The organism is Acidovorax cavernicola (assembly GCF_003581445.1).
The window spans coordinates 1-101,806 of sequence record NZ_QXMN01000024.1 but is presented as its reverse complement, the minus strand read 5'-3'; the positions used below and the strand labels follow the sequence as shown (position 1 = coordinate 101,806).

Genomic DNA, 101,806 nt, shown 5'->3' with positions numbered 1-101,806 from the left:
CTCCTGCTCCGCCGGCACCGCCCGCGCCCCCGGCTCCTCCCGCACCGCCGCCGGCGCCTCCTGCGCCGCCCGCCGTGCAGCTGCCGTCGAGCAATGCCGATTACCTGCAGAACCCGAAGGCGGTCTACCCTGCCATGAGCAAGCGGCTCGGCGAGCAGGGCAAGGTGATTGTTCGCGTGCTCGTGGGCGCCGACGGCCTGCCCAAGAGCGCCGAAGTCAAGAAATCCAGCGGCTTCGATCGCCTCGACGAAGCCGCCGTGGAATACATCATGAAATGCCGGTTCGTGCCCGGCAAGGTCAACGGCGTGGTGCAGGCCATGTCTTACGACGCCCCCGTCAACTACGTCCTGAACTAATTTTTCTCTGGAGCAACTTCGTATGGATTCCCATTTTGGCTTGATGAACGTCTGGAATCAGGGCGACTTCGTCACCAAGGCTGTCGCGGTTCTGTTGATCGGCATGTCCCTCGCATCGTGGATCGTGATCATCGTGAAGGCGCTCGACGTCATCAGATATAAGCGCCTCGCCAAGCATTCACAGGACTTCTGGCACAGCGAAGACTTCGCGACCGCCCTGAACAAGCTGGGCACCGACGACAGCAACCCCTTCCGCGCCCTGGCGCTCGAAGGCCGCGAAGCCGCCGCCCACCATCGCAACACCAAGGCGCACCTGCACGACGCACTCGACGTGAGCGACTGGATCACACGCGCCCTGCGCAACGGCATCGACGCCTTCACGGCGCGCCTGCAGACCGGCCTCGCCATCCTGGCCTCGGTGGGCTCGACGGCGCCGTTCATCGGCCTGTTCGGCACAGTCTGGGGCATCTACCACGCGCTCATGAGCATCGGCTCGGCCGGCCAGGCGACCATCGACAAGGTGGCCGGCCCCATCGGTGAAGCCCTGATCATGACGGCCCTGGGCCTGGCGGTCGCCATTCCCGCCGTGCTGGGCTATAACGCCCTGGTGCGCGGCAACAAGTTCGTGCTGACCAAGCTCAACAGCTTCGCCCACGACCTGCACGCCTACTTCGTGACCGGCGCCCGCGTGCAAAGCGGCAATGAGTCGATCGTGGTTCCGCTCAAGAAGGGCTGAGCAGCATCATGGCTTTCGGAACGCAAGACGAACCCGATGAGGTGATGAACGAGATCAACATGACGCCGCTGGTCGACGTCATGCTGGTGCTTCTGATCATCTTCATCATCACCGTGCCGGTCATGAAGCACGCGGTCAACATCGACCTGCCCCGCGCCAGCAGCGAGCCCGAGCAGCCCAAGCCGCAGAACATCCTGTTCAGCGTCACGGCCGACGGCGCCTACTACTGGAACGAACAGAAGATCGACGACAGTGAGCTGCCCGGCCGCCTGGCCGCCGAAGCCGCCAAGGAACCGCAGCCCGAACTGCACATCCGCGGCGACAAGGCCGTGCGCTACGAGCGCGTGGCCAAGGCCATGGCCGAGGCCCGTGAGGCTGGCGTGCGCAAGATCGGCTTCATCACCGAGCCCGACACGAAGTGATCTGAGCGAATGAATGACTGATCGAAAAAAAGTTGATCGCGACGATTGACTTTATATTGAGAATCATTATCATTCACTCATCGCTTCCATAAAGGAACTCCAGATGCCAGCCACCCCGAATGCCTTTTCTGTCCTGAACCACCCTTCGCTCGACCAATCGGGTGGCGGTCATGCATCGATCCAGGTGGCGCGTCCGGCGCCGATGGTCGAAAGCACGGAGCTTCTGAAAGGAAGCAAGACCGTGGGCATCATGCACAACGGCTCGCTCTACCGGCTTCAAGCCACCAAACTCGGCAAGCTGATCCTGACCAAGTAGGTCGATCAGCCCGCCCCTCGCGCAAGTTTCATCGTGGGGCGACTCGAGGAGATTCATCTCCGAAGGGTCGTTTTTTGCTAGCCAACGGTTCGCCGACTAGCCAAGCTTTTTTTTCACGCTGAAGCCCCGAAAAAGAAAACGCCGACCATCTGGTCGGTGTTTTGCTTTGAGCGGAAGAAAAAGGCTTACAGGCCGAGCGCGGCGATGCCTGCCTTGGCGATCTGCGCGTCTTCGTTCGACTTCACGCCGCTCACACCCACGGCGCCGATGACATGGCCATCCTTCACGATCGGCACGCCACCTTCGAGCATGCCTTCCACCAGCGGAGCCGTCAGGAACGCGGTGCGGCCACCATTGATGATGTCTTCGTAGACCTTGCTGTCGCGCCGGCCCATGGCAGCGGTGTGGGCCTTGGCAGGTGCGATGTGCGAGGACAGCGCGGCTGCACCGTCCAGACGCTGCAGCCAGAGCAGGTTGCCGGCGTCGTCGGAGATGGCGATGGTCACGGCCCAGTTGTTCTTCAGGGCCTCGGCTTCTGCTGCAGCGGCGATGGCCTTGACGTCGGCGAGTTCGAGGAATGATTTGGTCTTCATGGATAGGCTCAGGTTGCGTCGAAACCCGACAGCATAACGGCCGGGCGTCACAGCGTCCCGCCGGGACTTAAGAACATCGGGCATACGGTCTTTGCAAGACCCCCTCTTGCAGCCCCCTAGAATGCGCCCAACTGCGTGTCATTGCATGCAGCAACCTCAGGAGCTTCGGCCATGAACGACCGTGTGACCACCCTCGACACTTCCACCGGCTACGGCCAGACACTGCCGCAGGCCGAGCGCCAGCGCGTGCTGCGCAACACCTACTGGCTGCTGGCGCTGAGCCTGCTGCCCACCGTGCTGGGCGCCTGGATCGGCGTGAGCACCGGCATCACCCGCTCGCTCACCGGCGGGCTCGGCCTGATCGTCTTCCTCGGCGGCGCCTTCGGCTTCATGTTCGCCATCGAGAAGACCAAGAACTCGGCCGCCGGCGTGCCCGTGCTGCTGGGCTTCACCTTCTTCATGGGCCTGATGCTGTCGCGCCTGCTCGCCATGGTGCTGGGCTTCAAGAACGGCCCCGAGCTGATCATGACGGCCTTCGGCGGCACCGCCGGCGTGTTCTTCGTGATGGCCTCGCTGGCCACGGTCATCAAGCGCGACCTGTCGGGCATGGGCAAGTTCCTGTTCGTCGGCGCGCTGGTTCTGATGCTCGGCGCCATCGTCAACGTCTTCGTGGGCTCGAGCACCGGCATGCTGGTGATCTCGGTGGCCGCCATCGGCATCTTCTCGGCCTACATGCTCTACGACCTGAAGCAGATCATGGACGGCGGTGAGACCAACTACATCAGCGCCACGCTGGCCCTGTACCTGGACATGTTCAACGTGTTCCAGAGCCTGCTGGCCCTGCTGGGCATCTTCGGCGGCGAGCGCGACTGACCGGCGCTCCGTTGTCACCCCAAGAAAAAAGGCCCCGCGGGGCCTTTTTTCATTCCAGCTCGAAGACCGCGATCGACTCGACGTGCGCGGTATGCGGGAACATGTTCACCACGCCCGCGAAAGTGCAGCGGTAGCCCGCCTGGTGCACCAGCAAACCGGCATCGCGCGCCAGCGTCGACGGGTTGCAGCTCACGTAGACGATACGCTTCGGCGGCGTCCAGCCGCCGGTGCGCAGCTCGGGTTGCTGGTGCAAGTCGGCCATCGCTTTGGCCAGGGCAAAGGCGCCTTCGCGCGGCGGGTCGACCAGCCACTTGTCGGCGCTGCCGTCGGCCACCAGCATCTCGGGCGTCATGTCGAACAGGTTGCGGGCCACGAACTGGGTCTCCGACAGCGCACGTCGCGCGGACGTCGCCGGCTGGTTCTTCTTGAAGTTGTCCGTCGCGCGCTTCACCAGCGTGTCGCTGCCCTCGATGCCCAGCACCTCGCGCGCCTGGCTCGCCAACGGCAGCGTGAAGTTGCCCAGGCCGCAGAACCAGTCGATCACGCGCTCCTCGGGCTGCACGTCGAGCAGGCGCAGCGCCTTGCCGACCAGCGCACGGTTGATGTGCGGATTGACCTGGGTGAAATCAGTGGGCTTGAACGGCATCGTCACGCCGAACTCGGGCAGGCGATAGGCCAGCGGCGTACCGCCTTCTTCCAGCAGCTTCACCGTCTCCGGGCCCTTGGACTGCAACCACCACTGGACGCCTTCATTCTCGGCCGCGAACGCCTTGAGCCGCCCGATGTCGGCGCTCGACAACGGCTCCAGGTGGCGCAACACCAGGGCGATGGTGCCCAGCGCGGTCGAATCCGGCGCGTCGCCGCAGGCAAGTTCGATCTGCGGGCAGGTGTCGCGCGCGTCCATGGAGCCGATCAGCGCACGCAGCGGCATCAGCATGGCGCTGACCTGCTTGGGCAACACAGGGCAGACCTGCATGTCGGCCAGGTAGCGGCTCTTGCGCTCGTGGAAGCCGATCAGCACCGTGCCCTTCTTGACCACGTGGCGCACCGACAGGCGCGCCCGATAGCGGTAGTGCCAGGCCGGGCCTTCGAGCGGGCGCAGCAGGTTCTCGGGCTTGACCTTGCCGAGGTGCCAGAGGTTGTCTTCCAGCGCGCGCTGCTTCACCGCCACCTGGGCGGCGGCGTCAAGGTGCTGCATCTTGCAGCCGCCGCAGGCGCCCGTGTGCAGCCCGAAGTGCGGGCAGCCGGGACGCACGCGCTGCGAGGACTCACGGCGGATCTGCGTGACCGTGCCCTGTTCCCAGTTGTTCTTGCGGCGATGGACGTTGAACTGCACTTCCTCGAAGGGCAACGCGCCTTCGATGAACACAACCATGCCGTCGGACTTGTGTGAAACGCCTTGCGCGTCCAGGTCGAGCGACTCGACCTGGAGCCATTCATCGGCAGGGCTCGCGGGGACTTTCTTTTCTTCGATGGATTCCGTCATCCCCCGATTGTCTCAGCGTGGCCGGGGTGGTCCGGCCGGCACGGGGTACCTTCTTTCCTTCAGCCGGCTAGAACAGCGCGTCGCGGCCGACGCCGGAGCGCGCCAGCTGCTTGCGCATCTTGGCCAGCGCCTCGTTCTGGATCTGCCGCACGCGCTCGCGCGTCAGGCCCAGCCGCACGCTCAGCACCTCGAGGGTTTCGGGCTCCCGGTCATGCAGGCCGTAGCGGCCTTCAAGCACCTCGCGCTCCCGCGCGTTGAGGGCATGCACCCATTCGTCGAGCAGGCGCTCCACCTCGTGCGTGTGCGTCACGCCTGCCGGGTTGCCCTGTTCGTCGTCGGAGGCCACCGTGTCGGCCAGCGTGAAGCCGTCTTCGCCGCGCGCGTCACCGGCGTCGAGCGAGCGCGGCGCCTCGGCCAACGCCAGCAGGTCGGCCACTGCCTGCACCTCGCGACCGAGCAGCGCGGCCACGTCCTCGACGCGCACGCCTTCCGGCCTGCTCGCCAGGAACTGCGCATCGCCTTCGAGCGTGCGGCGCGCCCTGAGAACCTGCTGCAGCTCCCGCACGACGTGCACCGGCAGTCGTATCGCCCGCGCCTGCGTGATGACCGCACGCTCGACCGACTGACGGATCCACCAGGTTGCGTAGGTAGAGAAGCGAAACCCTCGCTCGGGCTCGAACTTGGTGATGGCATGCATCAGCCCGAGGTTGCCTTCCTCGATGAGGTCGGACAGCGGCATGCCACGCCCCAGGTAGTTCTTGGCGATGTTGACCACGAGCCGCAGGTTGTGCTCGATCATCGATTGCCGAGCTGCAAAGTCGCCGGCGCGCGCTGCACAGGCGGTGGCGTATTCCTCGGCGGGGGTGAACAACTCGGTGCGCCGGACCTGGCGCAGGTAGATGGTCAGGGCATCCGCGCCCTCCCCGCCCATGACCTCGGCGGACGTATTGCCGGGCGAAGCCGACGGCTCGGAAGGGATCGACGGTCCGCCAGCGGGATCGTCGGAAAGGAAGTCTGCGTTCAGCGACTCGTCGTCGCCATCCTGGTGGCCGTTGCGGCCACCGTTGCTTCGAGATGAAGGGCTGCCCTGCCCCGCCAACCCGCGCACGGGCAGTGTGCGACGAGGGCGGGAAGCAGCCATGGCATCACCGATTCGGCAGGTAGCGCGACGGGTCGACGGGCTTGCCCTGGCGGCGGATCTCGAAATGCAGCTTCACGCGATCAGCGTCGCTGTTGCCCATCTCGGCGATCTTCTGGCCCTTCTGAACCGACTGGTCTTCCTTCACGAGCAGCGTCTGGTTGTGCGCATACGCCGTGAGGTAGGTATTGTTGTGCTTCAGGATGATCAGGTTGCCGTAGCCGCGCAGGCCAGCACCCGCGTAGACCACACGGCCGTCGGCCGCAGCCAGCACGGGGTCGCCGGCCTTGCCGCTGATGTCGTAGCCCTTGTTCTTGGCTTCGTCGAAGCCAGCGATCAGCGAGCCGCTGGCAGGCCAGATCCAGCCCAGATCGTCATCGCCCGAACTGCTCGGCCCCGAAGGAGAGGCCGTGACAGGCGGCTTGGTGGTGCCGCTTGCACCACTGGCCGGCACGGTCGGCGTGACGGAAGCCTGCGGGGTCACCGGCTTGGTGGTCGCCTCGGTGGAAGAAGGGGCAGAGGTGGACGGTGCCGTGGCTACCACCGTGCTCGCGCCGGTCGGGGGGATCACACGCAACACCTGGCCGACTTCGATCAGGTCGGGGTTGTCGAGGTTGTTCCAGCGCACGATGTCCTGCCAGCGCTGGCCGGTTTCGCTGCCGATGCGCCGAATGGAGTCACCCGGGCGCACGGAGTAATAGCCAGGCTTGCCATAGTTCTCGATGCCGAGGAGCGGTTTGCCGGACGCGTCGGTCGTGATGGGGGGACCGCCGGGCGTCGTCGCCCCGGGTGCGCGCGTCATGGTGCCCCGGTCTTCGACCGGTGCGGGACCGCGCGGTGCGGAGCAGCCCGCGATCACGAGCACAACAGCCAGCGTGATGCCTGCGAACAAACTCCGATTGCCAAAACCCTGCATTTGTTATTCCTTCAAGCGATGCCCGATTTTAGGGGGACAAAGTGAACCGCCTCAAGAATGCGCCGCTCGAGTCCCCCGAGGGTCTTGTCGATCACGACAAGTGCTTGTCCACCGGTGGCGGAATGGGTCGGCGCGACGATGCGCCCACCCACCGCGAGCTGGTCGATCCAGGCTTCCGGAACGGCCTCGCCACCTGCCGCGGCAATGATGCCCGCGTACGGCGCGCCCTTGGCGTAGCCGATCATGCCGTCGCCCAGCATCAGGTGCACCGTGGCCAGGCGGAAGTGCCGCAGGTTGGTGCGCGCACGCTCGTGCAGTCCACGCAAGCGCTCGATGCTGTAGACCTCGCTGGCCACTTCGTTCAGCACCGCGGCCTGGTAGCCGCAGCCGGTCCCGATCTCGAGCACGCGGCCGAGACGGCCTTGCGGCTTGCCGACCAGCGCCGGCGCGCCCAGCAGCAACTCGATCATGCGGGCCACCACATTGGGCTTGGAAATGGTCTGCCCCAACCCGATCGGCAGGCTGGTGTCTTCGTACGCCTGATTGACCAGCGCGCTGTCGACGAAGCGATGCCGCTCGACGGCGCCCATGGCGCGCAGCACGCGCGCATCGGCAATGCCCTGGGCCGCGAGCTTTTGCACCATGCGCGCCCGAACGGCATCGGAGGCCATCGAGGGCGTGGACGGCACCATCGGCTTGACCGGCACGGCGGGCATGCGCCCGCGCGTGGCGGCCGAGGCAGTGGGGGTCAGTCGAACCGGGAAGCTGGGCCGTGGAGGGGTCGCCATGTCGTCAATTGCCGAGACGGGCCACCGTCTCGCGCCATTGGCCCAGGTTGGCGTGGTCGGTCAGGTCGATCTGCAGGGGCGTCAGCGCGATATGGCCGGCGGCGGTCGCGTGGAAGTCGGTGCCCTCCCCGCTGTCCTTGGCGCTGCCTGCCCCGGCGATCCAGTACATGGTTTCTCCACGCGGGCTGTCCTGCGTGATCACCTTTTCGGCCGCATGACGACGGCCAAGCCGGCACACCTTGATGGGTTTCAGCTCGTCGAACGGACGGTTCGGCACGTTCACGTTGAGCAGGAAGGCAGGGCCGCCGAGCATCTGTTCGCGCTCGATCTGCTGCACGAGCCGGCGCGCCACCTGGGCCGCAGCGTCCACGTGGGCCCAGCCCTTTTCAATTTGCGAGAACGCAATGGCCGGGATGCCAAACAGATAGGCCTCCATCGCCGCGCCCACGGTGCCTGAATAGATGGTGTCGTCGCCCATGTTGGCGCCGTTGTTGATGCCGGAGACCACCAGGTCGGGGCGGTAGTCGAGCAGGCCCTTGAGCGCGATATGCACGCAATCGGCCGGCGTACCGGTCACGTAGCGGAAACCGTTGTGCGCCTTGTGCACATACAACGGTGCGGCCAGGGTCAGTGCATTCGACTTGGCGCTGTTGTTGTGCTCGGGTGCCACCACCTCGACGTCGGCGATGTCCTTGAGCGCGTCGTGCAGCGCGACGATGCCCGGCGCCTGAAAGCCATCGTCATTGGAAATAAGTATCTTCATGGTGCTTCTGGGTGCAGCGGATTGTAGGCGCGGGGTGCGTCGCAGCAGGGACAACAGCGCCCCGCTGCGACGCCTATCATCGCCCCCGAATTCATTGCCCACCCGACTCATTCGAAGGAGACCCCGAGCATGCACGCATGGCTTTGCGAAAACCCCACCGGCGTCGACGCGCTGACCTGGAAGGAACTGCCCACCCCCACGCCGGGCCCGGGCCAAGTGCTGATCGAAATCAAGGCGGCCAGCCTGAATTTCCCCGACCTGCTGATCGTGCAGAACAAATACCAGATCAAGCCGCCGCTGCCCTTCGTTCCCGGATCGGAATATGCGGGCGTGATTCAAGCGGTGGGCGAAGGCGTCACGCATCTCAAGGTCGGACAGAACGTGGCCTGCCTCTCGGGCACCGGCGGCTTCGGCACCCACACGCTGGCACCTGCTGCGCTGTGCATGCCGCTGCCCGAAGGCTTCGGCCATGTCGATGCCGCCGCTTTCATCATGATCTACGCCACCTCGTGGCATGCGCTGATGGATCGCGCCCAACTCAAGGCCGGCGAAACCGTGCTTGTGCTCGGCGCGGCCGGCGGCGTGGGTACGGCGGCCATCCAGATCGCCAAGGCAGCGGGCGCCAAGGTGATTGCAGCCGCATCGACCGACGAGAAGTGCGAGCTTTGCCGTTCCATCGGCGCCGACGCGACGATCAATTACTCGACACACACGCTGCCCAATGGTTTCCGCGATGCCATCAAGGCTGCAACCGATGGCAAAGGTCCGGATGTGATTTACGACCCCGTGGGCGGCGATTTCGCGGAACCTGCATTCCGCTCGATTGGCTGGCGCGGTCGCTATTTGGTGGTTGGTTTTGCGTCAGGCCCGATCCCGTCACTCCCTTTGAATCTGACGCTGCTCAAAGGCGCATCGCTGGTGGGCGTGTTCTGGGGCGATTTTGCGAAGCGTGAACCCAAGGCCAATGCGCAGATGATGGCCGAATTGGCCCAGTGGTACGGCCAAGGAAAAATCAAGCCCGTGATCGACAGCACGATGCCGATGGCCGAATTGAAGGCCGCCTATGCGCACATGGGTTCGCGCGGCGTCAAGGGAAAACTGGTGATGGTGAACTGAACGGGCACGCGCGCATCGCGGTGCGCACCATCCAATAAAAAAGCCCGCCGAAGCGGGCTTTTTTATTGGGCGGATGTCCAATCGATCTTGCTGGCACTTACTTGATCTCGTAATCCGAGAGCGACTTGCCGGCTGCCAGGGCTTCCGTGACCCAGCGCGGCTTGCGGCCGCGGCCACCGGACCAGGTTTCGCCCGTCGGGCCGCGGTATTTGGCGGCGGCCTTGGCGGCTGCAGGACCTGCACTGCGCTTGGTTGCGGCGGCACGACCACCACCCAACTTCAGATCGGAAGCGGTCAAACCATATTCCGCAATCTTCCTGCGCACTTCTTCGATCACGCCGGCCCGTTCCTGGTTACGCAGGTCTTCGGCCTGCTTGCGCAATTGGGCAATCTGCTCGTCGTGCTTCTGGATCTGGGAATTGATATCGGCGAGTGACGAAGCCATTGTTGGACTCCTGAGAATTGAAAACGGCTGAATTCTAATTCAAACCGCTTTTGCCACAAGCGCCTTTTCGATCGAAAAAATGCGGGCGCATTGCCTGAATGCAACAGCGCGCAACACGAGTGCACCATTTTGGGCACTTTCAAATCGGAATCTGGAGAGAGGACGAATGCTGCTTGCAACCTGGCGCTTGAAGCGACGGCGAAGCCAGAAATGACAACGCCGGGCAAGCCCGGCGTTGGAATCCCTTGGGTGCTATTGAAAATAGCGGAAGGGCGATATTTTTTGGGGTGGCTGATGGGACTCGAACCCACGACGACCAGAATCACAATCTGGGACTCTACCAACTGAGCTACAGCCACCGTAGAGCCTCTGATTGTAGCGTTAAAAACAGCGGCTTTCGCGTTCGTGATCACCAAAGACGTCGAAATGCCACATCGACGCGCATCCCGCCGCCTCGGCGGCTGCACGTGACGACATGCCGCAACACGCGCGCCCTGCCCCATCGGCACAATTTCGCGCTCCGCTGTCCGTTGTGCCTGACCGATACCGCCGTGCGGAGGGCTCCGCTATCATGATTGCGAGCAGCCCGGCCGGGCCTCGCTTGCGCCACTTCACTTCATCAAAGGAACTTCTTCATGAGCATCGTCTGGACCATCCTGATCGGGTTCGTCGTGGGCCTCGTGGCGCGGGCCGTCAAGCCGGGCGACGACTCCGCCGGCTTCATCGTCACCACGCTGATCGGCATTGCAGGTTCGCTCGGCGTGACCTATCTGGGCCAGGCAATGGGCTGGTACACCGCGGGCCAGGGCGCCGGCTTCATCGCCTCCGTGCTGGGTGCGATCGTGCTGCTGGTTCTCTACGGTCTCATCAAGCGCAAGAGCTGATGCCCCTGCCGCCGTGCCGCGCAACGCGGCCGGCGCTTTCAGCGGCCTGAACTCCACACTTCTTCAGCCTGCCTCGCGAGGCTTCCCGTCGATGCCCCGCAAGCCACGCGCCCGTCACCACGTCTACGTGGTCGAACTCGATGATCGCGTCTGGAACAACGGCCGCTTTCGGCGCGCCAACCCCGACTACCAACTCGGCAAGCCCTTCGTCTATGTCGGCATGACCGGCCTGGACCCCGACATCCGTTTCGACAAGCACAAGGCCGGCATCCAGGCCAACCGCTTCGTGCTGGAGTTCGGCCTGCGGCTGTTGCCCGCGCTCTACGAACACCACAACCCGATGCCGTATGACGATGCGCGACTGATGGAGGTCGACCTGGGCATCGCCCTGCGCCGCGCCGGGTACGGCGTCTGGCAGGCCTGAAACGCCGCGCCGCTCAGGAGTACGTGATCCAGTCCTCGTACGCCGGGCCGTCAAGATGCGGCAAGGTGTTGTAGGTCACGAGCATGTGCCGCTTCGGCGTGAAGGCGAACTCGGTCACCGAGCTGTTGCGGATGCGCAGGTTGAGTTCGATGGTCGTCTCGGCGCTGGTGCCCAGCACATGGCCCACCGCGGTGCTGATAGGCCCGCCGCTCGACACCACCAGCACCTTCGCGCCGTGATGACGTTCGCGCACATGGTCCAGCGCCGTGGTCACGCCGGCCAGGAAGTCCACGTAGCTCGGCATCCCGACCGGCGCCGTCCGCCCCTGCATCCACGCGCCGAGTCCGTCGCGCAACAGACGAAAGTGATGGCGGTACATCTCGGGCGAATCGGGCTTCTCGAGCTTGCCCTGGTGCACTGTCGCGATGACGGCTTCGCTGTCGTACTCGTTGAGCCCCGGCCACGGCAGCACATCGTCTCGCGACAGCCCCAATCCTTGAGCGATGCCCTCCCAAGTCTGCTTGTGGCGTTTCAGCGTGCCGGTGATGACGGCATCGAAACGCATGCCACGCTCACGCCAGTATTCACCGAGGCGCACGGACTGCCGGTGTCCGAGTTCGCTCAGGTTGTCATAGTCGGCAGCACCGAAACTGGCCTGCCCGTGGCGCACAAGGTAGAGGGTTCCCATGCGCCGGATTCTGGCAAGAAGCTTGGTTGTCGCTTGTCCCTCGTGCGACCAAAAAAAAGCCCGGGTCGTCGGACCCGGGCTTGTGTTGCGAGCAGTCGCTTGCGAATGCGCCTGTATCAGCGAGCGGCGGCTGCGGTCGGCAGCGTGTCGGCCGGCTTCGGCACCAGGATCTCCACCTTGAAGCGCTGCTTCAGCAGTTCATAGTAGGCAGCGGCCTCGGCGGCAGTCACCGACTGGGCGATCTGCATGCTTTCCTGCTGTGCCTGCTCTGCCGTCGGCGGAGTGCGCGGCACCACCTTGGTCACACGGACCACGGCGTAGCCCTGCGTGCCCAGGTCCACGCCGAGCAATGCGGGCAGCTTGGCGCCGTCGGCGCGCAGCGCGGCATCGATCACCGGCACGGGTTGCGACTGCGCGTCAATACGCGACACCGTGACGGGCGCGCCAAAGGTGGCGCCGTCCGCCTTGACCTTCCAAGCCGCGAGCTTGGCTTCGCCTTCGGTCTTGGCAAGTGCGGCGGCGCGCTCGGTGATGAGCTGCGCGCGGATCTTGTCCTTCACCTCGGCCAGCGGGATCGGATGCGCGGCCGTGTACTGCGTCACGCGGCCCGATGCGAGCTGGTTCGGACCGACTTCGATGGCTTCGGTGTTCTGCTTGCGATCGAGCGAGTCGGACGCATACAGCGCCTGCAGGAAATTGCGGCTCGCGAGCGGGCCGGTGGCGCCCGGTGCGGGCGTACGCGGCACGTTAGTGGCGGTCTGGATCGTGAGCTTCAGCTTCTCGGCGGCCGGCTTGAGGCTCTCGGGCTGCTGATACACCGTATCCGTGAAAATTTCCGCAGCCTTCGCGAATTCTTGCGTGGCCTGCTGGGCGCGCACTTCGCTCTCGATGGTCGCACGCACCTTCTCGAAAGGCGGCACCACAGCCGGCTTGATGTCGGTCAGCTGGATGATGTGATAGCCGAACTCGGTCTCGACGAGGTCGCTGATGTCGCCCTTCTTGAGCGCGAACATCGCGTCTTCGAAAGGCTTGACCATCGCGCCGCGCGTGACGAAGTCGAGGTCGCCGCCCTTCTCGGCCGAGCCGGGGTCTTGCGAGTTCTTGCGCGCGACGTCGGCGAAGGTGGCAGGCGCCTTCTTCACGTCGGCCAGCAGCTGTTCGGCCTTGGCCTTCGCCTTGGCGCGGTCGCCGCTGGACATGCTGGCCGGTGCCGTGATCAGAATGTGGCTCGCACGGCGCTCTTCCTTGGTGCCGAAGCGCGCGGTGTTCTGTTCGTAATAGGTCTTGAGGTCGGCTTCGTTCGCGACGATGTTCTTCTTCGCGGCCTCGAGGTCGAGCACGAGGTACTCGATGCTGGCCTGCTCCGGCGCCTGGAACTGCGCCGTGTGGTCCTTGTAGTAGGTCTCGATGTCGGCGTCGCTGACCGTCACTTTCGACGCAAAGCTCTCGGGTGCGAAGCGTGCCACCTGGATCTCACGGCGGTCGTAGAAGGCATTCACCGTGGCCGCGGTCAGTGCCGCGGGGGCAAAGCTCGTGCCCGTCACGCCCAGCAGCACCTGCTGCGAGGCCATGTCGGCGCGCACCGAGGCTTCGTACTGTTCGGGCGTACGGCCGGTGGCACGCAGGAAGGCTTCGCGATCAAACTTGCCATCGGCCGTGCGGAATGCGGCCAGGCCCGCGTCCTGCGCGAACATGCGCGAGAGGCGGTCTTCAGACACCGACACGTTGGACCTGACCGCCGCGGCCGCCAGCACGCGATCACGCACCATGCGTTCCAGCGTGGCGTAGCGCAATGCATCGGAGTCGAGCAGCGTCGGATCGACGTTGGGCGACTGCTGGCGAATGCGGTCCGTCTCGACGCGGTGCTGCTGGTCCCACTCGGGCTTCGTGATGTCGTGGCCCTGGATGCGGGCCACCTTCTCGTCGCCGCCGAGTCCCTGGTAACGCTCGACGCCGAAGAAGACGAACGAGGGAATGATCAGCAAGAACAAGAAAATCATCACGACTTTGTTGTACTTGCGGAAGGTATCAAACATGCTTGAACACTCTTTTTCGACGGGCGCCGGACGGCAATAAAAAAGGCGAACCGGTGTTCGCCTTTGCATCGGGTGGTGGTGGGTGCTGAGGGGCTCGAACCCCCGACCTACGCCTTGTAAGGGCGCCGCTCTACCAACTGAGCTAAGCACCCCACCTGAAATACTCTCCGAGTCTACAGCCTCAGTTCAGCGCGTCTTTGAGCGCCTTGCCGGGACGGAACTTCGGGATCTTGGCTGCCTTGATTTTAATCGCGTCGCCGGTGCGGGGATTCCGGCCGGTGCGGGCTGCACGTTTGCCGACTGCGAAAGTGCCGAAACCGACGAGCGACACGGAGCCGCCCTTCTTGAGCGTGGTACGAATGGCGCCAATGGTGGATTCGAGCGCACGGGTCGCTGCAGCTTTGGAAATATCGGCGTTCTTTGCGATGTGCTCAATCAGTTCGGTCTTGTTCACAAGGGCCCCTTGTAGAAAAAAAGTTGGTCGGCTTTCGTCAGCTGCGACCTGGCCGCGAAGGGTGCGACTCAAGAACATGGCAGGCCTGACGCCTCGGCAGCACACTGCCAGCGAGGATTACAACCACTGGTCTGCGGGGTGTCAATAAGACACACGCCTCTGAAGATCAGCGGAGCGCGCGATTTTAGGGGCGTTTCGCGACGTACTTTTCAAAGGGCCTCGGCAATTGCCTTTCCGAGGTCGCTGGTACCCGCCCGACCGCCGATGTCCGGGGTCCGCGGTGCGCCGCTTTGGGGCGCGAGCACCTTCTCGATGGTCGCCAGGATCGCGTCGTGCGCGTCCTTGTGGCCGAGAAACTCCAGCATCATCGCGCCGCACCAGATCTGGCCGATCGGGTTGGCGATGCCCTTGCCGGCGATGTCCGGCGCCGAGCCGTGCACCGGCTCGAACAGCGAAGGCGTGGTGCGCTCGGGGTTGAGATTGGCGCTCGGCGCGATGCCGATGGTGCCCGTGCAGGCCGGGCCGAGGTCCGACAGGATGTCGCCGAACAGGTTGCTCGCCACCACCACATCGAAGAAGTCGGGCCGCTGCACGAAGTGCGCCGTGAGGATGTCGATGTGGAACTTGTCGAGCGTGATGCCCGGATAGCCCTTGGCCATCTCCACCACGCGCTCGTCCCAGTAGGGCATGGTGATCGAGATGCCGTTCGACTTGGTGGCGCTGGTCAGATGTTTCTTCGGCCGCGACTGTGCGAGCTCGAACGCGAACTTCAGTACGCGGTCGACGCCCACGCGCGACATCACGGTTTCCTGCACCACGATCTCGCGCGGCGTGCCCTGGTACATGCGCCCGCCGATGCTCGAGTACTCGCCCTCGGTGTTCTCGCGCACGATGTACATGTCGATCTCGCCGGGCTCGCGCGGCGTGCCGTCGCGGCGCACCACGGGCGCGACGATGCCGGGCATCAGGCGCGCGGGGCGCAGGTTGATGTACTGGTCGAACTCACGGCGGAACATGAGCAGCGAGCCCCACAGCGACACGTGATCGGGAATCTTCTCGGGCCAGCCGACCGCGCCGAAGAAGATGGCGTCGTGGCCGCCGATCTGGTCTTTCCAGTTGTCGGGCAGCATCTGGCCGTGCTTCTCGCAGTAGTCCCAGCTCGAGAAATCGAAGTGATCGAACTTCAGGTCGATGCCGAATTTGCGCGCCGCAGCATCGAGCACGCGCAGCCCTTCGGGCATGACCTCCTTGCCGATGCCGTCGCCGGCGATGACTGCGATTCTGTGGGTGCTCATGGGTTGGCTCCAGGGTGTTCAGGGGAAACGAAAAAGTCCAGCGCCTCGGTCAGCAGGGCCTGCGGCGCTTCTTCGGGGATGTAGTGGCCGCAGGGCAAAGCGCGGCCCGACACCTTGTCGGCCCGCTCGCGCCACAGCGACAGCACATCGAACGCGCGTCCGACCGCGCCATGTTCGCCCCACAGCACGCGCAACGGTTGTGCGAGGCGGCGACCGGCGGCGATGTCCGCGCGGTCGTGCGCGAGGTCGATGGTGGCGGAAGCGCGGTAGTCCTCGCAGATGGCTTCGGCGGTGCCGGGAATGGCGACGCAACGCTCGTACTCGGCCAGCACCTCGGGCGCGAACGGCGCGAGCCCCGCGTGCCGCCCGCCCATCACGCTGCGCACGTAACGCACCGGGTCGGAGGCGATCAGCGCCTCGGGCAACGGCGGCGGCTGGATCAGGAAGAACCAGTGCCAGTAGGCCTTGGCAAACGCCTCGGAGGTGTGTTCGTACATCGCCAGCGTCGGTGCAATGTCGAGCAGCAGCATGCGTCCGACCGCGCCGGGATGGTCAGCCGCGAGCCGGTGCGCCACGCGCGCGCCGCGGTCGTGCGCAAGCACGGCGAAACGCTCGAAGCCGTGGTGACGCATGGCGGCCAGCGCGTCGCGCGCCATCTCCCGCTTGCTGTAGACCGCATGCTCGGCGTCGGCCGCCGGACGGCCCGAGTCGCCGTAGCCGCGCAGATCGACGGCGACCACCGTGAAGCGCTCGGCCAGCGCGGGTGCCACGCGGTGCCAGATCGCATGCGTCTGCGGATGGCCATGCAACAGCAGCAAGGGCTCGCCCTGTCCGCCGATGCGACCATGGATGCGCACGCCATCGCGGGCGATGTCGAAGCGGGGGAAGTCGAGGAAAGAGGCCGTCACGCCGCGATTGTGCGTTGCACCCTGGCAGCCATCAAGCAACAATCAGCCAATTCATACTTTCCGTTTTGGCATGAATTCCCACGCGATGGAACGCAGCGATCTCGAACTGGTGCTGGCCATCCGCGACCAGGGCAGCCTGGCCGGTGCGGCCGCCACGCTCGACGTGGTGCCTTCGGTCGTCACGAAGCGGCTCGGTGCATTGGAGGCCCGACTCGGGCAGCGGCTGTTCGACCGCACCACGCGGCGGCTCAGCGTCACGGCCGAAGGCGAGGCCGTGTGCCTGCATGCGCGCACGTTGCTCGAAGGCTTCGCAACGCTCGAAAGCGAACTCGGCGAGCGTCAGAACGCACTGATCGGCACGGTTCGCCTCGCCGCCACCTTCGGCTTCGGCCGGCGCTGGCTGGGCCCGGCGCTCGCGGATTTCCAGGCGCAACACCCCGGCCTGCAGGTCGAGCTGCTGCTGACCGAGCAGTTGCCCGACCTCGGCGCCGAAGGCTACGACGGCGCGGTCTGGCTGTGGGCGGTGCAGCAGCACCGCGCCGCCGACTGGACCACGCGCCGCATCGCGCGCAACCAGCGCGTGCTGGCGGCCTCACCCGACTACCTCGCACGTCGCGGAACGCCTGCCACGGTCGAAGCGCTGGCCACGCACGACTGCCTGATCGCGCGCGAGAACGGCGATGCCGCGCAATCACGCCAGTTCGCGCTCTGGACGCTGCGCCATGCGCGCGACGGCAGCACGGCGCGCGTGCGGGTGCAGGGCCCACTGACCAGCAATTCAGGAGAAATGGTGCGCGACTGGTGCCTTGCGGGCCACGGCGTCATGCTGCGCAGCCTCTGGGACATCGCGCCGCAGCTCGCGAGCGGCGAACTGGTGCGCGTGCTGCCGCAGTACGGCATGCCCGACGCCGACATCCACTGGGTCGCGCCCTGGCGACCGAAGACGCCGCGCCGCGTGCGTCTGCTGGTCGACCACCTCGTCGAGCAGTTCCGCTCGGAGCCCTGGAAACCGCTCAAGCCGAGCGGACGCTGAAAGAAAGTTCAGCGCTCGGCGCGCACCACGAGGCTCACGCCGACGGCCGTCAGGCCGATGCCCAGCACCGTGGTCCAGGTGATCGGTTCCGCAAAGAGCAGCCAGGCCATCAGCGCGGTACAGGGCGGCACGAGATACAGCAGGCTGGTGACGGCCGTGGCCGTTCCGCGCTGGATCAACATATAGAGCAGCGAGCTGCCGCCCAGCGACAGCGCGAGCACCGACCACGCCATCGCGCCGATCGAATGCGTGTTCCATTCGATGGCTTGCGCCTCGAGCGCTGCGAAGGGCAGGGTCACGAGCAGCGCGGCGGCCATCTGCACCGCGCTCGCGCTGCGCACGTCGCAGGGCGCGACGAAACGCTTCTGGTACAGCGTCCCCGCCGTGATCGACAGCAGCGCCATCACGGCCAGCCCCATCGTCAGCACATTGACCTCGGTGCCCTGCCCCAGCTTGCGCGACACCACGAGCACCAGCCCGGCGAAACCCAGGGCGAGCCCGGCCCACTGCCGCCCCGAAATCCGCCCGCCGCTGAAAGACAGCCAGATCGCCGTGAGCACCGGCTGGATACCCACCAGCAGCGCAACGAGGCCGGCGCCCATGCCGGCATGTACCGCGGCCCAGACGCCGCCGAGGTAGCCGGCCTGCATCAGCACGCCAGTGACAGCCAGGTGTCCCCACTGCGCACGCCGCTTCGGCCACCCGACCCGCGCGACCGCGACCCATGCACCGAAGCACAGCAGCGACAGCGCGAAGCGCACGGCCAGGAACTTGAGGGGCGGCGCGTAGGGCATGCCATAGCGCGCAACGATGAAACCCGTGCTCCAGATCAGCACGAAGACCGCCGGCATCGCCCGCAGCCAGCCTGCGTTGCGGGCCGAGGCGGCCGCGGTCATTTGGTCCGGGCCCGGATCTCGGGAATGGCCTTTTGCAGGTAATAGACCATCGACCAGATCGTCAGCACCGCCGAGATCCAGATCAGCCACTGGCCCCACAGGCCCGTGTCGATGACCTTGAACAGGCGCCCGTCGTACAGCAGGAATGGAATGGCGACCATCTGCACGGTCGTCTTGACCTTGCCGATCATGTGGACCGCCACGCTCTTGCTGGCGCCGATCTGAGCCATCCATTCGCGCAATGCCGAGATGGCGATCTCGCGACCGATGATGATCAGCGCCACGAACACGTCGGCCCGGTTCAGGTGCACCAGCACCAGCAGCGAGGCACAGACAAGGAACTTGTCGGCCACCGGATCGAGAAAGGCGCCGAAGGCCGAAGTCTGATTGAGCTTGCGCGCCAGGTAGCCGTCGAGCCAGTCGGTGGCGGCGAACACGATGAACATCACCGTGGCGATCAGGTTGCGCGTCGGTTCGCTGATCGGCAGGTAGAAAACGCCGACGATCAACGGAATCGCGACGATGCGCGTCCAGGTCATGATGGTCGGAAGGGTCCAGAACATGCGGGCGATTGTGTCATGCACGCGTGAAGCGCCGGAAGGACGGGGGCAATCCCGTCTTCAGCGCAGCGCGCGATAGATTTCCTCGGCCAGTTCGGTGGCGATGCCTTCGACCGAAGCGAGGTCTTCCACGCTCGCCGCCGCCACGCCGCGGATGCCGCCGAAACGCTGCAGCAGGCGCGCCCGGCGCTTCGGGCCGATGCCCGGGATGTCTTCGAGCTGGCTGCCGCCCACGCGCACCTTGGCGCGCTTGGCCCGCATGCCGGTGATGGCGAAACGGTGCGCCTCGTCGCGGATCTGGGCCACCAGCATCAGGGCGGCCGAATCCTTGCCGAGGTAGACCTTCTCGCGGCCGTCGGCAAACACCAGCTCCTCGAGCCCGACCTTGCGGCCCTCGCCCTTCTCGACGCCGACGATCAGCGACAGCGGCAGGCCCAGTTCGCTGAACACCTCGCGCGCCATCGACACCTGGCCCTTGCCGCCGTCGACCAGCACCAGGTCGGGCATGCGCGCGGCCGGAGTCTTGGGCGCTGCAGCCTCGGCCTCTTCCACGCCTTCGCTCTCCGCGTCGCCCGGGGCCAGCGCCTGCGTCTCGGCCGCCAGCGCCTCGGCCAGCTTGCCGTAGCGGCGGTGCAGCACCTGGCGCATGGCGGCGTAGTCGTCGCCGGGCGTGATGCCTTCGATGTTGTAGCGCCGGTACTCGCGGTTCTGCATCGTGTGGTGCGCGAACACCACGCACGACGCCTGCGTGGCCTCGCCCGCCGTGTGCGAGATGTCGAAGCACTCGACGCGCAGGGCGTCGAGGTCGTCCGACACCAGCTCCAGCGCATCGGCCAGCGCACGGGTGCGCGCCTGCTGCGATCCCTCTTCGGCCAGCAACCGCGCCAGCTGCAGGCCGGCGTTGGTCTCGGCCATCTCGAGCCAGTGGCGACGCTGTTCACGCGGCTGGAACACGGCCGTCACGCGCGCACCGGCCTGCTGCGAGATGGCCTCGATCAGCGCCCGGCTTACCTGCTGGCCCAGCACCAGCGTGGCGGGCACGGGCACGTCGATGTAGTGCTGCGCGATGAAGGCTTCGAGCACCTGCACCTCGATCGGGTCGGCGGCCATCGGCGCGGCGCCCTCTTCGGCGTCAAGCTCGCCGTGGTGGATCTGCGCCGCGTCGTCCACGTGCACCGGAAAGTAGGCACGGTCGCCCAGGTGACGACCGCCGCGCACCATGGCTAGGTTGACGCAGGCCTTGCCGCCCTGCACCTTGACCGCGAGGATGTCGACGTCCTTGTCGGACACCACCTCGATCGACTGCTGATGCAGCACGCGCGAGATCGCCGACATCTGGTTGCGCAGCTCGGCCGCCTGCTCGAACTCGAGCTTCTCGGCGTGCGCCGTCATGCGCTGCTCCAGCTTGGAGAGCACGCCCTGCGTGTCGCCCAGCAGGAAGGCCTCGGCGCTCGCCACGTCCTGCGCATAGGCCTCGGGCGTGATGTGCCCGACGCAGGGGGCGGTGCAGCGCTTGATCTGGTACAGCAGGCAGGGCCGCGTACGGTTGGCGTACACCGTGTCCTCGCAGGTGCGCAGGCGGAACACCTTCTGCAGCAGCTGGATCGATTCCTTCACCGCCCAGGCGCTCGGGTACGGCCCGAAGTAGCGGTGCTTCTTGTCGACCGCGCCGCGGTAGTAGGCCAGCCGCGGAAAGGCGTGCGAGGCGATCTTCAGGTAGGGGTAGCTCTTGTCGTCGCGAAACAGGATGTTGTAGCGCGGCTTGAGCGTCTTGATGAGGTTGTTCTCGAGCAGCAGCGCCTCGGCCTCGGAGCGCACCACGGTGGTCTCCATGCGCGCGATCTTCGAGATCATGTGGCCGATGCGGGTGCCCCCATGGCTCTTCTGGAAGTAGTTGGCGACCCGCTTCTTGAGGTTGCGCGCCTTGCCCACGTACAGCACGGCGCCGGCCGCGTCGAAGTAGCGGTAGACGCCCGGCAACTGCGGCAGGGCCGCGACTTCGCTGAGCAATTGATCGGAATGCACGTCGGACATGGCGGCTATTGTGGCGCGGGCCGTGCCCGCGCTTCTCCCTGCAGGATCGCCTATTTCGCGACTTCCGACACCAGCCGATACAGGAACTCGCGCCCGTCGTACAGGCGCTGGATCTCGATGCGCTCGTCCAGCCCGTGCGCACGGGCGTCGGACGGTTCGAGGAACATGCCGGTCACGCCGTACATCGGAATGCCGGCGTTGCGCAAGAAGCGGCTGTCGGTGGCGCCAGTGCTCATGGCGGGCACCACGGGCACGCCGGGCCACATCTGCTGCGTCAGCGTTTCCACGGTCTTCACGAGATCGCCGTTGAGCGGCGAGGCCGGGCTGCGCAACGGCTTGCCCATATTGCGCACCACGATCTTGTCGTTGCCGACCGCCTGGGTCAGCAGGCGCTCGACTTCCTCGGGATCGTCGTGCGGCAGGATGCGGCAGTTCACCGTCGCCTTGGCCGATTGCGGCAGCGCGTTCTCGGCATGGCCGGCCTGCACCATCGTCGCCACGCAGGTGGTGCGCAGCTGCGCGTTGTAGGCCGGGTTGGCCGTCATGCGCTCGAGCACGCCGGCGTCGGGGTTGCCGGTACCGATGGCGCGCATGTCGTCGGCCAGCTGGCCGGTGGCAAAGGGCGCGCTGCGCGCGAAGTAGGTCTTGGTGACGTCCGCGAGCTTGATCGGGAAGGCGTAGTTGCCCAGGCGTTCCAGGCCGGCCGAGAGCGCGTAGATCGGGTTGGTCTTGGTCGGCACCGAGCTGTGACCACCGACGTCGCGCGCCTCGAGCATGTACGTCGTGTACATCTTCTCGGCCACCTGCATGCGGTGCAGGTTCGGCTTGCCGCCGCGCAGTTCGCCGCCGCCGCCTTCGTTGATGCCGAACTCGGCCTGCAGCAGCTCGGGCTTGTTGTTGATGAGCCAGAAGGCGCCGTTGCTCAGGGCGTCGCCACGTTCCTCGTCGGCCGTGAGCGCCAGGATGATGTCGCGCTTGGGCTTGAAGCCCTCCTGCTTGAGCTGCCCCAGCACGGAGACCAGCGCCGCGGCCATGGCCTTGTCGTCGATGGCGCCGCGCGCCGTGAAGTAGCCGCCGGTTTCCTGCAGCTTGAAGGGGTCGGTCTTCCAGTCTTCGCGGCGGGCCTCGACCACGTCGATGTGGGCCAACAGCAGCAGCGGCTTCTTGCTGCCGTCGCCCTTGAAGCGCAGCACCAGGTTCCCCTTCTTGGGGAAGGGCTCGAAGATCTGGATGTCACCCGGCGCGAAGCCCGCGTCGACCAGCCGCTTTTCCATGGCCTTCGCCGCGACGGTGTTGTCGCCCACCGAGTGGGTGGTGTTGATCTCGATCAGTTCCTTGTAGATCTCGCGGAAGCGCTGCTGCTGCGCGGTGAGCGGCGCGGTCTGGGCCTGGGCGCCGGCCATGCCGGCCAGGGCCAGCGAGAGCGCCAGCACGCCGCGTCGGGCGGTGCGCAAAGGCGAAGAAGAAAACGACGAACGGCGACGGGTCTGCATCCTCATGATCTGGCTCTCTCCGGTGGTTGTTATGGCGCCGGCCAGCATAGCAAGCAGCCGCGTTCTCGTCTGCGCTGAAGCGACCGCGAAGACAGGCACACTCGCGGCCATGGGCACGTGCACGCAATGGGACATCTTCTGCAAGGTCATCGACAACCACGGCGACCTGGGTGTCTGCTGGCGCCTGGCCTGCCAGCTGGCGTCTGCGGGCGAGCACGCGCGGCTGTGGGTCGACGACCCGACAGCGCTGAACTGGATGGCACCGGCCGGCTGCGACGGCGTGCAGGTGATCGACTGGTCCGACACCGAAGCCGTGCGCCGCGCCGTGGCCGACTCGGCGCCCCACGTGCTGATCGAAGCCTTCGGCTGCGACCCGGAACCGGAACTCGTCGCGCGTTTCGCGCAGGCGCCGGCCGCCGAAGGCGGCCCGCAGGCCTGGATCAACCTCGAGTACCTGTCGGCCGAACCCTATGTCGAGAAGCTGCACCGGCTGCCGTCGCCGGTGTTCAAGGGCCCCGGCGCCGGCTTGACGAAACGTTTCTTCTACCCCGGCTTCACGCCCGCGACCGGCGGCCTGCTGCGCGAGCCCGACCTGATGGCGCGCCAGGAACGCTTCGACCGTGCGCACTGGCTGGAGGCGCAGCAGATTCCCTGGCAGGAAGGTGAGCGCCTGGTGTCGCTCTTCTGTTACGAGCCGCCTGCGCTCGCCGCCCTGCTCACCCAGTTGGCCGCCGACCCGGTGCCCACGCGCCTGCTGGTCACCGCGGGCCGGGCTGCGCGCGCCGTGCAGGCGTGCATTTCGAACGCCGAAGCGCCGGATCGCCTGCCAGGCGGAGGCGGTTCGCTATCAATTTCATACCTCCCCTACCTCAGCCAGACGGATTTCGACCACCTGTTGTGGGCCTGCGACCTCAACTTCGTCCGTGGTGAAGACTCCCTGGTGCGCGCGCTATGGGCAGGCGCGCCGCTGGTGTGGCAGATCTACCCGCAGGACGACGACGCACACCACGTCAAGCTCAACGCCTGGCTCGACTGGCTGGGCGCCCCGCCCTCGCTGCGGCTTTTTCACCACGCCTGGAACGGCTTCGGCGACAGCCCCCTGCCCCCGCCGGGCCCGCTGGACGCCTGGCGCGAAACCGCCCGTGCGGCACGCGACCGGCTGCTTGCGCAGGACGATCTGCTCGCCCAATTGCGGCATCTTGTGCGGCAGCTGGTCGCCGGAAAAAGCTAAAATAGCGGGCTTTGCGGAATTCGGCCCTGACCGCCCTGGTCCGGGAAGCCTTTCGCCAAACCTGCCGCGGGACATGTACGGCGGGGCCAGATACGACGGCACACAGCGCCGAGGGCCCCGCGCACCGAGCGGCCAACATCCAGAGAACCTGATATGAAAATCGCTCAAGAAATCCGCGCCGGCAACGTCATCATGCACGGCAAGGACCCGATGGTCGTCCTCAAGACCGAATACAGCCGCGGCGGCCGCAACAGCGCCACCGTGCGCATGAAGATGAAGAGCCTGATCGCCAACTTCAACACCGAAGTGGTCTTCAAGGCCGACGACAAGATCGACCAGATCGTCCTGGACAAGAAGGAGTGCACCTACTCCTACTTCGCCGACCCGATGTACGTCTGCATGGACGCCGAGTACAACCAGTACGAAGTCGAAGCCGAGAACATGGGCGACGCCCTGAACTACCTCGAAGACGGCATGGCTGTCGAAGTGGTGTTCTACGACGGCAAGGCCATCTCGGTCGAACTGCCGACCAGCGTCGAGCGCGAAATCACCTGGACCGAGCCGGCCGTCAAGGGCGACACCTCGGGCAAGGTCATGAAGCCCGCCAAGATCGCCACCGGCTTCGAAGTCGGCGTGCCGCTGTTCGTGTCGCAAGGCGACAAGATCGAAATCGACACCCGCACCGGCGAATACCGCAAGCGCGTCTGAACGGTTTCGCACCCGGCTGACCACCACCACGACGAAGGCTCCGCAAGGAGCCTTTTTCGTTGGCGGGCACACGGGTTGCATCAGCGCACAATGCCAAGTCAATTTCGTTCGACAGCTTCATGAACAACACGCACAACCTTCACGACAAGCGCCTGGCCGATGCCTGGGCCACGCTGCAGTCCCACGCCGACCAGGGCCTGCCTCTCGATCCCGATCCCTCGCGCCTGGCCTTCGCCGATCCCGAGTTCCTGCTTCGCCGCGAAACGCGCGGCATCCGCATGCAGCTCGAGCTGATGAAGCCCGATCTCGAGCAGCGCGCGCACGGCATCGAGAACACGGTCGTGGTCTTCGGCAGCGCCCGCTTTCGCAGCGAAGACGAGGCCACCGCGCTGATCGCGCAGGCCGAAGCCGCCGGCGACACAACCGCGGCCGAACGCTGGCGCCGGCTCGCGCGCAATTCGCACTACTACGAGAAGGCCCGCACCTTCGGCAAGCTGGTCGCGCAGTACAGCGAGAAGAAGGAGCCGCAGGACAAGCTCTTCGTGTGCACCGGCGGCGGCCCCGGCATCATGCAGGCGGCCAACCGCGGCGCGCACGAAGCCGGGGGCCTCTCGGTCGGCCTGGCCATCGCGCTGCCGATGGAAGAGGAAGCCAACCCCTACGTCACGCCGGCGCTGAGCTTCAAGTTCCACTACTTCGCGATCCGCAAGATGCATTTCATGATGCGTGCGAAGGCGCTGGTGGCGTTCCCGGGCGGCTTCGGCACGCTCGACGAGCTGTTCGAGGTGATCACGCTGGTGCAGACCAAGAAGTCAAAGCCGGTGCCGATCGTGCTGTTCGGCTCCGACTACTGGAAGCGGCTGATCGACTTCGACTTCCTCGTCGACGAGGGGGTGATCTCGCCGGGCGACGTGAAGCTCTTCGAATACGTCGACGCGCCCGAAGATGCCTGGGACGCGATCAAGCGCTTTTACAAGCTGTAGAGCTCGCCCCCAGGCTGCGCGCACTTCGTGTCGCTTCTCCCTCCCCCTACCGGGGGCAACACCAGAGGCCCGGCAAAGCCGGTTCCTCGGTGTTCCACGAAAAACCCCAACTTTTTATCAGGCGTCGTCGCCGTCGTCAGGCCGCAGGGCCTGCTCGAAGAAGCGCGTGAGCGCGCGGGCACGGCGGCGCCGGTCGGCCACGGGGTTCGCATGCGGCCCCATCGCCACGGTATCGTCGGCCACGCCATGCAGCGCATTGAAGAGGATCACGGCCGTCAGCGTCGCGTCCTCGACCTCCCACACGCCTGCGGCATCACCCTGCTTCAGCAGGGTCACGAGCTGCGTGATGACCACGTTGTCGTTGCGCATGCGCCGGTCTTCGGGCCGGTACTCGTGGAACACCACGTCGTGCAGCGCGACGTTGTCGAGGTAGGTCTCCAGCCCCGTTTCCACCCAGGCCTTGAGCCGCGCGCGGTACTTGCCCGGCGCGTGGCGATCCATCGCCTCCTGCAGCCGTGCGCAGAAGGTGTCGACGAAGCGCTGCTGCAGCGCGCCGAGCAGCGCCTCCTTCGACGGAAAGTACAGATAGAAGGTGCCCTTGGCCACCTGTGCGCCGGCCGCGATGTCGTCGATGCTGGTGGCGGCAATGCCCTTGGTGATGAACAGCTGCTCCGCGGCATCCATCAGCGCGACGGCGCGGGTCTGCGGCGCCTTGGTGCGGCGGCGTGCGGTGGTCGAAGTGTCGTCGGGGGTGCTGCTAGTCATGGTGGGGGGCGGGTCGCGCTCAGCCGGCCGTGGCGCCGGCGCGTGCCGCGTCGACGGCGGCGCGCACTGCCGCTGCATCGAGGCGCAGACCGCGCGGGGCCAGCACGCGTTCGCGCAGCCAGGCCAGCGCTTCGTCGGTGCGGGCGAAAGTGCTTGCGGGGATGCCGAAGAGCTTCTCGACGTTCATCTTGCTGATCTTCTCGAACTGGTCAGCGGGCACCACGCTCGCCATGCCCATCATATGGCGGCGGATGTCGGCGCCGCGCGCCTGCAGCCACTGCTTGGCGCTCTGGGCGCTGCCTTCGGGATGGACCAGCGCGTCGGCATCCGCGAACACGCGCAGCGAGACAAAGGGTTCACCGCGGTCGAGCCAGCGGTTCCAGTCTTCGGTGAAGGCCTGCAGGCTCTCCAGCGTCTGCAAGCCTGCGGACACGCTGATGACCAGCGGCCATTGACTGAGTTCGTGACGGATCATGAAAGACTCCTTGTGATCGTGTGAAAGGCGCCGGGCACCCCGACGCAGGAAGGGAAGGCGGACGGCAGGCATGGCAAACGGCTCGGGCTCAGGCGCGCGTGGCGGCCGTCAGCGCGGCGGCACGCGGCCTGACGCGCAGCAGCAGCCCCGCCGCCAGCAACCCGGCCACGCCGGCGCAGGCCATCGCGCCGTGGAAGCCACCCGCGAGCGCATCGCTCAGCAGCCGCTGCGCGGCGGTGGCATCGAGCGCCGCGAGCGCGCCGAGGTCGTGCCGCGAAACCGCGGCCACCGCCGCCTGCGACGCATCGGGCACGCCGGCGCGTGCGAGCGATTCAGTCATCAGCGCGGTGGCGCGGGTGCGCATCAACGTGCCGAGCAGCGCAATGCCGATCAGCATGCCGCCCTGGCGCAACGCGTTCATCGTCGCCGAGGCCATGCCCGAACGCTGCGCGGGCACCGAGGCCATCACGGCCGTGCTCGTGGCCGGCACGGCAAGGCCCGCGCCCACGCCGAGAGCCACGAAGAGCAGCGCCAGCGGCAGATACGGCGTGTCGACCGAGAACAGCGTCAGCAGCAGCATCGCCACGCCGATCAGCCCGTAGCCCGCGACCATCAGCGTGTGCACTTCGAAGCGTCGCGCCAGCCGGCCGAACTGCGAGGCCACGATGCCGGTCGCCACGAACTGCGGCACCAGCCGCCAGCCGGTCTCGCTGGCCGACCAGCCCTGCACCTGCTGAAGAAAGAGCGAGAAGAAGAACAGGCTCGCGTAGGTGGAAAAGCCCAGCACGAACGAAGCGAAGTTGGTGACCGAAAAGCGCGCGTCGCGGAACAGTGCAAGCGGCAGCAACGGCCGCTCCACGCGCGCCTCCACGGCCAGGAACAACGCCAGCCCGACGCCCGCCGCCACGAGCGCCATCACCGCGTGGCGCGAGCCCCACCCGTGCTCGCCTGCGGCGATGAGCCCGTAGGTCAGCGCGCCGAGCCAGAGCACGCTGAGCACCTGCCCCGCCGGGTCGAGCGCCGCGTGCTCGGGGTGCGACGACTCGCGCAGCCCCCACACGCCCAGCGCCACGGTCAGCACACCGATCGGCAGGTTGATGAGAAAGATGCTCTGCCAGCCCGCGTGGTCCACCAGCAGACCACCGAGCATCGGCCCGAGGATCAGCGACAGCGCCGTGAACGACGACCAGCCGCCGATCACCCGCGCGCGGCTCGCCGGCTCGGGAAAGGCATGCGCCAGCAACGACAGCGCGCCCGGAATCATCAACGCGCCCGCCACGCCCTGCACCGCGCGGCCGGCCAGCAGCATGGGCAGGCCGGAGGCCATCGCGCACATCGCCGAGCCCACGGTGAAGACCACCACACCGGCCAGCCAGGCGCGCTTGCGGCCGTAGCGGTCACCGATCGGGCCGGCCGACAGCATGAAGGCCGACAGGCACAGCGCATAGATGTCGATCACCCACTGCAGCCCCGCCAGGTCGGTCGCGAGCGCGCGCTGCAGCGTGGGCAGCGCGACGTTGACGATGCTCACGTCGAGCGTGGCGATGAAACTGCCGAGGTAGACCGCCGCCACGAGGGCCAGGCGGCGGCGCGGATCGTCGGCAGTGGCCGACGGGGAATGGGAGTCCATGGACGCCTTCGGTTCAGGAACGAAGAAGGCGCCGATACTGACTTTGAGTCAGTATTTTGTCAATCAAATGAGAATTACTGTTATTTGCAACGTGGGATTCAGGCCGCCGTCAGGCGCCCTGCCCGCGCACGTCAGAGCTTCAATCCCCAGGTCGCCTTGGCGCCCAGCGCCAGCACGCCGCCCACCACCCAGAACACGCCAGCGATGCCGATGAGCGCGCCGAGCGAGCCGAACAGCATCGGCATCGCGACGCTCGACGCGTTGATGGTCATGAGCCGCAGCCCCAGTGCTTCGCCGTGCCGCGCGTGCGGCGTGATCTGGTGCAGCATGCTCATCACCATCGGCTGCACCGCGCCGAGCGCAAAGCCCAGGATCACGGAGCAGATGCCCATGGTCCACGGCGAATCCAGCAGCGGATAGACCGCGAACACGGCCGCCGTGACGACGGTTGATGTGAGGATCACGCTGCGCTCCGAGGCGCGCGATGCCACCAGCGGCAGCACCACGCGAATGACCGCCGCGGCGATCGCGAAGGCGCCGAGGATCGAGCCGATCACCGAGGCGCTGATGCCCCGGTCGTGGCCCAGCACCGGCAGCACGAAGGCATGCACGTCCCAGCTCGACGACTGCAGCCAGTTCACGAACAAGAGGCGGCGAAACATCGGCTCGCGCAGCAGGTCCCAGGCCCGCGTGGGCGCGGCACCCGCGGCCGGCGCCACCCGCGGCGGCTCGTGTGCGCCGCGTGCCAACAGCCAGCACAGCAGCGGCAGGAAGGCCATCACGGCGAAGCAGATGCGAAAGGCCAGCATGTCGGCCGGCGCGCGGCCGGCGTGGTCGATCAGCAAGCCTGCCAGGAAGGGCCCGACGAAGTTCGCCGCAGCGGGCGCAATGGCCAGCCAGCTGAACACGCGCTTGAGTTGCGTCGGGTCGGTGGCCGAGCGCCCCACGTGGCGCTGCAGCGCGATGACGGTCGCGCCGGTGGCGCCGCCGGTCAGCAGTGCGGCGATGCACATGACGGGGAACACCGGGAAGACCAGCGCCAGCCCCGCCCCACCGGAGGCGGCAATCACCGACAGCCACAGCGGCCGCTTGAGCCCGTGCCGGTCGGCGAAGCGCCCGGCCGGCAGCGCAAGAAACACCTGCGTCAGCGCGAACAGCGCGATCAGCAGGCCGACGGCCGCTGCGCTGTAGCCTTGCTGCAGCGCCAGCAGCGGTGTGGCGAGCCGCATGCCCGCCATCGTGGCGTGCAGACAGACCTGGGCGCCGATGACGCGCAGCAGTTCAGAACCTTTCACGGGGTGTCGTCGCCCTCGCTGTCAGTGTCGGCAACGGGCGGCAGCAATGCCTGCGATTGCTCTTCGGGCAGTGCCTCGACCTTGCGCAGTGCCAGCCGCATTTGCTTGGTACGGGTGTCCGCCTTGTCGATGGTGTCGGAGGCCTTGGCCATCTGCTCCTTGATGCGTTCGATCCATTCACCGTAGCGCCCGAACTCGGTCTTGACCGCACCCAATACCTTCCAGACCTCCGAAGCCTGCTGCTCCAGCGCCAGCGTGCGAAAGCCCATGTGCAGGCTGTTGAGCATGGCGAGCAAGGTGGTCGGACCGGCCAGCGTCACGCGGTGCTGGCGCTGCATCGCGTCCATCAGCCCCGGACGGCGCAGCACCTCGGCATAGAGACTTTCGACCGGCAGGAACAGGATCGCGAAGTCGGTGGTGTGCGGCGCCGCGAGGTAGTTGTCGGCGATCGACTTGGCCTCGACGCGGATGCGCGTTTCGAGCGCCTTGGCCGCAGCCTCGGCACCGGCCGCATCGGCGCGCTCGTGGGCGTCGATCAGGCGTTCGTAGTCGTCGCGCGGAAACTTGGCGTCGATGGGCAACCACACCGGCGCGCCGTCGTCGCCGCGCCCCGGAAAGCGGATCGCGAAGTCGACGCGCTGGCCGCTGCGCGGCTTGGTCTCGATCTGGCGCGCGAACTGCTCGGGCGTGAGCACCTGTTCGAGCAGCGCCTCGAGCTGCACCTCACCGAACACGCCGCGCGTCTTCACGTTGGTCAGCACACGCTGCAGACTGCCGACCCCCACGGCCAGCGTCTGCATCTCGCCCAGGCCCTTGTGCACCTGTTCGAGCCGGTCGGCCACCTGCTTGAAGCTCTCGCCCAGGCGGGCTTCGAGCGTGCTTTGCAGCTTTTCGTCGACCGTCTTGCGCATCTCGTCGAGCTTGGCGGTGTTGTTCTGCTGCAGTTGCGCGAGCTGGGTTTCCATCGTCGTGCGCACCTCGGCGAGGCGGCGCGCGTTCGACTCGCTCAGGCCCTGCAGCTGGGTGTTCAGCGTGTCGGCCAAGGTTTTCTGCAGCGATGCCAGCTGCAGCGAGAAGGCGTCGAGCTGCGCGTTCTGCGTGCGCGTGGCCTCGGCGCCCTGCTGCACCAGCGATTGCTGGAAGGTGGCGAAGGCCTGCGCGGTTTCCTGGCGCGCGCCGCGCGCGTTGTCGCCGATCTCGCGGCGCAGCTCACGCTCGGTGCGCTCGTTGGCACGGCCCATGGCGGCGAGCACGCCCAGCATCTCGCTGTGATCGGGTGCGGGCTGCCGGCGGGCCAGCAGCCAGATGACCAGCACCAGCTGCACCACGGCGAGTGCGGCCAGTGCAAGAAGAATCAGATCCGTCAGTTCCAAGGTGGGGGCGTGTCGCTCTCGCTGTCAGATTTCTTGTGACTTCGTGGCGGCCGGCACCGGCGTGACTGGGGTCAAGGGCCCCTTGCCGCTGCCCCACGCGATGAGGTTGTCGGCCGCCAGATCGGCCATGGCGCGGCGCGTGGGCACGGTGGCGCTCGCGATGTGCGGCGTGAGCACCACGTTGGGCACGGTGAGCAGATCGGGATGGACCTTCGGCTCGCCCTCGAACACGTCGAGGCCGGCGGCGGCGATGCGCTTCTCGCGCAGTGCCACGGCCAGCGCCGCATCGTCGACGATGCCGCCGCGCGCGATGTTGACCAGCGTGGCCGTCGGCTTCATGAGCGCGATCTCGGCCGCGCCGATGGTATGGTGCGACGCCGCCGAATACGGCACGACCAGCACGACATGGTCGGCGGTCTTCAGCAGTTCTTCCTTGCCGACATAACTGGCCTTGCATTCGGCTTCGAGCGCCGCATCGAGGCGCGAGCGGTTGTGATAGATCACCTTCATGCCGAAGCCGTGCGCGCCGCGCCTGGCAATGCCCTGCCCGATGCGGCCCATGCCGATGATGCCGAGCGTGGCGTCGTGGATGTCGGAGCCGGCGAACATGTCGTAGCTCCACTTTTCCCATTTGCCCGCGCGCAGGAAGTGTTCGCTCTCGGTGATGCGGCGCGCGGTGGCCATGAGCAGTGCAAAGCCGAAGTCGGCCGTGGTCTCGGTCAGCACGTCGGGCGCGTTGGTGCCGAGCACGCCGCGCGCGGCCATCGCGTCGACGTCGAAGTTGTTGTAGCCCACGGCCATGTTGGCGCAGATCTTCAGCTCGGGGCAGGCGTCGAGCACGGCGGCGTCGATGCGCTCGCTGCCGGTGGTGAAGGCGCCCTGCTTGCCTTGCAGCTTCGCGATCAGTTGATCCTTGCTCCAGGTCTCGTCGCCCTGGTTCGATTCGACCTCGAAATGCTGCGCGAGACGCGCGAGGGTCTCGGGGAACACTGCGCGGGCGACCAGGATCTTGGGCTTGCTGCTGCTCATGGAACGTGTCTCTTTCTTGGAAGGGCGGGAAGGATCAGCGGAAGAAGAGGAAGGTCGTGGCGACGAACAGCGGGATCAGGATCGCACCCGACCACAGCATGTAGCCGAAGAAGCTGGGCATGCGCACGCCGCGGCTTTCGGCGATGGCCTTGACCATCAGGTTCGGCGCGTTGCCGATGTAGGTGTTCGCGCCCATGAACACGGCGCCGGCCGAGATGGCGGCCAGCGTGGTGGCATAGGTGGTCATGAGCGCCACCGGGTCGCCGCCCGCCGTGTTGAAGAACACGAGATAGGTCGGGGCGTTGTCCAGGAACGAGCTCAGGATGCCGGTGGCCCAGAAATACATGGCCGGGTCGGGCTGGCCGTCGGCGCGCGTCACCGCGGCCACGATGGCGCCGAACGGGCCCTGCGTGCCGGCCTTGAGCATGGCGATCACCGGGATGATGGTCAGGAAGATGCCGGCGAAGAGCTTGGCCACTTCGGCCATCGGCCCCCACTCGAACTGGTTGTCGGCGTGCACCTTGGCGGCGGTGATCTTCAGCGAGAGCAGCGTGATGGCGATCAGGCCCACGTCACGCACCAGCCCCGGCAGGCCCATCTTCGAGCCGTAGATGTCGAACGTGACCGGCGACTTCCAGAAGCCGCTGAGCAGCACCAGCGCAACCACGCCGCCCAGCAGCACGAAGTTGATGGCGCCGTCGAAGCCGATGCGCTTGGTGTCGGGGGTCGGGTCGACCGGCAGCACCCCCTCCTTGCGGTAGTAGTGGCGATCGATCAGGTAGAACAGCCCGAGCAGCACGGCCAGGATGAACAGCGTGTCGGGCAGGATGTGCTGCGCGGTCCAGAAGAAGTCGACGCCCTTCAGGAAGCCCAGGAACAGCGGCGGATCACCCAGCGGCGTGAGCGAGCCGCCCGCGTTCGAGACGATGAAGATGAAGAACACGACCACGTGCGCCCGGTGCACCCGGTTGTCGTTGGCGCGGATCAGCGGACGGATCAGCAGCATCGAGGCGCCCGTGGTGCCCATGAAGCTGGCAAGCACGGCTCCGATGGCCAGGATGGCCGTGTTGAGCCCGGGCGCGCCGTGCAGGTTGCCCCGGATATGGATGCCTCCGGCCACCGTGAACAGCGCGGTGAGCAGGATGATGAAAGGGATGTACTCCTCGACCAGCGCATGCACCATCTGCGCCCCGGCCAGCGGCACGCCGTAGATCACGGCGAACGGCAGCAGGAAAGCCAGCGCCCAGGCGGCCGAGACCTTGCCGTAGTGGTGATGCCAGAACGACGGCACCAGCAACGGCATGAGCGCGATCGACAGCAGGATGCCCGCGAAGGGCACGCCCCACAGCGGCGACAGCGTGGCGCCGTTGAATTCAGCGGCCGACGCGAGGGCGGGGAACATCAGCGGCAGCAGTGCGGCCGCGGCCAGTCGGAGGGATTTTTTCATGGGGCCGTACCGTACCAGACGAAGCGCCGCACGGTGCCGGTACAGGGTTCACACGGGGGGTTGTTCGATCTCGAACACCTGGCGCAGGTAGGCCAGGTATTTCTCGTCCTCGCACATGTTCTTGGACGGCGTGTCCGACAGCTTGGCCACCGGCTGGTCGTTGCACTGGATCATCTTGATGACGATCTGCAGCGGCTCGTAGCCCAGGTCGTTGGTGAGGTTGGTGCCGATGCCGAAGGCCAGCAGGCAGCGGCCGCGGAACTGCTGGTACAGCTCGATGGTGCGCGGCACCGTGAGGCCGTCGCTGAAGATCAGCGTCTTGGTGAGCGGATCGACCCGGTTCGCGTGGTAATGCGCCAGCATGCGCTCGCCCCACTGGAACGGGTCGCCGCTGTCGTGGCGCGCGCCGTCGAAGAGCTTGCAGAAGTACAGGTCGAAGTCGCGCAGGAAGGCGCTCATGCCGTACACGTCGGACAGCGCGATGCCCAGGTCGCCGCGGTATTCACGTGCCCAGCTCTCGAAACCGAAGATCTGGCTGTCGCGCAGGCGCGGGCCCAGCGCCTGGCAGGCCTGCAGGTACTCGTGCGCCATGGTGCCCAGCGGAATGAGCCCGAGCTTCATGGCGTACAGCACGTTGCTGGTGCCCGCCAGCTGCGGAAGACGTTCGCCTGCGGGCGACTTGGCCGGCGGCGAGGCCACGGCGCCGAGCCGCTGGGTCAGGGTGCGCAGCACTTCCTCGTGCCAGTCCTTCGAGAAGCGGCGGCGCGTGCCGTAGTCGGCGATCTTGAGGTCGCCCAGGCCGGCTTCCTGCAGCTGGCTGATCTTGAGGTCGAGGCGGCGGCGGCCTTCCTCGAAGTCGGGGTTCTTCTGGGTGTTGCGAAAGTAGACCTCGTTCACGATGGCCAGCACCGGAATCTCGAACAGGATGGTGTGCAGCCACGGCCCCTTGATGCGGATCTCGAGCTCGCCCGAGGGCTGGGGAATGACGTTGATGTACTTCTCGTTGAGCCGGAAGAGCCCGAGGAAGTCGACGAAGTCGCTCTTGATGAAGCGCATCGAGCGCAGGTAGGCCAGCTCGGCGTCGCGGAACTGCAGCGAGCACAGGCTGCGGATCTCGTCGCGGATCTGCCCCGCGAACTGCGCGAGGTTGACGCCGGGGTTGCGGCATTTGAAGCGGTACTCGACCCGCGCCCCTGGAAAGTGGTGCAGGACCACCTGCATCATCGTGAACTTGTAGAGGTCGGTGTCGAGCAGGCTGTGAATGATCATGATGCGGTGCGCGGTGTCTCGGGTCTCTGGCTTCGGCGTCCGTTCCATTATCACGGCCTGCGTCGGCCTCTGCCTACGAGGGCCGGCCTGCACGTCCTACCGGCAGGGGGAATCACTCACGCGACATTGATTTCACGGCGGCGGCATGTTCCGCCGGGTCATCACTCTTTCTCAAGGAGATTCGCATGAACAAGGACACCATCGAAGGCAACTGGAAGCAGCTCAAGGGCAAGGTCAAGGAGCAATGGGGCAAGCTGACCGACGACGATTTCGACGTCATCGCCGGCAAGCGCGACCAGCTGCTGGGCCGCATCCAGGAACGCCACGGCATCAGCCGCGACGAGGCCGAGAAACAGGTGAAGGACTGGGAATCTCGCGACGGCCGCTCGCCAGACGCGCTCTGGTTCGAAAAGTACTGAGGCGTCCCGAGGAAGAAGCCGTCCGGCCACTCCCCTTCGCTTCCCCTGACATTCACCGCAAAGGACACACCATGAAAAAACAGCACCTCGTCATGCTCGCGCTCGCCTCCACCTTCCTTGTCGCCGGCCAGGCCGGGGCAATGACCAAGGACGAGTACAAGGTCGCCAAGGAAAAGGTCGAGGCCGACTACAAGGTCGCCAAGACCCAGTGCGACACGCTGAAGGACAACGCCAAGGACGTCTGCCAGAAGGAAGCCAAGGGCAAGGAAGAAGTGGCCAAGGCCGAGCTGGAGCAGCAGTACCAGCCCAGCGACAGCCACGCCCGCAAGGTGGCCGAGGAGAAAGTGAAGGCCGCCTATGAAGTCGCGAAGGAAAAGTGCGACGACCAGCAGGGCGAAGCCAAGTCCGCCTGCGTGAAGCAGGCCAAGGCCGACGAGGCCCAGGGCAAGGCCGACATCAAGGCCATGAAGAAGACCATGTAAGCCGGGCCGCGGCCCTGCTCACGAACGGCGCTCTCGGGCGCCGTTTTTCATGCGCGCTCAGGCGCGCTCAGACGCGCAGCGAATCGACCACCTGCTGCAGCGCCTCGGGCAACGGCACCGGCCGCTGCGTCGCGCGGTCGACGTAGACGTGCACGAAGTGCCCCTGCGCGGCCGCGGTGTCGGCGCCTTCGGCGAACAGCGCGATCTCGTAGCGCACGCTCGAACGCCCGGCCTGCGCCACGCGGATGCCCACCTCCACCGTCTGCGGGAAGGCCACCGGGGCGAAGTAGTTGCACTGGGTCTCGACCACGAAGCCGATCGTCTGGCCGCCGTGGATGTCGAGCGCACCGCGCTCGATCAGCAGCGCGTTCACCGCAGTGTCGAACCAGCTGTAGTAGACGACGTTGTTGACGTGGCCGTACATGTCGTTGTCGGCCCAGCGCGTCGGGATGCTGCGAAACGCGCGGTAGCTGCTGCGCGCGTGCGGGGTAGGTTTGGCAGGGGCGTTCATCGCGCGGCATTCTGCCAGCGACGCCAGTATTCGAAGGCGACCTTGAAGGTGCCGACCTGCACCTGCACCGTCTCGGCGATGTCGCTGGCATAGCCGCCAGCCATCGCGAAGGCCAGCGGCAGACGACGCTGCCACGCCCAGTCGAAGACGCGCCGGTCGCGCGCCTCCAGCCCGTCGAAACTCAGCTTGAGGCGGCCGAGCCGGTCGCGCTCGAAGGGGTCCGCACCTGCCAGATAGATCACCAGGCCGGGCCAGAAGCGCCGGTCGAGTTCGTCGAGGGCGTGCTCCAGGGCGCTCAGGTACTCGGCGTCGCCGCAGCCATCGGGCAGCTCGACGTCCAGATCGCTCACCTCCTTGCGGAACGGGAAGTTCTTCTGCCCGTGCAACGAGAGCGTGAACACGCTCGGGTCGTTGCGGAAGATGCTGGCCGTGCCGTTGCCCTGGTGCACGTCGAGGTCGATCACCGCCACCTCGAGCGGCCGACCCGTCACGCGATCCCGGCCCCGCTCGGCCTGCATCAGCCGCGCGGCCACCGCTGCATCGTTGAAGACGCAAAAGCCGCTGCCCTTGTCGGCATAGGCGTGGTGCGTGCCGCCCGCCATGTTGGCCGCCACGCCGCCCGCGAAGGCCGCGCGGCAGGCGGCGATGGTGGCGCCGGTGGATCGGCGCGAGCGCTCGACCATCGCCTCGCTCCAGGGAAAACCGATCTCGCGCATGGCCTGCGGGCTCACGCGGCCTTCGCTGACGGCGGCGATCCATTCGGGGGTGTGGGCCAGCGCGAGCTCGTCGTCGGTGGCGCGCGGCGCCGGGTCCATCTCGACGGCCGACAGCTGCTCCTGCAGGCGGTCGCGCAGCATCGCGTAGCGCGACATGGGAAATCGATGGCCCGGCGGCAGGGGCAGGACGAACTGCCCGGAATAGAAAGCACGCATGGCGGCATTCTGGCCGCATGCCCCGTGCATGCCGGATCTGCCGGATTTAGAAGGCCGCTTCTAAATTGCTGCATAGCAACAAAAACCGCTTGCTCGCTGCGTTCAGCTGCCTATACTTGAGGCCATGCTGCACCGCAACATAGACGACGAGGCGCAGCGCAACGTGAATCGACCACCCCATCATCCTTTCTGGAGATCTCAAATGGCCCTGACCGCTGACCAAATCCTCGCCGCCCAAAAAGCCAACCTCGAAACCCTGTTCGGCCTGACCACCAAGGCCTTCGAAGGCGTCGAAAAGCTGGTCGAACTGAACGTGACCGCTTCCAAGGCCGCCCTGACCGAAGCCCAGAGCACCGCCCAGGCGGCCCTGAGCGTCAAGGACGCCCAAGAGCTGCTGACGCTGCAAGCCAGCCTGTTCCAGCCCCTGGCTGAAAAGACCGCTGCCTACAGCCGTCACCTGTACGACATCGCCCAAGGTACCGGCGCCGAATTCTCGAAGGCTTTCGAAGCCAAGGCCGCTGAAGCCCAGCAAGCCTTCGTCGGCCTCGTCGACAGCGCTTCGAAGAACGCCCCCGCCGGTTCGGAAACCGCCGTTGCCGTGCTGAAGAGCGCCGTGGCTGCCGCCAACAACGCTTTCGAATCGGTCCAGAAGGCCGTCAAGCAAGCGTCGGACGTCGCCGAAGCCAACTTCAACGCCGTGTCGACCCAAGCTGTCGCCGCTGCCAAGACGGCCACCGCTTCGCGCAAGCGCTAAGCACCGACCACCACCAGTTGTCTCCTTGGGTCCTCACGGATCCAATTCAGGGCCTCGTCTCACGACGAGGCCTTTTTTTTGGCCCCGGCGGCGTCTTCGATAATGCAGACCTCATCTCTGGAGACTTTTCATGCAAATCGACGGCAAGGTTTTTATCGTTACGGGTGGCGCTTCGGGCCTCGGCGAAGGCACGGCGCGCATGCTGGCCGCCAACGGCGGCAAGGTGGTGATCGCCGACATGCAGGCTGACAAGGGTGAAGCCGTTGCCAAGGAAATCGGTGGCGTGTTCGTCAAGTGCGACGTGAGCCAGGAAGCCGACGGCCAAGCCGCCGTGGCCGCCGCGCTCAAGCTGGGCAAGCTGGTCGGCCTCGTGAACTGCGCCGGCATCGCTCCGGCCGAGAAGACCGTGGGCAAGAACGGCCCGCACGCACTGGCCGTGTTCAGCAAGACCGTCACGGTCAACCTGATCGGCAGCTTCAACATGATCCGCCTGGCGGCCGACGCCATGGGCAAGAACGAGCCCGAAACCACCGGCGAGCGCGGCGTGCTGATCTCGACCGCCTCGGTCGCGGCCTACGACGGCCAAATCGGCCAGGCCGCCTATAGCGCCTCGAAGGGCGGCGTGGTCGGCATGACCCTGCCCATCGCCCGCGACCTCGCGCGCAGCGGCATCCGCAACATGACCATCGCCCCCGGCATCTTCGGCACGCCCATGCTGTTCGGCATGCCGCAGGAGGTGCAGGACGCGCTGGCCGCCAGCGTGCCCTTCCCTTCGCGCCTGGGCACGCCCGACGACTACGCCAAGCTGGCCAAGCACATCATCGAGAACGACATGCTCAACGGCGAGGTGATTCGTCTGGACGGAGCGATTCGATTGGCCCCTCGCTGACCTCGGACGCCGGCAGCTTCGTGCTGCCGGTGCGGTCCAGGCGCTCGTAATTCGCGATCACCTGGGCCCCGAGCAGCACCAGCGTGGCGGCGATCTCCAGGCTCAGCAGCACCACGATCGCCGTGGTGAGCGAGCCGTAGACCACGTTCACCTGCGACAGCGTCGAGAAATACCAGATCAGCACGCGTCGCGTGGCCTCCCACAGCAGCGCGGCGGTGATGCCGCCCAGGAGTGCGTGGCGCAGCGACATGCGCCCGGCGGGCATCACGAGGTAGAGCGAGGTCAGCATGAAGATCTCGCCGCCCAGCCCCAGCAGGTACAGCAGCAACCCCGACACGCCCGACAGCGACCAGCTGCGTCCCAGCAGGTCGACGCTTTCCTGCCCCACGAGTTGGAGCGCGCCCGACACCAGCGTGACCAGCAACAACCCCGCGCACAGGCTCAGGATGTAGAGGTACGGCATCGCCACCGACACCAGGAAGTGACGCTTGTGGTCGGCCTTGCGGTGGTGAAAGATCACCGCCATCGCGCTTTCGAGCACGCTGAACGCCAGCGAGCTGAAGAAAATCATCGTCACCAGCAGCACCGGCCCGAGCACCGCGCGATGGTCCATGAAACTCGACAGCTCGGCCACGACGGATTTCGACTGCCCCGGCAGCAGCCACTCCAGGTAGCGCCCGATGGTGCGCAGCAGCTCGGCCTGATCGATCACGTGCGACAGCGCCATCACGCTCACGATCAGCAGCGGCACGATGGACAGCAGCGCGTAGTAAGCAACCGCGCCCGCCAGAAGCAGCCCCTGGTTGGCGCGGAAGTCCTTGAGCGCGCCCCAGACGAAGCGCAGCGGATGGCGCAGCAGCGGCGCGGCGTGTTGCAGGGGAAGGGGCGTCTTCATGCGTGATGTGGGTTTGCGGCGGGGTTCAGTATGCCGCCCGTGCGCTTGCGTATGATTTGCCGCTCCCCGCAGCCATGACCATCCCCGCTTCTTTCATCCAGGAACTCATCGCGCGCGCCGATGTGGTCGAAATCGTCGGCCGCTACGTCCAGCTCAAGAAGGCCGGCGCCAACTTCATGGGGCTGTGCCCCTTCCACGGCGAGAAGTCGCCCTCGTTCTCGGTCAGCCCGACGAAGCAGTTCTATCACTGCTTCGGTTGCGGCGTGCACGGCAACGCCATCGGCTTCCTCATGGAGCATGCCGGCATGGGCTTCGTCGAAGCGGTGCACGACCTGGCCGGCCAGTACGGCCTGCAGGTGCCCGAGGACGACGTCTCGCCCGCCGAACGCGCCCGCGCCGCCAGCCAGCGCCAGAAGCAGGCCACGCTGACCGACGTGCTCGAAAAAGCCGGCGACGCCTACCGCAAGGCACTGCGCCAGGCGCCCGGCGCCATCGAGTACCTCAAAGGCCGCGGCGTCTCGGGCGAGGTCGCCAGGCAGTTCGGCATCGGCTACGCGCCCGCCGGCTGGCGCGCGCTGGCCAGCGTGTTTCCCGATTACGACGATCCGCTGCTCGCCGAGAGCGGACTGGTGATCGTCAACAACGAGGAAGGCAAGCTCAGCGACGAGGAAGCCAAGCGCTACGACCGCTTCCGCGACCGCGTGATGTTCCCCATCCGCAACGTCAAGGGCGAATGCATCGGTTTCGGCGGGCGCGTGCTCGGCGACGAAAAACCCAAGTACCTGAATTCGCCCGAGACGCCCGTGTTCAGCAAGGGCCGCGAGCTCTACGGCCTGTACGAGGCACGCGCCGCCTTTCGCGACCGCGGCTACGCGCTCGTCACCGAGGGCTACATGGACGTGGTGGCGCTGGCCCAGCTCGGCTTTCCGAACGCGGTGGCCACGCTCGGCACGGCCTGCACCACCGAGCACGTGCAGAAGCTGTTCCGCTTCACCGAATCGGTGGTGTTCAGCTTCGACGGCGACGCCGCCGGACGCCGCGCCGCCCGCAAGGCGCTCGACGGCGCCCTGCCCTACGCCACCGACACGCGCAGCATCAAGTTCCTGTTCCTGCCAGCGGAGCACGACCCCGACAGCTACATCCGCGCACACGGCGCCGAGGCTTTCGCGGGCTTCGTGGCCGAGGCCACGCCGCTGTCGCGCTTCATGCTCGAGGCCGCCCGCGAAGGCTGCGACCTGAGCTCCGCCGAGGGCCGCGCCCACATGACGAGCAACGTGCGCCCGCTCTGGAGCGCGATGCCCGACGGTGCGCTCAAGCGGCAGTTGCTCAGCGAGATCGCCACGCTGGTGCAGCTCGACGCCGCGGCGCTGTCGGACCTGTGGTCCACCGCCGCGCCCGGCCCGCGCAGGAGCGGCGTCGCCCAGCAGCAGCCCCAGTCATCGCAGCGCCACAGCGAACCCGACAGCTACGGCAACGACCCGGGTGACTACTACCCGGACATGCCGCCGACGCAGGACTATGAGCCTCCGCGCTACGAAAACGAGAGCAAGCCCAAGTTCCAGCCCCGCAAGTTCACCAAGGGCAAGCGCTGGGGCGGCAAGTTCGAGGAACCCATCGAGCCGTTGCGCGGACGCGGCAAGCCGCCGAGCCGGCCCGACGTGGCGGTGCGGCTGGTGCTGTCGAACATGGCGCAGTGGGAAGCGCTGTCGCACGAGTTGCATGTGATGCTGTGCGACCTGCCGGGCGAGCACGGCGCCCTCTTCACCTGGCTCGACAGCCAGTTGCACGAGCACGGCGTGCAGCCCTGGGCGGCGCTGCGCGAAGGCCTGCGCGGGCTCGATTTCGCGCCGCTGGCGGAGCGCCTCATGAGCGTTTCCGAGGCCGGACCGGTGCCTGAAGGCGAGGAAGAACAGCACCTGGCCGAGGCCGCCAAGGAATTGGCGAGCGTGCTCGATTTCATGCTCGACGACCGCCTGAAAGCCCAGCAGAGCGAAGCCATTGCCGCCGTCGGAAAAGACCCGAAAGCCCTGGAACGCTACAAGGCGCTGGAAGCGCGCCGCCTCGAATTGCGCGACCGCATTCGCGCATCGGGGACAGATACTGCTTGAAATTTGCGCAACAGGCTATAATGTAGGGCTTCGCAACTGGCGAAATTAGGCAAGAGCGACAGCAGCACCTCCGGGCCGACCCCTAGCGCAACGCACTCCAACGGTAAATTCCGGCGGAAAGGGTCAATAACCGCAAGGACTGCACACCAAATGTTCGCCCGACATCTTGCCTGGTGAGGAATTAATTCCTCGTTTCCCAATTGTTTTGTCCGTGCCTGTGCACGGGCATGGTGGTGCTGTCCGCGTGACGGCGCGCCTGTGATCCCGCTTGTCTTTTCTTGTCGTAACGAGGTCGTATGCCCAGTTCAAAGAAGCCTGCTCCTTCACTTGCCAAAAACGTCAAAAGCGTCGCCACCAAGCCCGCAGCAGAAAAACCGCTGAAAGCCGGTGCCAAACCGGCAACCAAGACGGCTGCCGCCGCGTCCAAAACGGCAGCCGCAACGAAAGTGAAAACCGTGCCCACGAAATCGACCTCTCTCGACGATCCCAAAAAAGCCGCGGCCACTGCCACGGCTGCCCCCGCTGCCAAGAAAGTCGGCCGTCCGCCCAAGGCCGCCAGCGCTGCAGCTGCGCCCGCCACCGGCGCCAAGCGCGGGCGCAAGCCCAAGGCCGCCAAGGAAGCCGGCGAGAGCGACATCGACCTGTCGGACATCGAGGAAGACCTGGCCGGTGACGAGCCCGCGGCGGCCGCGACCGAAGAGAAGGTCAAGCCGCTGCGCATGAAGATCAGCAAGGCGAAGGAACGCGCCTTGATGAAGGAGTTCGGCCTCGACGAGACCGTGCTCTCCGAAGAAGACCTGGCCAAGCGCCGCTCGCGCCTGAAGACCCTGATCACGCTGGGCAAGACCCGCGGCTACCTGACGCACGGCGAAATCTCCGACCACCTGCCCGACAAGCTGGTCGACGCCGAGACCATGGAAGTCGTGGTCACCATGCTCAACGACATGGGCGTGGCGGTGTACGAGCAGACGCCCGACGCCGAAACCCTGCTGCTGAACAACACCGCGCCCACCGCCACCACGGTGGAAGAAGCCGAGGAAGAAGCCGAAGCCGCGCTCTCCACAGTGGACAGCGAATTCGGCCGCACCACCGACCCGGTCCGCATGTACATGCGCGAAATGGGCACGGTCGAGCTGCTGACGCGCGAAGGCGAAATCGAAATCGCCAAGCGCATCGAAGGCGGCCTGATGGCCATGATGGAAGCCATTTCGGCCTCCCCCGCCACCATCGCCGCCATTCTGGAAATGGCCGCGACGATCCGTGAAGGCAAGGTCGTCATCTCGACCATCGTCGACGGCTTCTCGAACCCCAACGAGGCCGACGACTACGTGGCCGAAGAAGACTTCGACGAATTCGACGAGGAAGACGACGACGACGGCAAGGGCGGCTCCAAGGCCCTGACCAAGAAGCTCGAAGAACTCAAGAACGAGGCCCTCTCGCGCTTCGACCGCATCGCCGAGATGTTCGAGAAGATCCACAAGATCTACGAGAAGGAAGGCTACGGCACGCCGGCGTACGCCAAGGCCCAGCAGGCCGTGTCCGACGAGCTGATGACCATCCGCTTCACGGCCAAGACCATCGAGAAGCTGTGCGACCTGGTGCGCACGCAGGTGGACGACGTGCGCAAGAAGGAACGCGAACTGCGCCGCATCATCGTGGACAAGTGCGGCTTCCCGCAGGAAGAGTTCATCCGCGACTTCAGCGGCTTCGACAAGAACGGCAACCGCATCGCCTCGAACCTGCTCAACCTCAAGTGGGTCGAGAAGCAGGCCGCGGCCGGCAAGTCGTACAGCGCCGTGCTCGCGCGCAACATTCCGCCGGTGCAGGAACTGCAGCAGAAGCTCGCCGACATCCAGTCGCGCGTGGTGGTGCCGCTGACCGAGCTCAAGGACATCAACAAGCGCATGAACGAGGGCGAATCGTCCTCGCGCGATGCCAAGAAGGAAATGATCGAGGCCAACCTGCGCCTCGTGATCTCCATCGCCAAGAAGTACACCAACCGCGGCCTGCAGTTCCTCGACTTGATCCAGGAAGGCAACATCGGCCTGATGAAGGCGGTCGACAAGTTCGAATACCGTCGCGGCTACAAGTTCTCGACGTATGCCACGTGGTGGATCCGCCAGGCCATCACCCGCTCGATCGCCGACCAGGCGCGCACCATCCGCATCCCGGTGCACATGATCGAGACGATCAACAAGATGAACCGCATCTCGCGCCAGCACTTGCAGGAGTTCGGCTTCGAGCCCGACGCCGGCATCCTGGCCGCCAAGATGGAGATCCCGGAAGACAAGATCCGCAAGATCATGAAGATCGCGAAGGAGCCGATCTCGATGGAAACCCCCATCGGCGACGACGACGATTCGCACCTGGGCGACTTCATCGAGGACAGCAGCAACACGGCCCCCATCGAGGCCGCGATGCAGGCCGGCCTGCGCGACGTGGTCAAGGACATCCTCGACTCGCTCACGCCGCGCGAAGCCAAGGTGCTGCGCATGCGCTTCGGCATCGAGATGAGCACGGACCACACGCTGGAAGAAGTCGGCAAGCAGTTCGACGTGACCCGCGAGCGCATCCGCCAGATCGAAGCCAAGGCGCTGCGCAAGCTGAAGCACCCGTCGCGCTCCGACAAGCTGCGCAGCTTCATCGACACCCTGTAATCCAGGTTCGCTGAAGCCAAAGCGCCCGCCTTGCCCCTCATACGGGCGGCGGGCGTTCTCGTTTTCCCACCGCCCCCAAACAACAAATACGACGGAGCCGCCTTTCCATGAATCCCGATGCAGACAAACTCTGGCAGGCCCCGCGCTGGGCGCTTGCCGTGCTGCTCGCCGTGCTGGGCATGCTCGGGCCCTTCTCCATCGACACCTACATCCCGGCCTTCTCGGGCATCGCGAAATCGATCGGCGCGACGCCGGCCGAGATGCAGCAGACGCTGTCGGCCTACCTGTTCGGCTTTGCGTTCATGAACCTGTTCCACGGTGCGCTGTCGGACAGCTTCGGCCGCCGGCCCGTGGTGCTGTGGGGACTGGCGGTGTTCACGCTGGCCTCGCTGGGCTGCGCGCTGTCGCAGACCATCACGCAGCTGGTGCTGTTCCGCGGGCTGCAGGGGTTGTCGACCGGCGCGGGCATCGTGGTGTCGCGCGCCGTCATCCGCGACATGTTCCCGCCGGCCGAGGCGCAGCGGGTGATGAGCCAGGTGACGATCTATTTCGGCGTGGCGCCCGCCATCGCGCCCATCGTGGGCGGTTTCCTTTTCGTGCACGCAGGCTGGCACTCGATCTTCTGGTTCCTGGTGGCCGTGGGCGTGGCGCTGTTCGTCGCCAACTACAAGCTGCTGCCCGAAACGCTGCACAAGGACCACCGCCAGCCCTTCCAGGTGCGCCACCTGATGCGCGGCTACCGCGACCTGTGCTCCGACCCGCGCTTCTTGCTGCTGGCCTTCGCCAGCGGCGTGCCCTTCAACGGCATGTTCCTCTACGTGCTGGCCGCGCCCGCGTTCCTGGGCGACCACCTCGCGCTGCAGCCGCAGCAGTTCTTCTGGTTCTTCCTGCTGACCATCGGCGGCATCATGCTCGGCGCGCGCGCCAGCGGCCGCATGGCCGGCAAGGTCGCGCCCAAGCGGCAGATCCGCGACGGCTTCCTCATCATGATGGTCACCTCGGTGGTCAACGTGGTGGCCAACATCTTCTTCCAGGCGCACGTGGCCTGGGCCGTGTGGCCGCTGGCGGTGTTCGCCTTCGGCTGGGCGCTGATGGTGCCGGTGGTGACGCTGCTGGTGCTCGACCTGCACCCCGAGCGCCGCGGCATGGCTTCGTCGCTGCAGGCCGTGATCGGCTCCACCGCCAACGGCGTCGTGGCCGGTGCGGTCGCACCACTGGTGATGCACTCCACGCTGGCACTGGCGCTGACCTCGGCGCTGATGCTCACGATCGGGCTGGTCGCCTGGGTCTGGCTGCACCACCGCTGGCCGGACATCGGACGCCGCGTCGCCCACGAAGAAGCCTGAGGAGCGCAGCGTGGAGACGACGCGACCCAACGCAGTGTGGACCTACCTGCGCGCCTGGCTGCCGGGCCCTTCCAACGTCAACGCGCGTGAACGGCTGCGCGCCGTGTGTGGCGCCGCCCTCGGGCTGTTCGTCACGGCCGTGCTGTGCCGCTGGCTGGCCGGTCCGCTGGCCAGCGCCGTCTGGCTGATCGCGCCGCTGGGGGCCAGCGCCGTGCTGGTGTTCGCGGTGCCCGCGAGCCCGCTGGCGCAGCCGTGGCCGGTGATCGGCGGCAACACGCTGTCGGCCCTGGTCGGCATCGCCAGCGCGACTTGGATTCCCGACCCCGCCCTGGCCGCTGCCGTGGCCGTGGGCGGCGCCATCGGCCTGATGTTCTTCGCGCGCTGCCTGCACCCGCCGGGCGGCGCCGCGGCGCTGCTGGCAGTGCTCACGCACACCACGCAGTTCTCGTCGGCGCTCTTTCCGTTCTTCACCAATTCGCTGCTGCTGGTGCTGGCCGGCGTGGCCTACAACACGCTCACGGGGCGGCGCTATCCGCACGTGCAGGTGGTGCGCCCGCCGTCGCCCGATGCACGCTTCAGCCAGAGCGACATCGACGCCGTGCTGGCCCGCTACAACCAGGTGCTCGACATCAGCCGCGACGACCTCGAGTCGCTGATCCAGCAGACCGAACTCGAGTCGTACAAGCGCCGCCTGGGCACGCTGCATTGCGCCGACATCATGTCGCGCACGCCGATCTCGGTGGAGTTCGGCACGCCGCTGCAGGAAGCCTGGACGCTGATGCACGCGCACCGCATCAAGGCACTGCCGGTGACCGACCGCACGCGCCGCGTGGTCGGCATCGTCACGCAGGCCGACTTCTTCCGCCAGCTCGACCTGCAGCACCACGAAGGCATTGCCGGCCGGTTGCGCGACCTGATCCGTGCCACGCGCACGGTGATGTCGAACAAGCCCGAGGTGGTCGGCCAGATCATGACGCGCCAGGTGCGCGTGGCCAGCGCCGAGCGGCCCGTGGTCGACCTGGTGCCGCTGTTCTCCGAAGGCGGCCATCACCACATTCCGATCATCGATGAAGAGAAGCGGCTGACGGGAATGATCACGCAGTCGGATTTCGTGCGGGCGCTGTACCGCGCGGTGGGCCCGGCCTAGGCCTCGCCTGTGCTTCTCCCTCCCCTTCCGGGGGAGGGTCGGGGTGGGGGCACGACGGCCTCCATGACCACGCAGCGCCTCGTCGAAGGCCGCTTGCCCCCATCCCAGCCTTCCCCCGGAAGGGGAAGGAGCAAGACCTTCGCAAGACCTTTTTTACTCCAGCACCACGTTCGCCTTCTTCACCAGTGCCGCATAGCGCGCGGCCTCGCTGCGGAAATAGCTCGCGGCCTGTTCGGGCGTCGTGGGTTTGACGATGTTGCCCTGCTTGTCCATCGCCTCGCGCACCTCGGGCGCGGCGAAGGCGGCCATGATGGCCTCGTGCACGCGCTTCACGTCGGACGGCTGCATCTTCGGCGGGCCGATCACCGCGAACCAGCCTTCGACCGCGTAGTTCGGCAGCCCCTGCTCCGCGATGGTGGGCAGGTCGGGCGCGGCCGGCGAGCGCGTCGGGCCGCACAGGCCGATGGCGCGCAGCGCGCCGCTCTTGAGGTGCGGCTGCACCGCCGGCAGCGCGACCACGCCCATCTCGACCTGCCCCGCGATCATGTCGGTCACCATCGGACCCGTGCCCTTGTACGGAATGTGCCGCGCCTTCACGCCGGCCTCGTCCATGAACATCTCACCGGCCAGGTGGATGATCGTGCCGTTGCCTGAAGAGGCGTAGTTGTAGCCCTCGGGCCTGGCGCGCAGCAGCGCCACCAGCTCTTTCACGTTCTTCGCCGGCAGCTTCGGATTCACGGCCAGCACCAGCGGCGTGGCGCCCACCACGCTGATGGGCGTGATGTCATTGATCGCATCGAACGGCATCTTCTTGAACACGCTCGGGTTGATCACATGGTTGTTCGACACCATGCCGAGCGTGAACCCGTCGGGGGGTGCCTTGATCACGGCCGAGGTGCCGGTGATGCCGCCAGCGCCCGGCAGGTTCTCGATCACCACCGGCTGGCCCAGCGCCTTGCCGAGCGCGACCGAGGCGGCGCGCGCGATGGCGTCCACGCCCGAGCCCGCGCTGATCGGCAGGATGAAGCGCACGGGCTTGTCGCCGCCCTGCGCGAACACCGGGCGGATGGTCGACAGCACGACAGCCGACGCGCCCAGACCGAGCAGTGCACGGCGGTTGATGGAGGAAAAAGAAATCGGGCTCATGGGTCTTGTCTCTCTTTGTCTTTGTGGATTCGTGTGCAACGTCTCAGGCCACCGCCGCGTCGGCGTGCAGCGCCTCGACCTGTTCGTGCGCGTAGCCCAGTTCGGCCAGCAGCGCGCGCGTGTGCTCGCCCAGCGTCGGTGGATGCAGGCGCACGCCCAGTCGCTCGCCGCCGAGCGTGATCGGGAACAGCGTCGTTTGCGCCGTCTCTCCGGCACGTTCACCGTCGGGCAGGCGGATGTCTGCGAGGCCACCGGTGGCCTTCAGGTGCGGATCGGCATACAGGTCTTCGGGCCGCGTGATCGGTGCGAACGGCAGGCCCTTCGCCTCGAAGATCGCCGACAGCTCGGCCGCTGAGCGATCGGCCAGGCGGGCGCGCAGCTCGGCCAGCAACGAGGGACGCAAGCGCACGCGGTCGTTGTTGGTCTGCAGCGTGGCGTCGGCCTTCAGGTCGTCGAAGCCCAGCGCGTCGCAGAAGGTCTTCCATTGCGCGTCGCTCACCGCGGCCAGGAATATCTGCTCGCCGTCCTTCACGGTGAACACGTCGTACAGCGCCCAGGCCGAGATGCGCTCGGGCATCGGCGCCGCCGCCTGTCCCGTGATCGCGTATTGCAGCATGTGCTGGCCGACCAGGAACACGTTGTTCTCGAACAGCGCCGACTGCACCTCCTGCCCCTGGCCGGTTTCGGCGCGCTGCATCAGCGCGGCGATCGCGCCGATGGCACCGAACATGCCGCCCATGATGTCGTTCACGCTGCTGCCCGCGCGCAGCGGGTCGCCGGGACGCCCGGTCATGTAGGCCAGGCCGCCCATCATCTGCACCACCTCGTCGAGTGCGGTGCGGTGCTCGTAAGGACCGGGCAGAAAGCCCGTGTGATTCACGTACACGAGGCGCGGGTTGAGCTTGCCCAGCGCGGCGTAGCCCAGGCCGTACTTGTCCATGGTGCCGGGGCGGAAGTTCTGCGCCACCACGTCGGCCGTGGCACACAGGCGCAGCGCGGCTTCGAGCCCTTGCGGATGGCGCAGGTCGAGCGCGATGCTCTTCTTGTTGCGGTTGAACATCGGGAAGAAGCCCGCACCCGCGCCCAGCAGGTGCCGCGTGCGGTCGCCGTCGATGGGCTCGACCTTGATGACTTCGGCGCCCAGGTCGGCCAGCACCATGCCGCAGGTCGGCCCCATGACCATGTGCGTGAACTCGACCACGCGGATGCCGGCGAGCGGCAGGCGCTTTGCTTCGATGCTCATACGGTGACACCTTCCGCAGGTGCGAAGGTCTTCGGAAAGCCCGCGCGCCACACCGTGCCCTGCAAGGTCTCGCCGTCGAGCCAGCCGGCCACACGCCGGCGCAGATCGAGCAGCTTCGGCAGATCGACACCCGTGGCCACGCCCATGCTCTCGAGCATGAAGACCAGGTCTTCGGTGTCGACATTGCCGCTCGCGCCCGGCGCATGCGGGCAGCCGCCGATGCCGGCCAGGCAGGCGTCGAAGCGCGTGACGCCGACCTCCAGCGCGGCGTAGACATTGGCGAGCCCCAGCCCGCGCGTGTCGTGGAAATGGCCGCACCACAGGCGATCGCCCGCGATGCGCAGCGCGCGCTCGAAGAGGCTGCGCACCATGGCCGGATCGGCATAGCCCACCGTGTCGGCCAGGCTCACGCGGTCGGCGCCGGCATCGAGCAGCGCCTGCATCAGCCGCAGCACCTCGTCGGGCGCGACGTGGCCTTGCAGCGTGCAGCCGAACGCAGTGCCGACACCGCCGTCGATCAGTGTCTTGCTGCCCGCCGCATCACGCGCCGCACGCATGCGGCCGACCTCGGCCACCACTTCGTCGGGCGTCTTGCGCAGGTTGGCGAGGCTGTGCGCGTGGCTGGCCGAGAGCGGCACGACCATCAGGTCGGCCTCGCCCGCGATGGCTCGCTCGGCGCCCTTGAGGTTGGGCACCAGCACCGAGGCGAACAGGCCCGGCAGCGTCTTCGCGAAGGCCAGCAGTTCGGCGGTATCGGCCAGCTGCGGCAGCAGGTGCGCGGGCACGAAGGAGCCCACCTCGATCTCGCGCTGGCCGGCCGCGTGTGCATCGCGGATCCATTCGAGCTTGCGCTCGGTGGGCAGCACGCGGGCGATGCTTTGCAGTCCGTCGCGCAGGCCCACTTCGCGGACGACCGCGCGCGGCGGCAGGAAGGCGTGAATCAAGAAGATGTCTCCGTCGTGAGGAATGAATGGCCTGATCGTAGAAGTTCCAATTCAGTCCTGAAGGTATATTTTGGAAGCCATCAGATTCCAAAATGGAACACCAAGGAATGCCATGCGAGACCTCGACCTGACCACCCTGCGCCTGTTCGTTGCCGTCTGCGAGAGCCGCAGCATCGCGCGCGCGGGCGAGCAGGCGAACATCGTCGGCTCGGCGATCAGCAAGCGCCTGGCCCAGCTCGAAGACACGGTCGGCACACCGCTCCTGCTGCGCAAGCGCCGCGGCGTGGTGCCCACGCCGGCCGGCGAAACGCTGCTCGAGCATGCGCGCGCCATGCTCGGCAGCGCCACCCGCATCGAGCGCGACATGGCCGCGTATGCGGGCGGCGCGCGCGGGCATGTGCGCATCCTGGCCTCGGCCTCCGTCATGGCCGAGTCGCTGGCCGAGGACGTGGCCGGCTTCCTGCAAGACCCGGCGCATCGCAACATCCGCGTCGACATGGAAGAGCGCGTGAGCCCCGAGATCGTGCGCGGCATCCGCGAGGGCGTGGCGTCCATCGGCCTGTGCTGGGACGCGGCCGACCTCGACGGGCTGGAACGGCGCGACTACCGCTCCGACCACCTCGCGATCGTCGCGCACCCGACGCACCCCGTGGCCCGCCACGACGCGGTGCGCTTCGAGCAGGTGCTCGACCACGAGTTCGTCGGCATGCCCGCGCTGAGCGCCGTGCAGCTGATGCTGGCGCGCGAGGCCGCCGTGGCCGGCAAGCCGCTCGTGTACCGCGTGCTCGTATCCAACTTCGACGCGGCGCTGCGCGTGGTGCGCGCCGGGCTGGCCATCAGTGTGGTGCCGGCGGAAGTCGCCCGCCCTTTCACCGAAGCCTTCGGGCTGCGCCTGATGCCGCTCACGGACGGCTGGGCGCGGCGGCGCTTCGCGATCTGCTTCCGGGGCGAGGCGGCGCTGTCGCCCTCGGCGCAGCTGCTGGTCGCGCACCTCGAGCGGTGCGCCACGGACCGGCCGGAAGACACCTGATTCGTCCGATAACAGAAACTATTCATTCTCTTTAGGGTGGTTTTTGTTTCGTTTCATGCAACCTACCATTCGGTCTGTTCACGCTGTCACCCTCCATCCAACCGACCGAAAGACACCGCCATGTTCCGCAGAACCCTCGTTGCCGCCGCCGCCCTGTCCGCCGCCTTCGCCCTCGCGCCCCTCGCAGCCCATGCCGCCGAGCCCCTGAAGATCGACGTCTACAACCCCGGCACGAAGTCGATGTTCCCCGTGTCGTCGGTGCTGGTCGTCGGCGCCACCGACGCCGTGCTGGTCGACGCCCAGTTCCAGCGCAACGACGCCCAAGCGTTGGTGCAGAAGATCAAGGACAGCGGCAAGAAGCTGACCACGGTCTACATCAGCCACAGCGACCCCGACTACTACTTCGGCCTCGACGTGATCCGCGCCGCGTTCCCCGACGCGAAGATCGTCGCCACGCCGCAGACCGTCGCCGCCATCCAGGCCTCGAAGGACGGCAAGCTCGCGCACTGGGGCCCGATCCTCAAGGACAACGCGCCCCAGGCGCTGGTCGTGCCTGAGCCGCTGGCCGGCAACAGTCTCACGCTCGAAGGCCGCAAGATCCAGGTCGTCGGCCTCGACGGCCCCACGCCCGCGCGCAGCTTCGCGTGGATTCCCTCGCTGAAGGCGGTGGTCGGCGGCATCCCGGTGTCGGCCAACATCCACGTCTGGGTGGCCGACACGCAGACCGTGCAGTCGCGCCGCGACTGGGTGAAGACGCTCGACCGCATCGCCGCGCTGCACCCCAAGACCGTGGTGCCGGGCCACTACCTGCCCAACGCCGACGGCTCGGCGCCCTACACGGTGGCCTCGGTGAAGTTCACGCGCGACTACCTCAAGGCCTTCGAGACCGAAGCCACCAAGGCCAAGGACTCGGCCGCGCTGATCGCCGCCATGAAGCAGCGCTACCCGAAGCTCGAAGACGCCTCGTCGCTCGAACTCGGCGCCAAGGTCATCAAGGGAGAAATGAAGTGGCCGCAGTAACCAGCAACGCCGGCAGCGCCACGCTGCACTACATCTTCGATCCGCTGTGCGGCTGGTGCTACGCCGCCGCGCCGCTGGTCGACGCCGCGCGCGAGGTGCCGGGCCTGAAGGTCGCGTTCCACGGCGGCGGCATGATGACCGGCGCCAACCGCCGCCCCATCACGCCGCAGTGGCGCGACTACGTGATCCCGCACGACCGCCGCATCGCCGAACTCACGGGCCAGCCCTTCGGCGAGGCCTACTTCGAAGGCCTGCTGCGCGACACCGGCGCGGTGATGGATTCCGCCCCGCCGATCACCGCCATCCTCGCAGCCGAATCGCTGCGCGAGGGCGGCGGCCTCGACATGGCGCACCGCGTGCAGCGCGCGCACTACGTCGAAGGCCGGCGCATCGCCGATGCGCAGGTTCTGCAGGCACTGGCGGTCGAACTCGGTTTCGATGCCGACGCCTTCGCCACGGCGTTCCAGCAGCACACGGGCGACGCCACCGCGCAGCACATCGCCGCCAGCCGCGACCTGCTGCAGCGCGCAGGCGGCCAGGGCTTCCCGACCTTTGTGCTGGCGCAGGCCGACGGCAACGCGGGGCGCATCGACATCGGGCCGTGGCTGGGGCGTGCGGATGAATGGAAGGCGCAGCTCGCCACCTTCGTCGCGCCGGCGCAGCCGTCTGCTGCTGCTGCGGCGGCAGAGCCGCAAGCGTGCGGGCCCGACGGCTGCGCGATCTAGCTGTATCGCCATCCTGGCTCCGACTGCATGGGAGGCATCCGCCTTCACATCCATCAATGAAGTGAATTGCGCGACATAGAGAACTATTGAGTGCAATTGATCGGATTTTCATTCGATCCGTCGCACCTAGCATCCGAGGCTCCACCCACTACCCTAGGTTCCTCCCATGCGTCGCCGCGTTCTTCTCCGTTCTTCCGCCGCCCTTTCCCTGTCCGCCACGCTGGCCCTTGCCCCGCTGGCCACCCATGCCGCCGATCCGCTGAAGATCGACGTCTACAACCCCGGCACCCGGTCACTGTTTGCGGTGTCGTCCACGCTGCTCACCGGTGAATCCGACGCCCTGCTGATCGACGCCCAGCTCCAGCGCAACGACGCCGAGGCACTGGTCCGGAAGATCAGGGCCAGCGGCAAGAAGCTGACCACCGTCTACATCAGCCACGGCGATCCCGACTACTACTTCGGGCTTGACGTGATTCGCGCCGCATTTCCCGAGGCAAAGATCGTCGCCACGCCACAGACCGTGGCCGCGATCCTTGCGACGAAGGACGGCAAGTTCGCGCGCGTCGTGCCGATCCTCAAGGAGAACGCCCCCCAGGCCCTCGTCGTGCCGGAGCCGCTGGCTGGCGACAGCCTCACGCTCGAAGGGAACAAGATCCAGATCATCGGCCTCGACGGGCCGACGCCCGCGCGCAGCTTCCTCTGGATTCCCTCTCTCAAGACCGTGCTCGGCGGCATTCCGGTGGCGGCCAACAACCATGTCTGGATGGCCGACGCGCAGACACCGCAAGCGCGCAGCGACTGGCTGAAGACGCTCGAGCGCATCACCGACCTGTCGCCCGAAACCGTGGTGCCCGGCCACTACCTGCCCAACGCCGACGGCTCGGCGCCCTACACACTCGCCTCGGTGAATTTCACGCGTGACTATCTGACGGCCTTCGAGATCGAGGTCGGCAGGGCCAAGGACTCCACGGAACTGATCGACGCGATGACGAAGCGCTATCCGGCATTCAAGAACATCTCCACGCTCACGCTGGGCGCGAAGGTCGCCAAGGGAGAAATGAAGTGGCCCTGATGAACGGAGCGGCGCCGGCAACGGTGTGATGCCCAGGCGCCAACTATCACCCGTCCGCACGACGCGGCGACGCGCGGACGGCTGACAGACTCAGCGCGCCACGCCCAGCAGCCGATCGAGCACCTCCGGCTGCGCGCGCAGCGCTGCCGCGGTGTCGGTGTGCACGATGGTCCCGTGGTCAAGCACCACGGCTTCGTCGGAGATCGCGAGGATCGCCTGCGGGTGCTGTTCCACGATGATCGCGGCCAGGCCTTCGTCCTGCGTGATGCGGCGGATGGCGCGCAGCAACTCTTCCACGATGATCGGCGCGAGACCTTCGAGCGGCTCGTCGAGCAGCAGCAGCTTGGGGTTGAGCACCAGCGCGCGGCCCACGGCCAGCATCTGCTGCTCGCCGCCCGAGAGCTGCGTGCCCAGGTTGGTCTTGCGCTCCGCCAGGCGCGGGAACATCTCGTAGACGCGCTGGGGGTTCCACTTGCCCGGCCGCTCCACCGCCGTGAGGTTCTCGTGCACGGTGAGCGACTTGAAGATGTTGCGCTCCTGCGGCACCCAGCCGATGCCGGCCGCCGCGCGCTGGTGCGGTTGCAGCTTGTGCAACGCCGACTGCCCGCCGAGCGCGATGGTGCCGCCGTGCTGGCGCGTGGCGCCGGCCAGCGTGTTGATGAGCGTGGTCTTGCCCGTGCCGTTGCGGCCCAGCAGCGCGAGCGTCTGGCCCTCGCCGAGGGTGAAGGCCACGTCGTGCAGCACCACGGCTTCGCCGTAGCCGGCGCTCAGGTTCTCTATCCGCAGCAGTTCAGACATGCGCGTGTTCTCCATGGCCGAGGTAGACCTCCTTCACCTTCGGGTCGTTGGCGATCGTCTCGGGGTCGCCCTCGGTCAGCAGCGCGCCGTTGACCAGCACCGTCATGCGATCGGCAAAGCTGAACACCAGGTCCATGTCGTGCTCGATGAGCAGCACCGACACGTCCGAGGGCAGCGCGGCCACGGTCTGCAGCAGCTCCTCGCGCTCGCCGGCGGGCACGCCGGCCACGGGCTCGTCGAGCAGCAGCACGCGCGGCTCGCAGGCCAGCGCAATGGCGATCTCCAGCAGGCGACGCTTGCCGTAGGCCATGAACTTGGTCTGCTGCTGCGCCACGTCGGCGAGGTGGAACTGCTCCAGCAGTTGCCCGGCTCGCTCGGCGATGCGCTTGTCCGCGCCCAGCGGACGCCACCACTGCGCGGCGATGCCCTTGTGCTGCGACACCACCAGCGCCAGCGTTTCCAGCGGCGTCATCGAATCGAAGAGCTGGTTGATCTGGAAGGTGCGCACCAGTCCGCGCGCCACGCGCTTGTGCGGCGCGAGCGTGGTGATGTCTTCGCCCAGCAGCGAGATGCGGCCTTCGGTGGGCGTGAGCACGCCCGTCAGCAGGTTGATCAACGTGGTCTTGCCGGCGCCGTTCGGGCCGATGAGCGCATGGCGTGCGCCGCGCTTCAGTTCCATCGTGACGTTGTTCGTGGCCGTGATGCCGCCGAAGCGCATCACGAGGCCTTGCGTCGAGAGCACGGTATCCGCGCTCATGCCGCACCGCCCTTCTTCTTCGCAGCACCGAACCATGTCCAGGGCTTGAGCAGGCGGTCACGCCCCACGAGCACCAGCAGCACGAGGATCAGGCCGATCCAGAACATCCAGTACTGCGGCGTCACGGACGACAGCCAGTTCTGCAGCAGCTTGAAGACGATGGCACCGGTGACGCCGCCGTAGAGCCAGCCCACGCCGCCGATGACCAGCATCAGCAGCACGTCGGCCGAGCGGTCGAAGGCCAGCACGTCGAGCGAGGCGAAGCCGGTGGTCTGCGCCAAGAGCGCGCCCGCCGCACCGGCGATGCCGGCGGCCACGGTGTAGATGACTGCGAGCCGCGACACCACCGGGATGCCGATGGCCATGGCGCGCAGCCGGTTGTCGCGAATGGCCTTGAGCGTGGCGCCGAAGGGCGAATGCACGATGCGGCGCATCACGAGGAACAGCACGAGCATCACGGCCAGCGAGTACCACGCGGCGGTGCGGCCGTAGAGGTCGAACTCGAACAGGCCGAGCACCGGCCCCATGACCACGCCCTGCAGGCCGTCGGCGCCGCCGGTGAGCCAGTCGAGCTTGTTGGCCAATTCGAGCAGCAGCAGCGCGGTGCCCAGCGTGACCATCAGTCGCGTGAGGTCGCTGCCGCGCAGGATCGTCACGCTGGCCACGAGGCCCAGCACGGCCGACAGCACGGTGGCGAACACCAGGCCAACCGTGGGGTCCGGCATGACGAGCTTGGCGAACAGCGCGGCAGCGTATGCACCGAAGCCGAAGAAGGCGGCATGGCCGAGCGACACGATGCCGGTGTAGCCGAGGATCAGGTCGAGCGACATCGCGAACAGCGCGACGATGGCGATCTCGTTGACCAGCAGCGAGTGCGAGGGCATGGCCAGCGGCAGCGCGAAGGCCACCGCCCAGATCACGAACTCCCAGGGCCGCCAGCGCGCGGTGCGCAGCAGGGCCGATTCGTAGATGGGCGCGCTCATCTCAACGCCCTCCCTTGCGGGTGAACAAGCCCTGGGGCCGCCACATCAGGATGAGGATCATCAGCAGGTAGACGGTGAACGCGCCCATCTTCGGAATGAAGTACTTGCCCGCCACGTCGGCGATGCCCAGCAGCAGCGCGGCGGCGAGCGGCCCGGTGATCGACGAGGTGCCGCCGACCGAGACCACGATGAGGAAATAGATCATGTACTTGAGCGGGAAGGTCGGATCGAGCCCGAGGATTTCCGCGCCCAATGCACCGCCCAGCCCGGCCAGGCCCGAGCCCACGGCGAAGGTCAGCAGGAACACGACGTTGACGTTGATGCCCAGCCCGGCCGCCACGCGCGGATCGTCGACGGCGGCGCGCAGCCGGCTGCCGAAGCGCGTCTTCGAGAGGATGAGTTGCAGCACCACGGTGAGCACGGCGCACACGGCGATGATGAAGATGCGGTAGTGGCCCATGCCCAGCAGGAACGCGCCGTCGCCGAATTCGCTGCGCCCGCGCAGCCACTCGGGCAGCTGCAGGTTCTGCTGCGACGAGCCGACGAAGTAGTCGACCGCCGCGACGGCCATGAACGCCAGCCCGATGGAAAAGAGCACCTGGTCCAGGTGCGGCTTGCCGTACATCGGCCGGTAGAGCGTGCGCTCCAGCAGCGCGCCGGCCAGCGCGACGACGATGAACGCGAGCGGCAGGCAGGCCAGGAACGGCACACCGAACTTCTGCATCGCGAACACGGTGAGGTAGCCGCCCGCCATGGCGAAGGCGCCGTGTGCGAGATTGATGAAGTTCATCAACCCGAGCGTCACGGCCAGCCCGACGGCGAGGACGAAGAGCAGCATGCCGTAGGCGATGCCGTCGAAAAGAATGGTGAGCATGCGAGGGTCTTCGATGCGGTCGCTAAAGCGGACCGCCGAACGCAGAAGGAAGACAAAAGCTACGCAGAAGTCGCAGAGAGAACCATCTTTGGTTTCCTTCTGCGACTTTCGCGGAACTTTCGCGGCCTCTGCGTTCGGCGGTCCGGTCTCGTATTACTTCGCCTTACCGGGGTCCTTCACGCCCTTCAACACGTCGAACTCGACGTTGTAGAGCTGTCCGTCCTTCTTCTCGACCTTGCGCAGGTACACGTCCTGCACGATGTCGCGCGTCTGCGCGTCGATCAGCACCTGGCCGCGCGGGCTCTCGAAGACCTGGCCCTTCATGGCGGCCAGCAGTGCTTCGCCGCCGCCCTGGCCCTTGGTGGTCTTGAGGGCTTCGTAGATCACGCGCATGCCGTCGTAGCCGCCCACGGCCATGAAGTTGGGGCGCATCTTGGGGTTGGCCTTCTGGAAGGCCTCGACGAACTTCTTGTTGAGTGCCGAGGGGTGCGCGGCCGAGTAGTGGTGCGAGGTGACCACGCCCAGCGCACCGTCGCCCATGTCGTTCAGCTGATCGTCGTCCGTCACGTCGCCGGTGGCGATCATCTTGATGCCGGCCTTGTCCATGCCGCGTTCGAGGAACTGCTTCATCACCGCCGCGCCCGCGCCCGAGGGCACGAAGACGAACAGCGCGTCGGGCTTGGCGTCGCGCACCTTCTGCAGGAACGGCGCGAAGTCGGGGTTGCGCAGCGGCACGCGCAGCTTCTCGATCACCTTGCCGCCGTTGAGCTGGAAGCGCTCGCTGAAGAACTTCTCGGCGTCGTTGCCCGGGCCGTAGTCGGTGACCAGCGTGACCACCGACTTCACGCCGTTCTTCGGCGCCCAGTCGCCCATCACCACCGACACCTGCGGCAGCGTGAAGCTGCTGCGCACGATGTAGGGCGAGGCCTCGGTGATGCTCGAGGTGGCGGCGGCCATCACGACCTGCGGCGTCTTCGACTGCGTGGCCAGCGGCGCGGCGGCCAGCGCGGCCGGGGTGATGCCGAAGCCGGCGATCACGTTGACCTTGTCGTTGACGATCAGCTCCTGCGCCAGGCGCTTGGTCACGTCGGGCAGGCCGGTGTCGTCCTTGACGATCAGCTCTACCTTCTTGCCGGCCACGGTGTCGCCGTTCTGCGCCATGTACAGGCGCGCGGCGGCCTCGATCTGGCGGCCGGTGGAGGCCGACTGGCCCGTCATCGGCAGGATCAGGCCGATCTTGAACTTGTTGTCCTGGGCATTCGCCGCGGGCAGCGACAGCGCGGTGGCGAGCGCAATCGCCGAAAGGCCGGCGGTCTGGATGAGATGGCGTCTTTGCATGGAGTTTTCCTTTGAGGGACGGAATGCGAAACCGGGCGTATTTTGAACAATTGGCAACATTTGGCGCAGCAGGCAATCACCTACCCGCCCGCCGGGCGGGCCTTTGTTGCGCGATCAATCGAATGGTTGCGCGATGATCGCGCAGCCGATGTTTTCAGCTGTCCGGGCGGTAGGCGGAATCGAGCGTGAGCGTACCCACGGCGCGTGACACGCAAGCGCAGATGCGCGTGGTCGCCTGCTTCTCGTGCGGGCTCAGGAACACGTCGCGGTGATCGACTTCGCCCTCGACCGCGAGCACGTCCATGGCACACAGGCCGCACTCGCCGCGCTTGCAGTCCGACAAGGTCTGCACGCCGGCCGCATCGAGCGCGTCGAGCAGGGTGCAGTCGGCCGGCACGGTGATCGCCAGGTCGTGGCGGGGAATACGCACGGTGAAAGCCTGCGTGGCGAGCCGCCCGCTGCTGCCGAAGGTTTCGAAGCGCAGGTCGGCGAGCGGACGGCCGGCTGCTGCCCAGGCGCGCTTGACGGCTTCGAGCATCGGCACCGGGCCGCAGGTGTAGAGCTGGCCGCCGGGCGGCAGCGCGGCAATGGCAGCATCGAAGTCGATGGGCGCATGGCCTTCGTGTGCCTGCACGCCGGCTTCGCCCAGCGCCCCGCGCAAGGTGTCGAGGTAGCCGAATTCGCCCGCATGACGCGCGCCGTACAGCATGGTCACAGGCACACCGCGGCGTTGCGCCAGTGCACCGAGACGCTGCGCCATCAGCACCAGCGGCGTGATGCCGATGCCGCCCGCCACCAGCAGGTAGCCGGGCGCCGCCAGGTCGAGCGGAAAGTGGTTCTGCGGCGCGCTCACCTGCAGCCGGTCGCCCACGGCCAGCCGCCACATCGCGCGCGAGCCGCCACGGCCGTCGTCCAGCCGCTTGACCGCGATGCGCCAGCAGCGGCCGTCGCCCTCACCCACCAGCGAGTACGAGCGCGTCTGCACGCGGCCCTGCTCGGTCATCACCTGCACCTGCAAGTGGGCGCCGGGCTCATGCGCGGCGACGAATTCGGCGTCGGGGCGCAGTTCGAATTCGCGCACGGTGGGCGTGACGTCGCGCAGCGCGACGACTTGCGCCTGCATCCATTGGAGATCGCTTTTCATCGGGGGAACACCAGCAGGAGAAAGAAGGAGATCGATCAGCCGCGACGGCGGATCAGCTGCACGCCCGGCAGCGGGCGCTGTTCGGCGCTCGGCGTGCCGTGCAATGCCTCGCGCAGGTTGCGCCGCGCGATGCGGCTGTGCTCGCGCATCAGCGCCTCGGCGCGCGAGCCTTCGCCGGACTCGATGGCGTCGAGCACCTGCACATGCTGGTCCTGCGCGATCACGAGCATGTCGCGCGCGGCCGGCGAATTGGCCTGCACGATGACGAAGCCCGAGGGCGAGGCGAACGGCAGGTTGACCACGCGTTCGAGCTGCTGCGCGATGACGGGACTGCCCGCCATCTCGCACAGCAGCGCGTGGAATTTCTCGTTGTGCGTCACGTAGCGCGAGAAGGCCGCGTCGTCGAGCGCGGGCTCGCGCAGCAGCTCGTCGATGCGCGCGAGGCAGGCGCGCGCTTCGCGCAGCACCACGGGCGCCGCGCCGCGTTCGGCCGCGAGCCGCGCCACCAGCCCTTCGAGCGTGCCGCGCAGTTCGATGGCGTCGGCCACGTCGCGCTCGGAAAAGGTGCGCACCGCGTAGCCGCCGTTCGGCAGCGCTTCGAGCAGGCCTTCCTGTTCGAGTCGCATGAGCGCGCTGCGCACCGGCGTGCGCGACACGCCCAGCTGCTCGGAAATGGCGACCTCGGCAATGCGTGCGCCGCCGGGCAACTCGCCGGCCAGGATCATTTCGCGCAGCCGCAGCTGCGCCTTCACGGCCTGCGAGCTGCCGCTGTCGCCGGGCTCGGCGGGGGACATGGCGGTGACCTTCATCACGCGGCCTGCGTCTGGGCGGGACGGATCGGAATCGCGGCGCGCGCGGGCCGCTCCTTCTCGATCATGCGGTCGATGAGGCGACGCGCCCACATCGAGCCGGCGTCGATGTTGAGGTTGTAGAACTGGTGGTCGGGATGCTCGTCGATGGCCTTCTGCTGTGCCTCGAGCACGATCTCGTCCTCGCGGAAGATGCCCGAGACGCCCTCGCGCAGTTCGTGCGTGAGACGTTGTTCGCCCAGGCAGTAGTTGCGAGCGAAGGCCCAGAAGTACAGGCAGGTCTTGTCGGTCTCGGGCGTGATGGTGTTGAGCACGTAGCCGTTCACGCCCTTGCCGCGGTCGCCGGGGTTGCCGTCCGACGGCACCGCGCCGCTGCCCGCCTCGGCCACGCCAACGTCGATGTTCACCGTGCACGGGCCTTCGAAACGGATGATCTGCCAGCGATCGACCTTGCCGCTGTAGCCGCGCGCATGGCGGATCTGGTTGCCCCAGAACGGCGGCGGCTCGATGTTCTCCATCCAGCGCGTGACGGTGGCCGAGCGGTCGCCGTGCGTGGCCACGAAAGGCGCCTCGGCCACCTCGCGGTTGCCGATGGACGAGCCGTGCACGAAGGTCTCGTGCGTGAGGTCCATGAGGTTGTCGACCACGAGGCGGTAGTCGCAATTGACGCGGATCATCTTGCCGTCGCCGGCCCAGGCAGGGTCATCGTTCCAGTGCATGTCGGGCACGAGCGCGGGGTCGGCCTTGGCCGGATCGCCGGGCCAGATCCACACGAAGCGGTGCTTCTCCACCACCGGAAAGCTGCGCACGCAGGCCGAGGGGTTGAGCGTTTCCTGGCTCGGCATGTGGGTGCAGCGGCCCTGGCTGTTGTAGACGAGGCCGTGATAGCCGCAGACCAGCTCGTCGCCTTCGAGGCGCCCCAGCGACAGCGGCATCAGCCGGTGCCAGCAGGCGTCTTCGAGCGCGGCCACCTGGCCGTCGGTGCGACGGAACAGCACCAGCTTCTGGTTGCAGATCGTGCGCGGCAGCAGCGCGCGGCGCACTTCGACGTCGTAGGCGGCGGCATACCAAGCGTTGAGCGGAAAGGCGGTCGTGGGCGTCTTCATGAATACTCAATGTATACAGAAACAGGAAAATTTCCAGCTCGAAAGCCCTATTTAAAGGGTAAACCCCTGCATCAACGTATACAAACAAGCTTCGTGCGAAGGCGATAGGATTCCGCTCGTTCACAGTCACGACGGAGTTCATTCCATGTCCCAGCATGCCGCCCTGCCCGCCCGCTACGACCACGTGGGCAGCTTCCTGCGCCCTCAATACCTGCTCGAAGCCCGCGAACAGAAAGCCAAGGGCCAGATCTCGCCCGAGCAGCTTCGCGAGGTCGAAGACAAGGCCATCACCGAGATCGTCCGCTTCCAGGAAGACATCGGCCTCAAGAGCATCACCGACGGCGAGTTCCGCCGCACCTACTTCCACATCGACTTCCTCGACCAGCTCGGCGGCGTGAAGACCGACATCCCGGTCACCATCCGCCGCCCCGACGGCACCGAGGAACTGGCGCCGCCCGCGATGCGCGTGATCGACAAGGTGCGCCACGTGAAGGACATCCAGCTCGCCGACTTCCAGTACCTCAAGAGCCAGGTGTCGGCCGGCCGCACGCCGAAGGTGACGATCCCCTCGCCGACGATGCTGCACTTCCGCGGTGGGCGCGCCGGCATCAGCAAGGACGCGTATCCCGAGCTCGACCCGGTGTTCTACGACGACGTGGCCAAGGCCTACGGCGACGAGCTGCGCTCGCTCGCCGCCGCCGGCTGCACCTACGTGCAGATGGACGACACCAACCTCGCCTACCTGTGCGACGAGCACATGCGCGAAGCCGCCCGCAAGCGCGGCGACGACCCCAACGAACTGCCGCACCGCTACGCCGCCTTCATCAACAAGGTGGTGGCGCAGAAGCCGCCGGGCATGCTGCTGGCCATGCACCTGTGCCGCGGCAACTTCAAGAGCACGCACGCGGCGGCCGGCAACTACGAACCGGTGGCCGAGGCGCTCCTGAAGGAGATGGACCTGGACGCCTACTTCATGGAATACGACGACGCGCGCTCGGGCGACTTCAAGCCGCTGCGCTACCTGCCCAAGGGCAAGACGGTGGTGCTGGGCCTGGTGACCACCAAGTTCGGCGAGATGGAAGACAAGGACGAGCTCAAGCGCCGCATCGAGGACGCCAGCAAGTACGCCTCGCTCGACCAGCTCGCGCTGTCGCCGCAATGCGGCTTCTCCAGCACGGTGCACGGCAACAACATCGCCGTCGAAGCGCAACGCAACAAGCTGCGCCTGGTGGTCGAGACCGCGCAGGAAGTCTGGGGCTCGACCTGAGACCGGCTTTCTGTTGAAGTCGGGGGCATGACGACTCACATCTACTCAGGCCCCCTCAGCATGTTCGGCGCCAAGGTCGAGATCGCGGCACGCGAGAAAGGCGTGCCCTTCGAACTGGTCATGGTGCCCTTCATCGAAGGCGACTTCTACGAGCCCAAGCACCCCGAGGTGCTGCGCGTGAACCCGGTGAAGCAGCAGGTGCCGGTGCTGGTCGACGACATCGACGGCGGGGTTTCGCTGTTCGACTCGACGCAGATCTTCGAGTACCTGGAAGACCGCTACCCGCCTCCCGCGAGCTTGGCGCTGTGGCCCGAGGGCATTGCCGCCCGGGCCCGTGCGCGGCAACTGGAGCAGAAGTCGGACGAGGTGTTCTTCCCGAACGTCATCAAGCTCTTCGGCCTGCAGGACGCCATGCAGAGTGCCCCGGCGGTCGCGGCCTGCGCCGCCTGCGCGCGCTTCTACGAAGAGATGGAAGGCCTGCTTGCCACACGCGAGCATCTGGCCGGCCCGTACGGCTTCGCCGACATCGCCTTCTACATGGCCCACGTCTTCGCCGACCGCAAGGGCGCCGGCATGACCGATGCCACGCCGCGCCTCGTGGCCTGGCGCGACCGCGTGGGCGCACGGCCCGCGGTGCGCGCGGTGGTCGATCCGATGATGCGTTTCCTGGCCTCGCAGGGACGCGGCGTGCCGGCCTTCCTGCAACGCTGAAGGGACACTGAAGGCACCGCGGGAAACGCTGAGGCATCATCAAGTCCATGCCGCACACAAGGTTCGACTGGCTGCCTTCTGTCTCACAGCATTTCCTCGTCGTCACTTTCGCGTTGCTGGTCTATGTGCTGACCACGCGCACGCGCCGCGAGCAGCGCGCCCCCACCACCGCCATCGCGTGGGTCATGGGGCTGGTGCTGATGCCCTACGTGATCCTGCCGATGTACCTGCTGTTCGGCCAGCGCAAGCTGCGCCCGGCCGGTGCGCCCCGGCCGCCGCGCGCGCTGCCCCCGGGCCATTGGGCGGCCGACCTGATCGAGAGCTTCGGCCTGGCACCGCCCGGTCGCTGCGCGATCCGCATGCACGCCGACGGCGAGGCCGCGCGTGAGGCGCTGTTCGAAGTGATCGACGGCGCGCGCCAGCGCCTGGACGTGTGCACCTTCATCATCGGCAACGACACGCTCGGCCAGGCCGTGCTGGCGCGGCTGGCCCAGCGCGCACGCGAAGGCGTGCGGGTGCGCGTGCTGCTCGACGGCTTCGGCGCGCTCTCGCTGCCGCGCCACCACTTCGACCGGCTGCGCGCGGCGGGCGGCGAGGTCGCGGTGTTCCGCCCCTTCTTCAGCCTGCGCCGCATCGGGCCGCGCAACCTGCGCAACCACCGCAAGCTCACCATTGCCGACGACCGCTGGCTCTGGTCGGGCGGACGCAACCTCGCGGGCGAATACTTCACCGGCAACGACAAGCACCCCGAAGCCTGGCGCGACCTGTCCTTCGACCTGCACGGCAGCGTGGCTGCGGCCGCCGCGCGCCAGTTCGACCACGACTGGAGCTCGGTGCGCGGGCGCAAGGCGCGCGCCATCACCGCCAGCGACGTGCCCGAAGGCCCCGGCTGCGCGATGGCGCAGTTCCTGCCGAGCGGCCCCGACCAGACCGAAGACACGGCGCACGCGCTGCTCATCGACGCCTGCTTTCGCGCCGAGCACCGACTGCTCGCGATCACGCCCTACTTCGTGCCCGGCGACGGCCTGCGCGACGCGCTGCGCCTGGCCGCGCGGCGCGGCGTGCAGGTGACCATCGCGATGCCCGCGCAGTCGAACCACCGGCTGGCCGACTTCGTGCGCGCGCGGGCCATGCGCGACCTCGCCCGCGCGGGCGTGAGCTTTCGCATGCTGCCCTTCATGGCGCACGCCAAGGCCGTGGTGGTCGACGACGAACTGGCGATGTGCGGCTCGATCAACCTCGACCTGCGCAGCCTGCTGCTGAACCACGAGGCGGCCGTGGTGTTCTACGGCCACGAGGACATCGAATGGCTCGCCGAATGGATCGAGACCACCGCCTCGGCCGGCGAGCCGTATCGCGCACGACGTCCCGGGCTGCTGCGTGACGTGGCCGAAGGGCTGCTGCTGACTGTCGCTTTCCAGCTGTAGGCGGTAATGCGTCACCAGAGACGCATGAATGCAACACAATTGCAACCAATTGAACATTCACACTAGAATCGCCACCGGTTCCGGTGGATGACGATCTGTCGGAGCCCCCTGCATCGCGGGGCAGCCCGCTCCGGACTGGCCTTCCCGGCCGACCGAAGCGCCATCCGTTGGAATCCTGTGCCCCGGACCGGGGAAAACCGATGCGAACCTTCTTCTCATCGCGCACTGGCGAATCTGGCGCTCATGAAGCGGCCCGCATGGCGGGCATCTGCAGCGCCGTTGTCGTGAGAAAGTGCCCAAATAACAGGCAGCACTACAGAGGGGCAAGCCCCTTTCCTACGGGGTCGGAAATTAAGATAAAGGTTCGCTGGTTATTGCAAGCATGGCGTGGAGGAATGAGCGGTCCGCCCTTCCTCTCATAGATTTGCAACCAGTCCCCCCGCACTTCAGAAGCATCGGCGTCCGTCAGGGCGTATCGCCTTCGGCGACCTCGATGCGAGGCAGAAGCATGACCGGCAAAGGTGGTCACGAGCGGGGTTTGAGCGCTTGGCGCCGGGCGACACCTTCGCGCGGCCGAGGCGATTCCCTTTGTTGTTGATCACTGCCGGATTCCCCTGAGCACGGGGAGAGAAATCGATGCCCTCCATTGATTCGCTGCTGGCGCTCGCGCGCCGGCTGGGCGCAGCCATGCCTGTTGCTTTGGCCCTGCTGCTGCCGTTGTCCGCCGCCCCGACCTGGGCGGCCATGAACGAAGTCGGCCGCGCCACGCCGAGCGTGCACCGCCTGCGCTTCTTCATCGACCCGCAACTGGCGGCCGACATCGGCGCGCCCGAGGCCGGCCGCCGGCTCGCGCAGTACGTGGCCGACCTGAACACGGTGTTCCAGCGCGAGACCGTGCGCAGCTTCACCTTCGACCCCGCGAAAGACCTGCAGATCGTCGCGCCCGGCGCGGCCCCGCCCTGCGGCTTCAGCGGCGTCGCCGGCGGCGAGATCGTGCTGTGCGTCGGCCCCTCGAAGCGCGGCTACAGCCACGGCGGCCTGACCACGAGCACCACCTTCCCGCCCACCGGCGTGACCTGGAACCTGAACTGGACCGCGATCCACGACCCGCTGCGCCTGTCGCGTGCCATCACGCCGGCCGCACCCGAATCGACCGAGAAGGACTACCTCGGTCGCCAGCTCAAGACCCTGCTGCACGAGCTGGAGCATGTGTTCGGCGCCGGCTCCGGCGAGTACTACAACGCCATCGCCGTCACCGACACCACCGAGGCCGCGCCCGCCAGCGACCTCGCCATCGTGAAGCACACCGACCGCTACTGGTGGACGCGCCAGCACTGGCGCCTCGACCCGCTGCTGGGCACCGTGTTCGAGCAGCGCTACGACCCGGCCGCCAACCGCGTCGCCACGCTCGGCCTGATCCGCTTCACCGAAGGCACCAAGGCCCAGATCAACACCGACTGGCGCGACTGGCCCAAGCTCGGCAGTTCGAAGTTCATGGCCGCGACCACGGCCACGCAGGTGCGCGTGACAGAGCGCGAGAGCGGTGCCGCACTGGCCGGCGCACCCGTCTCGGTGTGGCGCGACCCCGGCGCCGGCAAGCCGCTGGAGCCGATCGCGCAGGGCACGACCAACGCCGAGGGCCGCTTCGTCTTCGACTGGCGCTGCGGCTTCAGCTGCTTCGCCGTCGGCAAGACCACGCTGCTCGTGAAGGCGCAGGCCTCGGGCCGTGCACCGGGCGCGACCTGGTTCACCATCTTCGATGCCTTCGAGCAGAAGGCGGTGCAGGGGCAGGCGACCTTCACCATCGACCTGCCACTGGGCGTGCCCGACAGCCAGAAGCCCACCGTGTCCCTGGCCGCCCCCGCGATGGCAACCGTGGGCCAGCCCGTGACGCTGGCGCCCGTGGCGGTCGACAACGTCGGCGTCTTCGGCGTGAAGGTGATCGGCACCGACAGCCTGCCGCTGTGCACCTTCACCGCGGCGCCCTATACCTGCCAGTGGACGCCGACGGCGCCGGGCGTGCAGATCATCCGCGTGATCGCGATCGACGCCGCGGGCAATGCCGAGGTCGCGTCGGCGCAGGTGATCGTGCGCGCCCCCGCCGACACCACCGCGCCGACCGTGACGCTGAACGTGCCGCAGATGGCGTCGGCGGCGGCCGGCCTGCCCGTGCGGCTGTCGGGCGCCGCATCGGACGACACCGGTGTCGTCGAACTGGCCTTCATCGTCGATGGCAAGACCGTCTGCGCACTGCGCGCCGCGCCCTACGCCTGCAACTGGACGCCTGCACGCGCGGGCCTGGCGAACATCGAACTGCGCGCCACCGATGCGGCAGGCAACGTGGCCACGGTCTCGGCCACCGCGCGCGTGGGTGCGGAACTGCGACCCGAAGACCTGTAAGCCATCGCGTCGCTCAACGCCGGTTGGTGAAGCTGGCGTTGCCCAGCCCGGTGCCGATGGTCAGCACGCCCCAGCGTTGCACATCGCGCATGAACGGCAGCTCGCTCAGGCCCTGCACCACCGCGTCGTTGTGCATGAGCACCAGCGTCGGGCCCGAGCCGATGATCGGCAGGCGCTGCCACAGCGCGGCCGGCAGGTGGAAGGCGCGGCTCTCCCAGTCGCCCGGCAGGTTCTGCGCGCCGCGCGCGATCGAGCCGTCGGAACGGATCAGCCCCGGGCAGCCGATACCGATGAAAGGCGCGAGCCTGATCTTGCGGCGCTCGGCGTAAATGACCATGTCCTCGAGCATGTCGGCGATGCGCTCGACCATGTGGCTGCGGTTCGGGCCGTCGTCGGCGTGTCGCCACTTCTCGCGCCGGACGACCTTGGCGCGCGAGAAATCGGGCGCCTTGCGATGTCTTGTCTTCACGATGCCGCAGCGCACGTTGGTGCCGCCGATGTCCACGGCCAGGATCGCGTCGTGCCCTTTCAGCAGCGCCGGCGGCGTGAGGTGCACCCAGCCGATCAGCCCGCCGTCGTCGACGTTGTGCGACAGGCGCCCCAGTTGCACGTGCACGCCCAGGTCCTCGAGCATCGCGCCCGCCTCCAGGATCGCGCGCTCGCCCACGTCGCTCTCGGGAAAGCCGCCGCCCACCACGATGCGCTGCACCTTGCGCCACGAGGGCTGGCGCACAAAGCGCTGGATCACGAAGGCCAGCTCTTCGGCGAACTCCTCGATGGCGCCATGCATCACGTCGGCGGCGGCCGTGGCGGTCTTTTCCTGCAGCGCGCGGTCGAGTTCCTTCTTGCTCAGGTCGCGTGAATGGGTGCCGCCCAGCGGATCGCGGCCGGCCTTGCGGCGCCGCTTGCGCCAGCGCTCAAGCAATTCGCGAAACGCCGTCTGGCTGGCCTGGTCGCCGACGAAGCCGTCCTTGTCGCGCAACTGGAGGCTGTAGCCATCGACACGCAGCCCGGGCAGCTCGCGCAGGCCATGGATGTCGGGACCGGGGAGCTGGGACTTGGCGGACTTGTTTTTCATGCGAGCCACTATGGGCCGCCGCACAGCCTTGGCGCATCGGCTTCGCGCACCACGGCGTGTAGGAGACGGACGGGTACGGCCGGCGCAGCGATGCCGATACACTGACCCGGATGCAGCACCTGCTTCGCAGCTTCTGGCGCGCCGCCCTGTGGCTTCCCGCGATGCTCTGGCTGGCCGCCGCGCCCTGTGCGCAGGCCGCCGACGAGACACTGCGCGTCGGCTCCAAGCGCTTCACCGAGTCGTACATCCTGGCCGAGGTGCTGGCACAGACCGCCGCGCCGCACACCGCCGCGCCGCCCGTCGTACGACAAGGGCTGGGCAACACGGCCATCGTCTATGAAGCGCTGCGCTCGGGCGCCATCGATCTCTACGCCGAGTACACCGGCACCATCGCACTCGAAATCCTCAAGGGCTCGCCCGCCGACACGCGCGAGGCGATGAACGCCGCACTCGCGCCACTCGGGCTCGGCGTGGCGATTCCGCTGGGCTTCAACGACGGCTACGCGCTGGCCGTGCGCGCCGCCGATGCCGACCGGCTCGGCCTGCGCACACTGAGCGACCTGGCGAAGCACCCCGAATTGCGCATCGGCCTGTCGAACGAATTCATCGGCCGCGCCGACGGCTGGAAGGGACTGGCGGCGCGCTACGACTTCAAGCAGACACCGACCGGCCTCGATCACGGCCTCGCCTACGAAGCCATGACGGCCAGGCAGATCGACGCCATCGACATCTACACCACCGACGCCAAGATCGACCACCTCGGCCTGCGCGTGCTCGAAGACGACAAGCGGTACTTTCCGCGCTACGACGCCGTGGTGCTCTACCGGCTCGACCTGCCGACGCGCCTGCCCAAGGCCTGGGCCGCACTGCAGGCGCTGGAAGGCCGGATCGACGAGCACGCCATGATCGCGATGAACGCCCGCGCCGAGCTGCAGGGCGTGCGCTTCGACACCATCGCACGCGACTTCCTCGCCGGCGCGACCAAGGACGGCAAGACGCCACCGAACGCCGCGCGCGGCTTCACCGCCAAGCTCTTCGGCCCCGACCTCTGGCCGCTCGCGCGCCAGCACCTGCTGCTGGTGGCGGTGTCGGTCGGCGTCGCCATCCTCATCGGCGTGCCGCTGGCGATCCTGGTGTTTCCGCACCTGCGACTGCGCGCGGTGGTGCTGGGCTTTGCGAGCGTGATGCAGACCGTGCCTTCGCTCGCGCTGCTCGCGGTGCTGATCTCGCTGCTCGGCGCCATCGGCGCCCTGCCCGCGCTGATCGCGCTCACGCTGTACTCGCTGTTGCCGATCATGCGCAACACCGTGACCGGGCTCGCCGAAGTGCCGCACGGCCTGCGACTGGCGGGCACCGCGCTGGGCATGACGCCGCCGCAGAGCCTGCGCTTCGTGCTGATGCCGCTGGCACTGCCCACGCTGCTGGCAGGCGTACGCACTGCCACGGCCATCGCCATCGGCACGGCCACCATCGCGGCCTTCATCGGCGCGGGCGGCTTCGGCGAGCGCATCGTGACGGGCCTGGCGCTCAACGACCGCGAGCTGCTGATGGCCGGTGCGCTGCCGGCTGCGGCGATGGCACTCGTCAGCGAGGGCATCTTCGAGCTGATCGAGCTCTGGATGCGGCGCCATCGCCGGGCGCCGCCCTCCTCGCTGCCACCGGCCTAGGCCAGCGTGTAGGCCGTCTTCACCGTGGTGAAGAACTCCTGCGCGTACTTGCCCTGCTCGCGCGGGCCGTAGCTCGATCCCTTGCGACCGCCGAAGGGCACGTGGTAGTCCACACCTGCCGTCGGCAAGTTGACCATCACCATGCCGGCCTGGCTGTGGCGCTTGAAGTGCGTGGCGTACTTCAACGAGGTGGTCGCGATGCCGGCCGAGAGGCCGAACTCGGTGTCGTTGGCCGTGGCCAGCGCCTCTTCGTAATTCTTCACGCGGATCACGCTCGCCACCGGGCCGAACACTTCCTCGCGGTTGATGCGCATGCCCGGCGCGCTCTCGCTGAACAGCGCAGGCGACATGTAGTAGCCGTCGGTCTCCAGCTTCAGCAGCTCGCCGCCGGCCGCCAGCGTGGCGCCTTCGTCCTTGCCGATGGCGACATATGCCATGTCCTGGTCGAGCTGCGACTTCGACGAGACCGGCCCCACGTCGGTGCCCTGCGCGAGCGCATCGCCGACCTTGATCTTCGCCATGCGCGTCTTCATCGCTTCGATGAACTTCGGGTAGATGCCCTCGGTCACGATGAGCCGGCTCGATGCCGTGCAGCGCTGGCCGGTGGAATAGAACGCGCTCTGCACGCTGAGCTCCACGGCCTGCGCAAGGTCGGCGTCGTCGAGCACCACCTGCGGGTTCTTGCCGCCCATTTCGAGCTGCACCTTCTTGTGGTTGGTGACGCACTGGACCGCGATGTTGCGGCCCACGCCCACCGAGCCCGTGAAGCTGATCGCGTGGATGCCGGGGTGGTTGACCAGCGCATCACCGATCACGCTGCCGCGTCCCATCACGAGGTTGAACACGCCGGCCGGAATGCCCGAGCGGCTGATGATCTCGGCCAGCGCCCAGGCGCAACCCGGCACGAGGTCGGCCGGCTTGAGCACCACGCAGTTGCCGAAGGCCAGCGCGGGCGCGATCTTCCAGGCGGGAATGGCGATGGGAAAGTTCCACGGCGTGATGAGGCCGACCACGCCCACGGGTTCGCGCGTGATCTCCACGCCGATGTTCGGCCGCACCGACGGCAGCACCTCGCCCGACAGGCGCAGGCACTCGCCCGCGAAGAACTTGAAGATCTGGCCCGCGCGCGTGGCCTCGCCGATGCCTTCGGCTTTTGTCTTGCCTTCTTCACGCGCGAGCAGCGTGCCGAGCTCTTCCTTGCGCGCCAGGATCTCGTTGCCGATCTTGTCGAGCGCATCGGAACGCGCCTGGATGCTGCCCGTCGCCCATGCGGGGAAGGCCGCGGTGGCGGCGGCCACGGCCGCGTCGACATGGCTCTTGTCGCCCTGCGTGTACTGGCCCAGCACATCGGCGATGTTGCTGGGGCTGATGTTGGGGCTGTAGCTGTGGCCGGCCAGCCATTCGCCGTTGATGAGGTTGTTGAATTCGGTCATCGTCGTCCTTGGTGCTTGTTGCGGTGATGAGGTGGGAAGTCCGGCGCTCAGGTCGCGCCTTCGGACTCCACGTAGAGGGCGTACAGCGAATGGCTGGCCGCCATGTAGAGGCGATTGTTCTTGGGGCCACCGAACGTGAGGTTGGCACAGCGCTCGGGCAGGCGGATGAAACCGATGGGCTTGCCCTGTGCGTTGAAAATCTTGACGCCGTCGAGGTCCTCGGACTTCGCCAGCGGCAGGTGGACCTTCAAGCCGTTGCCCGCATCGACGGCTTCGGGCGCCATCGCGCCGTTCCAGCCCCAGCCCATCCAGAGATTGCCGTCGCGGTCGACGCGAAAGCCGTCGAGCGCGGCACCGCCTGCACCGTCGATCAGCTTCACCTTGTTCGACACGCTGCCGTCGGCCGCCACGTCGTAGCTCCAGAGGCTGCGGTTCGGCGTGCCCTTCCATTCGACGACGTAGAGCTTTTTCTCATCCGGCGAAAAGGCCAGGCCGTTCGGATTCACGAGGTCGGTGATGACCGCCGAGACCTGGCCGTCCGGCGTCACGCGGTACACGTTGGTCGTCGCCTGCTCGGGCGTGGCCTTCTCACCTTCCCACGTGCCCGAGATACCGAAGAGCGGATCGGTGAACCACACGGTGTCGTCCGACTTCACCACCACGTCGTTCGGCGAATTCAGCCGCTTGCCCTGGTAGCGATCGGCCAGCACCGTGATGCGCCCATCGGCCTCGGTGCGCACCACGCGCCGCGTCACCGAATGCTCGCAACTGACGAGGCGCCCCTGCCGGTCGCGCGTGTTGCCGTTGCAGTAGCCGGCGTTCGCCTTGTGGACCTTGAACTCGCCGGTCTTTTCCTCGTAGCGCATCAGCCGGTTGTTCGGGATGTCGCTGCACACCAGGTAGCCCTCGCGCGGCATGTACACCGGCCCCTCGGCCCAGCGCATGCCCGTGCCGAGCTGCTCGAGCGTGCTGCTGTAGATCCTGTACTTCGCGAAGCTGGGGTCGAGGATCAGCACCGACGGATCGGGGTAGCGCTGCTGCGGCTTGTAGGGAAACGATTGGGCGACCGCGGCCGCAGCCACCGCGCCGAGGACCGAGCCGGCAGCGGCCTGGAGCAGGCGCCGGCGGTCCATGTGCTTGTTCATGCAGTCTCCTTGGATGTCGGGGGGCGACCGGCACGCCAGGGCACCGGTCGCGGGGTGCTCAGCGGACCATGCAGGGCCGCTTGTTGTCGAAGGTCCAGTTCGGAATGAGGTACTGCATCGCCTGCGCATCGTTGCGCGCACCGAGACCGTGCTTCAGGTACAGCTGGTGCGCCTTCTCGACCTCGTCCATGTCGAGCTCGATGCCCAGGCCGCCGCGCGTGGGCACCTGCACCAGGCCGCCTTCGATCCGCAGCGGCGCCTTCGTGAGGCGCTGGCCGTCCTGCCAGATCCAGTGCGTGTCGATGGCCGTCACCTTGCCGGGCGCGGCGGCGGCCACGTGCGTGAACATCGCGAGCGACACGTCGAAATGGTTGTTCGAATGCGAGCCCCAGGTCAGGCCCCAGGCCTGGCACAGCTGCGCCACGCGCACCGAGCCCTGCATGGTCCAGAAGTGCGGATCGGCCAGCGGGATGTCGACCGACTGCAGCGAGAGGCTGTGCACCATCTCGCGCCAGTCGGTGGCGACCATGTTGGTGGCGGTGGGCAGGTCGGTCGCGCGACGGAACTCGGCCATCACCTCGCGGCCCGAGAACACGCCTTCGGCGCCGCAAGGGTCTTCGGCATAGGCCATCACGCCGTGCAGGTCGCGGCACAGGCGGATCGCGTCGGCCAGCAGCCAGCCGCCGTTGGGATCGAGCGTGACGCGCGCCTGCGGAAAGCGCTCGTGCAGCGCGCGGATCGCCTCGACCTCTTCCTCGCCGCGCAGCACGCCGCCCTTGAGCTTGAAGTCGGTGAAGCCGTAGCGCGCATGCGCGGCCTCGGCCAGGCGCACGATGGCCTCGGGCGTCATGGCCTCTTCATGGCGCAGGCGGAACCAGTCGTTGTCGGCATTCGGATCGGTCTCGTAAGCCAGATCGGTCTTGGTGCGATCGCCCACGTAGAAGAGGTAGCCGAGCATCTGCACCGCATCGCGCTGCTGGCCTTCGCCGAGCAAGGCGGCCACGGGCACGCCCAGGTGCTGGCCCAGCAGGTCGAGCAGCGCGGCTTCGGCGGCCGTCACGGCGTGGATGGTCACGCGCAGGTCGAAGGTCTGCAGGCCGCGCCCGCCGCTGTCGCGCGCGGCGAAAGCGCTGCGCATGCGGTTGAGCACGGCGTTGTGATTGCCGATGGGCTGGCCCACGATCAGGTCGCGCGCGTCTTCGAGCGTCTGGCGGATCTTCTCGCCGCCGGGCACCTCGCCCACGCCGGTGTGGCCGGCGCTGTCGGTGAGGATCAGCAGGTTGCGCGTGAAGAACGGGCCGTGCGCACCGCTGAGGTTCATCAGCATGCTGTCGTGGCCCGCAACGGGCACGACGCGCATGGCGGTGACGACGGGAGCGCCAGAAACGGGAGAAGTGGAGTGTGAAAGTGTCATCTCGAATCAATCCAAAGCTGCGTCGGCCTCTTCGTGGAACACCGCGGAACCGGCTTTGCCGGGCCGCTGGTGTTGCCCCCGGCGAGGGGGTTGGCGAAGCGACACGAAGTGCGCGAAGGCTGGGGGAGAACCATTCAGTCTGCAGTGATGTGGCGGGTGTCGATGAGCGTCTTCCAGCGCGTCCATTCGCGGGCCTGGAAGGCGGTGAAATCCTCGGGCGTGCTGGCGACGATTTCAAGGCCCTGGTCGAGCATGCGCTTCTTCGTCTCGGGCTCCTGCATGGCGGCGATGACCGCGTCGCTCAGCTTCTTCTTCGTGGCGGCGGGCAGGCCCTTGGGCGCGGCCACGCCTTGCCACGAGTAGACCTCCGCGCCCTTCACGCCGGCCTCGGCGAGCGTGGGCACGTCGGGCAGCACGGGCGAGCGCTTGTCGCCGGTGACGGCAATCGCGCGCAGCTTGCCGCCGCGGATGTGCGGCAGCACGGCGTTCACGTTCTGGAACGAGAAGTCGACCTGGTTGCCCAGCAGGTCGTTCACGGCCGGCGCGCCGCCCTTGTAGGGCACGTGCACGCCTTCGGTCTTCGACTGCTGCCAGAAGAGCTCGGCCGACAGGTGGTCGGACGAGCCGTTGCCCGAACTCGCGAACGAGACCTTGCCCGGCGTCTTGCGCAGCAGCGCGAGCACATCGGCCACGCTGCGCTCGGGTCGCGCGACGTTCGCGACCAGCACGTTGGGCGCCTGCACCGGCACGCTGATGTAGTCGAAGTCCTTCGTCGCGTCGTAGGGCACGCTCTTTTGCAGGTGCGGCGTGACGACGAAGGCGCCGAGCGAGGACACCAGCAGCGTGTAGCCGTCGGGCAGTGCACGCCGCACGAAGCCGGTGCCGATGGTGCCGGTGGCGCCGGGCCGGTTGTCGACCACGAAACTGCCGCCGAGCTGGCGCTGCAATTGCAGCGCCAGTGCGCGCGCCACCATGTCGGTGGAGCCGCCGGCGGGGAACGGCACGATGATCGTCACGGGTTTCTGCTGCGGCCATGCATCGGGCTGGGCCGACGCGTGCAGGGGCAGCAGCGCGGTGGCGGCGAGCGCGAGGCCCGTCGCGAGGAATTGCTTTCTCTTCATCGGTTCTCCGCTCGCGATCAGGAAGGAAGCCGCACGGCCTGGCGCGCGAGCAGCTTCCAGTCGCCGCCCTGCTTCTGCCAGACGCCGAGGATCTTCAGCGCCACCTTGCCGGGCTTGCCCGAGTCGTTGGTGTCGGCCGTGAGCGTGTGGCGCACGATGGCGGTGTGGCCGTCGACCACCTTCACGGTCTGTTCCGTGATGGCGATGCGCACGAAATCGGACTTGCCGTCGAGCAGGTCGCTGATGAAGCTGGCCTGCGTGTCGACCTTGCCGCCCGAGTGGCCGTAGCTCAGGTCGTCGGACACCAGCGCGCGCAGCGCGGCGGGTGTCGGGTCGACCATGGCAACGCGCAGCCGCTCGGCGGCCGCAGCCACCGCAGGTTCTGCAGCGGCACCGCTGCTGCCACCGCTGGCGGCACATCCCGCGAACACGGCGGTCGCTGCGGCGGCGAGAAGAATTTTCCTGATGGGCATGTCGTTGTCTCCTGTTGTTCTGTGCGGTGTCGACTCCAATCAGCAGCGGCTTACTGCGGGCCGAGCGTGTCGATGAGCGCCTTCAGCGCGTCCATCTCGTCGGGCTTGAGGTCGGTGAGCGGCGCGCGCACCGGGCCGGCGTCGTGGCCGACGAGCTTGGCGCCGGCCTTCACGATGCTCACGGCGTAGCCGGGCACGCGGTTGCGCAGCTCGAGGTACGGCATGAAGAAGTTCTTCAGCAGACGGTGCTGCGTGGCCATGTCGTCGTTGGCGACCGCGTGATAGAAGTCCATCGCCGTCTTCGGGATGAAGTTGAAGACCGCCGACGAGTACACGGGCGTGCCCATCGCCTTGTAGGCCGCGGCATAGACCTCGGCCGTCGGCAGGCCGCCCAGGTAGGCGAAGCGATCGCCCATCTTCTGGTAGATGGCGACCATCGCCTCGATGTCGCCCACGCCGTCCTTGAAGCCGACGAGGTTCGGGTTGCGTTCGGCCAGGCGGGCCAGCGTGTCGGGCTTGAGGCGGCTGCTGGCGCGGTTGTAGACGATGACGCCGAACTTCACGCTCTTGCACACGGCCTCGACGTGCGCGGCCAGGCCTTCCTGGCCGGCTTCGGTCAGGTAGTGCGGCAACAGCAGGATGCCGTGCGCGCCGGCCTTCTCCGCCGCCTGCGCGCATTGGATGGCGAAACGCGTGGGACCGCCGGCGCCCGCAATGATCGGCACCTTGCCGCGGCAGGTGTCGACGGCGGTCTGGATGATCTCGGGGTACTCGTCACCCGTCAGCGAGAAGAACTCGCCCGTGCCGCCCGCGGCGAACAGCGCGCTCGCGCCGTAGGGCGCCAGCCATTCGAGGCGCTCGATGTAGCCCTTCTTGTTGAAGTCGCCGTTGCTGTCGAAGTCGGTCAACGGGAACGAGAGCAGGCCGGAGCCCATGATGGTCTTGAGTTCTTGCGGGTTCATCGGAGAGGTCCAGTGAAAAAAGAGAAATGAGAAAAAGAGAAGAAGAAGGGGCCGCTCAGTCGAGCTTCAGGTTGGCCTGCTGGACGACCTGGGCCCAGCGCGCGCGTTCCTTGGCGAAGAACTGGTCCTGCTCGGGCGCGGTCATGGTCACGACCTCGGCGCCCTGCCCCGCAAGGCGCGCCCGGATGTCGGGCGTGCGGATGATGCGGACCAGTTCCTTGTTGAGCCGGGCGATCACCGCGTCAGGGGTGCCGCGCGCCGCGACCACGCCCTGCCATGTGCCCGACTCGTAGCCGGGAACGCCCTGCTCCGCGATGGTCGGCACGTTGCCGATCAGCGGCATGCGTGTCGACTTGGACACCGCGATGAGCTTGAGCTTGCCGCTCTGCACATGCGGGTAGGTGGCCAGCATGCCGTTCATCAGCACCTGCGTCTGGCCGGCGACGGTGTCGAGCACCGCCTGCACGCCGCCCTTGTAGGGCACGTATTCCCACTTGGCGCCACTCTTGCGCTGCAGCTCGACACCGGCCAGGTGCGCGGTGCTGCCGCTGGCGGTGACGGCGAAGTTGAGGTCGCTCTTCTTCGACAGCTCGACCAGCTCCTTCAGCGTGTTGGCCTGCACCGAGGGGTGCACCACCAGCAGGTGCGGCGAGTAGGCCAGCATGGCCACGCTGCGCAGGTCCTTCGACGGATCGAACGGCAGCTTGGGGTACAGCGACGGACTGATGGCCAGCGCGCCGAGGTCGCACAGCATGAGCGTGTGACCGTCGCCCGGCGCCTTGGCGAGCATGTCGGCGCCGAGGTTGCCGTTGGCGCCCGCGCGGTTCTCGATGACCACGGGCTGGCCCAGCGCCTCCGACAGCGGTTGGCCGATGGCGCGGGCAATGATGTCCGACGAGCCACCCGGCGGGTACGGCACGATGAGACGGATGGGCTTGGAAGGCCAGGTGTTGCCCGCCCCTTGCGCGAAAGCGTGCAAGGGCAGGCTGGCAGCCAGTGTGGTGGCGAGGGCGGCGCCGAGCGCGCCGCGTCGGTTGACGGTCATGGGGGCTGTCTCCTGAAGTTCGATTCGGGCATGCGTCGCTGCAACGGCGCCGCATGTTATCAGTCATCGTACAACTAGAAAATCAGCTTGTCCAGATCGGAGGACTGAAAAGTCAGCCCGAACTCAACGGAAGCTCAGCGCGAACTCAACGCGAAGGGGTGTTGTCGGACGAGGCGGCGCCGTTGCCGGTCGCCTCCGTCTTGGCTTTTTGCTGTTGCGCTGCTTCCTGCGCCATGCGCAACCGCTCGCGGCTGTTGGTCAGGTGGATGCGCATCGCGGCGCGGGCCGACTCAGGGTCGCGACGCGCAATGGCCGCATAGATTTCCTCGTGCTCGCGGTTCACGCGGCTGAGGTAGCCACCGTCCTGCACGCGGATCGCGCTGATGCGCGTGCGCGGAATGATCGTCGTGCCCAGGTGCCGCATGATGTCGGCGAAATAGGGGTTGCCGGTCGACTGCGCGATCTCCAGGTGAAAGCGGAAGTCCGGCCCCACGGTGTCGCCGCCCACCTTGACGTTGTTCTCGAACTCGTCGAGCGCCTGGCGCATGGCGACCAGCTGCTCGTCAGTGCGGCGGCTCGCGGCCAGGCCGGCCGATTCGGTTTCCAGGCTGATGCGCAGCTCGAGCACGGCCAGCACGTCGACCGAGGTCGCGATCTCGCCGGGATCGAGGCGGAACACCCCGCCCACCCCACCGGGACGCGGCTGCAGCACGAAGGTGCCCACGCCGTGCAACGTCTCGACCAGCCCGCCCGCCTGCAGCTTCGACAGCGCCTCGCGCACCACCGTGCGGCTCACGCCATAGGCCTGCATGATGGCCGACTCGGTCGGCAGCTTGTCGCCGGGGCGCAGCGACTGGCTGCGAATCTTCTCGCCCAAGTCTTCCACCAGCCCATGTGCCAAGCCGCGCGCGCGCTGGCGCGGCCGCCCGACAAAGGCGGCGCTTCCCGCCGGGTTGTCGGCGGTCGTTTTTTGAACCTCGGGATTACCCGCAGTCGTCAGGGCCATGCCGAAGATCATAATCCCGTCATAGTTGTACGACAACAGATAACTTATCACCTAAAAAATGGTGACCAAGTCGTCGTCGCACCTCGCCTTCCATCACACATCCCGAAGACATGTCGACGCCTGAAGCCCCCTCCCCCAAGCTCGGCCGCTTGCTGCTGACCGGCGCCGCCGGCGGACTCGGCCGCGTGCTGCGCGAGCGGCTCGCGCCTTTTGCGAACGTCATCCGCCTGTCCGACATTGCCGACATCGCGCCGGCCACGGGCGCGCACGAAGAAATCGTGCCCTGCGACCTGTCCGACAAGGCCGCGGTCGATGCCCTGGTGGCCGGTTGCGACGCCATCGCCCATTTCGGCGGCGTGTCGGTCGAGCGCCCTTTCGAAGAAGTGCTCGAAGCCAACATCAAGGGCGTCTTCAACCTGTACGAGGCGGCGCGCCGCCACGGCGTGAAGCGCGTGGTGTTCGCGAGTTCGAACCACGTGATCGGCTTCTACAAGCAGAGCGAGCACATCGACGCGCACGCCGCGCGCCGGCCCGACGGCTACTACGGCCTGTCGAAGTCCTTCGGCGAGGACATGGCGCAGTTCTACTTCGACCGCTGGGGCGTCGAGACCGTGAGCATCCGCATCGGCTCGTCGTTCCCCGAGCCGCTCAACCGCCGCATGATGAGCACCTGGCTCAGCTACCGCGACCTCACGGCGCTGATCGAGAAGTCGCTCTTCACGCCCGGCGTGAAGCACACGGTGGTCTATGGCATGTCGGCCAACCGCGACATCTGGTGGGACAACGCCGCCGCCGCGCACCTGGGCTTCGTGCCGCAAGACAGCTCGGAGGTGTTCCGCGACAAGGTCGAAGCGCAGCCACCGGTCGCGCCCACCGACCCGAACGCCATCTACCAGGGCGGCGGTTTCACCGCACAAGGTCCGTTCGGCGACTGAATGCGCCGCACCGCATGAAAGCCGAACTCGTCCTCGACGCACGCAACGGCACAGGCGAAAGCCCTGTGTGGCACGCCGCGGAACAAGCGCTCTACTGGGTCGACATTCCCGCGCGCACGCTGAACCGCTGGCACGCCAGCGAAGGCCCCGCGCAATGGCGCGGCGACGAAATGATCGCGTGCATCGCCCCGCGCGCCGGCCAGCCCGGCGAGTGGATCGCCGGCATGGAAAGCGGCCTGTTCTCGCTGCGCCCGCGCACCGACGGCACGCTCGCAGCCACGCCGCTCGCCCCGGTGGCGCATGCCGCGCCGGGCATGCGCTTCAACGACGGCCGCTGCGACCGGCAAGGCCGCTTCTGGGTCGGCACGATGCTGATGGACATGGCCGCCGGCGCACGCGTCGGTCGCCTGTACAGCTACGCGCAGGGCGACGACAGCGCCACGCTGCGCCTGGACGACCTCATCGTGCCCAACGGCCTGGCCTTCAGCCCCGACGGCCGCACGATGTACCTGTCGGACTCGCACCCGAGCGTGCAGGCCGTCTGGGCCTTCGACTACGACGCCGACACCGGCACGCCTCGCAACCAGCGCCTGTTCGTCGACATGCAACCCCTGCCCGGCCGCCCCGACGGCGCGGCGATGGACGTCGACGGCTGCTACTGGATCTGCGGCAACGACGCCGGCCTGGTGCACCGCTTCACACCCGACGGCCGGCTCGACCGCTCGCTCGCCGTGCCGGTGAAGAAGCCCGCCATGTGCGCCTTCGGCGGCCCGAACCTCGACACGCTGTTCGTCACCTCGATCCGCCCTGGCGGCGTCGACCTGTCGGACCAGCCGCTGGCCGGCGGCGTGTTCGCGCTGCGCCCCGGCGTCACGGGCGTGCCCGAGCCGGCCTTCGGCGGCTGACCTCTTTTTTTGCTTTCTTTTTCACTACAACCACCACAGAGGACGAGACAAATGAAGCTTCACAAGACACTCATCGCACTTGCTGCCGGCGCGGCGGCCGCGTTGACCACGCTGGCCGCCGGCGCCACCGAGTTCCGCTCGGCAGACATCCACCCCGACGACTACCCCACCGTGACCGCCGTGAAGTTCATGGGCGAACGGCTCAAGGCACTGTCCGGCGGCAAGCACAGCATCAAGGTCTTCAACAACAGCGCACTCGGCAACGAGAAAGACACCATCGAGCAGACCAAGATCGGCGCGCTGCAGATGGTGCGCGTGAACATCGCCCCCATGAACAACATCTGCGCCGAGACGCAGGTGCCGACCATGCCCTTCCTGTTCCGCTCGGTCGAACACCTGCACAAGGTGCTCGACGGCCCGATCGGCGAAGAGATTTTGAAGTCGTGCGAGAAGCAGGGCTTCGTGGGCCTGGCCTACTACGACAGCGGCGCGCGCTCGATGTTCACGGCCAAGAAGCCCGTGCGCAACTTCGCCGACATGAAGGGCCTGAAGGTCCGCGTACAGCAGTCCGACCTGTGGGTGTCGATGCTCGAGGCCATGGGCGCCAACGCCACGCCGATGCCCATGGGCGAGGTCTACACCGGCCTGAAGACCGGCCTGATCGACGCTGCGGAAAACAACTACCCCACCTACGAAAGCGCGCGCGCCTTCGAGGTCGCCAAGTACTACAGCAAGACCGAGCACTCGATGGCGCCCGAGATGCTGCTGTTCTCCAAGCGCGTGTGGGACAAGCTCTCCGCCGAAGAACAAGGCTGGATCCGCCAGGCCGCCAAGGAGTCGGTGCCCTACATGCGCAAGCAGTGGCAGGAGCGCGAAGTGAAGTCGCTGGCCACGGTGAAGGCCGGCGGCGCGGAGATCATCGACGTCGACAAGGCCCCGTTCCAGGCCGCGATGAAGCCGGTGTACGACAAGTTCATCACGGACGCGAAGCTCAAGGATCTCGTGAAGCGCGTGCAGGACACCAAGTAAACAGGGCTCGCCCCCAGGCTTCGCGCACTTCGTGTCGCTTCTCCTTCCCCCTACCGGGGGCAACACCTGAGGCCCGGCAAAGCCGGTTCCTCGGTGTTTCACGAAGAGACGGGGCCTTTCCATTTTTCGCGCTGGAAATATGTACACCAAACTTTGCCGCACGCTCGCCCGTGCCTGCATGTGGTTGGGCATCCTCGGTCTCGTCGCGGTGATCTGCGCCGTGAGCTGGCAGGTGTTCGGCCGCTACGTGCTCAACAACACCCCCACCTGGGCCGAGAGCCTCGCGCTGCTGCTGGTGCTCTACGTGACCATGCTGGGCGTGGCCGTGGGCGTGCGCGACGCGGGCCACATCGGGCTCGAATCCTTCCTCGTGCTCGCGCCCGACTGGCTGCGGCTGAAGATGGAATACCTCATCCACGCACTCATCCTGCTGTTCGGCCTGGCCATGGCCTGGAACTGCGCCGAGCTGGCCCAGTCGGTATGGGACTACCGCCTGCCCACGCTGTGGATCTCCGAAGGATGGAAGTACGTGCCCGCCGCCGTGTCGGGCGTGCTCATCGTGATGTTCTCCATCGAACACATCATCGCGCTCGCACAGGGCCGCGAAGTCGAACCCGCCTGGGGATAAGGATGCACACCCCCAAGCTGCGCGCACTTCGTGTCGCTTCGCCAACCCCCTTGCAGGGGGCAACACCAGCGGCCCGGCAAAGCCGGTTCCGCGGTGTTTCCCGCATTGCCGCCCCCTCGACCCCACGTCGGGAAGACTGATCCATGACGACCCCTCTTCTCATCCTCTGCCTCTCGTTCACGCTCTTCCTGCTGCTGGGCGTGCCGGTGGCTTTCTCCATCGGCCTGTCGGCCCTGGCCACGCTGCTCTATGAAGGCTTGCCGCTCGCGGTGGGCTTCCAGCAGATGACCTCGGGCATGGGCATCTTCTCGTTCCTGGCCATTCCGTTCTTCATCTTCGCCGGCGAGCTGATGCTCTACGGCGGCATCGCGGACCGCATCGTCAACTTCGCGCGGGCCCTGGTGGGCCACGTGCGCGGCGGTCTCGGCATGTCGAACGTGGTGGCCTGCACTTTGTTCGGCGGCGTCTCGGGCTCGCCCGTGGCGGACGTCTCGGCCATGGGCGCCGTGATGATCCCGATGATGAAGAAGGAGGGCTACCACGCCGACTACGCGGTCAACGTGACAACCCACGCGGCACTGGTCGGCGCGCTGATGCCGACGAGCCACAACCTCATCATCTATTCGCTCGCAGCGGGCGGCAAGGTGTCGATCGCGGCGCTGATCCTCGCGGCGCTGCTGCCGGCGGCGGTGCTCACCATCAGCAACCTCGCGGCGGCCTACCTCGTGGCCGTGAAGCGCGGCTACCCGGCCGGCAGCTTCCCGGGCTGGGACATCGTGGCGCGTTCGTTCGCGGCAGCGCTGCCGGGCCTGTTCATCGTGGTGCTGATCCTCGGGGGCATCCTGTCGGGCGTGTTCACGGCCACGGAGTCGGCGGCGGTCGCGGTGCTCTATGCGCTGGCGCTGACGATCTTCGTGTACCGCACGCTGAAGTGGGAGCACTTCATCAAGGCTGCGGCCAAGGCCGTGCGCACCACGGGCGTGATCTTGCTGCTGATCGGCATCTCCAGCACCTTCGGCTACCTCATCAGCCTGTACGGCGTGGCCGAACTCACGGGCCAGATGCTGTCGCAGATCACGACCACGCCGTGGATGATCTTCCTGCTCATCAACATCATCCTGTTCGTGCTGGGCACCTTCCTGGACATGGCCGCGACGATCCTGCTGTGCACGCCGATCTTCCTGCCGATCGCGCAACAGTACGGCATGACCTCGGTGCAGTTCGGCGTGGTGATGCTCATCAACTGCGCGCTCGGCCTGAACACGCCGCCGGTGGGCACCACCCAGTTCGTCGGCTGCGCCATCGGCGGGGTGTCGGTGGGCACGGTGATGCGCACGATCTGGCCGTTCTACGGCGCGCTGATCTTCGCGCTCGGGGTGGTCACCTTCGTGCCGGCGTTTTCCACCTGGCTGCCGAGCCTGTTCATGGTGGTCAAGTAAAGACAGAAGAAAGAGCCCCGCGATGGCCGACACGAACACCCGACCGCCCCTGTATATCCGCATCCACGCGGCCGACAACGTCGCCATCGTCGCGAACGACGGCGGCCTCAAGGCCGGCACGGCCTTCGCCGACGGCCTCGTGCTGGTCGACACCGTGCCCCAGGGCCACAAGGTCGCGCTGACCGACCTGGCCGAGGGCGCGGCCATCGTGCGCTACAACGTGGTGATCGGCTATGCGCTCAAGGCGCTGCCGCGCGGCAGCTGGGTGCACGAGCGCGTGATGCGCATGCCGGTCGCGCCCGAACTCGACGGCCTGCCCATTGCCACAGTGAAGGCCCCCGCCCTGCCGCCGCTGGAGGGCTACACCTTCGAGGGCTACCGCAACGCCGACGGCTCGGTGGGCACGCGCAACATCCTCGCGATCACGCAGACCGTGCAGTGCGTGGCCGGCGTGACCGAATTCGCCGTGCAGCGCATCAAGGCCGAGCTGTTGCCGAAGTACCCGAACGTCGACGACGTGGTGGCGCTGGAGCACACGTACGGCTGCGGCGTCGCCATCGACGCGCCCGACGCCATCGTGCCGATCCGCACGCTGCGCAACATCAGCCTCAACCCGAACTTCGGCGGCGAGGTGATGGTGGTGAGCCTGGGCTGCGAGAAGCTGCAACCCGAGCGCTTGCTGCCGCCCGGCACCATTCCCATCGCCGATGAGCGCGGCACGCCCGCTGACGACCTCGACGTGGTCTGCCTGCAGGACGACGCGCACGTCGGCTTCATGTCGATGATCGATTCGGTGATGCGACAGGCCGACGCGCACCTCGCGCGACTCAACAAGCGCCGCCGAGAGACCGTGCCCGCGAGCGAACTCGTCGTGGGTGTGCAGTGCGGCGGCAGTGACGCCTTCTCGGGCGTCACCGCCAACCCGGCCGTGGGCTTCTGCACCGACCTGCTGGTGCGCGCGGGTGCCACCGTGATGTTCTCGGAAGTCACCGAGGTGCGCGACGGCATCGACCAGCTCACCTCGCGCGCGGCCTCGCCCGAGGTGGCCGACGCGATGATCCGCGAGATGGCCTGGTACGACGCCTATCTGCACAAGGGCCGCGTCGACCGCAGCGCCAACACCACGCCCGGCAACAAGAAAGGCGGCCTGTCGAACATCGTCGAGAAGGCCATGGGCTCGATCGTCAAGTCGGGCTCCGCGCCGATCACGGGCGTGCTTGCGCCCGGCGAGAAAGTGGCGCACAAGGGCCTGATCTACGCCGCCACACCGGCCAGCGACTTCATCTGCGGCACGCTGCAGCTTGCGGCCGGCATGAACCTGCACGTGTTCACCACCGGCCGCGGCACGCCCTACGGGCTGGCCGAAGTGCCGGTCATCAAGGTCGCCACGCGCAGCGACCTCGCGCGCCGCTGGCACGACCTGATGGACGTGAATGCCGGCCGCATCGCCGACGGCGAAGCCAGCATCGAGGACATCGGCTGGGAAATGTTCCGCCTGATGCTCGACGTGGCCAGCGGCCGCAAGAAGACCTGGGCCGAGCACTGGAAGCTGCACAACGCGCTGGTGTTGTTCAACCCGGCGCCGGTCACCTGATCGACTCACCCACACGGAGCACAGCCATGGAAGACCTCAAGGACAAGACCGCCCTCGTCACCGGTGCCAGCACCGGCATCGGCGCGGCGGTGGCCATCGCCTTTGCCGCGCGCGGCATGCGCGTGGCGGTGCACTACAACAGCTCGGCCGATGCGGCGAACCGCGTGGTCGACACCATCCGCGCGGCCGGCGGCACGGCCTTCGCGCTGCAGGCCGACGTGCGCGACACCGCCGCGATCCGCGCCTGCGTGCAAGAAACGACGTCACAGCTCAGTCGCATCGACGTGCTGGTGAACAACGCCGGCAGCCTGGTCAAGCGCATGCCCATCGCCGAGTTCGACGATGCGCTGTTCGACGAGGTGATGCACATCAACGCGCGCTCGGTGCTGGCCTTCTGCCGCGAGACCGTGCCGCTGATGCGCAAGCAAGGCAACGGCACCATCATCAACGTGACCTCGGTGGCCGCGCGCACCGGCGGCGGGCCCGGCGCCTACCTGTACGCGGGCGCCAAGGGCTTCGTGAGCACCGCGACGCACGGCCTCGCGAGAGAACTCGTGGGCGACCGCATCCGCGTGAACGCGGTCGCGCCGGGCGTGATCCAGACGCCCTTCCAAGACCGCTTCTCGACGCCCGCGATGCTCGAGACCTTCAAGACCGGCATCCCGATGGGACGCCTGGGCACGGCCGACGAATGCGTGGGCGCCTTCCTGTACCTCGCGTCCGAGCAGCTCTCGGGCTACGTGACGGGGCAGGTGCTCGAGGTGAACGGCGGGCAGTACATGCCCTGAGCTTCCATTCGCCCACAGACGATCAGATCAACAACGGAGACAGAGACATCATGAAGAGAAGCCAGTTCGTCCGCGGCATTGCCGCCCTCTCGGCCACCGCCACCCTTTCGTTCGGCCTGGCCGCGCCCGCTGCGGCGCAAGCCAGCGACTTCCCCAATCGCACCATCGAGCTGCTGGTGCCCTACCAGCCGGGCGGCGGCACCGACGGCCTGGCGCGCGCGTTCTCCGAGGCGAGCCGCAAGCACATCTCGCAGAGCATCGTGATCGTCAACCGCCCCGGCGCCGGCGGCGCGATCGGCTGGAGCGAGGTGATCAATTCGAAGCCCGACGGCTACAAGCTAGCGGTGCTCACCGTGGAGCTGCTGACGCTGCCGCACCTGGGCCTGGCGAAGTTCAACTACGACGACTTCCAGCCCATCGCGCAGCTCAACGCCGACCCGGCCGCGATCACCGTGAAGGCCGATGCGCCGTGGAACACCATTGAAGAACTCCTGGCCGCCGCGAAGAAGTCGCCCGAGAGCATCCGCGTGGGCAACTCGGGCAACGGCTCGATCTGGCACCTGGCCGCCGCCGCGCTCGAAGACAAGACCGGCACGAAGTTCGGCCACATCCCCTTCCAGGGCGCCGCGCCCGCCGTGCTCGCCCTGCTGGGCGGCCACATCGAAGCCGTCGCCGTGAGCCCCGCCGAAGTCACGACACATGTGCAGGGCGGCAAGCTCAAGGTGCTGATGGTGATGGCCGACAAGCGCGTGAAGGGCTTCGAGAAGATCCCGACCGCGAAGGAGCGCGGCATCGACCTGTCGATCGGCACATGGCGCGGCCTCGGCGCGCCGAAAAACACGCCGCCCGAAGTGATGGCCAAGCTGCGCGAGATCACCGCCAAGACCGCCGCCGAGCCGCTGATGCACGAGGTGATGGACAAGCAGAACCTCGGCTACGTCTACACCGACGGCGCCGCGTTCAAGGACACGCTGGCCAAGGACAACGCGTACTTCAAGGCCTTGATCACCAAGCTGAACATCAAGCCATGAGCACGAGACAAGGAAGCACAGCCATGCAACGCCGCACACTGATCCACACCGCCCTCGCCGCCTCGCTCGCCACGGCCCTCCCCGCCTTCGCGCAGGGCGGCAACACCTGGCCCACGGGCAAGGCCATCACCTACCTCGTGCCCTTTCCCGCGGGCGGTACCACCGACGTGCTGGGCCGCCTCATCGGCCAGAAGCTCGGCACCGTGCTGGGCACGAGCGTGATCATCGACAACAAGGGCGGCGCCGGCGGCAGCGTGGGCTCCGAGATCGGCGCGCGCGCCGCGCCGGACGGCTTCACGCTGGTGGGCGGCACCATCAGCTCGCATGCGATCAACGTGAGCCTGTATCCGAAGCTGGCTTACGACCCGCAGAAATCGTTCGCGCCCGTGACGCTGATCGGCACCAATCCCGTGGTGCTGGTGGTGAACCAGGCCAGCCCCTACAAGACGCTGAAGGACGTGATCGCGGCCAGCAAGGCGAAAGCGGGCGGGCTCTCGTCGGCCTCGGCAGGCACGGGCACTTCGCAGCACCTGGCGCTGGAGCTGCTGGGCTACAAGTCGGGCGTGAAGTTCACGCACATTCCGTACAAGGGCAGCGGCCCGGCGATCCAGGACGTGATCGGCGGACAGGTCGACATGATGTTCGACACCACCGTGGTGGCGGGCCCGCACATCCAGAGCGGCAAGCTGCGCGCGATCGCGGTCACGTCGGCCAAGCGCCTGGCCTCGATGCCCGACGTGCCCACCGTCGCCGAATCGGGCGTGCCCGGCCTGCAGGACTTCGAAGTGGTGTCGTGGCAGGCGATCTTCGTGCCCGCCGGCGTGCCGGCCCCCGTGGTCGACCGGCTGCACACCGAGATCCGCAAGATCCTCGCGACACCCGAGATGCAGGACAAGCTCAAGGGCTTCGGCATGGAGCCCGCCGACCTGACGACCGCACAGATCGCCGCATTCCAGAAGGCGGAAGTGGAGAAGTGGGCGCAGGTGATCAAGGCAGCGGGCATCAAGGCGGACTGAACCCCGAATTCGACTGCACTTACACCCCGACAACCGCCTGCCGGGCGGTGCCCCAAAAGACAAAGGACGCTCACCAAACCAAGGGAAGCTTCCTACGTCCCCCCAGAGAAGCGCTTTATAGAATGCCCGTCCGATTTCGCATTCCAGGCCTTCCACAACGTGTCCGATCGCTCCGCAGTTCTGCCCCAATACCTGTTCCCCAAGCAGGCCCTGACCAATTTCGCCGGCTGGGTCGCAGGCAAGGAACGAGGCGCGGTCACCACCTGGATCATTCGCCGCTTCGTTGCCAAGTACAACGTCGACATGGGCGAGGCGCTCGAGTCCGACATCCATCACTACAAGAGCTTCAACCAGTTCTTCACGCGCGCCCTCAAGCCCGGCGCGCGGCCGATCGCACAGGCCGACCTGATCTGCCCCGTCGACGGCGCCATCAGCCAGTTCGGTGCCATCGAGGGCGATCAGATCTTCCAGGCCAAGGGCCACAACTACACGACCACCGCGCTGGTCGGCGGTGATGCGGCGCTGGCCGCCAGGTTCGCGCACGGCAGCTTCGCCACGCTGTACCTGAGCCCCAAGGACTACCACCGCATCCACATGCCCTGCGACGGGCGGCTGGTGCGCATGATCCACGTGCCCGGCGACCTGTTCTCGGTCAACCCGACCACCGCGCGCGGCGTGCCCGGCCTGTTCGCACGCAACGAACGCGTCGTGTGCGTCTTCGAATCGGCCAACGGCCCCTTCGTGCTCGTGCTGGTGGGCGCCACCATCGTCGGCAGCATGGCCACTGTGTGGCACGGCGTGGTCAACCCGCCGCGCGTGGGCGAACTGCGCGAGTGGCACTACAACGACCAGCAGATCGACATCAAGAAGGGCGACGAGATGGGCCGGTTCTTGCTCGGCTCCACCGTCGTCATGCTGTTCCCGGCGCCCGCGCTGACCTTCAACCCGGACTGGTCGCCCACCCGCGCGATCCGCCTGGGCGAAGCCATGGCCAACTACGCCTGATTTGTGAAGCTTTGTCTCGAAACCCGCATGTTGCATGCCTGTAAAGCTATAAAACTAGTAGCATCCTGATCCTTTGCGCTACAGTCGTCGGCCAGCAAGACGGTCCCTGACCAATCACAAACAAGAGTGCGCCGCCCCGGCCTGCCCCCAGCCGACGGTCCGCCCAGCTTCGAGGAGATGATGTCGATGAGTACCAAGGAAAACGCAGCCATCAGCCAGTTGCTCGCCCTGCTCGAAGCCCGCTATGCGCTGCGTGTGCTGTGGGCCCTGCGCGACGGCCACGCCCAGACCTTCCGCCTGCTGCAGGACAGCGTCGGCGGCATCACTCCCAACACCCTCAACACCCGCATCAAGGAACTGCGCGAAGCCGGCGTCGTGAGCCACGGCAGCGACGGCTACTGCCTCACGCTGAGCGGACAGGACCTGCTCAAGCGCCTGTCCGACCTGCAGGCCTTCGCCGCCAAATGGCAGCTGGGGCAGAGCAAGAAGGCCGCGGGGCCGGTGGCTGCCGCGACCCCGGCAGCGCCTGCAGAAACGGCCTCGCCGTCGCCCGCAACACCGGCGCCTTCCGCGCCTGACCCATCGCCTCCTCCGCCCGCCCCCACCGGCACCGACAACCAGGGCTGAGGCGGGGCCCGTCCGGGCCTCGGTAAACTCCGCGCCTCCGATTCCTCTCCCATTTCATCGACGCAAGGAGCGTTTCCCATGCCCACCACCCCCTCCGGCCTGCAATACGAAGACACCGAAGTCGGCAACGGCGCCGAAGCCAAGGCCGGCCACCACGTGCATGTGCACTACACCGGTTGGCTCTACAACGACGGCGTGCAAGGCGCCAAGTTCGACTCCAGCCGCGACCGCAACGACCCATTCGCGTTCTCGCTGGGCGCCGGCCAGGTCATCAAGGGCTGGGACGAAGGCGTTGCCGGCATGAAGATCGGCGGCAAGCGCACGCTGATCATCCCCGCCTCGCTGGGCTACGGTGCCCGCGGCGCCGGCGGCGTGATTCCCCCGAACGCCACCCTGAAGTTCGACGTCGAGCTCCTCGACGCGCACTGAGGCTCGCCCCCAGGCTGCGCGGCACTTCGTGTCCGCTGCGCCTACCCCCTACCGGGGGCGACACCTGAGGCCCGGCGAAGCCGGTTCCTCGGTGTCTCTCGCCAAAACCACTTCGCGACCCGTATTGCGGCCCTTTTGGCCGCATTTTTACGCTTGAAAAGCCCTAGAGCAGCCCCAAGTGGCTGGCTGTGTTTGTTTTCCGGCGCACGCCGGTTCTTTGAAAAATGTCTGACCCGCAACAATCCGCACAGAATTCTCAAATGCTGCAAGGCGAGCCCAGTCCCGAAGAACTGGAGGCCGCGCAAGCCGCCAACGAAGCCGAAGCGCTCGACGCGCTGGCCGTGGCACAAGGCGAGCTGGCTGCCCTTCAGACCAAGAACGCCGAACTGGCCGACCAGTACCTGCGCGCCCAGGCCGACGTGCAGAACGCCCGCCGCCGCGCCGACGAAGAAATCACCAAGGCCCGCAAGTTCGCGGTCGAAGCCTTTGCCGAGAGCCTGCTGCCGGTGACCGACAGCCTCGAAGCCGGCCTGGCCGTCAAGGACGCCACGCCCGAACAGATCCGCGAAGGCGCCGAAGCCACGCTGCGCCAACTCAAGAGCGCGCTCGAACGCAACAAGGTGATCGAAGTGGCCCCCGCCGCCGGCGAGAAGTTCGACCCGCACCTGCACCAGGCCATCTCGATGGTGCCTGCCGACCAGGACGCCAACACCGTGGTGAGCGTGCTGCAGAAGGGCTACACGATCAACGAGCGCGTGCTGCGCCCGGCACTGGTCACCGTCGCCGCGCCCAAGTAAGCCGGCGAGCCTCAGGCACCCACAAGATTCCCACAGGAAATCCCCGCGTCGTCCCTTGAATCACGCCGGGTTATCCACAAGTTCATAACAACATTTTTTCCGAATTTCAGGAGTAAGAACATGGCAAAGATCATCGGCATCGACCTCGGCACCACCAACTCGTGCGTGTCGATCATGGAAGGCAACACCACGCGTGTGATCGAGAACTCGGAAGGTGCGCGCACCACGCCGTCGATCGTCGCGTACCAGGAGGACGGTGAAGTCCTGGTCGGAGCCTCGGCCAAGCGCCAGGCCGTCACCAACCCCAAGAACACGCTGTACGCGATCAAGCGCCTGATCGGTCGCAAGTTCGAGGAAAAGGAAGTCCAGAAGGACATCGACCTGATGCCCTACACCATCGCCAAGGCCGACAACGGCGACGCATGGGTGGAAGTGCGCGGCAAGAAGATGGCCCCGCAGCAGGTCAGCGCCGACATCCTGCGCAAGATGAAGAAGACCGCCGAAGACTACCTCGGCGAAACCATCACCGAAGCCGTGATCACGGTGCCGGCCTACTTCAACGATGCACAGCGCCAGGCAACGAAAGACGCCGGCCGCATCGCGGGCCTGGACGTCAAGCGCATCATCAACGAACCCACCGCTGCAGCCCTGGCCTTCGGCCTGGACAAGCAGGACAAGGCCGACCGCAAGATCGCCGTGTATGACCTGGGCGGCGGCACCTTCGACGTGTCGATCATCGAAATCGCGGACGTCGACGGCGAGAAGCAGTTCGAAGTGCTGTCGACCAACGGCGACACCTTCCTGGGCGGCGAAGACTTCGACCAGCGCGTCATCGACTACATCATTGCCGAGTTCAAGAAGGAACAGGGCGTCGACCTGAGCAAGGACGTGCTCGCCCTGCAGCGCCTGAAGGAAGCCGCAGAAAAGGCCAAGATCGAGCTGTCGAACAGCGCGCAGACCGACATCAACCTGCCCTACATCACGGCCGATGCCTCGGGTCCGAAGCACCTGAACATCAAGCTCACCCGCGCCAAGCTGGAAAGCCTGGTCGACGAGCTGGTCGAGCGCACCATCGCGCCTTGCCGCCTGGCCATCAAGGACGCCGGCATCAGCGTGAGCGACATCAACGACGTGATCCTGGTCGGCGGCATGACCCGCATGCCCAAGGTGCAGGAAAAGGTGAAGGCCTTCTTCGGCAAGGAGCCGCGCAAGGACGTGAACCCCGACGAAGCCGTGGCTGTCGGCGCCGCCATCCAGGGCCAGGTGCTCTCGGGCGACCGCAAGGACGTGCTGCTGCTCGACGTGACCCCGCTGTCGCTGGGCATCGAGACCATGGGTGGCGTGATGACCAAGATGATCACGAAGAACACCACGATCCCGACGAAGTTCGCGCAGACCTTCTCGACCGCCGAAGACAACCAGCCGGCCGTGACGATCAAGGTGTTCCAGGGCGAGCGTGAAATCGCCTCGGGCAACAAGGCGCTCGGCGAGTTCAACCTCGAGGGCATTCCGCCGGCATCGCGCGGCACGCCGCAGATCGAGGTGAGCTTCGACATCGACGCCAACGGCATCCTGCACGTCGGCGCGAAGGACAAGGGCACCGGCAAGGAAAACAAGATCACCATCAAGGCGAACTCGGGCCTCTCCGAGGACGAGATCCAGAAGATGGTGAAGGACGCCGAGCTCAACGCCGAAGACGACAAGAAGAAGCTCGAACTCGTTCAGGCACGCAACCAGGGCGAAGCCATGGTGCACAGCGTGAAGAAGTCGCTCGGCGAGCACGGGGCCAGCCTCGAAGCCGCCGAGAAGGACGCGATCGAAGCCGCGATCAAGGACCTGGAAGAAACCCTCAAGGGTGAAGACAAGGCCGCGATCGAGGAAAAGACCAACACGCTCATGACCGCAAGCCAGAAGCTCGGCGAGAAGATGTATGCCGAATCGCAGGCCGCCGCGGCCAGCGCCTCGGCAGCCAGCGGCCCGGCAGGCGCGGAAGCTGCTGCGCATGCCCAGGCTGACGACAACGTGGTCGACGCCGAAGTCAAGGAAGTGAAGAAGGGCTGATCCCCTGCCCTTCATGCAAGGCTGGAACACCTGAACAGGTGCTCCAGCCTTTCTCGCTTCCAGTTCCCCGAGTTCCCGCCGCCTGACCGAATCTGCATCCATGGCCACCAAACGCGACTACTACGAAACCCTCGGCGTTCCCAAGAACGCGAGCGAGGATGAAATCAAGAAGGCTTATCGCAAGCTCGCGATGAAGCACCACCCCGACCGCAACCACGGCGACACCGCGAAGGACGCCGAGGCCAAGTTCAAGGAGGTGAAGGAGGCCTACGAGATGCTGTCGGACGGCCAGAAGCGCGCAGCCTACGACCAGTACGGCCATGCGGGCGTCGACCCCAACATGCGCGGCGGTCCGGGCGCGGAAGGCTTCGGCGGCTTCGCGGAAGCCTTCGGCGACATCTTCGGCGACGTGTTCGGCGGTGGTGGCCGTGGCCGCACCAGCAGCGGGCGCCAGGTGTTCCGCGGCAGCGACCTCAGCTATGCGATGGAAGTCACGCTCGAGGAAGCCGCCGAAGGCAAGGACGCCCAGATACGCATCCCGAGCTGGGACGACTGCGGCACCTGCAAGGGCTCCGGCGCCAAGCCCGGCACCAAGCCCATCACCTGCACCACCTGCCACGGCGCCGGCGCCGTGCAGATGCGCCAGGGCTTCTTCAGCGTGCAGCAGACCTGCCCGACCTGCCACGGCAGCGGCAAGATCGTTCCCGACCCGTGCACCGTGTGCCACGGCCAGGGCAAGATCAAGAACAACAAGACCCTCGAGGTCAAGATTCCGGCCGGCATCGACGACGGCATGCGCATCCGCAGCACCGGCAACGGCGAACCCGGCACCAACGGCGGGCCGCCCGGCGACCTGTACATCGAGATCCGCCTCAAGAAGCACGACCTGTTCGAGCGCGACGGCGACGACCTGCACTGCGTGGTGCCCGTGAGCATCACCACGGCAGCACTCGGCGGCGAGATCAACGTGCCGACGCTCAAGGGCGCGGCCGCCATCGACATCCCCGACGGCACCCAGAGCGGCAAGCAGTTCCGCCTGCGCGGCAAGGGCATCAAGGGCGTGCGTTCGAGCTACCCGGGCGACCTGTACTGCCACGTGCGCGTGGAAACGCCCGTGAAGCTCACCGAGCACCAGCGCAAGCTGCTCAAGGAACTCGACGAATCGCTCAAGAAGGGTGGCGAGAAACACAGCCCGACCGACAAGGGCTGGTTCGACAAGGCCAAGGAGTTCTTCAGCTGACGCTTTGCTTCAGCTGATGTCGATGCGCTGACGGCCTTCGTCAGCGCCGGGCCGACGCCCTGTCGGCCCGATGCGTGCCCTCTTCTGGCCGCTGCCGCCCCTCGGCGGCGCGCCCGGCACGCGAACGGTGCGCCCCGCACCGTTGCGGAACGCCACCGACCGGCGCCCGCGTTGTCTTCCCACGTTGGCATGCGCCGGCCACTCGCCACGGAAGTGGCGCGGGGATTGCTTTAATGTTTTTTTGGATATGCAATAAACCAAACGACAGGTCGTGCGTTATTGCTGAAAGGCATCCGCTTTATTGAACCCGGGTTCAATTAGGAAACTTGTTCGCCACAGAATTTCAATGAGGACGATAGCCATTCGGCATAGTCATTTCATCCGGGGACAATTACGCGAGCGCGAGCTTTTCAATTTAACAGAAACAGCCAAATCAGTTCTTCATTTTTCGAGGAACTTTACTCGCCAGAGGGGTTCAGAATAAATAAAACATTTGCCGGGTTCATTCTTTGCTTTATGCTGATTGAACCGATTGTGTAGATTGTGTGTAAGGGAGTTTTCCACGGCATACGGCCATGGGCGGGGCCCTCTTCCAGGAGGGCGACGCAGTCTCTGGCTGTAGGCATCGGGGCCAAAAGCCCTGCCGACCTGAAGGAGGCGCGACCATGGACGTGATCAGCAACTTTGCAGCCCGCTACGAACGCACCCGCGAGGAAGTTCTCTCGCTGCAGGAATATCTGGATATCTGCAAACGCGATCCCACCGCATATGCGACGGCCTCCGAACGAATGCTGCAGGCCATTGGCGAGCCGGAACTGGTAGATACCCGCAATGACCCGCGACTTTCGCGCATCTTCGCGAACAAAGTCATCAAGATCTATCCGGCGTTCAAGGAGTTCTATGGCATGGAAGATGCCATCGAGCAGGTGGTGTCCTATTTCCGCCACGCCGCGCAGGGACTGGAAGAAAAGAAGCAAATCCTTTACCTGCTGGGGCCCGTCGGTGGCGGCAAGAGCTCGATCGCCGAGCGCCTGAAGCAGCTCATGGAGCGCGTGCCCTTCTACGCGATCCAGGGCTCCCCGGTGAACGAATCGCCCCTGGGGCTGTTCGACACCGTCGAGGACGGCGAGATCCTCGAGAAAGAGTACGGCATCCCCACCCGCTACCTGAACCGCATCCTGTCACCCTGGGCCGTGAAGCGGCTCGAGGAGTACGGCGGCGACATCCGCCAGTTCAAGGTGGTCAAGCGCTACCCCTCGGTGCTGCGCCAGATCGCGGTGGCCAAGACCGAGCCGGGCGACGAGAACAACCAGGACATCTCGTCTCTCGTCGGCAAGGTCGACATCCGCAAGCTGGAAACCTACGCCCAGGACGACCCGGACGCCTACGCCTACTCCGGCGGCCTGTGCCTCGCGAACCAGGGCCTGCTCGAGTTCGTGGAAATGTTCAAGGCGCCCATCAAGGTGCTGCACCCGCTGCTCACGGCCACGCAGGAGAGCAACTTCAAGGGCACCGAAGGCTTCGGCGCCATCCCCTTCGACGGCATCGTGCTGGCGCACAGCAACGAGAGCGAGTGGAAGGCCTTCCGCAACAACAAGAACAACGAGGCTTTCCTCGACCGGATCTACATCGTCAAGGTGCCGTACTGCCTGCGCGCCTCCGAAGAAATCAAGATCTACGAGAAGCTGGTGCGCAACTCCTCGCTGGCCAAGGCACCCTGCGCCCCCGGCACCTTGCGCATGATGGCGCAGCTGTCGGTGCTCACGCGCCTGAAGGAACCCGAGAACTCCAGCACCTTCAGCAAGATGCAGGTGTACGACGGCGAGAACCTGAAGGACACCGACCCCAAGGCCAAGTCGATCCAGGAGTACCGCGACTACGCGGGCGTCGACGAAGGCATGAGCGGCGTCTCGACGCGCTTCGCCTTCAAGATCATCTCGAAGGTGTTCAACTTCGACAGCTCCGAGGTGGCCGCCAACCCGGTGCACCTGATGTATGTGCTCGAACAGCAGATCGAGCGCGAGCAGTTTCCGCCGGAGACCGAGCAGAAGTACATCAGCTACATCAAGGAGCTGCTGGCGCCGCGCTATGCCGAGTTCATCGGCAAGGAGATCCAGACCGCGTACCTGGAAAGCTACAGCGAGTACGGCCAGAACATCTTCGACCGCTACGTGACCTACGCCGACTACTGGATCCAGGACCAGGAGTTCCGCGATGTCGACACCGGCGAGGTCTTCGACCGCGCGGCGCTCAACGCCGAACTGGAGAAGATCGAGCGGCCCGCCGGCATCGGCAACCCGAAGGACTTCCGCAACGAGATCGTCAACTTCGTGCTGCGCGCGCGGGCCGGCAACAACGGCCGCAATCCGGCGTGGACCAGCTACGAGAAGCTGCGCTCGGTGATCGAGAAGAAGATGTTCTCCAACACCGAAGAGCTGCTGCCGGTGATCAGCTTCAACACCAAGAGCAGCGCCGACGAGCAGAAGAAGCACGAAGACTTCGTGACCCGCATGGTCGAGAAGGGCTACACGGCCAAGCAGGTCCGGCTTCTGTGCGAGTGGTACCTGAGAGTTCGCAAGAGCTCATAGCGCATAGCGGAAGCAACGGGCGCGCCCGCCCCACCGGACGGCCGCCCACGGTTTTGCAAGGAGCTTTGAAAACATCGTGGCCATCCTGCAGCAGATCATCGATCGTCGGCTTTCGGGCAAGAACAAGTCCATCGGCAACCGCGAGCGCTTCCTTCGGCGCTACAAGGGGCAGATCCAGGAGGCGGTGCGGCGCGCGGTCAGCGGGCGCAACATCCGCGAGCTGGAGCAAGGCGAAGACGTGACCCTGCCGCGCCACGATGTTTCCGAACCCGTGTTCGGCCACGCCCGCGGCGGCGACCGCGAGTACGTGCACCCGGGCAACCAGGAGTATCTGAAGGGCGACCGCATCGCGCGTCCCGAGGGCCAGGGCGGCGGCGGCTCTGGCAGCGGCGACGCCAGCGACAGCGGCGAAGGCGAGGACGACTTCGTCTTCCGTCTCACGCGCGAGGAGTTCATGCGCGTCTTCTTCGACGACCTCGCACTGCCCCACCTCATCCGCACCCAAATTGCCGAAGTGCCCGAATGGAAGAGCCACCGCGCCGGCTTCACCAGCGACGGCTCGCCCAACAACCTGCACGTGGTGCGTTCGATGCGCGGTGCACTCGCACGACGCATCGCGCTCGGCGGCGAACCGCGCAAGGAACTCAAGCGCCTCGAGGCCCACCTGGAACTCCTGAAGCGCCACCCGCAGGCCGCGACACTGGCCCTCGTCAAGAACGAGATCAAGGAAACCGAGGAACGCATCGAGGAACTGCGCCGCACCATGCGGCACGTGCCTTACATCGACCCGATCGACCTGCGCTACCGCAACCGCGTGAAGACGCCCGTGCCCAGCGCCAAGGCCGTGATGTTCTGCCTCATGGACGTGTCGGGCTCGATGGACGAGGCGCGCAAGGACATGGCCAAGCGTTTCTTCATGCTGCTGTACCTGTTCCTCACGCGGCACTACGAGCGCATCGACCTCGTGTTCCTGCGCCATCACACGCAGGCACAGGAAGTGACCGAGGAAGAGTTCTTCCACGCCACCGAGACCGGCGGCACCGTGGTGTCCAGCGCGCTGGTTCTGATGGACGAGATCATCAAGGCCCGCTACGCCAGCGGCGAATGGAACGTGTACGGCGCCCAGGCCAGTGACGGCGACAACTGGCACCAGGACAGCGGGCGCTGCCGCGAACTGCTGGTCGACAACATCCTGCCGGTGGTGCGCTACTACGCCTACGTGCAGGTCGCCGAGACCGAGCAGAACCTGTGGCAGGAGTACCAGCAGCTCGAAGGCGTCGCGCCCAACTTCGCGATGCGCAAGGTATCGGACGCGCAGGACATCTACCCGGTGTTCCGCGACCTGTTCAAGAAGGAAGGGGTGCCCGCATGACCACCACCGAACGCCCTCCTGCTGCGCCTGTATTGCCACGCAGCACCGACCTTCCCACCTCGCGCCTCGAACGCCTGCCCAGCCCGTCCGACTGGACCTTCGAGCTGATCGAGACCTACCACACCGAGATCGCCAAGACCGCGAAGAGCTTCGGCCTGGACACCTACCCGAACCAGCTCGAGGTGATCACCGCCGAGCAGATGATGGACGCCTACGCCAGCGTGGGCATGCCCATGATCTATCGCCACTGGTCGTACGGCAAACAGTTCATCGCGACCGAGAAGAACTACAAGCGCGGCCACATGGGGCTGGCCTACGAGATCGTCATCAACTCCGATCCGTGCATTGCCTACCTCATGGAAGAAAACACCATGGCCATGCAGGCCCTGGTGATCGCCCACGCGGCCTACGGCCACAACAGCTTCTTCAAGGGCAACTACCTGTTCCGCATGTGGACCGATGCGTCGTCGATCATCGACTACCTCGTCTACGCGCGGCACTACATCGCCGAGTGCGAGGAACGCCACGGCCTCGACGCCGTGGAAGAGCTGCTCGACTCCTGCCACGCGCTGATGAACTACGGCGTCGACCGCTACCGCCGGCCGCAGAAGCGCTCGCTGGCACAGGAGAGCGCGCAGCGCGCCGAACGCGAGCGTCACATGCAGCAGCAGGTGAACGACCTCTGGCGCACGCTGCCGCGCAAGAGCGAGCAGGCGACCGAATCGGAAGCCGCGCGCCGCTTCCCGTCGGAGCCGCAGGAGAACCTGCTGTACTTCATCGAGAAGAACGCCGCGCTGCTCGAACCGTGGCAGCGCGAGGTGGTGCGCATCGTGCGCAAGATCGCGCAGTACTTCTACCCGCAGCGCCAGACCCAGGTCATGAACGAAGGCTGGGCCACCTTCTGGCACTACACGCTGCTCAACACCATGTACGACCGCGGCCAGCTGGACGACGGCTTCATGATGGAATGGCTCAGCTCGCACACCAGCGTGGTATTCCAGCCGCCCGTGGGCCACCGTGCCTACAGCGGCATCAACCCCTACGCGCTGGGCTTCAAGATGATGACCGACCTGCGTCGCATCTGCGAGAAGCCCACCGAGGAAGACCGCCGCTGGTTCCCCGACTTCGCCGGCACCGACTGGGTGAAGACGCTCGACTACGCGATGCGCAACTTCAAGGACGAGAGCTTCGTCGGCCAGTTCCTCAGCCCGAAGACGATGCGCGATTTCCGCCTGTTCTCGATCCGCGACTACCAGAGCGAGTCGGAACTCGAGGTGTCGGCCATCCACGACGACAGCGGTTATCAGGCGCTGCGCGAATCGCTGTCACGCCAGTACGACATCGGCAACCGCGAGCCCGACATCCAGGTCTGGAACGTCGCCACGCGCGGGGACCGTTCGCTCACCTTGCGCCACACGCAGCGCAACAACCTGCCGCTGAACGACAACGCCGAAGAGGTGCTGAAGCACGTCGCGCGGCTCTGGGGCTTCGACGTGCACCTGGAGAGCATCGACAGCGGAGGCCGCGTCAGCCGCAGCTGGAAAGCTGCAGCCCCGAAGCAGAACTACTGAAAGAGAAGAGTCAGGGCACCAGCGCGGCGATGGCCAGCGTGTAGCCCTTCACCCCGAGCCCCACGATGATCCCGCGCGCCGCGGGCGAGATGTACGAGTGGTGGCGGAACTCTTCGCGTGCATGCACGTTCGAGATGTGCAGCTCGATCAGCGGCACGCTCGCGCCCTTGATGGCGTCGTGCAGCGCGATCGACGTGTGGGTGTAGGCGCCCGGGTTCATCACCACGCCCAGCATGTTGCCGGCCGCCACCTCGCGGCCCGCTTCCTGGACCCAGTCGATCAGCACGCCTTCGTGGTTCGACTGGCGGCATTCGATCTCCACGCCGAGCTTGGCGCCCGTGTCCTTGCACAGGCGTTCGACGTCGGCGAGCGTGTCGCGGCCGTACTGTTCGGGCTCGCGCGTGCCGAGCAGGTTGAGGTTGGGGCCGTTGAGGACGAGGATTTTCTTCATGATGGATCGGTGAAGGAGGCAGGTGGATGCCGGAAGAAAGCCGATTATGGGCGCGCGGTCGACCGGACTCGCCGCGTCGATGACACCGCCGCGGTCGTGCCCACGTAGTGGTTGTACGAGCCGATGTCCGCCACGCAGCGCGCCATCAGGTCGACGAACGCCCGCAGCTTCTGCCCCATGTAGCGCTGCCGCTGGTAGGCGCAGTACAGCCGCCGCGCTTCCGGCGGCCACTGCGGCAGCACCGGCACCAGCACGCCCTGCGCCACCTCGGGCCCTGCGAAGAACACCGGCAGCGGCGCAATGCCCAGGCCGTCGATGCAGAAGGTCTTCATCACCCAGTGGTCGTTGGTCTCGAAGGCCGGCTCCGCGCGCACCACGTGACGCCCCGAGGCCTGCTGCGACACCAGCCGCAACGGCGACGGTGGCCCCGAGGGCTCCCGCATCGCGATCATCCGGTGCTGCGCCAGCGCCTCGGGCGTCTGCGGCGTGCCGTGGCGCGCCAGGTACTGCGGGCTGGCGTACAGGCCGTAGGCCAGCCGGCCCAGCAGCTTGGCCACCAGGTCGGGCATGTCGGGCGGTGCGGAGCCGACATAGCAGTCCACCTCGCCGATCTGCGGCGAATGCGCGCCGTTCGCCACGTCGAGCTGGCAGCGCACGTTCGGGTGCGATTCGAGAAAGATCCGCACCACATGGCAGACGAAGGAGGTGCTGAACTGCGTGTCCGACAGCAGCGTGAGCCGCCCCGACACCCCGCCCGTGATCTCCTGCACCTCGGTGCGCGCCGTCTCCAGCCGGCCGCTCACCTCACCGAGCAGCCCCTCGCAGCGTGCGAAGAACGCACGCCCGGCCTCGGTGGGCGCGATGCGGCGCGAGCTGCGCAGCAGCAACTGGGCGCCCAGCAGTTCCTCCAGACGCGTGAGCTGCCGGCTGAGCGTGGCCTTCGACACGCCCGACAGGCTCTCGGCCTTGGTGAGGCTGCCGCTCTTCATCACGAGCACGAAGGCCTCGACCAGCGCGAGGTCGATGCGCCCCGTGGTCATGCGTGCCACCGCTGCGGTGTTCGTCGTTGCAGGAATGAAAAGGAGCGTCTTGGCATGGGGCTTTCATCGGTACGGCGGACACGCTACGGTAGGCACCGCCGAAAGGGCATGGTCGATGCTATGC

General features: G+C 66.7%; 95 protein-coding genes, 2 tRNA genes and 2 pseudogenes. 47 read left to right on the top strand and 52 right to left on the bottom strand.

The annotated features are described in order from the left end of the window. The 4 genes from D3H34_RS19120 to hemP form a co-directional block, all read left to right on the top strand. Positions 1–356 (top strand): energy transducer TonB (locus tag D3H34_RS19120; RefSeq protein ID WP_286185924.1); only part of this gene is annotated, 356 nt, incomplete at its 5' end. Positions 357–378: 22 nt separating this feature from the next. Further along, positions 379–1,092, top strand: coding sequence for a MotA/TolQ/ExbB proton channel family protein (locus D3H34_RS19115; protein WP_119555818.1), 714 nt, complete (start codon positions 379–381; stop codon positions 1,090–1,092). Positions 1,093–1,100: 8 nt separating this feature from the next. Beyond that, positions 1,101–1,514, top strand: coding sequence for an ExbD/TolR family protein (locus tag D3H34_RS19110; RefSeq protein WP_119555817.1), 414 nt, complete (start codon positions 1,101–1,103; stop codon positions 1,512–1,514). Between the two features lie 103 nt (positions 1,515–1,617). Then, positions 1,618–1,830, top strand: coding sequence for a hemin uptake protein HemP (gene hemP, locus D3H34_RS19105; protein WP_099796208.1), 213 nt, complete (start codon positions 1,618–1,620; stop codon positions 1,828–1,830). Positions 1,831–2,015: 185 nt separating this feature from the next. On the opposite strand, the gene D3H34_RS19100 is transcribed toward hemP, so the two are convergent. Then, complete coding sequence (locus tag D3H34_RS19100; protein WP_119555816.1) at positions 2,016–2,423, bottom strand: GlcG/HbpS family heme-binding protein; 408 nt, start codon at positions 2,421–2,423, stop codon at positions 2,016–2,018. Positions 2,424–2,594: 171 nt separating this feature from the next. Here D3H34_RS19100 and D3H34_RS19095 point away from each other — a divergent pair, with 171 nt between their 5' ends. Further along, positions 2,595–3,296 carry a Bax inhibitor-1/YccA family protein gene (locus D3H34_RS19095; protein WP_119555815.1) on the top strand — a complete coding sequence of 234 codons (702 nt, stop codon included), beginning with the start codon at positions 2,595–2,597 and terminating at the stop codon, positions 3,294–3,296. 49 nt (positions 3,297–3,345) lie between these two features. Here D3H34_RS19095 and rlmD read toward each other — a convergent pair whose 3' ends face one another. The 5 genes from rlmD to surE form a co-directional block, all read right to left on the bottom strand. After that, positions 3,346–4,782 (bottom strand): 23S rRNA (uracil(1939)-C(5))-methyltransferase RlmD, encoded by a 1,437-nt coding sequence (rlmD, locus tag D3H34_RS19090; protein WP_119555814.1) that lies wholly within the window; start codon positions 4,780–4,782, stop codon positions 3,346–3,348. 67 nt (positions 4,783–4,849) lie between these two features. Then, entirely contained in the window at positions 4,850–5,923 is a 1,074-nt protein-coding gene (locus D3H34_RS19085; RefSeq protein ID WP_119555813.1) for a sigma-70 family RNA polymerase sigma factor, read from the bottom strand. A gap of 4 nt (positions 5,924–5,927) precedes the next feature. Then, positions 5,928–6,836 carry a peptidoglycan DD-metalloendopeptidase family protein gene (locus D3H34_RS19080; protein ID WP_119555812.1) on the bottom strand — a complete coding sequence of 303 codons (909 nt, stop codon included), beginning with the start codon at positions 6,834–6,836 and terminating at the stop codon, positions 5,928–5,930. A gap of 11 nt (positions 6,837–6,847) precedes the next feature. Beyond that, the gene (locus D3H34_RS19075; protein WP_119555811.1) at positions 6,848–7,624 is read right to left on the bottom strand and encodes a protein-L-isoaspartate(D-aspartate) O-methyltransferase; all 777 of its coding nucleotides are present in this window, start codon (positions 7,622–7,624) and stop codon (positions 6,848–6,850) included. Positions 7,625–7,628: 4 nt separating this feature from the next. After that, the gene (gene surE, locus D3H34_RS19070) at positions 7,629–8,387 is read right to left on the bottom strand and encodes a 5'/3'-nucleotidase SurE (RefSeq protein WP_119555810.1); all 759 of its coding nucleotides are present in this window, start codon (positions 8,385–8,387) and stop codon (positions 7,629–7,631) included. 129 nt (positions 8,388–8,516) lie between these two features. On the opposite strand from surE, the gene D3H34_RS19065 reads away from it, so the two are divergent. Then, positions 8,517–9,503 (top strand): NADPH:quinone oxidoreductase family protein, encoded by a 987-nt coding sequence (locus D3H34_RS19065; protein ID WP_119555809.1) that lies wholly within the window; start codon positions 8,517–8,519, stop codon positions 9,501–9,503. Between the two features lie 97 nt (positions 9,504–9,600). Here D3H34_RS19065 and D3H34_RS19060 read toward each other — a convergent pair whose 3' ends face one another. Both D3H34_RS19060 and D3H34_RS19055 read right to left on the bottom strand, forming a co-directional pair. Continuing rightward, complete coding sequence (locus D3H34_RS19060; RefSeq protein ID WP_056583066.1) at positions 9,601–9,948, bottom strand: H-NS histone family protein; 348 nt, start codon at positions 9,946–9,948, stop codon at positions 9,601–9,603. Positions 9,949–10,231: 283 nt separating this feature from the next. Next, positions 10,232–10,307 (bottom strand) — tRNA-His (locus tag D3H34_RS19055). Between the two features lie 276 nt (positions 10,308–10,583). Here D3H34_RS19055 and D3H34_RS19050 point away from each other — a divergent pair. Together D3H34_RS19050 and D3H34_RS19045 are read left to right on the top strand one after the other, a co-directional pair. Next, entirely contained in the window at positions 10,584–10,832 is a 249-nt protein-coding gene (locus D3H34_RS19050) for a GlsB/YeaQ/YmgE family stress response membrane protein (protein WP_119555808.1), read from the top strand. Between the two features lie 91 nt (positions 10,833–10,923). Next, positions 10,924–11,256, top strand: a complete 333-nt coding sequence (locus tag D3H34_RS19045) for a hypothetical protein (RefSeq protein ID WP_119555826.1) — start codon at positions 10,924–10,926, stop codon at positions 11,254–11,256. A gap of 13 nt (positions 11,257–11,269) precedes the next feature. Here D3H34_RS19045 and D3H34_RS19040 read toward each other — a convergent pair whose 3' ends face one another. From D3H34_RS19040 to D3H34_RS19015, 6 genes are all read right to left on the bottom strand, one after another. After that, entirely contained in the window at positions 11,270–11,944 is a 675-nt protein-coding gene (locus tag D3H34_RS19040) for a histidine phosphatase family protein (RefSeq protein ID WP_119555807.1), read from the bottom strand. 116 nt (positions 11,945–12,060) lie between these two features. Next, entirely contained in the window at positions 12,061–13,980 is a 1,920-nt protein-coding gene (locus tag D3H34_RS19035) for a SurA N-terminal domain-containing protein (protein WP_119555806.1), read from the bottom strand. A gap of 76 nt (positions 13,981–14,056) precedes the next feature. Then, positions 14,057–14,132 (bottom strand) — tRNA-Val (locus D3H34_RS19030). Positions 14,133–14,161: 29 nt separating this feature from the next. Beyond that, positions 14,162–14,434 (bottom strand): HU family DNA-binding protein, encoded by a 273-nt coding sequence (locus D3H34_RS19025; protein WP_007830705.1) that lies wholly within the window; start codon positions 14,432–14,434, stop codon positions 14,162–14,164. Between the two features lie 209 nt (positions 14,435–14,643). Beyond that, positions 14,644–15,729: a tartrate dehydrogenase gene (locus tag D3H34_RS19020; RefSeq protein WP_119555805.1), complete on the bottom strand. Its 1,086-nt coding sequence runs from the start codon at positions 15,727–15,729 to the stop codon at positions 14,644–14,646. Continuing rightward, the gene (locus D3H34_RS19015) at positions 15,726–16,637 is read right to left on the bottom strand and encodes an alpha/beta fold hydrolase (protein WP_119555804.1); all 912 of its coding nucleotides are present in this window, start codon (positions 16,635–16,637) and stop codon (positions 15,726–15,728) included. The genes D3H34_RS19020 and D3H34_RS19015 overlap by 4 nt, the downstream gene beginning before the upstream one ends. Before the next feature lie 70 nt (positions 16,638–16,707). Here D3H34_RS19015 and D3H34_RS19010 point away from each other — a divergent pair, with 70 nt between their 5' ends. After that, positions 16,708–17,670 carry a LysR substrate-binding domain-containing protein gene (locus D3H34_RS19010; protein WP_119555803.1) on the top strand — a complete coding sequence of 321 codons (963 nt, stop codon included), beginning with the start codon at positions 16,708–16,710 and terminating at the stop codon, positions 17,668–17,670. 8 nt (positions 17,671–17,678) lie between these two features. Here the strand turns inward: D3H34_RS19010 and D3H34_RS19005 are convergent, their stop codons facing one another. Genes D3H34_RS19005 through D3H34_RS18990 form a run of 4 tightly spaced genes read right to left on the bottom strand, consistent with a single transcriptional unit; the run spans position 17,679 to position 22,659 of the window. Then, positions 17,679–18,566, bottom strand: a complete 888-nt coding sequence (locus D3H34_RS19005) for a DMT family transporter (RefSeq protein WP_119555802.1) — start codon at positions 18,564–18,566, stop codon at positions 17,679–17,681. Beyond that, positions 18,563–19,129, bottom strand: coding sequence for a CDP-diacylglycerol--glycerol-3-phosphate 3-phosphatidyltransferase (pgsA, locus tag D3H34_RS19000; RefSeq protein WP_119555801.1), 567 nt, complete (start codon positions 19,127–19,129; stop codon positions 18,563–18,565). Before pgsA ends, D3H34_RS19005 begins: the two co-directional genes overlap by 4 nt. Positions 19,130–19,186: 57 nt before the next feature. Continuing rightward, positions 19,187–21,160 (bottom strand): excinuclease ABC subunit UvrC, encoded by a 1,974-nt coding sequence (gene uvrC, locus D3H34_RS18995; protein ID WP_119555800.1) that lies wholly within the window; start codon positions 21,158–21,160, stop codon positions 19,187–19,189. 50 nt (positions 21,161–21,210) lie between these two features. Next, complete coding sequence (locus D3H34_RS18990; protein WP_119555799.1) at positions 21,211–22,659, bottom strand: M20/M25/M40 family metallo-hydrolase; 1,449 nt, start codon at positions 22,657–22,659, stop codon at positions 21,211–21,213. A 103-nt stretch (positions 22,660–22,762) separates the two neighbouring features. Here D3H34_RS18990 and earP point away from each other — a divergent pair, with 103 nt between their 5' ends. From earP to D3H34_RS18975, 3 genes are all read left to right on the top strand, one after another. Then, positions 22,763–23,884 carry an elongation factor P maturation arginine rhamnosyltransferase EarP gene (earP, locus tag D3H34_RS18985; protein WP_205736761.1) on the top strand — a complete coding sequence of 374 codons (1,122 nt, stop codon included), beginning with the start codon at positions 22,763–22,765 and terminating at the stop codon, positions 23,882–23,884. 153 nt (positions 23,885–24,037) lie between these two features. Continuing rightward, a complete protein-coding gene (gene efp / locus D3H34_RS18980; protein WP_062479082.1) occupies positions 24,038–24,592 on the top strand; it encodes an elongation factor P in 555 nt (184 codons plus the stop codon). Between the two features lie 119 nt (positions 24,593–24,711). Next, positions 24,712–25,575: an LOG family protein gene (locus tag D3H34_RS18975; protein WP_119555825.1), complete on the top strand. Its 864-nt coding sequence runs from the start codon at positions 24,712–24,714 to the stop codon at positions 25,573–25,575. A gap of 117 nt (positions 25,576–25,692) precedes the next feature. Here D3H34_RS18975 and D3H34_RS18970 read toward each other — a convergent pair whose 3' ends face one another. From D3H34_RS18970 to pncB, 8 genes are all read right to left on the bottom strand, one after another. Continuing rightward, on the bottom strand, positions 25,693–26,340 hold the full coding sequence (locus tag D3H34_RS18970) for a TetR/AcrR family transcriptional regulator (protein WP_119555795.1): 648 nt from the start codon (positions 26,338–26,340) through the stop codon (positions 25,693–25,695). 19 nt (positions 26,341–26,359) lie between these two features. After that, positions 26,360–26,815: a hypothetical protein gene (locus tag D3H34_RS18965; protein WP_119555793.1), complete on the bottom strand. Its 456-nt coding sequence runs from the start codon at positions 26,813–26,815 to the stop codon at positions 26,360–26,362. A gap of 88 nt (positions 26,816–26,903) precedes the next feature. Continuing rightward, the gene (locus tag D3H34_RS18960) at positions 26,904–28,445 is read right to left on the bottom strand and encodes an MFS transporter (protein WP_119555791.1); all 1,542 of its coding nucleotides are present in this window, start codon (positions 28,443–28,445) and stop codon (positions 26,904–26,906) included. A gap of 131 nt (positions 28,446–28,576) precedes the next feature. After that, complete coding sequence (locus D3H34_RS18955) at positions 28,577–29,740, bottom strand: MFS transporter (protein WP_119555789.1); 1,164 nt, start codon at positions 29,738–29,740, stop codon at positions 28,577–28,579. Next, positions 29,737–31,107, bottom strand: a complete 1,371-nt coding sequence (locus D3H34_RS18950; protein WP_119555824.1) for a DNA recombination protein RmuC — start codon at positions 31,105–31,107, stop codon at positions 29,737–29,739. The genes D3H34_RS18955 and D3H34_RS18950 overlap by 4 nt, the downstream gene beginning before the upstream one ends. Before the next feature lie 30 nt (positions 31,108–31,137). Next, the gene (locus tag D3H34_RS18945; RefSeq protein WP_119555787.1) at positions 31,138–32,142 is read right to left on the bottom strand and encodes a 2-hydroxyacid dehydrogenase; all 1,005 of its coding nucleotides are present in this window, start codon (positions 32,140–32,142) and stop codon (positions 31,138–31,140) included. Positions 32,143–32,176: 34 nt separating this feature from the next. Beyond that, entirely contained in the window at positions 32,177–33,589 is a 1,413-nt protein-coding gene (locus D3H34_RS18940; RefSeq protein WP_119555785.1) for a sodium:proton antiporter, read from the bottom strand. Between the two features lie 48 nt (positions 33,590–33,637). Beyond that, positions 33,638–34,858: a nicotinate phosphoribosyltransferase gene (pncB, locus tag D3H34_RS18935; protein ID WP_070059637.1), complete on the bottom strand. Its 1,221-nt coding sequence runs from the start codon at positions 34,856–34,858 to the stop codon at positions 33,638–33,640. 185 nt (positions 34,859–35,043) lie between these two features. Between pncB and D3H34_RS18930 the strand changes: the two genes are divergently transcribed. Next, positions 35,044–35,277: a CsbD family protein gene (locus tag D3H34_RS18930; protein ID WP_101492195.1), complete on the top strand. Its 234-nt coding sequence runs from the start codon at positions 35,044–35,046 to the stop codon at positions 35,275–35,277. A gap of 71 nt (positions 35,278–35,348) precedes the next feature. Further along, positions 35,349–35,759: a hypothetical protein gene (locus tag D3H34_RS18925; protein ID WP_119555783.1), complete on the top strand. Its 411-nt coding sequence runs from the start codon at positions 35,349–35,351 to the stop codon at positions 35,757–35,759. Between the two features lie 67 nt (positions 35,760–35,826). Here the strand turns inward: D3H34_RS18925 and D3H34_RS18920 are convergent, their stop codons facing one another. Both D3H34_RS18920 and D3H34_RS18915 read right to left on the bottom strand, forming a co-directional pair. Then, positions 35,827–36,270: an acyl-CoA thioesterase gene (locus D3H34_RS18920; RefSeq protein ID WP_119555781.1), complete on the bottom strand. Its 444-nt coding sequence runs from the start codon at positions 36,268–36,270 to the stop codon at positions 35,827–35,829. Continuing rightward, on the bottom strand, positions 36,267–37,202 hold the full coding sequence (locus tag D3H34_RS18915) for a histone deacetylase family protein (protein ID WP_205736759.1): 936 nt from the start codon (positions 37,200–37,202) through the stop codon (positions 36,267–36,269). Before D3H34_RS18915 ends, D3H34_RS18920 begins: the two co-directional genes overlap by 4 nt. A 202-nt stretch (positions 37,203–37,404) precedes the next feature. Here D3H34_RS18915 and D3H34_RS18910 point away from each other — a divergent pair, with 202 nt between their 5' ends. After that, positions 37,405–37,956, top strand: coding sequence for a phasin family protein (locus D3H34_RS18910; protein ID WP_119555777.1), 552 nt, complete (start codon positions 37,405–37,407; stop codon positions 37,954–37,956). 130 nt (positions 37,957–38,086) lie between these two features. Beyond that, on the top strand, positions 38,087–38,845 hold the full coding sequence (locus D3H34_RS18905; protein ID WP_119555775.1) for a 3-hydroxyacyl-CoA dehydrogenase: 759 nt from the start codon (positions 38,087–38,089) through the stop codon (positions 38,843–38,845). On the opposite strand, the gene D3H34_RS18900 is transcribed toward D3H34_RS18905, so the two are convergent. Continuing rightward, positions 38,793–39,740, bottom strand: a complete 948-nt coding sequence (locus tag D3H34_RS18900) for a YihY/virulence factor BrkB family protein (protein WP_119555773.1) — start codon at positions 39,738–39,740, stop codon at positions 38,793–38,795. The two genes, D3H34_RS18905 and D3H34_RS18900, sit on opposite strands and share 53 nt — an antisense overlap. Positions 39,741–39,814: 74 nt before the next feature. On the opposite strand from D3H34_RS18900, the gene dnaG reads away from it, so the two are divergent. Then, positions 39,815–41,848 (top strand): DNA primase, encoded by a 2,034-nt coding sequence (gene dnaG, locus D3H34_RS18895; protein ID WP_119555771.1) that lies wholly within the window; start codon positions 39,815–39,817, stop codon positions 41,846–41,848. A 181-nt stretch (positions 41,849–42,029) separates the two neighbouring features. Here dnaG and D3H34_RS34715 read toward each other — a convergent pair whose 3' ends face one another. Beyond that, on the bottom strand, positions 42,030–42,311 hold the full coding sequence (locus D3H34_RS34715; RefSeq protein WP_286185911.1) for a hypothetical protein: 282 nt from the start codon (positions 42,309–42,311) through the stop codon (positions 42,030–42,032). On the opposite strand from D3H34_RS34715, the gene rpoD reads away from it, so the two are divergent. The 3 genes from rpoD (at position 42,304) to D3H34_RS18880 (ending at position 46,998) form a co-directional block, all read left to right on the top strand. Continuing rightward, positions 42,304–44,505, top strand: coding sequence for an RNA polymerase sigma factor RpoD (gene rpoD, locus D3H34_RS18890; protein WP_286185910.1), 2,202 nt, complete (start codon positions 42,304–42,306; stop codon positions 44,503–44,505). The genes D3H34_RS34715 and rpoD overlap by 8 nt on opposite strands. A 107-nt stretch (positions 44,506–44,612) precedes the next feature. Then, positions 44,613–45,851, top strand: coding sequence for a multidrug effflux MFS transporter (locus D3H34_RS18885; RefSeq protein ID WP_119555767.1), 1,239 nt, complete (start codon positions 44,613–44,615; stop codon positions 45,849–45,851). A 10-nt stretch (positions 45,852–45,861) separates the two neighbouring features. Next, positions 45,862–46,998: an HPP family protein gene (locus D3H34_RS18880; protein WP_205736758.1), complete on the top strand. Its 1,137-nt coding sequence runs from the start codon at positions 45,862–45,864 to the stop codon at positions 46,996–46,998. A 153-nt stretch (positions 46,999–47,151) separates the two neighbouring features. Here D3H34_RS18880 and D3H34_RS18875 read toward each other — a convergent pair whose 3' ends face one another. The 3 genes from D3H34_RS18875 to D3H34_RS18865 are packed head-to-tail and all read right to left on the bottom strand — an operon-like array spanning position 47,152 to position 50,331. Beyond that, entirely contained in the window at positions 47,152–48,144 is a 993-nt protein-coding gene (locus D3H34_RS18875; protein WP_119555763.1) for a Bug family tripartite tricarboxylate transporter substrate binding protein, read from the bottom strand. Positions 48,145–48,187: 43 nt separating this feature from the next. After that, complete coding sequence (locus tag D3H34_RS18870; RefSeq protein WP_119555761.1) at positions 48,188–49,387, bottom strand: CaiB/BaiF CoA transferase family protein; 1,200 nt, start codon at positions 49,385–49,387, stop codon at positions 48,188–48,190. Next, on the bottom strand, positions 49,384–50,331 hold the full coding sequence (locus tag D3H34_RS18865; RefSeq protein ID WP_119555759.1) for a hydroxymethylglutaryl-CoA lyase: 948 nt from the start codon (positions 50,329–50,331) through the stop codon (positions 49,384–49,386). Before D3H34_RS18865 ends, D3H34_RS18870 begins: the two co-directional genes overlap by 4 nt. 112 nt (positions 50,332–50,443) lie before the next feature. On the opposite strand from D3H34_RS18865, the gene D3H34_RS18860 reads away from it, so the two are divergent. From D3H34_RS18860 to D3H34_RS18845, 4 genes and pseudogenes are all read left to right on the top strand, one after another. Beyond that, positions 50,444–51,361 carry a LysR family transcriptional regulator gene (locus D3H34_RS18860; protein WP_119555757.1) on the top strand — a complete coding sequence of 306 codons (918 nt, stop codon included), beginning with the start codon at positions 50,444–50,446 and terminating at the stop codon, positions 51,359–51,361. A 120-nt stretch (positions 51,362–51,481) separates the two neighbouring features. After that, positions 51,482–52,375 (top strand): annotated as a pseudogene (locus tag D3H34_RS18855) (MBL fold metallo-hydrolase); the annotation flags it as partial. Then, on the top strand, positions 52,369–53,106 hold the full coding sequence (locus tag D3H34_RS18850) for a DsbA family protein (protein WP_119555753.1): 738 nt from the start codon (positions 52,369–52,371) through the stop codon (positions 53,104–53,106). The pseudogene D3H34_RS18855 and the gene D3H34_RS18850, both read left to right, overlap by 7 nt. Positions 53,107–53,272: 166 nt before the next feature. Further along, complete coding sequence (locus D3H34_RS18845; protein ID WP_119555751.1) at positions 53,273–54,178, top strand: MBL fold metallo-hydrolase; 906 nt, start codon at positions 53,273–53,275, stop codon at positions 54,176–54,178. 90 nt (positions 54,179–54,268) lie between these two features. On the opposite strand, the gene D3H34_RS18840 is transcribed toward D3H34_RS18845, so the two are convergent. From D3H34_RS18840 to D3H34_RS18805, 8 genes are all read right to left on the bottom strand, one after another. After that, on the bottom strand, positions 54,269–54,976 hold the full coding sequence (locus D3H34_RS18840) for an ABC transporter ATP-binding protein (protein WP_119555823.1): 708 nt from the start codon (positions 54,974–54,976) through the stop codon (positions 54,269–54,271). Then, positions 54,969–55,733, bottom strand: a complete 765-nt coding sequence (locus tag D3H34_RS18835) for an ABC transporter ATP-binding protein (RefSeq protein ID WP_119555749.1) — start codon at positions 55,731–55,733, stop codon at positions 54,969–54,971. Before D3H34_RS18835 ends, D3H34_RS18840 begins: the two co-directional genes overlap by 8 nt. After that, the gene (locus tag D3H34_RS18830; RefSeq protein WP_119555747.1) at positions 55,730–56,716 is read right to left on the bottom strand and encodes a branched-chain amino acid ABC transporter permease; all 987 of its coding nucleotides are present in this window, start codon (positions 56,714–56,716) and stop codon (positions 55,730–55,732) included. The genes D3H34_RS18835 and D3H34_RS18830 overlap by 4 nt, the downstream gene beginning before the upstream one ends. A gap of 1 nt (position 56,717) precedes the next feature. Further along, positions 56,718–57,590: a branched-chain amino acid ABC transporter permease gene (locus D3H34_RS18825; RefSeq protein ID WP_119555745.1), complete on the bottom strand. Its 873-nt coding sequence runs from the start codon at positions 57,588–57,590 to the stop codon at positions 56,718–56,720. Between the two features lie 153 nt (positions 57,591–57,743). Next, positions 57,744–58,928: an ABC transporter substrate-binding protein gene (locus tag D3H34_RS18820; RefSeq protein ID WP_119555743.1), complete on the bottom strand. Its 1,185-nt coding sequence runs from the start codon at positions 58,926–58,928 to the stop codon at positions 57,744–57,746. 154 nt (positions 58,929–59,082) lie between these two features. After that, entirely contained in the window at positions 59,083–60,072 is a 990-nt protein-coding gene (locus tag D3H34_RS18815; RefSeq protein WP_119555741.1) for a PDR/VanB family oxidoreductase, read from the bottom strand. 35 nt (positions 60,073–60,107) lie between these two features. Then, a complete protein-coding gene (locus tag D3H34_RS18810) occupies positions 60,108–60,881 on the bottom strand; it encodes a GntR family transcriptional regulator (protein WP_119555739.1) in 774 nt (257 codons plus the stop codon). Further along, a complete protein-coding gene (locus tag D3H34_RS18805; protein ID WP_119555737.1) occupies positions 60,881–61,987 on the bottom strand; it encodes an aromatic ring-hydroxylating dioxygenase subunit alpha in 1,107 nt (368 codons plus the stop codon). The genes D3H34_RS18810 and D3H34_RS18805 overlap by 1 nt, the downstream gene beginning before the upstream one ends. 145 nt (positions 61,988–62,132) lie before the next feature. Between D3H34_RS18805 and D3H34_RS18800 the strand changes: the two genes are divergently transcribed. From D3H34_RS18800 to D3H34_RS18785, 4 genes are all read left to right on the top strand, one after another. Then, on the top strand, positions 62,133–63,254 hold the full coding sequence (locus D3H34_RS18800) for a 5-methyltetrahydropteroyltriglutamate--homocysteine S-methyltransferase (RefSeq protein ID WP_119555735.1): 1,122 nt from the start codon (positions 62,133–62,135) through the stop codon (positions 63,252–63,254). A 27-nt stretch (positions 63,255–63,281) separates the two neighbouring features. Further along, positions 63,282–63,965: a glutathione S-transferase family protein gene (locus D3H34_RS18795; protein ID WP_119555733.1), complete on the top strand. Its 684-nt coding sequence runs from the start codon at positions 63,282–63,284 to the stop codon at positions 63,963–63,965. 47 nt (positions 63,966–64,012) lie between these two features. Next, positions 64,013–65,392: a phospholipase D-like domain-containing protein gene (locus D3H34_RS18790; RefSeq protein WP_119555731.1), complete on the top strand. Its 1,380-nt coding sequence runs from the start codon at positions 64,013–64,015 to the stop codon at positions 65,390–65,392. 636 nt (positions 65,393–66,028) lie between these two features. Next, a complete protein-coding gene (locus tag D3H34_RS18785; protein WP_119555729.1) occupies positions 66,029–67,792 on the top strand; it encodes an Ig-like domain-containing protein in 1,764 nt (587 codons plus the stop codon). A gap of 13 nt (positions 67,793–67,805) precedes the next feature. Here the strand turns inward: D3H34_RS18785 and D3H34_RS18780 are convergent, their stop codons facing one another. Further along, positions 67,806–68,870 carry an ROK family protein gene (locus tag D3H34_RS18780; RefSeq protein ID WP_119555727.1) on the bottom strand — a complete coding sequence of 355 codons (1,065 nt, stop codon included), beginning with the start codon at positions 68,868–68,870 and terminating at the stop codon, positions 67,806–67,808. 110 nt (positions 68,871–68,980) lie between these two features. On the opposite strand from D3H34_RS18780, the gene D3H34_RS18775 reads away from it, so the two are divergent. Continuing rightward, positions 68,981–70,537: an ABC transporter permease/substrate-binding protein gene (locus D3H34_RS18775; RefSeq protein WP_119555725.1), complete on the top strand. Its 1,557-nt coding sequence runs from the start codon at positions 68,981–68,983 to the stop codon at positions 70,535–70,537. On the opposite strand, the gene D3H34_RS18770 is transcribed toward D3H34_RS18775, so the two are convergent. The 8 genes from D3H34_RS18770 to D3H34_RS18730 form a co-directional block, all read right to left on the bottom strand. Next, a complete protein-coding gene (locus D3H34_RS18770) occupies positions 70,534–71,970 on the bottom strand; it encodes an aldehyde dehydrogenase family protein (protein ID WP_119555723.1) in 1,437 nt (478 codons plus the stop codon). The two genes, D3H34_RS18775 and D3H34_RS18770, sit on opposite strands and share 4 nt — an antisense overlap. A gap of 47 nt (positions 71,971–72,017) precedes the next feature. Next, positions 72,018–73,115 carry an SMP-30/gluconolactonase/LRE family protein gene (locus tag D3H34_RS18765; protein ID WP_205736757.1) on the bottom strand — a complete coding sequence of 366 codons (1,098 nt, stop codon included), beginning with the start codon at positions 73,113–73,115 and terminating at the stop codon, positions 72,018–72,020. A 58-nt stretch (positions 73,116–73,173) separates the two neighbouring features. After that, complete coding sequence (gudD, locus tag D3H34_RS18760) at positions 73,174–74,529, bottom strand: glucarate dehydratase (RefSeq protein WP_119555721.1); 1,356 nt, start codon at positions 74,527–74,529, stop codon at positions 73,174–73,176. Positions 74,530–74,663: 134 nt separating this feature from the next. Next, positions 74,664–75,650 (bottom strand): Bug family tripartite tricarboxylate transporter substrate binding protein, encoded by a 987-nt coding sequence (locus D3H34_RS18750; RefSeq protein WP_119555717.1) that lies wholly within the window; start codon positions 75,648–75,650, stop codon positions 74,664–74,666. A 17-nt stretch (positions 75,651–75,667) separates the two neighbouring features. Beyond that, positions 75,668–76,123: a nuclear transport factor 2 family protein gene (locus tag D3H34_RS18745; RefSeq protein ID WP_119555715.1), complete on the bottom strand. Its 456-nt coding sequence runs from the start codon at positions 76,121–76,123 to the stop codon at positions 75,668–75,670. 50 nt (positions 76,124–76,173) lie between these two features. Further along, complete coding sequence (gene kdgD, locus D3H34_RS18740; protein WP_119555712.1) at positions 76,174–77,085, bottom strand: 5-dehydro-4-deoxyglucarate dehydratase; 912 nt, start codon at positions 77,083–77,085, stop codon at positions 76,174–76,176. Between the two features lie 55 nt (positions 77,086–77,140). Further along, a complete protein-coding gene (locus D3H34_RS18735) occupies positions 77,141–78,130 on the bottom strand; it encodes a Bug family tripartite tricarboxylate transporter substrate binding protein (RefSeq protein WP_119555710.1) in 990 nt (329 codons plus the stop codon). 145 nt (positions 78,131–78,275) lie between these two features. After that, complete coding sequence (locus D3H34_RS18730) at positions 78,276–79,136, bottom strand: FadR/GntR family transcriptional regulator (RefSeq protein ID WP_119555821.1); 861 nt, start codon at positions 79,134–79,136, stop codon at positions 78,276–78,278. A 110-nt stretch (positions 79,137–79,246) separates the two neighbouring features. Here D3H34_RS18730 and D3H34_RS18725 point away from each other — a divergent pair, with 110 nt between their 5' ends. The 18 genes and pseudogenes from D3H34_RS18725 (at position 79,247) to D3H34_RS18635 (ending at position 100,191) form a co-directional block, all read left to right on the top strand. Continuing rightward, complete coding sequence (locus D3H34_RS18725) at positions 79,247–80,071, top strand: NAD-dependent epimerase/dehydratase family protein (RefSeq protein WP_119555708.1); 825 nt, start codon at positions 79,247–79,249, stop codon at positions 80,069–80,071. Positions 80,072–80,085: 14 nt separating this feature from the next. Next, complete coding sequence (locus tag D3H34_RS18720; RefSeq protein WP_119555706.1) at positions 80,086–80,976, top strand: SMP-30/gluconolactonase/LRE family protein; 891 nt, start codon at positions 80,086–80,088, stop codon at positions 80,974–80,976. Positions 80,977–81,027: 51 nt separating this feature from the next. Further along, a complete protein-coding gene (locus tag D3H34_RS18715; protein ID WP_119555703.1) occupies positions 81,028–82,005 on the top strand; it encodes a TRAP transporter substrate-binding protein in 978 nt (325 codons plus the stop codon). 139 nt (positions 82,006–82,144) lie between these two features. Then, positions 82,145–82,633 (top strand): TRAP transporter small permease, encoded by a 489-nt coding sequence (locus tag D3H34_RS18710; protein ID WP_119555701.1) that lies wholly within the window; start codon positions 82,145–82,147, stop codon positions 82,631–82,633. A 143-nt stretch (positions 82,634–82,776) separates the two neighbouring features. Beyond that, the gene (locus tag D3H34_RS18700; protein ID WP_119555698.1) at positions 82,777–84,072 is read left to right on the top strand and encodes a TRAP transporter large permease; all 1,296 of its coding nucleotides are present in this window, start codon (positions 82,777–82,779) and stop codon (positions 84,070–84,072) included. 22 nt (positions 84,073–84,094) lie between these two features. Next, positions 84,095–85,666: a galactarate dehydratase gene (garD, locus tag D3H34_RS18695; RefSeq protein WP_119555696.1), complete on the top strand. Its 1,572-nt coding sequence runs from the start codon at positions 84,095–84,097 to the stop codon at positions 85,664–85,666. Positions 85,667–85,692: 26 nt separating this feature from the next. Then, positions 85,693–86,454, top strand: a complete 762-nt coding sequence (locus D3H34_RS18690; RefSeq protein ID WP_119555694.1) for an SDR family NAD(P)-dependent oxidoreductase — start codon at positions 85,693–85,695, stop codon at positions 86,452–86,454. Positions 86,455–86,504: 50 nt separating this feature from the next. Further along, the gene (locus tag D3H34_RS18685; RefSeq protein WP_119555691.1) at positions 86,505–87,485 is read left to right on the top strand and encodes a tripartite tricarboxylate transporter substrate binding protein; all 981 of its coding nucleotides are present in this window, start codon (positions 86,505–86,507) and stop codon (positions 87,483–87,485) included. Positions 87,486–87,508: 23 nt separating this feature from the next. Then, the gene (locus D3H34_RS18680; protein WP_119555688.1) at positions 87,509–88,501 is read left to right on the top strand and encodes a Bug family tripartite tricarboxylate transporter substrate binding protein; all 993 of its coding nucleotides are present in this window, start codon (positions 87,509–87,511) and stop codon (positions 88,499–88,501) included. Between the two features lie 159 nt (positions 88,502–88,660). Then, positions 88,661–89,506, top strand: a complete 846-nt coding sequence (gene asd, locus D3H34_RS18675; RefSeq protein ID WP_119555686.1) for an archaetidylserine decarboxylase — start codon at positions 88,661–88,663, stop codon at positions 89,504–89,506. Between the two features lie 186 nt (positions 89,507–89,692). Then, positions 89,693–89,995, top strand: a pseudogene (locus tag D3H34_RS18670) (winged helix-turn-helix transcriptional regulator); the annotation flags it as partial. Positions 89,996–90,211: 216 nt separating this feature from the next. After that, entirely contained in the window at positions 90,212–90,562 is a 351-nt protein-coding gene (locus D3H34_RS18665) for an FKBP-type peptidyl-prolyl cis-trans isomerase (RefSeq protein WP_119555684.1), read from the top strand. Between the two features lie 224 nt (positions 90,563–90,786). Continuing rightward, positions 90,787–91,359, top strand: a complete 573-nt coding sequence (gene grpE, locus D3H34_RS18660) for a nucleotide exchange factor GrpE (protein ID WP_119555682.1) — start codon at positions 90,787–90,789, stop codon at positions 91,357–91,359. A 120-nt stretch (positions 91,360–91,479) separates the two neighbouring features. Beyond that, positions 91,480–93,420, top strand: a complete 1,941-nt coding sequence (dnaK, locus tag D3H34_RS18655) for a molecular chaperone DnaK (protein WP_119555652.1) — start codon at positions 91,480–91,482, stop codon at positions 93,418–93,420. A gap of 100 nt (positions 93,421–93,520) precedes the next feature. Beyond that, positions 93,521–94,660: a molecular chaperone DnaJ gene (gene dnaJ / locus D3H34_RS18650; RefSeq protein WP_119555650.1), complete on the top strand. Its 1,140-nt coding sequence runs from the start codon at positions 93,521–93,523 to the stop codon at positions 94,658–94,660. Between the two features lie 665 nt (positions 94,661–95,325). Next, positions 95,326–97,248 (top strand): PrkA family serine protein kinase, encoded by a 1,923-nt coding sequence (locus D3H34_RS18645; RefSeq protein WP_119555648.1) that lies wholly within the window; start codon positions 95,326–95,328, stop codon positions 97,246–97,248. A 76-nt stretch (positions 97,249–97,324) separates the two neighbouring features. Continuing rightward, positions 97,325–98,620: a YeaH/YhbH family protein gene (locus D3H34_RS18640; protein ID WP_119555646.1), complete on the top strand. Its 1,296-nt coding sequence runs from the start codon at positions 97,325–97,327 to the stop codon at positions 98,618–98,620. Further along, positions 98,617–100,191 (top strand): SpoVR family protein, encoded by a 1,575-nt coding sequence (locus D3H34_RS18635; protein ID WP_205736756.1) that lies wholly within the window; start codon positions 98,617–98,619, stop codon positions 100,189–100,191. Before D3H34_RS18640 ends, D3H34_RS18635 begins: the two co-directional genes overlap by 4 nt. 10 nt (positions 100,192–100,201) lie before the next feature. Here D3H34_RS18635 and aroQ read toward each other — a convergent pair whose 3' ends face one another. Both aroQ and D3H34_RS18625 read right to left on the bottom strand, forming a co-directional pair. Continuing rightward, on the bottom strand, positions 100,202–100,642 hold the full coding sequence (gene aroQ / locus D3H34_RS18630; RefSeq protein WP_099796126.1) for a type II 3-dehydroquinate dehydratase: 441 nt from the start codon (positions 100,640–100,642) through the stop codon (positions 100,202–100,204). Between the two features lie 44 nt (positions 100,643–100,686). Beyond that, the gene (locus tag D3H34_RS18625) at positions 100,687–101,682 is read right to left on the bottom strand and encodes a LysR family transcriptional regulator (RefSeq protein WP_119555644.1); all 996 of its coding nucleotides are present in this window, start codon (positions 101,680–101,682) and stop codon (positions 100,687–100,689) included. Between the last annotated feature and the right edge of the window lie 124 nt (positions 101,683–101,806).

What these genes read in the sequence shown, in the direction of transcription:
- D3H34_RS19115 (WP_119555818.1), top strand. Translation starts at nt 379, where the DNA reads ATGGATTCCCATTTTGGCTTGATGAACGTCTGGAATCAGGGCGACTTC.
- D3H34_RS19110 (WP_119555817.1), top strand. Translation starts at nt 1,101, where the DNA reads ATGGCTTTCGGAACGCAAGACGAACCCGATGAGGTGATGAACGAGATC.
- hemP (WP_099796208.1), top strand. Translation starts at nt 1,618, where the DNA reads ATGCCAGCCACCCCGAATGCCTTTTCTGTCCTGAACCACCCTTCGCTC.
- D3H34_RS19100 (WP_119555816.1), bottom strand. Translation starts at nt 2,423, where the DNA reads ATGAAGACCAAATCATTCCTCGAACTCGCCGACGTCAAGGCCATCGCC.
- D3H34_RS19095 (WP_119555815.1), top strand. Translation starts at nt 2,595, where the DNA reads ATGAACGACCGTGTGACCACCCTCGACACTTCCACCGGCTACGGCCAG.
- rlmD (WP_119555814.1), bottom strand. Translation starts at nt 4,782, where the DNA reads ATGACGGAATCCATCGAAGAAAAGAAAGTCCCCGCGAGCCCTGCCGAT.
- D3H34_RS19085 (WP_119555813.1), bottom strand. Translation starts at nt 5,923, where the DNA reads ATGGCTGCTTCCCGCCCTCGTCGCACACTGCCCGTGCGCGGGTTGGCG.
- D3H34_RS19080 (WP_119555812.1), bottom strand. Translation starts at nt 6,836, where the DNA reads ATGCAGGGTTTTGGCAATCGGAGTTTGTTCGCAGGCATCACGCTGGCT.
- D3H34_RS19075 (WP_119555811.1), bottom strand. Translation starts at nt 7,624, where the DNA reads ATGGCGACCCCTCCACGGCCCAGCTTCCCGGTTCGACTGACCCCCACT.
- surE (WP_119555810.1), bottom strand. Translation starts at nt 8,387, where the DNA reads ATGAAGATACTTATTTCCAATGACGATGGCTTTCAGGCGCCGGGCATC.
- D3H34_RS19065 (WP_119555809.1), top strand. Translation starts at nt 8,517, where the DNA reads ATGCACGCATGGCTTTGCGAAAACCCCACCGGCGTCGACGCGCTGACC.
- D3H34_RS19060 (WP_056583066.1), bottom strand. Translation starts at nt 9,948, where the DNA reads ATGGCTTCGTCACTCGCCGATATCAATTCCCAGATCCAGAAGCACGAC.
- D3H34_RS19050 (WP_119555808.1), top strand. Translation starts at nt 10,584, where the DNA reads ATGAGCATCGTCTGGACCATCCTGATCGGGTTCGTCGTGGGCCTCGTG.
- D3H34_RS19045 (WP_119555826.1), top strand. Translation starts at nt 10,924, where the DNA reads ATGCCCCGCAAGCCACGCGCCCGTCACCACGTCTACGTGGTCGAACTC.
- D3H34_RS19040 (WP_119555807.1), bottom strand. Translation starts at nt 11,944, where the DNA reads ATGGGAACCCTCTACCTTGTGCGCCACGGGCAGGCCAGTTTCGGTGCT.
- D3H34_RS19035 (WP_119555806.1), bottom strand. Translation starts at nt 13,980, where the DNA reads ATGTTTGATACCTTCCGCAAGTACAACAAAGTCGTGATGATTTTCTTG.
- D3H34_RS19020 (WP_119555805.1), bottom strand. Translation starts at nt 15,729, where the DNA reads ATGAGCACCCACAGAATCGCAGTCATCGCCGGCGACGGCATCGGCAAG.
- D3H34_RS19010 (WP_119555803.1), top strand. Translation starts at nt 16,708, where the DNA reads ATGAATTCCCACGCGATGGAACGCAGCGATCTCGAACTGGTGCTGGCC.
- D3H34_RS19005 (WP_119555802.1), bottom strand. Translation starts at nt 18,566, where the DNA reads ATGACCGCGGCCGCCTCGGCCCGCAACGCAGGCTGGCTGCGGGCGATG.
- pgsA (WP_119555801.1), bottom strand. Translation starts at nt 19,129, where the DNA reads ATGTTCTGGACCCTTCCGACCATCATGACCTGGACGCGCATCGTCGCG.
- uvrC (WP_119555800.1), bottom strand. Translation starts at nt 21,160, where the DNA reads ATGTCCGACGTGCATTCCGATCAATTGCTCAGCGAAGTCGCGGCCCTG.
- D3H34_RS18990 (WP_119555799.1), bottom strand. Translation starts at nt 22,659, where the DNA reads ATGAGGATGCAGACCCGTCGCCGTTCGTCGTTTTCTTCTTCGCCTTTG.
- earP (WP_205736761.1), top strand. Translation starts at nt 22,763, where the DNA reads ATGGGCACGTGCACGCAATGGGACATCTTCTGCAAGGTCATCGACAAC.
- efp (WP_062479082.1), top strand. Translation starts at nt 24,038, where the DNA reads ATGAAAATCGCTCAAGAAATCCGCGCCGGCAACGTCATCATGCACGGC.
- D3H34_RS18975 (WP_119555825.1), top strand. Translation starts at nt 24,712, where the DNA reads ATGAACAACACGCACAACCTTCACGACAAGCGCCTGGCCGATGCCTGG.
- D3H34_RS18970 (WP_119555795.1), bottom strand. Translation starts at nt 26,340, where the DNA reads ATGACTAGCAGCACCCCCGACGACACTTCGACCACCGCACGCCGCCGC.
- D3H34_RS18965 (WP_119555793.1), bottom strand. Translation starts at nt 26,815, where the DNA reads ATGATCCGTCACGAACTCAGTCAATGGCCGCTGGTCATCAGCGTGTCC.
- D3H34_RS18960 (WP_119555791.1), bottom strand. Translation starts at nt 28,445, where the DNA reads ATGGACTCCCATTCCCCGTCGGCCACTGCCGACGATCCGCGCCGCCGC.
- D3H34_RS18945 (WP_119555787.1), bottom strand. Translation starts at nt 32,142, where the DNA reads ATGAGCAGCAGCAAGCCCAAGATCCTGGTCGCCCGCGCAGTGTTCCCC.
- D3H34_RS18940 (WP_119555785.1), bottom strand. Translation starts at nt 33,589, where the DNA reads ATGAAAAAATCCCTCCGACTGGCCGCGGCCGCACTGCTGCCGCTGATG.
- pncB (WP_070059637.1), bottom strand. Translation starts at nt 34,858, where the DNA reads ATGATCATTCACAGCCTGCTCGACACCGACCTCTACAAGTTCACGATG.
- D3H34_RS18930 (WP_101492195.1), top strand. Translation starts at nt 35,044, where the DNA reads ATGAACAAGGACACCATCGAAGGCAACTGGAAGCAGCTCAAGGGCAAG.
- D3H34_RS18925 (WP_119555783.1), top strand. Translation starts at nt 35,349, where the DNA reads ATGAAAAAACAGCACCTCGTCATGCTCGCGCTCGCCTCCACCTTCCTT.
- D3H34_RS18920 (WP_119555781.1), bottom strand. Translation starts at nt 36,270, where the DNA reads ATGAACGCCCCTGCCAAACCTACCCCGCACGCGCGCAGCAGCTACCGC.
- D3H34_RS18915 (WP_205736759.1), bottom strand. Translation starts at nt 37,202, where the DNA reads ATGCGTGCTTTCTATTCCGGGCAGTTCGTCCTGCCCCTGCCGCCGGGC.
- D3H34_RS18910 (WP_119555777.1), top strand. Translation starts at nt 37,405, where the DNA reads ATGGCCCTGACCGCTGACCAAATCCTCGCCGCCCAAAAAGCCAACCTC.
- D3H34_RS18905 (WP_119555775.1), top strand. Translation starts at nt 38,087, where the DNA reads ATGCAAATCGACGGCAAGGTTTTTATCGTTACGGGTGGCGCTTCGGGC.
- D3H34_RS18900 (WP_119555773.1), bottom strand. Translation starts at nt 39,740, where the DNA reads ATGAAGACGCCCCTTCCCCTGCAACACGCCGCGCCGCTGCTGCGCCAT.
- dnaG (WP_119555771.1), top strand. Translation starts at nt 39,815, where the DNA reads ATGACCATCCCCGCTTCTTTCATCCAGGAACTCATCGCGCGCGCCGAT.
- D3H34_RS18885 (WP_119555767.1), top strand. Translation starts at nt 44,613, where the DNA reads ATGAATCCCGATGCAGACAAACTCTGGCAGGCCCCGCGCTGGGCGCTT.
- D3H34_RS18875 (WP_119555763.1), bottom strand. Translation starts at nt 48,144, where the DNA reads ATGAGCCCGATTTCTTTTTCCTCCATCAACCGCCGTGCACTGCTCGGT.
- D3H34_RS18870 (WP_119555761.1), bottom strand. Translation starts at nt 49,387, where the DNA reads ATGAGCATCGAAGCAAAGCGCCTGCCGCTCGCCGGCATCCGCGTGGTC.
- D3H34_RS18860 (WP_119555757.1), top strand. Translation starts at nt 50,444, where the DNA reads ATGCGAGACCTCGACCTGACCACCCTGCGCCTGTTCGTTGCCGTCTGC.
- D3H34_RS18845 (WP_119555751.1), top strand. Translation starts at nt 53,273, where the DNA reads ATGCGTCGCCGCGTTCTTCTCCGTTCTTCCGCCGCCCTTTCCCTGTCC.
- D3H34_RS18840 (WP_119555823.1), bottom strand. Translation starts at nt 54,976, where the DNA reads ATGTCTGAACTGCTGCGGATAGAGAACCTGAGCGCCGGCTACGGCGAA.
- D3H34_RS18835 (WP_119555749.1), bottom strand. Translation starts at nt 55,733, where the DNA reads ATGAGCGCGGATACCGTGCTCTCGACGCAAGGCCTCGTGATGCGCTTC.
- D3H34_RS18830 (WP_119555747.1), bottom strand. Translation starts at nt 56,716, where the DNA reads ATGAGCGCGCCCATCTACGAATCGGCCCTGCTGCGCACCGCGCGCTGG.
- D3H34_RS18825 (WP_119555745.1), bottom strand. Translation starts at nt 57,590, where the DNA reads ATGCTCACCATTCTTTTCGACGGCATCGCCTACGGCATGCTGCTCTTC.
- D3H34_RS18820 (WP_119555743.1), bottom strand. Translation starts at nt 58,928, where the DNA reads ATGCAAAGACGCCATCTCATCCAGACCGCCGGCCTTTCGGCGATTGCG.
- D3H34_RS18815 (WP_119555741.1), bottom strand. Translation starts at nt 60,072, where the DNA reads ATGAAAAGCGATCTCCAATGGATGCAGGCGCAAGTCGTCGCGCTGCGC.
- D3H34_RS18810 (WP_119555739.1), bottom strand. Translation starts at nt 60,881, where the DNA reads ATGAAGGTCACCGCCATGTCCCCCGCCGAGCCCGGCGACAGCGGCAGC.
- D3H34_RS18805 (WP_119555737.1), bottom strand. Translation starts at nt 61,987, where the DNA reads ATGAAGACGCCCACGACCGCCTTTCCGCTCAACGCTTGGTATGCCGCC.
- D3H34_RS18800 (WP_119555735.1), top strand. Translation starts at nt 62,133, where the DNA reads ATGTCCCAGCATGCCGCCCTGCCCGCCCGCTACGACCACGTGGGCAGC.
- D3H34_RS18795 (WP_119555733.1), top strand. Translation starts at nt 63,282, where the DNA reads ATGACGACTCACATCTACTCAGGCCCCCTCAGCATGTTCGGCGCCAAG.
- D3H34_RS18790 (WP_119555731.1), top strand. Translation starts at nt 64,013, where the DNA reads ATGCCGCACACAAGGTTCGACTGGCTGCCTTCTGTCTCACAGCATTTC.
- D3H34_RS18785 (WP_119555729.1), top strand. Translation starts at nt 66,029, where the DNA reads ATGCCCTCCATTGATTCGCTGCTGGCGCTCGCGCGCCGGCTGGGCGCA.
- D3H34_RS18780 (WP_119555727.1), bottom strand. Translation starts at nt 68,870, where the DNA reads ATGAAAAACAAGTCCGCCAAGTCCCAGCTCCCCGGTCCCGACATCCAT.
- D3H34_RS18775 (WP_119555725.1), top strand. Translation starts at nt 68,981, where the DNA reads ATGCAGCACCTGCTTCGCAGCTTCTGGCGCGCCGCCCTGTGGCTTCCC.
- D3H34_RS18770 (WP_119555723.1), bottom strand. Translation starts at nt 71,970, where the DNA reads ATGACCGAATTCAACAACCTCATCAACGGCGAATGGCTGGCCGGCCAC.
- D3H34_RS18765 (WP_205736757.1), bottom strand. Translation starts at nt 73,115, where the DNA reads ATGAACAAGCACATGGACCGCCGGCGCCTGCTCCAGGCCGCTGCCGGC.
- gudD (WP_119555721.1), bottom strand. Translation starts at nt 74,529, where the DNA reads ATGACACTTTCACACTCCACTTCTCCCGTTTCTGGCGCTCCCGTCGTC.
- D3H34_RS18750 (WP_119555717.1), bottom strand. Translation starts at nt 75,650, where the DNA reads ATGAAGAGAAAGCAATTCCTCGCGACGGGCCTCGCGCTCGCCGCCACC.
- D3H34_RS18745 (WP_119555715.1), bottom strand. Translation starts at nt 76,123, where the DNA reads ATGCCCATCAGGAAAATTCTTCTCGCCGCCGCAGCGACCGCCGTGTTC.
- kdgD (WP_119555712.1), bottom strand. Translation starts at nt 77,085, where the DNA reads ATGAACCCGCAAGAACTCAAGACCATCATGGGCTCCGGCCTGCTCTCG.
- D3H34_RS18735 (WP_119555710.1), bottom strand. Translation starts at nt 78,130, where the DNA reads ATGACCGTCAACCGACGCGGCGCGCTCGGCGCCGCCCTCGCCACCACA.
- D3H34_RS18730 (WP_119555821.1), bottom strand. Translation starts at nt 79,136, where the DNA reads ATGGCCCTGACGACTGCGGGTAATCCCGAGGTTCAAAAAACGACCGCC.
- D3H34_RS18725 (WP_119555708.1), top strand. Translation starts at nt 79,247, where the DNA reads ATGTCGACGCCTGAAGCCCCCTCCCCCAAGCTCGGCCGCTTGCTGCTG.
- D3H34_RS18720 (WP_119555706.1), top strand. Translation starts at nt 80,086, where the DNA reads ATGAAAGCCGAACTCGTCCTCGACGCACGCAACGGCACAGGCGAAAGC.
- D3H34_RS18715 (WP_119555703.1), top strand. Translation starts at nt 81,028, where the DNA reads ATGAAGCTTCACAAGACACTCATCGCACTTGCTGCCGGCGCGGCGGCC.
- D3H34_RS18710 (WP_119555701.1), top strand. Translation starts at nt 82,145, where the DNA reads ATGTACACCAAACTTTGCCGCACGCTCGCCCGTGCCTGCATGTGGTTG.
- D3H34_RS18700 (WP_119555698.1), top strand. Translation starts at nt 82,777, where the DNA reads ATGACGACCCCTCTTCTCATCCTCTGCCTCTCGTTCACGCTCTTCCTG.
- garD (WP_119555696.1), top strand. Translation starts at nt 84,095, where the DNA reads ATGGCCGACACGAACACCCGACCGCCCCTGTATATCCGCATCCACGCG.
- D3H34_RS18690 (WP_119555694.1), top strand. Translation starts at nt 85,693, where the DNA reads ATGGAAGACCTCAAGGACAAGACCGCCCTCGTCACCGGTGCCAGCACC.
- D3H34_RS18685 (WP_119555691.1), top strand. Translation starts at nt 86,505, where the DNA reads ATGAAGAGAAGCCAGTTCGTCCGCGGCATTGCCGCCCTCTCGGCCACC.
- D3H34_RS18680 (WP_119555688.1), top strand. Translation starts at nt 87,509, where the DNA reads ATGCAACGCCGCACACTGATCCACACCGCCCTCGCCGCCTCGCTCGCC.
- D3H34_RS18665 (WP_119555684.1), top strand. Translation starts at nt 90,212, where the DNA reads ATGCCCACCACCCCCTCCGGCCTGCAATACGAAGACACCGAAGTCGGC.
- grpE (WP_119555682.1), top strand. Translation starts at nt 90,787, where the DNA reads ATGTCTGACCCGCAACAATCCGCACAGAATTCTCAAATGCTGCAAGGC.
- dnaK (WP_119555652.1), top strand. Translation starts at nt 91,480, where the DNA reads ATGGCAAAGATCATCGGCATCGACCTCGGCACCACCAACTCGTGCGTG.
- dnaJ (WP_119555650.1), top strand. Translation starts at nt 93,521, where the DNA reads ATGGCCACCAAACGCGACTACTACGAAACCCTCGGCGTTCCCAAGAAC.
- D3H34_RS18645 (WP_119555648.1), top strand. Translation starts at nt 95,326, where the DNA reads ATGGACGTGATCAGCAACTTTGCAGCCCGCTACGAACGCACCCGCGAG.
- D3H34_RS18635 (WP_205736756.1), top strand. Translation starts at nt 98,617, where the DNA reads ATGACCACCACCGAACGCCCTCCTGCTGCGCCTGTATTGCCACGCAGC.
- aroQ (WP_099796126.1), bottom strand. Translation starts at nt 100,642, where the DNA reads ATGAAGAAAATCCTCGTCCTCAACGGCCCCAACCTCAACCTGCTCGGC.
- D3H34_RS18625 (WP_119555644.1), bottom strand. Translation starts at nt 101,682, where the DNA reads ATGACCACGGGGCGCATCGACCTCGCGCTGGTCGAGGCCTTCGTGCTC.